105 protein-coding genes, 4 tRNA genes, 2 pseudogenes and 5 riboswitches (2 of these 116 running past the window's edge) are annotated in these 113,305 nt (G+C 63.3%); of the genes and pseudogenes, 31 read left to right on the top strand and 80 right to left on the bottom strand.

Features of this window, described 5'->3' with window-relative positions:
* Positions 1–2,217, bottom strand: the 5' portion of a protein-coding gene (gene alaS / locus ACIGJE_RS14305) for an alanine--tRNA ligase (protein ID WP_415087154.1). The gene continues 453 nt to the left of window position 1, outside the view; 2,217 of the gene's 2,670 nt are visible here — the first part of the coding sequence; the start codon lies at positions 2,215–2,217; its stop codon lies off the left edge, out of view.
* 213 nt (positions 2,218–2,430) lie between these two features.
* Positions 2,431–3,504, bottom strand: coding sequence for a recombinase RecA (gene recA, locus ACIGJE_RS14300; protein WP_311938687.1), 1,074 nt, complete (start codon positions 3,502–3,504; stop codon positions 2,431–2,433).
* 315 nt (positions 3,505–3,819) lie between these two features.
* Between recA and ACIGJE_RS14295 the strand changes: the two genes are divergently transcribed.
* The gene (locus tag ACIGJE_RS14295) at positions 3,820–4,737 is read left to right on the top strand and encodes an NAD(P)-dependent oxidoreductase (RefSeq protein ID WP_483677770.1); all 918 of its coding nucleotides are present in this window, start codon (positions 3,820–3,822) and stop codon (positions 4,735–4,737) included.
* Positions 4,738–4,807: 70 nt separating this feature from the next.
* Here the strand turns inward: ACIGJE_RS14295 and ACIGJE_RS14290 are convergent, their stop codons facing one another.
* From ACIGJE_RS14290 to ACIGJE_RS14280, 3 genes are all read right to left on the bottom strand, one after another.
* The gene (locus tag ACIGJE_RS14290; protein WP_415087150.1) at positions 4,808–5,983 is read right to left on the bottom strand and encodes a porin; all 1,176 of its coding nucleotides are present in this window, start codon (positions 5,981–5,983) and stop codon (positions 4,808–4,810) included.
* Positions 5,984–6,348: 365 nt separating this feature from the next.
* Positions 6,349–7,989: a fumarate hydratase gene (locus ACIGJE_RS14285; RefSeq protein WP_483677768.1), complete on the bottom strand. Its 1,641-nt coding sequence runs from the start codon at positions 7,987–7,989 to the stop codon at positions 6,349–6,351.
* Positions 7,990–8,235: 246 nt separating this feature from the next.
* Positions 8,236–10,158: a TonB-dependent receptor plug domain-containing protein gene (locus ACIGJE_RS14280; RefSeq protein WP_483677767.1), complete on the bottom strand. Its 1,923-nt coding sequence runs from the start codon at positions 10,156–10,158 to the stop codon at positions 8,236–8,238.
* A gap of 113 nt (positions 10,159–10,271) precedes the next feature.
* A riboswitch (cobalamin riboswitch) is annotated at positions 10,272–10,466 on the bottom strand.
* Positions 10,467–10,557: 91 nt separating this feature from the next.
* A riboswitch (cobalamin riboswitch) is annotated at positions 10,558–10,755 on the top strand.
* Positions 10,756–11,019: 264 nt separating this feature from the next.
* Here ACIGJE_RS14280 and metE point away from each other — a divergent pair.
* The 8 genes from metE to metA all read left to right on the top strand — a co-directional run bounded on the left by metE (position 11,020) and on the right by metA (position 26,981).
* The gene (gene metE / locus ACIGJE_RS14275) at positions 11,020–13,389 is read left to right on the top strand and encodes a 5-methyltetrahydropteroyltriglutamate--homocysteine S-methyltransferase (RefSeq protein ID WP_483677765.1); all 2,370 of its coding nucleotides are present in this window, start codon (positions 11,020–11,022) and stop codon (positions 13,387–13,389) included.
* 102 nt (positions 13,390–13,491) lie between these two features.
* A riboswitch (cobalamin riboswitch) is annotated at positions 13,492–13,710 on the top strand.
* A 108-nt stretch (positions 13,711–13,818) separates the two neighbouring features.
* Positions 13,819–16,731, top strand: a complete 2,913-nt coding sequence (locus tag ACIGJE_RS14270; RefSeq protein ID WP_483677764.1) for a ribonucleoside-diphosphate reductase subunit alpha — start codon at positions 13,819–13,821, stop codon at positions 16,729–16,731.
* A gap of 218 nt (positions 16,732–16,949) precedes the next feature.
* Entirely contained in the window at positions 16,950–18,065 is a 1,116-nt protein-coding gene (locus ACIGJE_RS14265; protein ID WP_483680253.1) for a ribonucleotide-diphosphate reductase subunit beta, read from the top strand.
* A 450-nt stretch (positions 18,066–18,515) separates the two neighbouring features.
* Positions 18,516–18,720: riboswitch (cobalamin riboswitch) on the top strand.
* A gap of 117 nt (positions 18,721–18,837) precedes the next feature.
* The gene (locus ACIGJE_RS14260; RefSeq protein WP_415086428.1) at positions 18,838–20,082 is read left to right on the top strand and encodes an aromatic ring-hydroxylating oxygenase subunit alpha; all 1,245 of its coding nucleotides are present in this window, start codon (positions 18,838–18,840) and stop codon (positions 20,080–20,082) included.
* Between the two features lie 160 nt (positions 20,083–20,242).
* Entirely contained in the window at positions 20,243–21,331 is a 1,089-nt protein-coding gene (locus ACIGJE_RS14255) for an FAD-binding oxidoreductase (RefSeq protein WP_415086426.1), read from the top strand.
* Between the two features lies 1 nt (position 21,332).
* Complete coding sequence (locus tag ACIGJE_RS14250; RefSeq protein ID WP_415086424.1) at positions 21,333–21,638, top strand: hypothetical protein; 306 nt, start codon at positions 21,333–21,335, stop codon at positions 21,636–21,638.
* 396 nt (positions 21,639–22,034) lie between these two features.
* Complete coding sequence (gene metH / locus ACIGJE_RS14245) at positions 22,035–25,805, top strand: methionine synthase (RefSeq protein WP_415086422.1); 3,771 nt, start codon at positions 22,035–22,037, stop codon at positions 25,803–25,805.
* Positions 25,806–25,926: 121 nt separating this feature from the next.
* Positions 25,927–26,004, top strand: a riboswitch (SAM riboswitch).
* A gap of 53 nt (positions 26,005–26,057) precedes the next feature.
* Positions 26,058–26,981, top strand: coding sequence for a homoserine O-acetyltransferase MetA (gene metA, locus ACIGJE_RS14240; RefSeq protein ID WP_440726053.1), 924 nt, complete (start codon positions 26,058–26,060; stop codon positions 26,979–26,981).
* A 329-nt stretch (positions 26,982–27,310) separates the two neighbouring features.
* Here metA and ACIGJE_RS14235 read toward each other — a convergent pair whose 3' ends face one another.
* Entirely contained in the window at positions 27,311–27,592 is a 282-nt protein-coding gene (locus tag ACIGJE_RS14235) for a YiaA/YiaB family inner membrane protein (RefSeq protein ID WP_415086418.1), read from the bottom strand.
* A gap of 54 nt (positions 27,593–27,646) precedes the next feature.
* Complete coding sequence (locus tag ACIGJE_RS14230) at positions 27,647–28,336, bottom strand: PspA/IM30 family protein (RefSeq protein ID WP_415086417.1); 690 nt, start codon at positions 28,334–28,336, stop codon at positions 27,647–27,649.
* A gap of 105 nt (positions 28,337–28,441) precedes the next feature.
* Here ACIGJE_RS14230 and ACIGJE_RS14225 point away from each other — a divergent pair, with 105 nt between their 5' ends.
* Positions 28,442–29,065 carry a TetR/AcrR family transcriptional regulator gene (locus tag ACIGJE_RS14225; RefSeq protein WP_311938664.1) on the top strand — a complete coding sequence of 208 codons (624 nt, stop codon included), beginning with the start codon at positions 28,442–28,444 and terminating at the stop codon, positions 29,063–29,065.
* A gap of 68 nt (positions 29,066–29,133) precedes the next feature.
* Here ACIGJE_RS14225 and ACIGJE_RS14220 read toward each other — a convergent pair whose 3' ends face one another.
* Both ACIGJE_RS14220 and cckA read right to left on the bottom strand, forming a co-directional pair.
* Entirely contained in the window at positions 29,134–30,051 is a 918-nt protein-coding gene (locus ACIGJE_RS14220; protein ID WP_483677760.1) for an alpha/beta hydrolase, read from the bottom strand.
* A 148-nt stretch (positions 30,052–30,199) separates the two neighbouring features.
* A complete protein-coding gene (gene cckA / locus ACIGJE_RS14215; RefSeq protein WP_415086412.1) occupies positions 30,200–32,758 on the bottom strand; it encodes a cell cycle histidine kinase CckA in 2,559 nt (852 codons plus the stop codon).
* 387 nt (positions 32,759–33,145) lie between these two features.
* Between cckA and ACIGJE_RS14210 the strand changes: the two genes are divergently transcribed.
* The 6 genes and pseudogenes from ACIGJE_RS14210 (at position 33,146) to folP (ending at position 40,302) form a co-directional block, all read left to right on the top strand.
* Positions 33,146–34,513 (top strand): hypothetical protein, encoded by a 1,368-nt coding sequence (locus tag ACIGJE_RS14210; RefSeq protein ID WP_483677758.1) that lies wholly within the window; start codon positions 33,146–33,148, stop codon positions 34,511–34,513.
* A 262-nt stretch (positions 34,514–34,775) separates the two neighbouring features.
* Positions 34,776–35,974, top strand: a pseudogene (locus tag ACIGJE_RS14205) (benzoate/H(+) symporter BenE family transporter).
* 206 nt (positions 35,975–36,180) lie between these two features.
* Positions 36,181–37,539, top strand: coding sequence for an aminodeoxychorismate synthase component I (pabB, locus tag ACIGJE_RS14200; RefSeq protein WP_483677756.1), 1,359 nt, complete (start codon positions 36,181–36,183; stop codon positions 37,537–37,539).
* Positions 37,536–38,102, top strand: coding sequence for an anthranilate synthase component II (locus ACIGJE_RS14195; protein ID WP_415086404.1), 567 nt, complete (start codon positions 37,536–37,538; stop codon positions 38,100–38,102). The genes pabB and ACIGJE_RS14195 overlap by 4 nt, the downstream gene beginning before the upstream one ends.
* Entirely contained in the window at positions 38,099–38,995 is an 897-nt protein-coding gene (locus tag ACIGJE_RS14190) for an aminotransferase class IV (RefSeq protein WP_483677754.1), read from the top strand. The genes ACIGJE_RS14195 and ACIGJE_RS14190 overlap by 4 nt, the downstream gene beginning before the upstream one ends.
* Positions 38,996–39,006: 11 nt before the next feature.
* Complete coding sequence (gene folP / locus ACIGJE_RS14185) at positions 39,007–40,302, top strand: dihydropteroate synthase (RefSeq protein ID WP_483677750.1); 1,296 nt, start codon at positions 39,007–39,009, stop codon at positions 40,300–40,302.
* Positions 40,303–40,411: 109 nt separating this feature from the next.
* Here the strand turns inward: folP and ACIGJE_RS14180 are convergent, their stop codons facing one another.
* Positions 40,412–41,161, bottom strand: coding sequence for a rhomboid family intramembrane serine protease (locus ACIGJE_RS14180; protein ID WP_367626839.1), 750 nt, complete (start codon positions 41,159–41,161; stop codon positions 40,412–40,414).
* 389 nt (positions 41,162–41,550) lie between these two features.
* On the opposite strand from ACIGJE_RS14180, the gene ACIGJE_RS14175 reads away from it, so the two are divergent.
* Positions 41,551–42,126, top strand: coding sequence for a PAS domain-containing protein (locus ACIGJE_RS14175; protein WP_415086398.1), 576 nt, complete (start codon positions 41,551–41,553; stop codon positions 42,124–42,126).
* A gap of 71 nt (positions 42,127–42,197) precedes the next feature.
* Here ACIGJE_RS14175 and ACIGJE_RS14170 read toward each other — a convergent pair whose 3' ends face one another.
* From ACIGJE_RS14170 to ACIGJE_RS14160, 3 genes are all read right to left on the bottom strand, one after another.
* Positions 42,198–42,557, bottom strand: a complete 360-nt coding sequence (locus ACIGJE_RS14170) for a hypothetical protein (protein ID WP_311938645.1) — start codon at positions 42,555–42,557, stop codon at positions 42,198–42,200.
* Positions 42,558–42,761: 204 nt separating this feature from the next.
* On the bottom strand, positions 42,762–43,181 hold the full coding sequence (locus tag ACIGJE_RS14165) for a DUF1489 family protein (RefSeq protein WP_367626841.1): 420 nt from the start codon (positions 43,179–43,181) through the stop codon (positions 42,762–42,764).
* A complete protein-coding gene (locus tag ACIGJE_RS14160; protein ID WP_367626842.1) occupies positions 43,181–43,825 on the bottom strand; it encodes a glutathione S-transferase in 645 nt (214 codons plus the stop codon). The genes ACIGJE_RS14165 and ACIGJE_RS14160 overlap by 1 nt, the downstream gene beginning before the upstream one ends.
* 810 nt (positions 43,826–44,635) lie before the next feature.
* Between ACIGJE_RS14160 and ACIGJE_RS14155 the strand changes: the two genes are divergently transcribed.
* Positions 44,636–44,899 (top strand): DUF3253 domain-containing protein, encoded by a 264-nt coding sequence (locus tag ACIGJE_RS14155; protein WP_367626843.1) that lies wholly within the window; start codon positions 44,636–44,638, stop codon positions 44,897–44,899.
* Positions 44,900–44,936: 37 nt separating this feature from the next.
* Here ACIGJE_RS14155 and ACIGJE_RS14150 read toward each other — a convergent pair whose 3' ends face one another.
* On the bottom strand, positions 44,937–45,692 hold the full coding sequence (locus ACIGJE_RS14150; protein WP_483677747.1) for a glycoside hydrolase family 25 protein: 756 nt from the start codon (positions 45,690–45,692) through the stop codon (positions 44,937–44,939).
* 167 nt (positions 45,693–45,859) lie between these two features.
* Here ACIGJE_RS14150 and ACIGJE_RS14145 point away from each other — a divergent pair, with 167 nt between their 5' ends.
* Entirely contained in the window at positions 45,860–46,714 is an 855-nt protein-coding gene (locus tag ACIGJE_RS14145; protein WP_311938635.1) for a polysaccharide deacetylase family protein, read from the top strand.
* A 60-nt stretch (positions 46,715–46,774) separates the two neighbouring features.
* Here the strand turns inward: ACIGJE_RS14145 and ACIGJE_RS14140 are convergent.
* A tRNA-Leu gene (locus tag ACIGJE_RS14140) sits at positions 46,775–46,859 on the bottom strand.
* Between the two features lie 182 nt (positions 46,860–47,041).
* On the opposite strand from ACIGJE_RS14140, the gene lipB reads away from it, so the two are divergent.
* Positions 47,042–47,794, top strand: a complete 753-nt coding sequence (gene lipB / locus ACIGJE_RS14135; RefSeq protein WP_483677744.1) for a lipoyl(octanoyl) transferase LipB — start codon at positions 47,042–47,044, stop codon at positions 47,792–47,794.
* Between the two features lie 143 nt (positions 47,795–47,937).
* Here the strand turns inward: lipB and ACIGJE_RS14130 are convergent, their stop codons facing one another.
* From ACIGJE_RS14130 to ACIGJE_RS14120, 3 genes are all read right to left on the bottom strand, one after another.
* Positions 47,938–48,369, bottom strand: coding sequence for a DUF805 domain-containing protein (locus ACIGJE_RS14130; RefSeq protein ID WP_311938631.1), 432 nt, complete (start codon positions 48,367–48,369; stop codon positions 47,938–47,940).
* 99 nt (positions 48,370–48,468) lie between these two features.
* Positions 48,469–49,143, bottom strand: a complete 675-nt coding sequence (locus ACIGJE_RS14125; RefSeq protein ID WP_394309639.1) for a Crp/Fnr family transcriptional regulator — start codon at positions 49,141–49,143, stop codon at positions 48,469–48,471.
* A gap of 33 nt (positions 49,144–49,176) precedes the next feature.
* On the bottom strand, positions 49,177–51,192 hold the full coding sequence (locus ACIGJE_RS14120) for an acetyl-CoA carboxylase biotin carboxylase subunit (RefSeq protein WP_367626846.1): 2,016 nt from the start codon (positions 51,190–51,192) through the stop codon (positions 49,177–49,179).
* Positions 51,193–51,414: 222 nt separating this feature from the next.
* On the opposite strand from ACIGJE_RS14120, the gene ACIGJE_RS14115 reads away from it, so the two are divergent.
* A complete protein-coding gene (locus ACIGJE_RS14115) occupies positions 51,415–53,316 on the top strand; it encodes a caspase family protein (protein ID WP_483677741.1) in 1,902 nt (633 codons plus the stop codon).
* 134 nt (positions 53,317–53,450) lie between these two features.
* Here ACIGJE_RS14115 and ACIGJE_RS14110 read toward each other — a convergent pair whose 3' ends face one another.
* From ACIGJE_RS14110 to ACIGJE_RS14090, 5 genes and pseudogenes are all read right to left on the bottom strand, one after another.
* A complete protein-coding gene (locus ACIGJE_RS14110) occupies positions 53,451–54,287 on the bottom strand; it encodes a hypothetical protein (protein ID WP_311938623.1) in 837 nt (278 codons plus the stop codon).
* 416 nt (positions 54,288–54,703) lie between these two features.
* Positions 54,704–56,236 (bottom strand): acyl-CoA carboxylase subunit beta, encoded by a 1,533-nt coding sequence (locus ACIGJE_RS14105; RefSeq protein ID WP_311934480.1) that lies wholly within the window; start codon positions 56,234–56,236, stop codon positions 54,704–54,706.
* A 70-nt stretch (positions 56,237–56,306) separates the two neighbouring features.
* Positions 56,307–57,527 (bottom strand): MFS transporter, encoded by a 1,221-nt coding sequence (locus tag ACIGJE_RS14100; protein WP_483677739.1) that lies wholly within the window; start codon positions 57,525–57,527, stop codon positions 56,307–56,309.
* Entirely contained in the window at positions 57,524–58,102 is a 579-nt protein-coding gene (locus ACIGJE_RS14095; protein WP_483680251.1) for an N-acetyltransferase family protein, read from the bottom strand. The genes ACIGJE_RS14100 and ACIGJE_RS14095 overlap by 4 nt, the downstream gene beginning before the upstream one ends.
* A gap of 78 nt (positions 58,103–58,180) precedes the next feature.
* Positions 58,181–58,330 (bottom strand): annotated as a pseudogene (locus ACIGJE_RS14090) (YjiS-like domain-containing protein); the annotation flags it as partial.
* A 118-nt stretch (positions 58,331–58,448) separates the two neighbouring features.
* Here ACIGJE_RS14090 and ACIGJE_RS14085 point away from each other — a divergent pair.
* From ACIGJE_RS14085 to ACIGJE_RS14065, 5 genes are all read left to right on the top strand, one after another.
* Positions 58,449–59,375, top strand: coding sequence for a LysR family transcriptional regulator (locus ACIGJE_RS14085; protein WP_483677738.1), 927 nt, complete (start codon positions 58,449–58,451; stop codon positions 59,373–59,375).
* Positions 59,376–59,667: 292 nt separating this feature from the next.
* Positions 59,668–60,813 (top strand): TRAP transporter substrate-binding protein, encoded by a 1,146-nt coding sequence (locus ACIGJE_RS14080; RefSeq protein ID WP_483677736.1) that lies wholly within the window; start codon positions 59,668–59,670, stop codon positions 60,811–60,813.
* A gap of 227 nt (positions 60,814–61,040) precedes the next feature.
* The gene (locus tag ACIGJE_RS14075; protein ID WP_483677734.1) at positions 61,041–61,751 is read left to right on the top strand and encodes a TRAP transporter small permease subunit; all 711 of its coding nucleotides are present in this window, start codon (positions 61,041–61,043) and stop codon (positions 61,749–61,751) included.
* Positions 61,751–63,592: a TRAP transporter large permease gene (locus tag ACIGJE_RS14070; RefSeq protein WP_483677732.1), complete on the top strand. Its 1,842-nt coding sequence runs from the start codon at positions 61,751–61,753 to the stop codon at positions 63,590–63,592. Before ACIGJE_RS14075 ends, ACIGJE_RS14070 begins: the two co-directional genes overlap by 1 nt.
* Positions 63,593–63,681: 89 nt before the next feature.
* Entirely contained in the window at positions 63,682–64,959 is a 1,278-nt protein-coding gene (locus tag ACIGJE_RS14065; RefSeq protein ID WP_483677730.1) for an aspartate aminotransferase type Ic, read from the top strand.
* A gap of 92 nt (positions 64,960–65,051) precedes the next feature.
* Here the strand turns inward: ACIGJE_RS14065 and ACIGJE_RS14060 are convergent, their stop codons facing one another.
* From ACIGJE_RS14060 to ACIGJE_RS14050, 3 genes are read right to left on the bottom strand one after another with little or no spacing between them, the layout of a single operon-like run.
* A complete protein-coding gene (locus ACIGJE_RS14060; protein ID WP_311934471.1) occupies positions 65,052–65,837 on the bottom strand; it encodes an ATP12 family chaperone protein in 786 nt (261 codons plus the stop codon).
* Positions 65,834–66,511, bottom strand: a complete 678-nt coding sequence (locus ACIGJE_RS14055; RefSeq protein WP_483677728.1) for an HAD-IA family hydrolase — start codon at positions 66,509–66,511, stop codon at positions 65,834–65,836. Before ACIGJE_RS14055 ends, ACIGJE_RS14060 begins: the two co-directional genes overlap by 4 nt.
* 3 nt (positions 66,512–66,514) lie before the next feature.
* The gene (locus ACIGJE_RS14050) at positions 66,515–67,510 is read right to left on the bottom strand and encodes an RluA family pseudouridine synthase (protein WP_311934469.1); all 996 of its coding nucleotides are present in this window, start codon (positions 67,508–67,510) and stop codon (positions 66,515–66,517) included.
* Positions 67,511–67,733: 223 nt separating this feature from the next.
* On the opposite strand from ACIGJE_RS14050, the gene ACIGJE_RS14045 reads away from it, so the two are divergent.
* Positions 67,734–68,084 (top strand): hypothetical protein, encoded by a 351-nt coding sequence (locus ACIGJE_RS14045; RefSeq protein WP_367625748.1) that lies wholly within the window; start codon positions 67,734–67,736, stop codon positions 68,082–68,084.
* A 162-nt stretch (positions 68,085–68,246) separates the two neighbouring features.
* Here the strand turns inward: ACIGJE_RS14045 and ACIGJE_RS14040 are convergent, their stop codons facing one another.
* Positions 68,247–68,579 carry an ArsR/SmtB family transcription factor gene (locus ACIGJE_RS14040; RefSeq protein ID WP_415086374.1) on the bottom strand — a complete coding sequence of 111 codons (333 nt, stop codon included), beginning with the start codon at positions 68,577–68,579 and terminating at the stop codon, positions 68,247–68,249.
* Positions 68,554–68,811 (bottom strand): YjiS-like domain-containing protein, encoded by a 258-nt coding sequence (locus ACIGJE_RS14035; protein ID WP_311934466.1) that lies wholly within the window; start codon positions 68,809–68,811, stop codon positions 68,554–68,556. Before ACIGJE_RS14035 ends, ACIGJE_RS14040 begins: the two co-directional genes overlap by 26 nt.
* Before the next feature lie 70 nt (positions 68,812–68,881).
* On the opposite strand from ACIGJE_RS14035, the gene ACIGJE_RS14030 reads away from it, so the two are divergent.
* Both ACIGJE_RS14030 and ACIGJE_RS14025 read left to right on the top strand, forming a co-directional pair.
* A complete protein-coding gene (locus ACIGJE_RS14030) occupies positions 68,882–69,310 on the top strand; it encodes a GFA family protein (protein WP_367625746.1) in 429 nt (142 codons plus the stop codon).
* Positions 69,311–69,370: 60 nt separating this feature from the next.
* Complete coding sequence (locus ACIGJE_RS14025; protein WP_311934464.1) at positions 69,371–69,793, top strand: GFA family protein; 423 nt, start codon at positions 69,371–69,373, stop codon at positions 69,791–69,793.
* On the opposite strand, the gene pdxR is transcribed toward ACIGJE_RS14025, so the two are convergent.
* Positions 69,788–71,188, bottom strand: a complete 1,401-nt coding sequence (pdxR, locus tag ACIGJE_RS14020) for a MocR-like pyridoxine biosynthesis transcription factor PdxR (protein ID WP_483677724.1) — start codon at positions 71,186–71,188, stop codon at positions 69,788–69,790. The genes ACIGJE_RS14025 and pdxR overlap by 6 nt on opposite strands.
* Positions 71,189–71,300: 112 nt before the next feature.
* On the opposite strand from pdxR, the gene ACIGJE_RS14015 reads away from it, so the two are divergent.
* Positions 71,301–72,050: a pyridoxamine 5'-phosphate oxidase family protein gene (locus tag ACIGJE_RS14015; protein WP_367625744.1), complete on the top strand. Its 750-nt coding sequence runs from the start codon at positions 71,301–71,303 to the stop codon at positions 72,048–72,050.
* A 97-nt stretch (positions 72,051–72,147) separates the two neighbouring features.
* On the opposite strand, the gene ACIGJE_RS14010 is transcribed toward ACIGJE_RS14015, so the two are convergent.
* The 47 genes from ACIGJE_RS14010 to ACIGJE_RS13780 form a co-directional block, all read right to left on the bottom strand.
* On the bottom strand, positions 72,148–73,458 hold the full coding sequence (locus ACIGJE_RS14010; protein ID WP_483680249.1) for a replication-associated recombination protein A: 1,311 nt from the start codon (positions 73,456–73,458) through the stop codon (positions 72,148–72,150).
* A complete protein-coding gene (locus ACIGJE_RS14005; protein ID WP_311934458.1) occupies positions 73,458–74,852 on the bottom strand; it encodes a Do family serine endopeptidase in 1,395 nt (464 codons plus the stop codon). The genes ACIGJE_RS14010 and ACIGJE_RS14005 overlap by 1 nt, the downstream gene beginning before the upstream one ends.
* 182 nt (positions 74,853–75,034) lie before the next feature.
* Positions 75,035–75,451: a 50S ribosomal protein L17 gene (rplQ, locus tag ACIGJE_RS14000; protein ID WP_068292128.1), complete on the bottom strand. Its 417-nt coding sequence runs from the start codon at positions 75,449–75,451 to the stop codon at positions 75,035–75,037.
* A 39-nt stretch (positions 75,452–75,490) separates the two neighbouring features.
* Entirely contained in the window at positions 75,491–76,522 is a 1,032-nt protein-coding gene (locus ACIGJE_RS13995; RefSeq protein ID WP_209430830.1) for a DNA-directed RNA polymerase subunit alpha, read from the bottom strand.
* Between the two features lie 67 nt (positions 76,523–76,589).
* Complete coding sequence (rpsK, locus tag ACIGJE_RS13990) at positions 76,590–76,982, bottom strand: 30S ribosomal protein S11 (RefSeq protein ID WP_105862638.1); 393 nt, start codon at positions 76,980–76,982, stop codon at positions 76,590–76,592.
* A 59-nt stretch (positions 76,983–77,041) separates the two neighbouring features.
* Complete coding sequence (gene rpsM, locus ACIGJE_RS13985) at positions 77,042–77,410, bottom strand: 30S ribosomal protein S13 (protein ID WP_068292123.1); 369 nt, start codon at positions 77,408–77,410, stop codon at positions 77,042–77,044.
* Positions 77,411–77,627: 217 nt separating this feature from the next.
* Positions 77,628–78,218 (bottom strand): adenylate kinase, encoded by a 591-nt coding sequence (locus tag ACIGJE_RS13980; RefSeq protein ID WP_311934457.1) that lies wholly within the window; start codon positions 78,216–78,218, stop codon positions 77,628–77,630.
* Positions 78,218–79,558: a preprotein translocase subunit SecY gene (gene secY / locus ACIGJE_RS13975; RefSeq protein WP_068292114.1), complete on the bottom strand. Its 1,341-nt coding sequence runs from the start codon at positions 79,556–79,558 to the stop codon at positions 78,218–78,220. Before secY ends, ACIGJE_RS13980 begins: the two co-directional genes overlap by 1 nt.
* Before the next feature lie 76 nt (positions 79,559–79,634).
* Positions 79,635–80,114 (bottom strand): 50S ribosomal protein L15, encoded by a 480-nt coding sequence (gene rplO, locus ACIGJE_RS13970; protein ID WP_068292112.1) that lies wholly within the window; start codon positions 80,112–80,114, stop codon positions 79,635–79,637.
* A gap of 12 nt (positions 80,115–80,126) precedes the next feature.
* Positions 80,127–80,318, bottom strand: coding sequence for a 50S ribosomal protein L30 (rpmD, locus tag ACIGJE_RS13965; protein ID WP_311934456.1), 192 nt, complete (start codon positions 80,316–80,318; stop codon positions 80,127–80,129).
* A 16-nt stretch (positions 80,319–80,334) separates the two neighbouring features.
* Entirely contained in the window at positions 80,335–80,892 is a 558-nt protein-coding gene (rpsE, locus tag ACIGJE_RS13960) for a 30S ribosomal protein S5 (protein WP_068292104.1), read from the bottom strand.
* Between the two features lie 12 nt (positions 80,893–80,904).
* The gene (rplR, locus tag ACIGJE_RS13955; protein ID WP_149254721.1) at positions 80,905–81,267 is read right to left on the bottom strand and encodes a 50S ribosomal protein L18; all 363 of its coding nucleotides are present in this window, start codon (positions 81,265–81,267) and stop codon (positions 80,905–80,907) included.
* 12 nt (positions 81,268–81,279) lie between these two features.
* On the bottom strand, positions 81,280–81,813 hold the full coding sequence (gene rplF / locus ACIGJE_RS13950) for a 50S ribosomal protein L6 (protein ID WP_311934455.1): 534 nt from the start codon (positions 81,811–81,813) through the stop codon (positions 81,280–81,282).
* 17 nt (positions 81,814–81,830) lie between these two features.
* The gene (gene rpsH / locus ACIGJE_RS13945; RefSeq protein ID WP_311934454.1) at positions 81,831–82,229 is read right to left on the bottom strand and encodes a 30S ribosomal protein S8; all 399 of its coding nucleotides are present in this window, start codon (positions 82,227–82,229) and stop codon (positions 81,831–81,833) included.
* 12 nt (positions 82,230–82,241) lie between these two features.
* On the bottom strand, positions 82,242–82,547 hold the full coding sequence (rpsN, locus tag ACIGJE_RS13940; RefSeq protein WP_311934453.1) for a 30S ribosomal protein S14: 306 nt from the start codon (positions 82,545–82,547) through the stop codon (positions 82,242–82,244).
* A gap of 42 nt (positions 82,548–82,589) precedes the next feature.
* Positions 82,590–83,177 carry a 50S ribosomal protein L5 gene (gene rplE, locus ACIGJE_RS13935; protein WP_311934452.1) on the bottom strand — a complete coding sequence of 196 codons (588 nt, stop codon included), beginning with the start codon at positions 83,175–83,177 and terminating at the stop codon, positions 82,590–82,592.
* Entirely contained in the window at positions 83,170–83,487 is a 318-nt protein-coding gene (gene rplX, locus ACIGJE_RS13930; protein WP_149254718.1) for a 50S ribosomal protein L24, read from the bottom strand. The genes rplE and rplX overlap by 8 nt, the downstream gene beginning before the upstream one ends.
* A 1-nt stretch (position 83,488) precedes the next feature.
* A complete protein-coding gene (rplN, locus tag ACIGJE_RS13925; protein WP_311934483.1) occupies positions 83,489–83,857 on the bottom strand; it encodes a 50S ribosomal protein L14 in 369 nt (122 codons plus the stop codon).
* Positions 83,858–84,194: 337 nt separating this feature from the next.
* Positions 84,195–84,446, bottom strand: a complete 252-nt coding sequence (rpsQ, locus tag ACIGJE_RS13920; RefSeq protein ID WP_105862627.1) for a 30S ribosomal protein S17 — start codon at positions 84,444–84,446, stop codon at positions 84,195–84,197.
* 11 nt (positions 84,447–84,457) lie between these two features.
* Positions 84,458–84,661 (bottom strand): 50S ribosomal protein L29, encoded by a 204-nt coding sequence (rpmC, locus tag ACIGJE_RS13915; RefSeq protein ID WP_068292078.1) that lies wholly within the window; start codon positions 84,659–84,661, stop codon positions 84,458–84,460.
* Between the two features lie 10 nt (positions 84,662–84,671).
* Positions 84,672–85,085 carry a 50S ribosomal protein L16 gene (gene rplP / locus ACIGJE_RS13910; RefSeq protein WP_311934451.1) on the bottom strand — a complete coding sequence of 138 codons (414 nt, stop codon included), beginning with the start codon at positions 85,083–85,085 and terminating at the stop codon, positions 84,672–84,674.
* A gap of 30 nt (positions 85,086–85,115) precedes the next feature.
* On the bottom strand, positions 85,116–85,826 hold the full coding sequence (gene rpsC / locus ACIGJE_RS13905) for a 30S ribosomal protein S3 (protein WP_311934450.1): 711 nt from the start codon (positions 85,824–85,826) through the stop codon (positions 85,116–85,118).
* A gap of 10 nt (positions 85,827–85,836) precedes the next feature.
* Positions 85,837–86,217, bottom strand: a complete 381-nt coding sequence (rplV, locus tag ACIGJE_RS13900; protein ID WP_068292065.1) for a 50S ribosomal protein L22 — start codon at positions 86,215–86,217, stop codon at positions 85,837–85,839.
* Between the two features lie 3 nt (positions 86,218–86,220).
* Positions 86,221–86,499, bottom strand: coding sequence for a 30S ribosomal protein S19 (gene rpsS / locus ACIGJE_RS13895; protein WP_068292063.1), 279 nt, complete (start codon positions 86,497–86,499; stop codon positions 86,221–86,223).
* 11 nt (positions 86,500–86,510) lie between these two features.
* The gene (gene rplB, locus ACIGJE_RS13890; protein WP_311934449.1) at positions 86,511–87,344 is read right to left on the bottom strand and encodes a 50S ribosomal protein L2; all 834 of its coding nucleotides are present in this window, start codon (positions 87,342–87,344) and stop codon (positions 86,511–86,513) included.
* Between the two features lie 28 nt (positions 87,345–87,372).
* The gene (locus ACIGJE_RS13885) at positions 87,373–87,669 is read right to left on the bottom strand and encodes a 50S ribosomal protein L23 (RefSeq protein WP_068292055.1); all 297 of its coding nucleotides are present in this window, start codon (positions 87,667–87,669) and stop codon (positions 87,373–87,375) included.
* Complete coding sequence (rplD, locus tag ACIGJE_RS13880; RefSeq protein ID WP_068292053.1) at positions 87,666–88,286, bottom strand: 50S ribosomal protein L4; 621 nt, start codon at positions 88,284–88,286, stop codon at positions 87,666–87,668. Before rplD ends, ACIGJE_RS13885 begins: the two co-directional genes overlap by 4 nt.
* Positions 88,287–88,296: 10 nt before the next feature.
* Positions 88,297–89,001 carry a 50S ribosomal protein L3 gene (gene rplC, locus ACIGJE_RS13875; protein WP_068292051.1) on the bottom strand — a complete coding sequence of 235 codons (705 nt, stop codon included), beginning with the start codon at positions 88,999–89,001 and terminating at the stop codon, positions 88,297–88,299.
* Between the two features lie 31 nt (positions 89,002–89,032).
* Positions 89,033–89,341: a 30S ribosomal protein S10 gene (gene rpsJ / locus ACIGJE_RS13870; RefSeq protein ID WP_068292049.1), complete on the bottom strand. Its 309-nt coding sequence runs from the start codon at positions 89,339–89,341 to the stop codon at positions 89,033–89,035.
* Positions 89,342–89,409: 68 nt separating this feature from the next.
* On the bottom strand, positions 89,410–90,600 hold the full coding sequence (gene tuf / locus ACIGJE_RS13865; protein WP_311934448.1) for an elongation factor Tu: 1,191 nt from the start codon (positions 90,598–90,600) through the stop codon (positions 89,410–89,412).
* Between the two features lie 54 nt (positions 90,601–90,654).
* Positions 90,655–92,730: an elongation factor G gene (fusA, locus tag ACIGJE_RS13860; protein ID WP_311934447.1), complete on the bottom strand. Its 2,076-nt coding sequence runs from the start codon at positions 92,728–92,730 to the stop codon at positions 90,655–90,657.
* Positions 92,731–92,758: 28 nt separating this feature from the next.
* Positions 92,759–93,229 (bottom strand): 30S ribosomal protein S7, encoded by a 471-nt coding sequence (rpsG, locus tag ACIGJE_RS13855; protein ID WP_068299564.1) that lies wholly within the window; start codon positions 93,227–93,229, stop codon positions 92,759–92,761.
* 14 nt (positions 93,230–93,243) lie between these two features.
* Positions 93,244–93,615 carry a 30S ribosomal protein S12 gene (rpsL, locus tag ACIGJE_RS13850; RefSeq protein WP_068299562.1) on the bottom strand — a complete coding sequence of 124 codons (372 nt, stop codon included), beginning with the start codon at positions 93,613–93,615 and terminating at the stop codon, positions 93,244–93,246.
* A gap of 482 nt (positions 93,616–94,097) precedes the next feature.
* The gene (gene rpoC / locus ACIGJE_RS13845) at positions 94,098–98,300 is read right to left on the bottom strand and encodes a DNA-directed RNA polymerase subunit beta' (RefSeq protein ID WP_311934446.1); all 4,203 of its coding nucleotides are present in this window, start codon (positions 98,298–98,300) and stop codon (positions 94,098–94,100) included.
* A 151-nt stretch (positions 98,301–98,451) separates the two neighbouring features.
* Positions 98,452–102,573 carry a DNA-directed RNA polymerase subunit beta gene (gene rpoB, locus ACIGJE_RS13840; RefSeq protein WP_311934445.1) on the bottom strand — a complete coding sequence of 1,374 codons (4,122 nt, stop codon included), beginning with the start codon at positions 102,571–102,573 and terminating at the stop codon, positions 98,452–98,454.
* A gap of 312 nt (positions 102,574–102,885) precedes the next feature.
* Entirely contained in the window at positions 102,886–103,263 is a 378-nt protein-coding gene (rplL, locus tag ACIGJE_RS13835) for a 50S ribosomal protein L7/L12 (RefSeq protein ID WP_068297478.1), read from the bottom strand.
* A gap of 54 nt (positions 103,264–103,317) precedes the next feature.
* Entirely contained in the window at positions 103,318–103,836 is a 519-nt protein-coding gene (gene rplJ / locus ACIGJE_RS13830; protein ID WP_068297481.1) for a 50S ribosomal protein L10, read from the bottom strand.
* Between the two features lie 606 nt (positions 103,837–104,442).
* Positions 104,443–104,961 carry a hypothetical protein gene (locus ACIGJE_RS13825; protein ID WP_367625741.1) on the bottom strand — a complete coding sequence of 173 codons (519 nt, stop codon included), beginning with the start codon at positions 104,959–104,961 and terminating at the stop codon, positions 104,443–104,445.
* Positions 104,962–105,062: 101 nt separating this feature from the next.
* Entirely contained in the window at positions 105,063–105,761 is a 699-nt protein-coding gene (gene rplA, locus ACIGJE_RS13820; RefSeq protein ID WP_311934443.1) for a 50S ribosomal protein L1, read from the bottom strand.
* A gap of 4 nt (positions 105,762–105,765) precedes the next feature.
* Positions 105,766–106,197 (bottom strand): 50S ribosomal protein L11, encoded by a 432-nt coding sequence (gene rplK, locus ACIGJE_RS13815; protein WP_105865683.1) that lies wholly within the window; start codon positions 106,195–106,197, stop codon positions 105,766–105,768.
* 135 nt (positions 106,198–106,332) lie between these two features.
* The gene (nusG, locus tag ACIGJE_RS13810) at positions 106,333–106,866 is read right to left on the bottom strand and encodes a transcription termination/antitermination protein NusG (RefSeq protein WP_068297490.1); all 534 of its coding nucleotides are present in this window, start codon (positions 106,864–106,866) and stop codon (positions 106,333–106,335) included.
* A gap of 11 nt (positions 106,867–106,877) precedes the next feature.
* Entirely contained in the window at positions 106,878–107,075 is a 198-nt protein-coding gene (gene secE, locus ACIGJE_RS13805; protein WP_068297493.1) for a preprotein translocase subunit SecE, read from the bottom strand.
* Positions 107,076–107,359: 284 nt separating this feature from the next.
* Positions 107,360–107,435: transfer RNA gene (locus ACIGJE_RS13800), tRNA-Trp, on the bottom strand.
* A gap of 168 nt (positions 107,436–107,603) precedes the next feature.
* Complete coding sequence (locus tag ACIGJE_RS13795; RefSeq protein ID WP_068297496.1) at positions 107,604–107,924, bottom strand: YbjQ family protein; 321 nt, start codon at positions 107,922–107,924, stop codon at positions 107,604–107,606.
* A gap of 92 nt (positions 107,925–108,016) precedes the next feature.
* Positions 108,017–109,207, bottom strand: coding sequence for an elongation factor Tu (tuf, locus tag ACIGJE_RS13790; protein WP_311934442.1), 1,191 nt, complete (start codon positions 109,205–109,207; stop codon positions 108,017–108,019).
* Between the two features lie 139 nt (positions 109,208–109,346).
* Positions 109,347–109,420: transfer RNA gene (locus ACIGJE_RS13785), tRNA-Gly, on the bottom strand.
* A 28-nt stretch (positions 109,421–109,448) separates the two neighbouring features.
* Positions 109,449–109,533: transfer RNA gene (locus ACIGJE_RS13780), tRNA-Tyr, on the bottom strand.
* Positions 109,534–109,747: 214 nt separating this feature from the next.
* On the opposite strand from ACIGJE_RS13780, the gene ACIGJE_RS13775 reads away from it, so the two are divergent.
* Positions 109,748–110,521: a TrmH family RNA methyltransferase gene (locus ACIGJE_RS13775; RefSeq protein WP_311934441.1), complete on the top strand. Its 774-nt coding sequence runs from the start codon at positions 109,748–109,750 to the stop codon at positions 110,519–110,521.
* A 139-nt stretch (positions 110,522–110,660) separates the two neighbouring features.
* Here ACIGJE_RS13775 and ACIGJE_RS13770 read toward each other — a convergent pair whose 3' ends face one another.
* From ACIGJE_RS13770 to rnc, 4 genes are all read right to left on the bottom strand, one after another.
* Entirely contained in the window at positions 110,661–111,197 is a 537-nt protein-coding gene (locus tag ACIGJE_RS13770; protein WP_483677711.1) for a hypothetical protein, read from the bottom strand.
* Positions 111,198–111,262: 65 nt separating this feature from the next.
* Entirely contained in the window at positions 111,263–111,994 is a 732-nt protein-coding gene (gene recO, locus ACIGJE_RS13765) for a DNA repair protein RecO (RefSeq protein ID WP_483677709.1), read from the bottom strand.
* Positions 111,995–112,084: 90 nt separating this feature from the next.
* Positions 112,085–112,999 carry a GTPase Era gene (gene era / locus ACIGJE_RS13760; RefSeq protein ID WP_311934438.1) on the bottom strand — a complete coding sequence of 305 codons (915 nt, stop codon included), beginning with the start codon at positions 112,997–112,999 and terminating at the stop codon, positions 112,085–112,087.
* 137 nt (positions 113,000–113,136) lie between these two features.
* A protein-coding gene (gene rnc / locus ACIGJE_RS13755; protein WP_311934437.1) for a ribonuclease III crosses the window boundary here: on the bottom strand, positions 113,137–113,305 show its 3' portion. 545 nt of this gene lie beyond the right edge of the window; the window shows 169 of its 714 coding nt (coding positions 546–714); the start codon falls outside the window, past its right edge; the stop codon is at positions 113,137–113,139.

Here is a 113,305-nt window from a genome sequence, read left to right as displayed (position 1 = left end):
CACGGGCGTACGCAGCACGTCGGCCAGGCCCTGAAGCAGGCGGCTCTCATTGACCAAATGCTGGCGAGCCCCCTCCGCCGTCATCGCCTCGATGCGGCGCACGCCGGCCGCGACAGCGCCGTTGGAGACGATGCGGATCAGGCCGATGTCACCGGTGCGCCGCACATGGGTACCGCCGCACAGTTCCACCGACCAAGCCTTGTTTGAAGAATCGGCCTTGTTCGAGCCGGGCTGGCGCTGGCCCATCGAGACGACACGAACCTCGTCGCCGTATTTCTCGCCGAACAGCGCGCGGGCACCGGAGGCGATCGCATCGTCCACGCTCATCAGATGCGTGGTGACCTCGCTGTTGTCGAGCACGATGGCATTGGCAAGGTCCTCGATCTCCTTGATCTCCTCGTCCGAGATCGGCTTGGGATGCGAGAAGTCGAAGCGCAGACGGTCGGGCGCCACCAGCGAGCCCTTCTGCGCGACGTGATCTCCCAGCGTCAGGCGCAGCGCCTCATGCAGCAGATGCGTGGCCGAGTGATTGGCCCGGATCGCGGAACGCCTGACATGGTCGACGACGAGTTCGAGCGGCTCCTGAACCTTGAGCGTGCCCTCCTCGACGGTGACGGCATGCACGAACAGATCGCCGAGCTTCTTCTGGGTGTCGGTCACCGCCACCTTCAAGCCCGTCGCCTGCACCGTGCCCGTATCGCCCTGCTGGCCGCCGGACTCGCCATAGAATGGCGTCTGGTTGAGGATCAGGAAGCCCTTGTCACCCTGCGCCAGTTGATCGACCGGCTTGCCGTCCTTGACCAGGGCCAAGGCTACGCCTTCGGCGCTCTCCGTCTCATAGCCGAGGAATTCGGTGGCGCCGACCTGCTCGCGCAGGCCGAACCAGACGGTCTCGGTGGCCGCATCACCCGATCCGGCCCAGGCGGCGCGCGCCTTGGCCTTCTGCTGCTGCATGGCGGCCTGATAGCCCTCGAGATCGACCGAAATGTTGCGGGCGCGCAGCGCATCCTGCGTGAGGTCGAGCGGGAAGCCATAGGTATCGTAGAGGGTGAAGGCGACATCGCCCGAGAAGACCTGGCCGTCGCCGAGCTTCAAGGTCTCGGCGTCGAGCAAGGCAAGGCCCCGCTCCAGCGTGCGCCGGAAACTGGTTTCCTCCAGGCGCAGGGTCTCGCTGATCAGGGCTTCGGCCCGCACGAGCTCGGGATAGGCGGCGCCCATCTCGCGCACCAGTGCCGGCACCAGCTTCCACATGACGGGTTCCTTGGCGCCGAGCAGGGAGATGTGGCGCATGGCGCGCCTCATGATGCGACGCAGCACATAGCCCCTGCCCTCGTTCGATGGCAGCACGCCGTCGGCGACCAGGAAGGAGGAAGCACGCAGATGGTCGGCAATGACGCGGTGGCTGGCCAGAGCCGGGCCCTCGGCCGGCACGCCGATCGCCTCGACCGACGCACGGATTAGGGCCTGGAAGAGATCGATGTCGTAATTGTTGTGCTTGTTCTGCAGCACGGTGGCGATGCGCTCGAGACCCATGCCGGTATCGATCGAGGGATGCGGCAGGTTGACACGCTCGCCGCCCACCAGTTCCTCGAACTGCATGAAGACGAGGTTCCAGATCTCGATGAAGCGGTCGCCATCCTCGTCCGGCGAGCCGGGCGGGCCACCCCAGATGTGGTCGCCGTGATCGTAGAAGATTTCCGAGCACGGACCGCAGGGGCCGGTATCGCCCATGCGCCAGAAATTGTCTGAGGTCGGGATGCGGATGATGCGGTCATCCGGCAGTCCGGCGATCTTCTTCCACAGCCGATGGGCCTCGTCATCCTCGGAGAACACCGTCACCAGGAGCTTGGACGCCGGCAGGCCGAAATCCTTGGTGATCAGGTTCCAGGCGAGCTCGATCGCGCGATCCTTGAAATAGTCGCCGAAGGAGAAGTTTCCGAGCATCTCGAAGAAGGTGTGATGCCGGGCCGTATAGCCGACATTGTCGAGATCATTGTGCTTGCCGCCGGCGCGTACGCATTTCTGCGAAGTCGCGGCGCGCGAATAGGGACGCTTCTCGATGCCGGTGAAGACGTTTTTGAACTGCACCATGCCGGCATTGGTGAACATCAGGGTCGGATCGTTGCGCGGCACCAGCGGCGAGGACGCCACGGCCTCGTGGCCGTTCCGCACGAAATAGTCGAGGAAGGTGGATCGGATCTCGTTGACGCCGCTCATGCCCAATTTGCCTATTTGGCCCAAGTGCCTGTTTGGCTGGTCCCTTCCTTACGGCCTGGCCAGCAATCATGGTGGTGGGGCGTTGTAGCGAGGCTGTTTCGGCCTGTCGAGGCGCTCATTCACGAAAAACCCGCCTGCCGGGCCTGACAGGCGGGTTTTTCAGGACCAAGCGGCAAGGATCGCTCCCCGAACCTGCGGGGGACGGCAGCCGCCTCAATCGTCCTCGGCGTCCGCCGGATCGATATTGTCGAGGATGCGTTCGGCGATCAGGCCGGCATTCTGGCGAATCTGGCCCTCGATCTTGTCGGCGACATCCGGATTGTCCTTGAGGAACTGCTTGGCGTTCTCCCGGCCCTGGCCGAGGCGCTGGCTCTCATAGCTGAACCAGGCACCGGACTTCTCGACCACGCCGGCCTTGACGCCGAGATCGATCAGTTCGCCCACCTTCGAGACGCCCTCGCCATACATGATGTCGAATTCGATCTGCTTGAAGGGCGGCGCCACCTTGTTCTTGACCACCTTCACGCGGGTCTGGTTGCCGACCACCTCTTCCCTGTCCTTGATCGCACCGATACGGCGGATGTCGAGGCGGACCGAGGCGTAGAATTTCAGGGCGTTGCCGCCCGTGGTGGTTTCCGGGCTGCCATACATCACGCCGATCTTCATGCGGATCTGGTTGATGAAGATGACCATCGAGTTGGAACGCCCGATCGAGGCCGTCAGCTTGCGCAGCGCCTGGCTCATCAGGCGGGCTTGCAGGCCTGGCTGCACATCACCCATCTCGCCTTCGATTTCGGCCTTGGGCGTCAGCGCCGCGACGGAGTCGATCACGATGACGTCGATCGCACCCGAGCGCACCAGCGTGTCGCAGATCTCGAGCGCCTGCTCGCCGGTATCGGGCTGCGAGATCAGCAATTCATCGAGATTGACGCCGAGCTTGCGGGCATAGACCGGATCAAGCGCATGTTCGGCGTCGATGAACGCGCAGACACCGCCCCTTTTCTGGGCCTCGGCGACGCTATGCAGCGCCAGCGTGGTCTTGCCCGAGGATTCCGGCCCGTAGATCTCGATGACCCGGCCCTTGGGCAGGCCGCCGACACCGAGCGCGATGTCGAGACCAAGAGAACCGGTGGAGATCGCCTCCACCTCCATCGTCTTGGTACCCTTGCCGAGCCGCATGATCGAGCCCTTGCCGAAGGAGCGTTCGATCTGTGATAGGGCGGCGTCGAGCGCCTTCGTCTTGTCCATGGAGCTTCCTTCGACCAAGCGCAGCTGCGTCTGACTCATATGCCCGTTTCCCTATCAAGCACGAACGGATTCGTCATCCGGACCAATCAATTTCCAACACCGGGCTGCAATCTTGTCGCAATTCGAAGCCCCGTGGCGCTATGTACCCATTTTGTTCTCGTTAACGCAAGTTCTATTTTTGTTCTCAAATTTCTTATTTGACAAAGGCTGATCACCGGGCGGCTTGCGATAAATCATCATACCATTGCACCGATCAGGCTTGCGCCCCAAGCCCCTCCCCGTCCAAACTCCTCGCCGGCAGGATGCGCCGGCAACCCGATCGGCAAATGCGGGACAGGAAACGGGACGATTGCAATGACGAATGCGCAGGAAAGCGTCGGCTTCATCGGAGTCGGCTATATGGGCCATGGCATGGCCAAGAACATCGTGGAGAAGGGCTATGCGTTGACGGTGATGGGGCATCGCAACAGAGCGCCGGTGGAGGATCTCGTGGCGCGCGGCGCAAAGGAAGCCAAGAACCCGCGCGAGATCGGCGCCGCTTCCAGCATCGTCTTTCTGTGCGTCACCGGCTCGCGGCAGGTCGAAGCACTGATACGGGGTCCCGACGGGCTCAAGGCCGGCCTGAAGCCGGGCTCCGTCGTCGTCGACTGCTCGACTTCCGATCCGAACTCGACCCTGGCGCTCGCTGCCGAACTCGCCGAAGCCGGCATCGACTATGCCGATGCCCCGCTCGGCCGCACGCCAAAGGAGGCCTGGGAAGGCACGCTCGACACCATGATCGGCGCCAGCGACGCCCTGTTCGAGCGCCTCAAGCCGGTGATTTCAACCTGGGCCGGACGCATCGTGCATATCGGCGGCACGGGCGATGGTCATCGCATGAAGCTGCTCAACAACTTCGTGTCGCTGGGCTATGCCGCCCTCTATGCGGAGGCCCTCGCCTTGTCGCAGAAGGTCGGTATCACGCCCAAGCGCTTCGACAGCGTCATTCGCGGCGGGCGCATGGATTGCGGCTTCTACCAGACCTTCTCGCGCTGGGTCCTGGAGGGCGACGAGAATGCGCACAAATTCACCATCGCCAATGCCTTCAAGGACCTGACCTATCTGGAGGCGATGGCGGACGCCGCCGGGCTGGTCAATCCGATCGGCAATGCGGTGAAGAACTCGTTCGGGGTAGCGATGGCCGCCGGCGGCGCCGAGCGCTATGTGCCGATGCTCACCGACTATATCGGCCGCCTGAACGGCACCGATCTCGTCCCGGCCAACCAGAACTGACCGGACATCACAGGCAGAACGCCGCGCCCTTGCGGGCGCGGCGTTCTTGTTTCCACCTGTATAGGCCGGATCAGAAGGTGCGGCGCAGACGCACGCCGGCACCGACGGCGTCGACCGTCTTGCTGTTCAGCCCTTCCGGATCCTTGTTCTGGTACCAGACTTCGGCGCCCGCAATGAAGCCCTTGACGACGGTGTAGTTCACCTGGCCGCCAACGACATAGTAGTTGAAATTGTCGGTGATATTGGACGCGATGCGCGGTGCGTCGAAGTGCAGATAGCCGCCGAACAGGATGGCTTGCAGGTTCTTGGTCACGTTGAGACCGGCCTCGCCCTGCACGGCAAAGCCCTTGGCGCTATCGAGATCATGGATCGCGCCGTTGGTTATGTAGGCGTCCGTGCCTCCAAAACCCAGGGTGGACGAGCCGTTCGGCTGGGAACCACCGACGCCGAGATATTTCACCGCTCCGTCCGCGTAACTCGCTTCGGCTGCGATGTAGGCGCCCTCGAGAACCGGTAGGTTGACGTTGCCGCCAACACCGATCGAATAGCCATATTTCGTACTGTAGCCGGCCGTTGCGCTGCGATTCTGATGAAGGGCGCCCATCACCTGGAAACGGCCCCACCCGTTCTTGTTGTCGTCATAGCCGATGACGCCGACGATATCGGGCATCTGGGCACCGCCCACGCCACCCGCAACCGTGACGCCGTTGACCACGACATTGTTGCCGTAGACCGAGGCATTGGCACGATGATCGCGGCCGTCTTCGATCGACAGGGTGGCGTAGGCCTTGTCGAACTGCGCCGTATAGCTGATCAGGTTGCGTCGGCCCTGCTCGCCGAAATAGGGCGCGAAGAACTCGGCCTGATAATTGGGGTCGTAGAAGGCATAGGGCGACCAGGCATAACCGGCCGTCAAGCCGCCGAACTGCAGATAGGCCTGGCGTACCTGGAAGGTGTCATGCGTAGCCGCACCCGCGTTCGACTCGGCCTGGAGTTCGAAGAAGGAGCGCAGCATGCCCCAATCGGTCTGGGTGCGCGCATCGAAGCGGATGCGGGCATTGGTCCGGAACTGCGTCTGGCTGATGTTGCGCTTGCCCGTGGCATTGCTGGGGGCTTGCGCAAACCAATAGTCGGCGCGGATCTGGCCGCTGATCTTCAGGCAGGTATCGGTACCCGGAATATAGAAGAAGCCCGGACCAAACGCCGTACATACCTTCACATATTCGACTGCCTCGCCCTTGCTCATCGGCAAGTCCGCGGCAGAAGCCGTAACAATGCTAAGAAATCCGGCGCCGGTACCGAGTAAAATTGCACGAATAGACATGGAAATACCTCGATCTCATAAGTCGACCCTTTCAAAAGGGCCTCTCTCTTCGGCAAGCCGGCAAAGCAATATTGGGCATACCGAAGAGGCGCGGTGGTTGTGCACCGCGATATCGAAGCTTTCCTCCCAGGCTAGACATTACACAATGTTAAGGTGAGTCACCGTTCTGACACAAAAGGGCTTTGTCCATGACAGTTGCGAATTCGCAACAGCACGCAAGACGTGCATGAAAAAGGCCCCTCCCTTTTCAGGAAGAGGCCTCGCCGAAAAAGTGGGGATGAGCGAACTCAACCGAGGTTGAGTTCCTTGAAGAAGTCGTTGCCCTTATCGTCGATGACGATGAAGGCCGGGAAGTCCTCGACCTCGATGCGCCAGACCGCCTCCATGCCGAGTTCGGGATATTCGAGCACCTCGACCTTCTTGATACAGTCCTGGGCGAGGCGCGCGGCCGGGCCGCCGATCGAGCCGAGATAGAAGCCGCCATGCTTGGCGCAGGCCTCGCGGACCTGGGCGGAGCGGTTGCCCTTGGCCAGCATCACCATCGAGCCGCCAGCCGCCTGGAACTGGTCGACATAGCTATCCATCCGGCCCGCCGTGGTGGGGCCGAAGGAGCCGGAGGCATAGCCGGCCGGCGTCTTGGCCGGGCCGGCGTAATAGACCGGGTGGTTCTTGAGGTAGTCGGGCAGCCCTCCCCCCGCTTCCAGCCGTTCGCGCAGCTTGGAATGGGCGAGGTCTCGGGCCACGATGATGGGCCCCGTCAGCGACACACGCGTCTTCACCGGATGGCGCGACAGGGTCTCCAGGATATTGGACATCGGCTGGTTGAGATCGATCTTCACCACCGCTCCGCCGAGCTTGCTCTCGTCGATCTCGGGCAGGAAGCGCGCCGGATTGTGCTCGAGTTCCTCCAGGAAGACGCCGTCGCGGGTGATCTTGCCCATGGCCTGGCGGTCGGCCGAGCAGGAAACACCGAGCCCGATCGGCAGGCTGGCGCCGTGGCGCGGCAGGCGGATGACGCGGACGTCGTGGCAGAAATACTTGCCGCCGAACTGGGCGCCGACGCCGAGCGACTGGGTGAGCTTATGCACTTCCTTCTCGAGCTCGAGGTCGCGGAAGGCATGGCCGAGTTCGGAGCCCTCGGTGGGCAGGCTGTCGAGATAGCGCGCCGAGGCCAGCTTCACCGCCTTCAGCGTGAGTTCGGCGGAGGTGCCGCCGATCACCACGGCCAGATGATAGGGCGGGCAGGCCGCGGTGCCGAGCGTGAGGATCTTTTCCTTCAGGAAGGCGATCAGGCGGTCCTTGGACAGGATCGAGGGCGTGGCCTGGTAGAGGAAGGTCTTGTTGGCCGAGCCGCCGCCCTTGGCGACGAAGAGGAACTTGTAGGCCTCCTCCCCTTCCGCGGAAATGTCGATCTGCGCCGGAAGATTGGTCTTGGTGTTCTTCTCCTCGAACATCGACAGCGGCGCCAGCTGCGAATAGCGCAGGTTCTTCTTCTCATAGGCGTCGCGGATGCCTTGGGCGATGGCGCCCTCGTCCTCACCGTCAGTCCAGACCTTGCGGCCCTTCTTGGCCATCACGATCGCCGTGCCGGTATCCTGGCACATGGGCAGCACGCCGCCGGCGGCGATATTGGCATTCTTGAGGAGGTCATAGGCGACGAAGCGGTCATTGTCGGTCGCCTCGGGGTCTTCGAGGATGTTGCGCAATTGCTGGAGATGACCGGGGCGCAGCAGGTGATTGATGTCCATGAAGGCCTGCTCGGCCAAGAGCCTGAGCGCCTCGCCATCGACCTGCAGGATCTCGCTGCCGCTGAGCTTCTCGACCCGCACGCCCTCGCTGGTCAGCTTGCGATAGGGTGTCTCGTCCGCTCCCAGGGGAAACAGCGGCACATGGGGATAGCGCGAATTGGAAGCGGAATCGGCAGGCATGGAGAGGATCTCCGGATCAGAACAGGCCAAGGCGGTGCCGGGGCGCCGCCGGTTTGGCCCTGATGTAGTCGCTTTTCGCGCCGCTGCCTACGATCAATTGGAATCGTTCCATGCTGAAAGTGCCTCCGGGCGCACGGGCATCACAGCGACATGTTTGCATGTCGCAACGCCCGTTCTTGGAAACGCGACATTGGTGGGAGGGCAAGAACGGGCAGGATGCCCGTGCACCCGGAATTCGCCAGCGTATCAAAAGGCGCTCAGGCGGACGCCAGCATAGACGCCCAGCCCCGGCTGCTCGAAACCGACCGGGGTTTCGTAACGATGGTCGAACAGATTGTCGACGCGGGCGAACACGCTCGCGCGCTCGTTGAGCTTGTAGTCGGCCGCCAGATTCACCGTCGCATAGCCGGACGCCTTCAGACGCGGGACCGAGAAGCTGCGATTGCCGTCGATCCAGGAACCGACATAGAGCAAGGTGGCCGATAGATTGAGCGCCTCCATCGGCGACCAGGCGACCTGAAGGCTTGCCTTGTGCTTGGGCCGCCGCAACAGGCTGAGTTCGGTGACGTCGTTGCGGGCAATGGTGAAGGTGTAGTCCCCCCTCAACGATACCTGCTCGTTTACGCGGACCGAGACGAAGGATTCGTTGCCATAGGTCGTGGCGCGGCCAACATTCACATTGGTGGTGAAGGTCTCGTTGTAGTCGATCAGGTTGCGGATGCGGTTGTAATAGAAGGTAGAACCGATGCGCAGGCGATCTCCCCACAGAGGCTGCTCGAAGCCGAGGTCGTAGCCGCTGCTTTCTTCGGGCTTCAAATTGCGGTTGGCATAGAAGAAGGGTGGATAATCGCGATAGAGCTGGCTGAGGGTCGGCGCCTTGAAGCCGGTGCCGTAGCTCGCACGCAGCACCGTATCGGTCGCCGCGATGGTATAGGCTGGCGCGATGCGCCAGGTGAGACGGCCGCCAAAATCATCGTTGCGGTCGTAGCGCAGGTTCGAGGTGAGATAGAAATTCTCGAACCAGTTGGACTGAATCTGGGCAAAGACCGCCGAATTGCCGCTGGAGGCGGTAAGATCCTCGGTCTGGAGGCGATAATTTTCTCGTTCCAGCCCGAAAGTGACCTTGTGCGCGTCGGTAAGGGCGATCTCCTGGCGCAGGTCGAACTTCAGGCGCTCGCCGATGCTGGTGGAGGGCGGCGTCATGTTCTCCGGCGAGGGCACGCTGCGGCGGCGATCCCTGAGATAGTCGACACCCAGGACGGTGCGATAGCGCTCGTCGAGCGAGTGCCAGACCACCTCGCCGCGCGTGAGCAGCAGGCCTTCGGTCTGCGAGCTGTGCAGGGCATTCGGTCCGGTGAAGGAATCGCCGGTGAACAGGAGTTTCGAATCCGAATAGCGCGCGATCAGGCTGGCGCTGAGACTGTCGCTGAAATCTGCCCCGAGTCTGGCCGAGTAGACGGTGTTGCCATAGAGATTGCCGATGGCCCGCTGGCCCGGCGGCAGCAGGGCGACCGGCGTCACCGGCGTGTCCGCGGCGCGGAAATGGTCGATGCCGAAGGCATAGTTGAAGATCGAGTGCGAGCCGCTCAGGCCGATGCGCTGGTTGAAGGTGCCGAAGGAACCGCCTTCCAGCAGGGCCGTCAGTTTCGGCGTCCCCGATCCCTTCCTGGAGGTGATGGCGATCACACCGCCGATCGCATCGGCACCATAAAGGCCGCTTTGCGGGCCGCGCAGCACCTCGATCCGCTCGACATCGCCGGCCAGCAATTTGCCGAAATCGAAGGCGCCGTTGGGATTGCCGGGATCGCCGACATCGATGCCGTCGACCAGCACCTTGACGTGATTGGCGTTGGTGCCGCGCATGAAGACCGCGGTCTGGCTGCCCGGGCCGCCCGCCTGCACCACATTGAGGCCGGGCACGGTGGCCAGCACGTCGCTCACCGTGCGGCGCTGCGCCTTCTCGATCTCCTCGGCCGTGACGACCGTGACGGTGCTGCCGAGCTGGTTGGCGGGCGTGGGCGCTCCCGTCACGACGACGGGATCGAGTTCGATCGGTTCTTCGGCGCCTGCCGGCTGCGCCTGGGCGGGAAGGATCGACAAAACGGCAAGGGAGGCAAAAAGCCCAAGCCCGATGGCGGGCAGCTCGGCTACAGGGAAACGGTTGATCACGTCAGACCTCGTCGCGACGTCCAGTGGCCGTCACCGCGAGGAGGCCCGTACCACAGCGTCTACGGACGCGAACGGTTCGGCTTCCATCGGAACACCCCGCCCGATGTCTTCACGCGTGACCACGGCTGACGGCAGGTCTCCTGGCTGGCGGATCGCCGTTTCCTGCCGCCTTCCCGGATCGCGATCCAGTGGCCGTACTGGCAGGAACTCACCGCTCACAGTTGCGGGGGCAGCCGCGCTTCGGGCGTATCCGCCCTCGTCGCGTTCCCATTTGATCCTCGAAAGGAACCGTCCCCTGACGCCGTAGTGGGGTTGGACACCATGGTCAAGCGGCAACGACAAGACATCCTCACATAAACATGTCTTTATATCTTCTCTTGACTTCCGAGACGCCTTGTCGTTTGCTGTCGTGGTCGAGGTTCTTCCATTCTCGCGATGGAAGCTAAGAGGGAAGCCGGTGCGATGCCGGCGCTGCCCCCGCAACTGTAGACGGCGAGAGCCTGCCTCATCATGCCACTGCCTGCTTCACGCGGGTGGGAAGGCTGGCAGGTTCGGTGAGCCGTGAGCCAGGAGACCTGCCCCGACGAACGTAAACGTCCTCGGGCGGGGTGTCCCGGTGGTTGCATGACAGAGCCGGTGTCCCTGGCCGCGTCAGGCGCTCCCGTACGGCCTTTGCCCCCAGTTCTCATGGGGTCTGCCGATGTTCAAGCTTCAAACTGCCATCATGCGTTACGATGCCGTCGATCCGGCTGTCCGACGACGAATGTGTTGCGGCGTGCCCTGACCGCACGCCGCCTCTCCGCCTCGACCAATTCCTTCATCGCGAACCGGGACCGCAAAGGTCACCGGCCGGAGACACGCATGTCCATTCCCATTTCGACGCTCGGCACGCCACGCATCGGCCCACGCCGCGAACTCAAGACGGCCCTGGAGGCCTTCTGGGCCGGAAAGCAGGACGAAACCGCCCTGCTCTCGACGGCAGCCCAGCTGCGCGCCAGCAACTGGGCCCGGCAGAGCCTCCTCGGCGTCACCCATATCCCCTCCAACGACTTTTCGCTCTACGACCAGGTTCTCGACATGAGTGCGACGGCCGGCGTCATTCCCCGCCACTATGGCTGGCAAGGCGGCCCCGTTCCGCTTTCGACCTATTTCGCCATGGCGCGCGGCAGCCAGGGCCGTAACGATCGCGGCCATGACGATCGCGACCATGCGGGCTGCAGCCACGGCGGCCATGGCGGCGGTGTCCCCGCCCTCGAGATGACCAAATGGTTCGACACCAACTATCACTACATGGTCCCCGAATTCCGTCGCGGCCAGGCCTTCGAACTGGCCTCGGCCAAGCCCATCGACGAATTCAGGGAGGCCGCAGCGCTCGGCTTCCATACCCATCCCGTGCTGATCGGGCCGGTGACCTATCTGCTGCTCGGCAAGAGCAAGGATACGGATCTCGATCCTCTCGCCCTTTTGCCAGGGCTCCTGCCCGTCTATGCCGAGATCCTGCGCAGGCTTGCCGCTGAGGGCGCGGACTGGGTGCAGTTCGACGAGCCCTGCCTGGTACTCGATCTCGACGAAAGGACGCGAAAGGCGCTGCGCCACGCCTATGACGTTCTCACCGGCGCCGTCTCCGATCTGAAGATCATGGTCGCGACCTATTTCGGCGGCCTCGGCGACAATCTCGAACTGGCACTCGGCCTGCCCAGCGCAGGCCTGCATCTCGATCTCGTCAGGGCGCCCGCGCAGTTGCGACAGGCGGTCGAACGGGCACCGGCGGACAAGGTGCTGTCGCTGGGCGTGATCGACGGGCGCAATGTCTGGCGGAGCGACCTGACCGCCCTGCTGGATCGCATCGAGCCGGAGGTCGCGGCCCTCGGCACCCACCGCGTCGTCCTCGCCCCGAGCTGTTCCCTGCTCCACGTTCCCTACGATATCGAGGCCGAGAGCGCGTTCGATCCCGAACTCCGCAGCTGGCTGGCCTTCGCCGTCCAGAAGATCGGCGAGCTGAAAACCTTGTCGACAGCCCTGGTCGACGGGCGGCGGGCCGTCGCTGATGAGCTCGCCCAATCGGACGCAGCAGCTGCGGCCCGCCGCGTATCCGCCCGTATACACGATACTGGCGTCGCCGCCCGAATGGCCGAGCTCACACCGGCCATGGGCGAGCGGCAACATCCCTATCCGCTGCGTCGCCGGGCCCAGGAGTGGCTCGGTCTGCCGCCCTTCCCCACCACGACCATCGGCTCCTTCCCGCAGACCGGCGCCGTGCGCAAAGCGCGCGCCGACCATGCCAAGGGCCTGATCGGCGATGCCGATTATTACGACTTCCTGCGCGAGGAGACCAGGCAGGCAATCGCCTGGCAGGAGAAGATCGGCCTCGACGTGCTGGTGCATGGCGAATTCGAACGCAACGACATGGTGCAGTATTTCGGCGAGCAACTGGCCGGCTACGCCTTCACCAAGCATGGCTGGGTCCAGAGCTATGGCTCGCGCTGCGTGCGCCCGCCAATCATCTATGGCGATGTCTCACGTCCTCAGGCCATGACGGTGGAATGGGCACGCTTTGCGCAATCCCTGACCAAGCGCCCGGTCAAGGGCATGCTGACCGGACCGGTCACCATGCTGCAATGGTCCTTCGTGCGGGACGACCTCGAGCGCGAGCAGGTCTGCCGGCAGATCGCCCTCGCCTTGCGCGACGAGGTCGGTGATCTGGAACGGGCCGGTATCCGCATCATCCAGATCGACGAGCCGGCCATTCGCGAAGGCCTGCCGCTCCGGCACGCCGAAAAGGAGGCCTATCTCGCCTGGGCCGTCGCCTGTTTCCGTCTCGCCGCCTCGGGGGTCGACGATGCCACGCAGATCCATACCCATATGTGCTATTCGGAATTCAACGACATCATCCATGCCATTGGCGGCCTGGACGCGGACGTGATCTCGATCGAGACTGCCCGGTCCAGAATGGAGCTGCTCGATGCGTTCCGAGCCTATCGCTACCCCAACGAGATCGGGCCCGGCGTCTACGACATCCACTCGCCCCGCTGCCCCACCGTGGCTGAAATGCGCGACCTTCTCGCCAGGGCGCAGGAGCGGATCGCCGGCGACCAGCTCTGGGTCAACCCCGATTGCGGCCTGAAAACCCGTGGCTGGGACGAAGTCCGCCCCGCCCTCGTCAACATGGTTGTTGCCGCCCGTCAACTTCGTGAGGCGACCACTCCGGCGCGGGCGGCGACATCCGCCTGAAAAAGTATGCCGGGGCATGAATTTTGTGCCCCGGCATCCTCTGTCCCCATTGAACAAAAGGGCGATACACACCATCTATTGACACATAGACAGCAAAGCATACTAGATACGGTATTCACAGGTCGCCGGATTCGCCTCCGGCGCTAAGAGGGAATCCGGTAGGCCTTAGGGCAAAGCCGGGGCTGCCCCCGCAACTGTAAGCGGAGAGCGGCTGTCGATTGGCCACTGGCCGAGAGGTGGGTTTACCCCGCCCTCCCCGGGAAGGCAGGCAGTCCGCAACGACCCGCGAGCCAGGAGACCTGCCTGTGGATGCGTATCGTTTCCTCGGGCGGGGTGCCCCGACGGATCGCCTTGCTCGCGGCGCATCATCCTGCGTCGGCGCGGAATGCGCTCCTCGGCCCAAGCCTCCAACATATTGGGGTTTGCCGAATGTCTCTTGATCTCGAAACTGCCACGACCACAAAGACGCCTTTTCCGGTTGCCGGCGCCGACAGGGCGAAGCCGGCCTCGGAGCCCGGCTACCAGGTCATTCGCCGCAATGGCAGCGTCACGCCTTTCGATGCCTCGAAGATCACGGTGGCCGTGACCAAGGCCTTTCTCGCCGTCGAGGGCCATTCGGCCGCCGCCTCGCGCCGGGTACATGACATCGTCGCCGACCTCACCGCCCAGATCGTCGCCGGCCTGACCCGCCGTGCCGACACGGGCCGTACCTTCCATATCGAGGAAATCCAGGACCGGGTGGAGCTCGCCTTGATGCGCGGCGAGCACCACAAGGTGGCGCGCGCCTATGTGCTCTATCGCGAACAGCACGCCCAGGAACGAGCCCTGGAGCGCGCCGCCAAGGCGGAGGCACAGGCCGGCACTACCCCTGCTTTGCGCATGAAGACGGCGGAGGGCACGCTGCTGCCGCTCGACCACGCGCGCCTCGCCGCCCTGGTGCGCGAAGCCTGCGCGGGCCTTGCCGACACCGATGCCGAGACGGTGCTGAACGAGACGCAGCGCAACCTCTATGACGGCATCAGCCAGGACGAACTGGCGCTGGCGCCGATTCTCGCCGCCCGCACCCTGATCGAGACCGAACCCGATTATGCCAAGGTCAGCGCCCGGCTGCTCAACGACAAGCTGCGCCGCGAAGCCCTCACCTTCGTCGCGGGCCGTCCCGAACAGGCGACGCAGGCCGAGATGGCGAGCCGCTACGCCGAATATTTCCACGACTATATCCGCGTCGGCATCGCCAACGAACTGCTCGATCCGGAACTCGGTCGCTTCGACCTCGCTCGCCTTGCAGCCTCCCTCAAGCCCGAGCGCGACTTGCAGTTCGATTATCTCGGCCTGCAGACGCTCTATGACCGCTATTTCCTGCATGTGCGCGGCACGCGTTTCGAGCTGCCACAGGCCTTCTTCATGCGCGTGGCCATGGGCCTGGCCCTACGCGAAATCGACCGGGAAGCCCGCGCCATCGAGTTTTACGATCTTCTGTCCTCCTTCGACTTCATGGCCTCGACGCCCACCCTGTTCAATTCCGGAACGCTGCGCGCCCAGCTCTCCTCCTGCTTCCTGACCACCGTGTCCGACGACCTCGAAGGCATCTTCAAGGCGGTGAAGGACAACGCGCTGCTCGCCAAATATTCCGGTGGCCTCGGCAATGACTGGAGCAATGTGCGTGGGCTCGGCGCCCATATCAAAGGCACCAATGGCGAAAGCCAGGGCGTGGTGCCCTTCCTCAAGGTCGCCAACGATACCGCCATCGCCGTCAACCAGGGCGGCAAGCGCAAGGGCGCGGTCTGCGCCTATCTGGAGACCTGGCATGTCGACATCGAGGAATTCCTCGATCTGCGCAAGAACACGGGTGACGACCGCCGCCGCACCCACGACATGAACACCGCCAACTGGGTGCCGGATCTGTTCATGGAACGTGTGGAGCAGGATGGCCCCTGGACCCTGTTCTCACCGGACGAAACGCCGGATCTGCACGATCTCTACGGCCCCGCCTTCAAGGCCGCCTATGAGGCGCATGAGGCACGCGCCGCGCGCGGCGAGCTGAAGGTCTCCAGGCAGGTCCGTGCCCAGGATCTATGGCGCAAGATGCTGACCATGCTGTTCGAGACCGGGCATCCCTGGATCACCTTCAAGGATCCCTGCAATATCCGCTCGCCCCAGCGTCACGTCGGCGTGGTGCACTCCTCGAACCTGTGCACCGAGATCACGCTGAACACCTCCCATGACGAGGTGGCCGTGTGCAATCTCGGCTCGGTGAACCTTGCTGCCCATGTCGATGCCAGCGGCCTGATGTTCGACAAGCTCAGGGCGACGGTGACGACGGCGATGCGCATGCTCGACAACGTCATCGACATCAATTTCTACACCATTCCCGAGGCACGGCGCTCCAACCTCAGGCACCGGCCCGTCGGCTTGGGCATCATGGGCTTCCAGGATGCGCTGCAGACCTTGCGCCTGCCCTACGCCTCCGACGACGCCGTGCGCTTCGCCGACGAGAGCATGGAAGCCGTATCCTTCCACGCCATCTCGGCCTCGACAGACCTGGCGGCCGAGCGTGGTCGCTATCCCAGCTTCGAGGGATCGCTGTGGTCGCAAGGCATTCTGCCGATCGACTCGGTCGGCCTGCTCGCCGAGGCGCGCGAGGGCGCCAGCTTCGACGTGAGCTCGACCCTGGCCTGGGACATGTTGCGCCAGCGCGTGAAGACGGTCGGCATGCGCAATTCCAACACCATGGCGATCGCGCCGACGGCGACGATCTCCAACATCTGCGGCGTCTCGCAATCGATCGAGCCGGCCTATCAGAACCTCTTCGTCAAATCGAACATGTCGGGGGATTTCACGGTGGTGACCTCGGCCCTGGTCCGCGATCTCAAGACGCGCGGCCTGTGGGACGAGGTCATGATTTCCGATCTCAAATATTTCGATGGCTCGCTCGGACAGATCGATCGCATCCCCGAGGATCTGAAGGCTCTCTATGCCACCGCTTTCGAGATCGACACGGCCTGGCTGATCGAAGCCGCGGCGCGCCGGCAGAAATGGATCGACCAGGCCCAGTCGCTCAACCTCTACATCGCCAACCCCTCCGGCAAGAAGCTCGACACGCTCTACCGCCTGGCCTGGAAGCGTGGTCTGAAGACGACCTATTACCTGCGCTCGCGCTCGGCCACCCATGTCGAGAAATCGACGCTGAAGGGCACCGACGGCAAGCTCAATGCCGTCTCCGCCACGGTGCCGCAGGCGGCCGCGCCGATCCTGATCGAGGCTCAGCCGGACCTGGCTGCATCGGAAGCCTGGGGCAAGGCCTGCTCCATCCACGATCCCGATTGCGAGGCGTGCCAGTGAGCCGAGAACAGGGTGGAATGCGCTCCAAGAGTTCGTCCGCCAATAAGTGCCTCGAATTGGCTCGACCTTTGTCATTGCCGGGCTTGACCCGGCAATCCAGTTCCCTCCTCCGGACGACGAAGTGCGGTTCCTGGATGCCCGGGTCAAGCCCGGGCATGACAAAGGTGCCGCTTCAGTTACTTCCGGACAATGTCTCCGATGAGAAGAAAACGATGACGATGCTCGACTGGTCCGAACCCGTTTCGCCCGCAAGCCAGCTTCCCCTGCCGCAGAGCATGGCGGATGCAACCGGCCTTGGCGCCATCGACCGCAAGGGCGGCCGCGTCACGGTCGACGAGAAGCGCATGATCAATGCCCGCGCCGACGTGAACCAGCTCCTGCCGCTCAAATACAAATGGGCCTGGGAGAAATATCTCGCCGGCTGCAACAATCACTGGATGCCGACCGAGGTCTCGATGCAGGCCGACATCGCGCTGTGGAAGTCGCGTGACGGCCTGACCGAGGACGAGCGGCGCATGCTCAAGCGCAATCTCGGTTTCTTCGCCGCCTCCGAGAGCCTGGTCGCCAACAATATCGTGCTGGCGATCTACCGCCACCTCACCAATCCCGAATGCCGGCAATATCTGCTGCGCCAGGCTTTCGAGGAGGCCGTGCACACCCATACCTTCCAATACATCGTCGAGAGCCTCGGGCTCGACGAGGGCGAACTCTTCAACATGTATCGCGAGGTTCCCTCGATCACCGACAAGGCCGCCTGGGCCCTCAAGCACACCCAGCATCTCGACGATCCCGATTTCAAGACCGGCACGCCGGATGCCGACCAGGCCTTCCTGCGCGACCTCGTCGCCTTCTATGTGATCTTCGAGGGCATGTGGTTCTATACCGGCTTTGCCCAGATCCTCTCGCTCGGCCGGCGCAACAAGATGGTGGGGATCGCCGAGCAGTATCAGTACATCCTGCGCGACGAGAGCATCCATCTCAATTTCGGCATCGACGTGATCAACCAGATCAGACATGAGAACCCGCATCTGTGGACGCTGACCTTCCAGGCCGATCTGCAGCGGATGATCCGCGAGGCCGCCGAGCTGGAAGCCGCCTATGGCCGGGATACCATGCCGCGCGGCTTTCTCGGCCTCAACGCGGTGTCGTGCGAACAATATATGCGTTTCATCGCCAACAGGCGCTGCGCCCAGCTCGGCCTCATGCCGGTATTTCCTGATGTCGAGAACCCCTTCCCCTGGATGAGCGAGGCGATGGACCTGAAGAAGGAGAAGAACTTCTTCGAGACGCGCGTCATCGAATATCAGAACGGCGGTGCGCTGAGCTGGGATTGATGGCGGGCATTCAAGGAGCAGGCCATTGGGCAGGAATTGCATTCCCTTGTCGTCGGGCGCGCGCTGCCCCTCACCTTACCTCTCCCCGTAAGAACGGGGCGAGGGGGCGCACGCGTAGCGAATAGTCTTCAAAACTCTCATCTCGCTCTGCCGGTGGGCGAGATGACGGGTTTTCGGCATTAAACTCGACGCCGGAGTCTCCTCGCCCCGTTCTTACGGGGAGAGGTAAGGTGAGGGGCAGCGCTACCGAGAATAATTTCATTCGCGCTTAAGCACCGCGCAAATACCTCGAAAAGAGCGTGATTGGTTGCTTTGTCGTTCCCCGCCGCGCGGGGGATGATGGACATTCGGTGTCCCCTTCCCGACCTGCCTCTCCAAGCCCTCGACAACAATGTCCTGAACACACCATCATCCGTCGCATCGTCTCTAGTCGGCGCGCCGACTCGATGTATTCTAATCCTCATTCGAGGTGCCGGTCCGCTCCCAAGGCGGCCCGGAGAATTGGGAAGCCGGTCCAAATCCGGCGCTGCCCCCGCAACGGTAGAGGAGAAGATCGCGGCAGGTGCCACTGGGTCGGGAAGACCTGGGAAGGCGTCGCGATCGGGCCGGAAGGCCGCTCCTGAGCCCGGAAACCAGCCCCGATGAAAACCGACGGACGCGGTGGGCGTTCCGGAAGGAGGTTCGGCTGTGCCTTTTCACCGGCGCAGACCGCCGGGCCGCTTTCCCCTCCCGCCGTCAAGTCAACGCATTGGTTGTCACGCGGGATTTTGACATGACTGCGCATCAGGACATGCTGAGCCGTCTCCGGACCCATCAGCCGGGCACGACGCTCGAGGGCAAATTCTACACCGACCCGGAATTCTTCCGGCTGGATATGGAGAACATCTGGTATCGCGAATGGCTGTTCGCGGGCCATGACTGCGAGCTCGGCAAGCCGGGCAGCTATTTCACCCTCCAGGTCGGCGATTATCCGGTGATCGTGCTGCGCTCCGGCGACGGTGCCATTCGCGCCTTTCACAATTCCTGCCGGCACCGGGGATCACGGCTCTGCGCCGCGACAAGCGGCAGCGTCGCCAAGCTGGTCTGCCCCTATCATCAGTGGACCTACGAACTCGACGGCCGCCTGTTGTTCGCCCGCGACATGGGACCCGGCTTCGATGCCGCGCAATATGGGCTGAAGCCCGTGCATTGCGAGAGCGTGGCCGGCTATGTCTGGATCTGCCTTGCCAAGGAGGCACCCGATTTCGAGACCTTCCGCGCCGGCGCCATGCCCTATCTGGCACCGCATGGCCTGAAGAACACCAAGGTGGCCTTCGAGAGCACCATCGTCGAGAAGGGCAATTGGAAGCTGGTCTGGGAGAACAACCGCGAGTGCTACCACTGCGCGGGCAATCATCCCGAGCTCTGCCGCACCTTCCCCGAGGCCCCGACGGTGACAGGCGTGCAGGGCGCCGACAAGGATCCGCTCATCGGCCAGCATTGGCGGCGTTGCGAGGAAGCCGGCCTGCCCAGCACCTTCAGCATTTCCGATGACGGCCAGTTCCGCATGGCGCGCATGCCGCTGCTGCGCAATGCCGCCAGCTATACGATGTCCGGCAAGCCGGCCGTGCAGCGCCCCCTCAGCCCGACGATCGAGGAAGGCAATATCGGCGCCCTCCTGCTCTTTCACTATCCCACCACCTGGAACCACGTGCTGGGCGACCATGCCGTCAGCTTCCGCGTGCTCCCGATCGGGCCGAAGGAAACCCAAGTCACCACCAAATGGCTGGTGCACAAGGATGCGGTCGAGGGGGTCGACTACGACCTCGATGAACTCACCCATGTCTGGCAGATGACCAACGACCAGGATCGCCAGATCGTCGAGGAGAACCAGCTCGGCGTCTCCTCGCCCGTCTACACGCCCGGCCCCTACGCCCCCGAACACGAGGGCGGCGTGATGCAGTTCGTCGAATGGTATCGCAACGCCATGGAAGCGGCGCTGGGTAATGACGGCGTCCGCCTGCGCAGCGTGGCCTGAGGCCCTTTCACCCTCCCCTGGAGGGGGAGGGTCGGACGAAGTCCGGGGTGGGGTGAGAAACACAGCAGCCGACGAAAACACCCCACCCCGACGCTTCGCGTCGCCCCTCCCGCTCCAGGGGAGGGTGTTAGCAAAACCGATATATACAGGGGTAGACACCATGCCGACGCCCTCCGCAGCCCTGGCGAAATTCAGGCATATCGACGAAACGCCGCCCTGGAACGATCAGAGCCAGGCACTCGAATGCGTTTCGATCATCCATGAGGGCCGCGATGTCGCGACCTTCACCTTCCGCGCCGCCGAACAGGGCTGGTTCCGCTACGAGCCCGGCCAGTTCATCACGCTGGAGATCCCCGCCGAGGCCGGGCCGGTGCTGCGCACCTATACGCTGTCGTCGAGCCCTTCCCGCCCGCTTTCGATCAGCGTCACCGCCAAGGCGCAGGCCTCCAGCATCGGCACGCGCTGGATGCTTGATAACCTCAAACCCGGCACGCGCTTGAAGGCCTACGGCCCGCTCGGACAGTTCAGCTTCTCTCGTCATCCGGCCGAAAAATACCTCTTCATCTCGGCCGGCTCGGGCATCACGCCGATGATGTCGATGACCCGTTTTGCCGAAGACCACGGCGGCGCCACCGATATCGCTTTCGTCAACTGCGCACGCCGGCCGGGCGAGATCATCTTCCGCCAGGAACTGGAACGCATGGCCGGACGCATGCAGCGCCTCCGCCTCGCCTGGATCGTGGAAGAGACCGAGGCCCATGAAGCCTGGACCGGCTTCCAGGGTCGGCTCAACGCCCCGGCCCTACGCCTGATCGCACCGGATTTCCGCGAGCGCGAAGTATTCTGCTGCGGCCCCGCACCCTTCATGGCAGCGGTCAAGGACATGCTCGAAGCCAATGGCTACGACATGCGCCGCTATCATGAAGAGAGCTTTCAGCCAGCCGAAACGCCAATGGAGGAAGTCGGTGCGGACGAGGCCCTTGCCGGCGAAGCCAGCGTGGCCTTCACCAAATCCGGCATCGAGGTGCCGGCCTCCAGCCGCGACACCATTCTCCAACTCGCCCGTGGCGCCGGCCTCAACATTCCGACCGGCTGCACCATGGGGCTCTGCGGCACCTGCAAGGTGCAATGCCTGTCGGGAGAGACCGCGATGACCCATCAGGGCGGCATTCGCGAGGAGGAAATCGCCGCCGGCCTGGTGCTGGCTTGCTGCACCAGGCCGCTCGGCCGCGTCGAGATCGAGGCCTGAGATGACGATCGCCGCGCAGAACACCGTCGATGTCGACGCCGCCATCGTGCACTCCATCCTGCGGGCCACACGGGCTGATGGCCCCGTCATGCCCGAGGAGCGGGCCCGTACCCTCCTGCTGGCCTGGATCCTCAGCCGTGAAGACGGCGCGGACCTGGCCAGGGAAGCCGCCGATTTGAAAGTCCTGCTGCACGAGGCCTCGACATCGGACAATCCGCTGCTGCCGCATCTGAGCAGCCTGCTCGACGAGGTGCGCGATCATGCCGGCCGGCGACGGGGTCGGCGGCGTTTGCGGGTGGATGCCTGAAGAAGCGGACGAGACGTCCACGGTCCCAGCCGAGGCGTTTCCCGCATGATGCCGGACATTATAGCGCTTGCTTTATGCTAGATAGAAGAGGTGCTGTCATTCCCGGCGCCGCCGCAGGCGGTGGGAAGGGAATCCAGGGCCGAGGCATGTCGCTCACAGCCCCTGGATCCCCTTCCCTCGCTTCGCTCGCCGGGGATGACAGGCCCGTCTTTCTAACCGGGTACGACACCAGCATTGTCTGCACCAGAGCCGTGGACTCCTGTCTGACCTTCCTATCCATCCCGCAATCCCAGACAGAAAACCGACGCTTCCAGGACAGTTCACCTTGACCTCGCCTTTCTCGGCGCTATCATATAAGGATATCTTGATATCGTAATTCCGTTATAGGAGCTCGTTATGAGCGCTCCGGTCGAAGCCCTGTTCGCCGCGCCTGCCCAGACCGATCGGGGCGCGGAGATCCTTGCCGCCCTTACCGCCGCCGCGCGGGAGCGCATCCTGATCCTCGATGGCGCCATGGGCACGCAGATCCAGGGGCTCGGCTTCGAGGAGGACCATTTCCGGGGCGAGCGCTTCGTCGGCTGTGACTGCCACCTCAAGGGCAACAACGACCTCCTCACCCTCACCCAGCCTGCGGCGATCGAAGCGATCCACTACGCCTATGCCATGGCCGGGGCCGACATATTGGAGACGAACACCTTCTCCTCCACCTCGATCGCCCAGGCCGATTACGGCATGCAGGAGGCGGTCTACGACCTCAACCGCGACGGTGCGCGCCTTGCCCGCCGTGCCGCGATCAAGGCGCAGCAGCAGGACGGGCGCCGGCGCTTCGTCGCCGGAGCGCTCGGCCCGACCAACCGCACCGCCTCGATCTCGCCCGACGTCAACAATCCCGGCTATCGCGCCATCAGCTTCGACGATCTCCGCATCGCCTATGCCGAGCAGATCCGCGGCCTCATCGACGGCGGTGCCGACATCATCCTGATCGAAACCATTTTCGACACGCTCAACGCCAAGGCGGCGATCTTCGCCTGCGAGGAAGTGTTCGGCGAAAAGGATGTGCGCCTGCCCGTGATGATCTCGGGTACCATCACGGATCTCTCGGGCCGTACCCTCAGCGGGCAGACGCCGACGGCGTTCTGGCATTCGGTGCGGCATGCCCGCCCCTTCACGATCGGCCTCAACTGCGCGCTCGGTGCCAATGCGATGCGGGCGCATCTCGACGAGATCTCCACCGTCGCCGAAACTTTCGTCTGCGCCTATCCCAATGCCGGCCTGCCCAACGAGTTCGGCCAGTATGACGAGAGCCCGGAAGCGATGGCGGCGCAGATCGAGGGGTTTGCCCGCGACGGCCTGGTCAACATCGTCGGCGGCTGCTGCGGCTCGACGCCGGAGCATATCCGCGCCATTGCCGAGGCCGTGGGTCGCCACAAGCCGCGCGCCATTCCCGAAGCTGAGCCCAGGATGAAGCTGTCGGGCCTGGAACCCTTCACGCTCGACACCACCATCCCCTTCGTGAATGTCGGCGAGCGCACCAACGTCACCGGCTCCGCCAAGTTCCGCAAGCTCATCACCGCCGGCGACTACGCCACCGCCCTCGATATCGCCCGCGACCAGGTGGCCAATGGCGCCCAGGTCATCGACATCAACATGGACGAAGGCCTGATCGATTCCGAAAAGGCCATGGTCGAATTCCTCAACCTGATCGCGGCCGAACCGGACATCGCCCGCGTGCCGGTGATGATCGATTCCTCGAAATTCTCGATCATCGAGGCCGGCCTGAAATGCGTCCAGGGCAAGCCACTGGTCAATTCGATCTCCATGAAGGAAGGCGAGGAAGCCTTCCTTCATCACGCCCGCCTGGTGCGTGCCTATGGCGCGGCCGTGGTGGTGATGGCCTTCGACGAACAGGGACAGGCCGATACGCTGGAACGCAAGGTCCAGATCTGCACCAGGGCCTACAAGCTGCTGACGCAGGAAGCCGGTTTCCCGCCCGAGGACATCGTCTTCGATCCCAACATCTTCGCCGTCGCCACCGGCATCGAGGAGCATAACGGCTATGGTGTCGCCTTCATCGAGGCGACGCGGCAGATCAGGGAAACCCTGCCCCACGCCCATATTTCGGGCGGCGTCTCCAATCTCTCCTTCTCCTTCCGCGGCAACGAACCCGTGCGCGAAGCCATGCACGCCGTGTTCCTCTACCATGCCATCCAGGCCGGCATGGATATGGGCATCGTCAATGCCGGCCAGCTTGCCGTCTATGAATCCATCGATGCGGAGTTGCGCGAGGCCTGCGAGGACGTGGTGCTCAATCGCCTGGACGACGCGACGGAGCGCCTGCTGGCGCTAGCCGAACGCTTCCGTGGCGCAGGCCCGAAGGAGGCCAAGGTCCAGGATCTCGCCTGGCGGAGCTGGTCGGTGGAAAAGCGCCTCGAACATGCCCTCGTCAACGGCATCACCGACTATATCAACGAGGACACCGAGGAAGCCCGGCTGGCGGCAGAGCGCCCGCTGCACGTCATCGAAGGCCCGCTGATGGCCGGCATGAACGTGGTGGGCGACCTGTTCGGCTCGGGCAAGATGTTCCTGCCCCAGGTGGTCAAGTCGGCCCGCGTGATGAAGCAGGCCGTGGCAGTGCTGCTGCCCTATATGGAAGCGGAGAAGGCGGCCAATGGCGGGCAGGTCCGCCAGAGCGCCGGCAAGGTGCTGATGGCCACCGTGAAGGGCGACGTGCACGACATCGGCAAGAACATCGTCGGCGTCGTGCTCGCCTGCAACAATTACGAGATCATCGATCTCGGCGTGATGGTCCCTTCTGCCAAGATCCTCGAAGTCGCGCGCCAGGAGAAGGTCGACATCATCGGCCTCTCCGGCCTGATCACGCCCTCGCTCGATGAAATGGTGCATGTCGCCGCGGAGATGGAGCGCGAGGGCTTCGACATTCCCTTGCTGATCGGGGGAGCCACCACCAGCCGCGTCCACACCGCCGTGAAGGTGCATCCGCGCTATGACCGTGGCCAGGCCGTCTATGTGACGGATGCGAGCCGAGCCGTCGGTGTGGTCTCCAGCCTGCTCTCGCCGACGATCAAGCCAGGCTATGTCGAGACCGTCCAGGCCGAATATGCCAAGGTCGCGGCCGCCCATGCCCGCAGCGAGGCCGACAAACTGCGCCTGCCGCTCGCCAAGGCCAGGGCCAACGCCCACAAGGTGGACTGGACCGGCTTCGTCGCCCCCAGGCCGGGCTTCCTCGGCACGCGCGTGTTCGAGAATTACGACCTCGCCGAGCTGGCGCGCTATATCGACTGGACACCCTTCTTCCAGACCTGGGAGCTCAAGGGGCGCTATCCCGCCATCCTCTCCGACGAGAAGCAGGGTGCGGCCGCTCGCCAGCTCTTCGACGATGCCCAGGCCATGCTCGCCCGCATCATCGAAGAGAAGTGGTTCCACCCCAAGGCCGTGATCGGCTTCTGGCCGGCCAATGCCGTCGGCGACGATATACATCTGTATACGGACGAGGGCCGCGGCCGGAAACTCGCCAGCCTGCACACCTTGCGCCAGCAGCTCACCAAGCGCGACGGCCGGGCCAACGTCGCCCTCTCCGATTTCGTCGCGCCTGCAACCAGCGGCCAGGGCGACTATCTCGGCGGCTTCGTGGTTACCGCCGGCATGGAAGAGGAAGCGATCGCCCATCGCTTCGAACGTGCCAATGACGACTATGGCTCGATCCTGGTCAAGGCCCTGGCCGATCGCTTCGCCGAGGCCTTCGCCGAACGCATGCATGAGCGCGTGCGCAAGGAGTTCTGGGGCTATGCGGCCGACGAGAACCTGGCCCCCGACGAACTGATCGGCGAGCCGTATCGCGGTATCCGCCCTGCCCCCGGCTATCCCGCCCAGCCCGACCATACCGAGAAGGGCACGCTGTTCCGCCTGCTCGACGCCGAGGCTCGCATCGGCGTGCAGCTGACCGAAAGCTATGCGATGTGGCCGGGCGCCTCGGTGTCCGGGCTCTATTTCGCCCATCCCGATGCCTATTATTTCGGGGTATCGAAGATCGAGCAGGACCAGGTCGAGGACTATGCGGCCCGCAAGGGCATGAGCGTGGAAGAGGTCGAGCGCTGGCTTTCGCCGGTGCTCAACTATGTGCCCGGCGTCAAGGAGGCGGCGGAATAGACCTGGGAGCGCGGGCATCCTCGCCCGCCCTTGGAAGCGCTTCGCCCTCAGGACGGCAAGAGCGGGCGAGGACGCCCGCGCTCCCAGGAACACCATTGATTTCCAATCACCGCAGGATTAACTCTTCTCCCGTGGTGATTTGGCCGGCCGGCTTGCAGCCACGTTAAACAACTCGCTAAAGGGCCGCTGGATGCATTCCATCCGTGGGCCTGCGGCATTGTTCCGGCAGGCCCAACGTCGATCGAGTGCAACATGCCTATCAAGATTCCGGATACCTTGCCCGCCTTCTCCACCCTGGTCAGCGAAGGGGTGCGGGTGATGACGGAAACCGCCGCCATCCGGCAGGACATCCGCCCGCTGCAGATAGGCCTGCTCAATTTGATGCCCAACAAGATCCGCACCGAATTGCAGATGGCGCGCCTGGTCGGGGCCACGCCGCTGCAGGTCGAACTTTCGCTGGTGCGGGTCGGCGGCCATCGCGCCAAGAACACCTCGGAAGAGCATCTGCTCGCCTTCTACGAAACCTGGGAAGAAGTACGCGAGCGCAAGTTCGACGGCTTCATCATCACCGGCGCACCGGTGGAGACCCTCCCCTTCGAGGAGGTGACCTATTGGAAGGAGCTCGAGCAGATCCTCGACTGGACCACGACCAACGTGCATTCCACGCTGAACGTGTGCTGGGGGGCGATGGCGGCCATCTGGCATTTCCATCGCATTCCCAAATATGAGCTCACGGAGAAGGCCTTCGGCGTCTACCAGCACCACAACCGCAAGCCTTCCTCGATCTATCTCAACGGCTTTTCGGACGACTTCCACATCCCCGTCTCGCGCTGGACGGAGGTGCGCGGCGAGGACGTGCGCAAGAACGCCGAGCTGGAGATCCTGATGGATTCGGACGAAACCGGCGTTTGTCTCATTCACGAGCAACAAGGCAACCGGCTCTATCTGTTCAACCATGTCGAATATGAATCGACCTCGCTGGCCGATGAATATTTTCGCGATGTCGACGCAGGCGTGCCGATCAAGCTGCCGAAGAACTACTTCCCCTATGACGACCCGTCCTTCCCGCCGCGCAATTTCTGGCGCAGCCACGCCCATCTCCTGTTCGGCAACTGGATCAACGAGATCTACCAGACGACGTCCTACGATCTGAGCGAGGTCGGCAAGGGACGCTGAGGCCTTCCGGGCACAGAGGGCACCCTGCCCATAGACGCCAACTTGAGGGTCGGGCGAGATGACCGAGCTGGAGATTATGCTCCACGTCCGAGCCCCCTCGCCCCGTTCTTACGGGGAGAGGATAGAGGTGAGGGGCTCCGCAATGCCCGGTTTTTCAAGGTTTGCGCTGCCCCTCATCTTTACCTTCTCCCCGTGAGAACGGGGCGAAGGAGCGTTTGGCGTCGCAGCTCTCGCCTTAGGTTCGCCCCTATGAGTATTTTGCCCGTTCCCTCCTCCTTCTCGCATCGCATTCAAAGAGCGCCCGAGACGCCCGCGCCCCCGGAATTCCCTCAATCCTTGGCGCGATCCATGCGCATCAGCAACTGCTCGGTCTTGGCGTCCTCGATGCGGTTGTGCAGCCGGCCGGCCTCCTGCTGGTCGCGCAGGGTCTTGGTCAGCGTCACGCAGGTCTGGATCAGCATCACCGTGCCCATGGCCAAGTAGGCCTTGATCCAGATGTCGACCGGGATGAACAGGATGCCGAGGCCGACCATGCCGGCAGCGCCCGCGAAGGCGGCATAGGTGAAGGTCATCCAGGCATTGGAGTGCTTGATCAGGTTCGGCTGTTCCATGGCATTGTCTCGATTTTCCAAGAATTGAAAGGCAGGAGTTGAAAGGATGCTGGCTCAGGCCGCCTGCGCCGCTCGCGCTTGCAGCCGCGCCAGCACGTCCTCGGCCGTCGTCCGCGTCGTGGGACCGAACCCTGCCGCTTCGAGCTTCTCGGCCGTTGCCGCCGAGCGCGCCTCGGCGTCGAGGGCCTCGAGTTCAACCTCCACATCGTCCTGATGGGCCTGCCGGTGCCTGAGGCGGGCCAGCGTCTTTTCGGCATCGGCGAGAGCCGTACCGGGCGCGGCGGCGGCGAAGCCGGACTTGAGCTTATTCACCGTCTCAGCGGCTGCAGTGATGCGCCTGCCTCGTTCGATTTCGAGAAAGCGGCGCTCGGCTGCCGCAAGCTTCGTGCGCAGCCGTCCCGCCTCTTCGGCGAATGTCGCCCGGGCGGCGGCAATCGTCGCGGCATCGTTCTCAAGATTGGCGATCTCACCAGCGGCCTCGCCCGCCAGGTCGTCACGGCCGCCGCGCAGGGCCTCGATCGCGCGATCGTCGAGATCGGCAATGCGCCGGCGCACCTCGCCGAGCCGCCGCGCCTCGGCCTTGTCCTGGGTGATGGCCACCGCCAAGGCGCGCCTTCCCTGTTCGAGGCCGGCCCGAGCATCCCGAATCTGCTGGTCCAGTATCCGCACGGCATTGCGGTCGACGAGATTGTCCTCCGCTTCTGCGGCCGCACCGCGGAACAAGGTCACGATGGTCTTGAACATCACGCTCTCCGTGTTATGAACAATGTTCACAACTCGGACGTTAACCTAACCGTGAACGGCGTTCAAGATAAATTTTGAACAATGTTCAGAGAGGAGTTGCCAGGCATGGCCAAGGCAAGTGCAAGGCGGGAAGAATTACGCGAGAAGCTGATCGAAGCGGCGGAGAAAACCATTGTCACGCAGGGCCATACGGCCTTGAAGGCGCGGGCCCTCGCCGAAGAGGTAGGCTGCGCCCTCGGCGCCATCTATACGGTCTTTCCCGATCTCGCCGCCCTCGTCCTGGCGGTGAATGCCCGCAGCTTCGCTCTGCTCAGCGCCATGCTCGGCCGAGAAGCAGAAGCTGCCGCCGCCGAAGGAGGCAGCCCTCGCGCCATCGCCAATCGCACCTTGATCGCGCTCGCCAACGGTTATCTCGACTTTGCCGCCGAGCATGGCGGGCGCTGGCATGCCCTGTTCGACTTCCGCTTGCCGGACGGCCAGGACCTGCCGGAAGACCATTTGCGCCAGCAGGATGCGCTGTTCCAGCATCTGGAAACCCCGCTCGCCGTGCTCCAGCCCGGCCTCGCTAGAGACGAACGGGCCCTGCTCGCCCGCTCCCTCTTCTCGGCCGCCCATGGCATGGTACTGCTCGGTCTGGAGGGCAAGCTGGTGCAGTTGCCCCTGCCCTATCTGCGCGAGCAGATCGCGCTGGTGGTCAGCGCCATGGGCCGGGGTCTCGAAGGCGGTTGAGACGCGATCGATAAGAATGGCTGCCATCCACTCAACAAAATCGTTCGTATATGCGCTGCCGGCAATCCCTAACGAGACTGCACCGCCCTGCCGCCGAGAGCCGAAGTAACGGCCCAGGAAAAGCCCGGCGGAATGGTGGTACGGTGGTTTCGGCCGGGCACCACCAGCGAGCGAATGGTAAGGCCTGGAAAACCGCTCGATTTGAGCTGTTTTTCGAACGTCCCGACGTCGCCGACCATGTCCTGGGTGTCGCCGCGCCGGCCCGGGTCGTAGCGGCGAATTTCGTCACCACCGACATAGATCAGGACGTTGGCCTTCAGATCGCGGTTCGCCTTGGCATATTTGGCTGCCATCGCCAGGATGGCATGATCGGCAAACCAGAAGGAAGGGCTGCCGAGAATGTAGGACTGGAAGAGGCCGGGCTCGGTCAGCAGGACGCGGGCGCCGAGGAGCCCGCCATAGGAATGTCCCCAATAGAGGCGGCGCTGCACATCGGCGCGATAGGTCTTCTCGATGAAGGCAATGACGGTCTGCTTGAGATAAAGTTGATAGGCCTCGGCCCCGCCATAGCCGGGTTTGTCGGCCACCGGCGTGTAGTCGCGCGCCCGACTGGCGGCAAAGCCTTCGCCCTTGGCGTAGGAAAGACCGACCAGAATCGGCTCCTCACTCAGCTTGCCTTCGCGATGGAGCGCTCTCACCAGTCTAAGCGCTTCCTGTCGCCGCGGCTCCTTCGTCAGGCAGGTCGAGCCGTCGGAAAGATGCCCGCCATCGGCATAATAGAGCACCGGATAGCGCCTGGCGGGCTTGGCCTCATAATCCTCGGGCAGGGTGACTTCGATGTCGTAGGATCGCCCTGTCGCCGGATCGGGCAAGGAGCGGATCCGGGTGCCCCCCAGGTCGCAGTTCACCGGAGCCTTGTCCCTGGCCTCCACCGGCACCGTCATCGCGCCGAGCAGCGCCACGCCGGCGACGGTCCAAATTTTCATCTGAAAAAACAATGAAATAACACCGAAAACGACAGCTGGGCCAATGCTTCACGCTGGCACGGCGAGCCCGACAGTGCAAGCCAGGAAGCGGGGCACTGCCGACACCACATGCACCGCCAGCCATGGAGCCGTCACTGCGACCGCGGCTCTACGGCTTCATGTTGGACTTCACGGCCTCGACCAATTGCTTCATCGAGAAGGGCTTGGGCAGGAAGGCGAACTCCTCGCCCTCCGGCATGTTCTTGGCGAAGGCTTCCTCGGCATAGCCGGAGACGAAGATGATCCGCGTCTTCGACTGGCGCTTGCGCATCTCCTTGAGCAGGGTCGGCCCGTCCATTTCCGGCATCACCACGTCGGAGACGACGAGATCGATCTCGCTCTCGCCCTCGTCGATGATCTGCAGGGCCTCGATGCCGGAGCCGGCCTCGATCACCTCGAAGCCGCGCGCCGCCAAGGTGCGGGCGGAGAGCGCGCGCAGAGCTTCCTCGTCCTCGACCAGCAGGATGCGGCCGCGCCCGGTGAGATCGGTCATCTCCTTGGCCTTGGCCGGCGCCGAACCCGCCTGGTCCGGAGCACTCTCGGCCTCGACGATTGCGGCCTTCGCCGGCTCGACCAGCCGCGGCAAGAAGATCTGGAAGATCGTGCCCTTGCCCTCCACCGAATGGACGAGAATGGAGCCGCCCGTCTGCTTGACGATGCCATATACGGTCGAAAGCCCGAGGCCGGTGCCCTTGCCGACATCCTTGGTGGTGAAGAAGGGCTCGAAGATCTTGTCGAGCACAGCGGGTGGAATGCCGCTGCCATTGTCCTCGACCTCGACGGTGACATAGTCGGCCGGCGGCAGCTCGCTGCGGTCGAGGGCGCTCGCTTCCGAGATCGGCACGTTGCGCGTGCGGATGATCACCTTGCCGCCATCGGCCATGGCATCGCGCGCATTGACGGTGAGGTTCATCACCACCTGTTCGAACTGGTTGACGTCCACCTTCACCGGCCACAGATCGCGGCCATGCACGACCTCCAGCGCGACCTTCTCGCCGAGCAGGCGCCGCAGCAGCATCGACAGGTCCGACATGGCGTCGTTGAGGTTCAGCACCTGCGGGCGTAGGGTCTGACGGCGCGAGAAGGCAAGCAACTGGCGCACCAGATTGGCGGCGCGGTTGGCGTTGCTCTTGATCGCCATGATGTCCTGGAAGGCGGGATCACCGGGCTTGTGGCTGCCGAGCAGGGAATCGGCGGCCAGCATGATCACGCCGAGCACGTTGTTGAAATCGTGCGCCACGCCGCCGGCAAGCTGGCCGACAGCGTTCATCTTCTGGCTCTGGGTGAACTGCTCCTGCAGCGTGCGCTGTTCGGTGGTGTCGATCATGTAGACGATCGCCGCTTCCTTCTCGTTCTCGCCGCGGTCGACGGGCGCGAACCAGAAGCGGGCGGAGCGGCTGCCCTGGCCGACCAGGGAAGCCTCGGCCGGTTCGATGTCGCCCCGGCCGGCCATGGCGAGGCGGGTCAGTTTGCTCAGCCCCTCGCGGTCTCGTTCGATGACGGCCTCAAGCAGGGAATGGCCCGGCGCATCGCCGTTGAGAGACTCCTTGAACAGCCGCATGAACGCTGCATTGGTACGCACGATCCGGGCATTTTCGTCAATGGTGGCAATGGCCAAAGGCGAATTGTTGAAGAAGCGGGCAAACCGCACTTCCGCCGCCCGCAGACCTTCGGAGACGTCGCCGCCCGGGCCGCGATAGATCACCAGAGTGCGCGACGGGCCGGGTTGGCCGTCGGCGGCGAAGGCGATCTTGTGGAACAGGCGCACGGGCATGATGGTGCCGTTGCGGCGCCGCAAGTCGATGTCGAAGATCTCGGTGCGCACGCTGCCCGGTTCGCTGGCCTGCGTCACCACCAAGGCGCCGGCATTGCCGGGGGCGATGTCGGCCAGCGTCAAACCACCCGTGCCGAACTGGGCAAGGTCATAGTCGAGCCAGCCGGCGAGCGTGGCGTTGAGATAGACGATCTCGCCCGAGGGATCGGCGGAGAAGAAACCGGCCGGCGCGTGGTCGAGATAGTCGATGGCGTGCTGCAGTTCCTGGAAGACGTTTTCCTGGCGCTCGCGCTCGCGCGTGATGTCGGCAACCGTCCAGACCGTCTCGCCCGCGCCGGACGGACGCGCGATCGGACGCACGCGCACACGGTACCAGGAGGCCGTTCCGGAAGGTGGAGCCGAGGCGATGCGAAATTCCTCGGCGAGGCGCTGCCCGGCCCGAGCGGCTTGCGCCAAGCGATAGGTCGCCTCGGAAACGTCGGGGTCTCCGGTGAAAGCCCGCTCCACCGTACGGATATCCTGCTCGCCCATCGCACCTGTCAGGGCCAGATAGGCCTCGTTGGCATAGATGATGCGGCCGTCCTTGTTGGTGACGAGGATGCCTTCCGGCGAATCGTCGGCAATCAGTTTGGTGAGATCGTTGCGCGCGATCGAAGACTGGCCGAAATGCGCGATTCCCATGGCCCAGGCGAACATGGCGATCATGCCGACGATGGCAAAGACGGCCAGGATGCCGAAACTGGCAACCTTGCCCCAATCATAGGGCAGCAGCGACACCCCTACGGCGATGAGGATGATCACCGCGGCAAGCGCCAGCACCCAGAAGATGCCGCTGGGCCGTTCGCTGCGATCGACCGCGGCGCCGCGTGCCGCCGCCTCCTCGCCTTCAGCCATGTTCAACCCCACCGCGCATCGTCAAAGGGCGATTCGCTCCAGCGAACCGCATAATGGTCAGTTTGGCTTAGCAGTTCACATTTCAAAATGTGTTAACCTCGTTGACCAAAAATATCCTGGCCCTTTGCGGCGATTTAGCACCATCCAAAGGTGTGCCGGGCCATGGTGCATCCCAGACGAAACAGCCGAGAGGGAAGAAAAATCCGCCTCTTTTGCGGCATTTCTCCGGTTTTTTAGCCAAATCCAAGGGACAAGCCTCAGTTTAGCGACTTTGCTGTTGATTCTTGCACGTTAACCGTCTTCTAAGAAACCAGCCCGGAAAGAGTACTGGTCGCATCAGGCTGCCATCCCCTATCGGCACCGGACCAGATCTAAGGAATTATATCGATGGATTCGTTGAACTCTTGGCTGCCCGCGCAGTTGTTCACCTTGGCTGGCCTGCTGTTGGTGGTGGGCGTCGTCTTGATGTTCATCTGGCGCGCCATCAACCGTCCTCAGGTCGGCGGCGCCAAAGGCGGACGGCAGTCGCGGCTCGGCGTGGTTGATTCCTATGGCGTCGGCACCCGCCAGCTCGTGCTGGTGCGGCGCGACAATGTCGAACACCTGATCATGATCGGCGGCCCGAACGACGTCGTCGTCGAATCCAGCATCCTGCGCGCCCGCCCGGCCGGCCAGGCTGCACGCCCGGCTTCGCCCAGTGCAACACCGCCTCCCGTCCAGGAGCGTACGGCCGCCGTCGCCGTCCCGCCGCGGCAGGTCGAGGAAGATTTCGTCCGTCCGGCTCCCGTCGAGCCCCCGCCTGTCGCCAAGATCGATACGCCAGTTCCAACACCGGCCACAACACCGGTGAGCAGGACCTCTCCTGCCGCCGCGACCACGGCCCCGATGCCTTCGACAACCTCCGCTACGCGTCCGAGCGTGGTGCCCCCGCGTGAACCGGGCTTCTTCCAGCGTGCCACGTCGCGTTTGCCGAATTTCGGCCGGCCGGCGGCCACGGCGACGCCAGTTCCCGTCGCACCGGCGGTGCCTGCGGCTGAGGAGCCCCGCGCCACCATCGATACCGCGCATTTCGAAGAGCTTCTGGCCGGCGATCAGCCTGCAGCCACGCCGGCGCCAAAACCGACCGTCTCTGCCGCCCCTGCTGCACAGACGACGGCCGCTCCCAAGCCCAAGGCTGATCTCGATTTCGAAGTTGCGGAAGGGCTCGATCTCGAGCCCGCGCCCGAAACGCGCGAACCGCCGGCACCAACCACCACCACGCGCCTGACGCTACCCGAGATTCGCCTGCCGGATCTGCGCTTGCCGGAATGGCGCCGCCCCGAGTCGACACCCGCTCCGACGCCGGCCCCGCGCCAGGCGCCGGACCTTCGGGTCGAGCCTCGCTTTTCCGCCGATCCGCGCCCGGCCGGCGAGACTTCACCGACTCCCGGCGGTCGCATCGAGCCCTCGCTGGGCACGCCGGCGCCACGTCCCCAGGCCGAACCGACGCGTACGGAACCCTTCCGGGTTGGTGAAAGGCTGACGACGCCGACACGCCCGGCCACCACGCCGCCGGCGCCTGTGGGGAGCACGACAGCCGCGCCGGCCGCCACGGCAGCGCCGACGCCGGCACCGACAGCAGCCCCCGCTCCGACGCCCCCCCCGGCGCAGACGACCACGCCGGCCCCCGTCGAGGTCGAAGACCCCTTCGCCAGCCTCGAGGAGGAAATGGCGAGCCTGCTGGGACGAAGCAGGGACGACAGCAAGAAGTCCTGAATGGGCAAACGATCAACGGGCGGATCTTCCGCCCGTTTTCTTTTGGTGTCGTAGGTGCAGCCCGACACGCCGGCAGATCCGGGAAACACGATAGGAGCTGGGATATCTGCGTTTCCGGCCAGGACCAACACGATATCCAGGCCGGCTGGGCTCGACGCCGCTGTTGATCCGAGATGTGGCTTGCGCATTTCTTGGCAACGGCTGAATAAGGCCATCTCGCGCCCTGCCGCTCCGCCTCTCAGAGAATTCCGGTTTCCCTGCCATGCGTTCCTTCCTTGCAGATCTCAGCGGCCAGTCGGTCGGCATGGGCGTCCTCACCGCTGTGGTCGGCTATACCAGTTCGGTGGCGGTCGTCATCAACGGCATGAGCGCCGTGGGCGCCTCGCCGGGGCAGATCGCTTCGGGCCTTGCCGCTTTGTGCGTGACCATGGGCCTGTGCGGCGCCGGCCTCAGCCTCGCGACCCGCATGCCGGTCTCAACGGCCTGGTCGACGCCCGGCATGGCCCTCCTGGCGGGCCTTGCAGCGCCGACCGGGGGCTATCCCGCCGCCGTGGGCGCCTTTCTGTTCACCGGCGTGCTGATCATGGTGGCTGGCTTGTGGTCCCCCCTCGGCAAGCTGATTACCCGTATTCCCCGTCCCATCGCGGGAGCGATGCTGGCCGGCATCCTGTTCAAGCTTTGCCTTGCCCCGGTCATCGCGATCGGCCAAGTTCCGAAATTCGCCATCCCCGTGGTGCTGACCTGGCTGGTGGTCGGGCGCTTCTACCGCCTGTGGGCCGCGCCCGCAGCGCTCGCTGTCGCCTTGGGCGCTATGGCCTTCGACGGCCAGGCAAGTTCACTGCCGCTGGCTCTCCCGTCGCTTGAGTTCGTGACTCCAAGCTTCGATTGGCAAACACTGATTTCGATCGGGCTGCCGCTCTTCATCGTCACCATGGCCTCGCAGAACATTCCAGGCCTGACCGTGCTGGCCGCCTATGGCTATCAGGTATCCACACGGCCCGCCTTCCTCGTAACCGGAGGCATGTCGGCCCTCTCCTCGCTGCTGGGCGCTCCCACCATCAACCTCGCCGCCATCACCGCCGCCCTCTGTGCCGTCCGGACGCCCATATCCGACCCGAGCGGCGCTACATTGCTGCGGTAGTCGCCGGATTGTTCTATGCAGCGATCTTCTCGTTGCTGTCGGCGATCGCCGCCGGCCTGGTCACCGCCTCCTCCCCGATCCTGATCGAAGCAGCGGCGGGACTGGCGCTGGTGAGCGCTTTCGGAGCCTCCCTGCTCGGTGCCGTCCAGGAAGAAAGCCAGCGTCTGCCGGCGCTTGCAACCTTCCTGGTCACAGCCTCAGGCTTCAGTCTCTACGGCATCGGTGCCGCCTTCTGGGGCCTTTGTGCGGGGCTTGTCGTGCATATGCTCTATTCCGGCGCAAACAGAGGCACGACAAAGGCAAAAAAAAGCGCTACATAGATATGCGATGTTCCACGTATCTCCACAGGGCTGAGAGGTGCGGGACGCTTGGGCCCATCCTGGATGCAAGCCCCTGCGTGATGAGTTCCGGCCGGCTGACAGGGAAGCCGCCCGACGCTCCAATCGCCGAACATTGAAGCGGTCTGTCCGCATCACACGAGCTGGCCGGTATGTTTCTGCCGGACCAGGATTGTGCTTGAGCTGCCATGATCATTGTTGAGATACCCTGGTTCGATCCCCTAGAAGCCGCGGCCGCCATGGCCGGCCAGCCGCGACTGGCCCTGCTCGACAGCGCCATGCCTCATGAAACGCTGGGGCGATGGTCCTATCTGGCCGCCTCCCCTTTCGGCCGGTTCCAGGTCGTCGACGGTGTTGCGCGCTGGAACGATGCCGCCATCGACGGCAGCCCCATGGAGGCCTTGCGTCATCTGCTGCGGCAATACGCCCGGCCACCCCTGCTGGGAGCGCCCCCCTTCAGCGGCGGCGCCATCGGCAGTTTCACTTATGAAGCGGGCCATCTGTTCGAGCGTTTCGGACCATCGGTTCCACCAGCCGCGCCAGGCGTTCCCCAGATCGATCTGCCGTTCTACGACCACCTCCTTGCCTTCGATACCATCGAGAAGCGAGCCTTCGCCATCGCGCCGAACCAGGCGGGCATCGAGCGGCTCGTCGAGGGGCTCGAGGCCCAGCCCCACCGGGCATCGGCGCCACGTGCACTGACCTGGCGCGACAGCCGCAGCCGGAGCGAATACGAAGCCGAGGTCGCACGCGTGGTCGGCTATATCCGCGACGGCGACATCTTCCAGGCCAATCTCTCCCATCGCTTCAGCGCCACGCCCCAGGACGGCGCCGATCCGCTGGCAACCTATCTCGCCCTGCGGCGGTCCAATCCGGCACCTTTCGCCGCCCTGCTGGTCGACGGCACCGGCTTCATCGCCTCTACCTCGCCCGAGCGTTTTCTGCGCCTGGACGCCGGCAGGGTCGAGGCCCGGCCGATCAAGGGCACCAAGCGCCGCTGCACCCATCCTGCCATGGATATCGCCATCGCCCAGTCGCTCGCCCGCAGCGAAAAGGACCGGGCCGAGAACATCATGATCGTCGACCTCCTGCGCAACGACCTGTCGCGCGTCTGCGATGCGGGCAGTGTCGAGGTTCCCCTGTTGTGCGGCATCGAAACCTATGCCTCGGTGCACCATCTGACCTCGGCGGTGACGGGCCGCCTCAAGCAGGGGCTCGATGTCACCGACCTGATCGCCGCCACCTTCCCCGGTGGCTCGATCACCGGGGCACCGAAGATCCGCGCCATGGAAATCATCGGAGAACTCGAACGTGAGCCGCGCGGCGCCTATTGCGGCGCCATCGGCTGGATCGGCTTCGACGGCGCGGCCGACCTGAACATCGCCATCCGTACGCTCAGCTATGACGGCAAGGACCTCTCGGTCCGGGCCGGGGGCGGCATCACGCTGCTCTCCGATCCCTTTGCCGAATATGACGAGACCCTGGCCAAGGCCGAGCGGCTCATTGCGGCCTTCGAGGATCCCGCCCGCGCGGAGGAAGCGGCATGATCCTGATCGTCGACAATTACGATTCCTTCGTCTTCAACGTCTCCCGTTATTTCGAGGAGGCCGGTGCGAGGACCCATGTCGTCCGCAATGACGCCGTGAGCGCCGATGACGTCATCCGCCTCGGCGTCAAGGCCCTGGTGTTTTCGCCTGGTCCGAAGGCGCCGCGCGATGCCGGCGCTTCGCTCGACCTGATCAGGCTCTTTTCCGGCAAACTGCCCATCCTCGGCATCTGCCTCGGCCACCAGTGCATCGGCGAAGTCTTCGGTGGGCGCACAGCCCATGCTCGTACGCCCATGCATGGCCGCGCCTCGCGCATCGAACATCGGGGCGGCGGCCTGTTCGCCGGGCTGCCGCAGCCCTTCGAGGCGGCACGCTACCATTCGCTGATCGTCGAGATCGACGAGGATGGCCCGCTGGAGGTCACGGCGCGCAGCGACGAGGGCGAGATCATGGCACTTACCCATCGCCAGCATCCCACTTTCGGCGTGCAGTTCCATCCGGAGTCGATCCTGACGCCACAGGGACACCAGATCATCCGCGCGTTCCTGGATCGCGTGCAGTGAGCTTCTTTCTTCATCGTCTCCTGGCGGACGGCAATGCCGGCGCCCCGCTGGTCAATGCCCTCGATCGCGGCTTCCAGCTCGGGGATGGCGTATTCGACACCATGAGCTGCTTCAAGGGACGCCCTTTTGCAGAAGAGCGCCACCGCGCCCGACTCATCCGGCATGCTGCGGCCATCGGCATCGATGTCGACCCCAACCGGCTGAAAGAAGCGCTTGACGGCCTGCTGACAGAGTTGGGCGAACGCCATGCCATCGTGCGCACGACGGTGACGCGCGGACAGGCTGCCAGGGGCCTATGGCCGCCGCCGGGCAATCAAGCGCCAAGCAATTCCCCTACCATACTGGTGACGGCCCAACCCTGGAGCCCCGGCCTTGTCGGCCAGCCTGCGCGTCTCGTCGAAGCCGGCCTGCCGCGCAACCAGCTCTCACCGCTCGCCCGCCTGAAATCCCTCAACTACCTGGAAAATATCCTGGCCGCGCGCCGGGCCGCCGAGGCCGGCGCCGACGATGCCCTGATCCGCAATCTCGACGGCAATGCCGTTTCATCCACAATCGCCAATCTCTTCGCCCTCATCGATGGCCGGTTCGTCACTCCTCCCTGCGCCGATGGCTGCCTTGACGGCATCATGCGCGAACTGGTGCTGGAGGAAGCGAAGACCCTCGGCCTGGAGGTCAGCGAGGCCAGCCTCACACCGGCCTTGCTCGAGCGCAGCGAAGCTCTGTTCCTCACCAATTCCGTTCGTTTGATCCGTCCGGTCACGGCGCTGGGCAATCGGAGCCTGGTCCCGCCTCCCGAGGCAGCCTTGTCCATCAACCGTCTCTTCAATGCCCTCCTGGCGCGCATCGACCACGACACCGGCGCGCGCCTGGACATAGCCCTTCCCATCCAGTGAGCAGTGTTTCCATGATCTACGTCGCCCTCGGTGCCAATCTTCCATCCTCCGAAGGAGCTCCCCGGGAAACCCTGCGCCGGGCGGTATCCGCCCTGGCGGCCCGTGGATTGACGATTTCCGCGCGTTCGCGCCTGTTCCTGACCGAGCCAGTGCCGCGCTCGGACCAGCCCTGGTATGCCAACCAGGTCATCGCCATCGAGAGCACCCTCACGCCCCATCAGATTCTTTCCTTCCTGCTCGACGTCGAATTGCAGTTCGGGCGCGAACGCAGCGAACGCAATGCCGCCCGCACGCTGGATCTCGACCTGATCGGCTATGGCAGCGACATCATCGACACGCCGGACCTCGTGGTGCCGCATCCGCGCATGCATGAGCGGGCCTTCGTCCTCGCACCGCTTGCCGACATCGCCCCGAGCTGGCGTCATCCCGTCAATGGCGAAACCGTCAGCCTGATGCTGGCGCGCAGTGATCGAGCCCATGTGCGAGCGCTCAGGACGGTGCCGCTGCTGATGGGCATCGTCAACGTCACGCCCGATTCCTTCTCCGACGGCGGACGCTATGACAATGCCGAGACGGCCATCGCCCATGCCCGCCAGTTGATGGAGGAAGGCGCCGACATTCTCGACATCGGTGGCGAGTCGACGCGTCCGGGGGCCTCCCCCGTCGACATCGAAACCGAATGGCAGCGCGTCGGCCCCGTGATCGAGGCCCTCGCCGAGGAGGCCAAACGACGCTACCGCCTAATCTCCATCGATACTCGCCACGCCGAGATCATGGCCCGCGCACTCGCCGCGGGCGCCACCATGATCAACGACGTCACGGCCCTGGACGATCCAGCCAGCCGCCGGGCCGTCGCCGATCATGATGCCCCCGTGGTGCTCATGCATATGCAGGGCGATCCGCAGAGCATGCAGATCAATCCTGTTTATGCAGACGTGGTGAAGGATGTCTGCGCCGAGCTGAGCTTCAAATGCGAGCGCGCCATCAAGGATGGCATCGCCGCCTCACGCCTGTGGCTCGACCCCGGCATCGGCTTCGGCAAGACGATGGAACACAATTTGGCCCTGCTCGACGCCACCCCGCAATTGCGTGCCCTCGGCTTTCCCGTGCTGATCGGGGCTTCCCGCAAGATCTTCATCCGCGGCGTCGACCGCCATGGGCCGGCCTCGGAGCGCGTAGCCGGATCGGTTTCCGCCGCTCTCTCCGCCGCGCAGCGCGGCGCCGATGCGGTGCGCGTCCACGATGTCGCGCAGACGCGGCAAGCCCTGGCCGTCTGGAGCGCGGTCGAAGGGCAGGCGATGAGCTGATTTAAAGTGTTTTCCAGAAAAGTTGATAGACATTCCGATTAAGAAAACGCGTCGAAACAAGGGGTTAGAGCAAAACAACGATCGGAGAAAAGTCGTTTTGCTCTAAGTTTCAGACGACCCGGCGCAATCGTGGCTGGCGGTCGAAGAAGCGAAACAGGAGCAGGCCAGCCAGGAAGCCGCCTATGTTACCCGGCCAGCCGGGCATCACCTGCGACGTGGTGAGGATCAGCGGGCTGACGGCATTCCAGGCCGTGATGAAGGCGAAGACGGCGAGCCAGATGCGTACGTTCTGGTCTGCCAGAGCGTCCCTTAAGGTCCAGGCCGGCTTGCGAAAGGCCGCACCGCCGGCGACCCGAAACGCCGCCATCGCCGATCCGCCCTTGAAGAGAAAATGGATCGAAGCCGCGAACAGGCCCGACAGGCCGCCACCTGCACCCACCATGGCGGCAGCACTGCCCCAATAGAACAGCAGGCAGGCGAACGAGCCTGCAACGGTACATAGGGCGGTGAAGGCCAGAAAGCGCCAGGTACCGAAACGCCAGGCTACCGCAGCACCCAGGATCAGCAAGGCCGCACCATTGATCATCAGCGTGCCTGGATCGGACTGAAGAAAGAAACAGGTCAGGAAGCCGGCAATATCGGCAAGATGTCCGCCGGGCCAGGCAATGCTCTCCCCGATCGAGGGATCGTAGCGCAGGGGCGTGAAGGCGAAGACCCCGACCAGCCAAGCGCTCCAACTTCCGGGTATCACCGCCCGGGCAATGTGAACGAGGACGATGAGGCCCGTGAGCAGCAGCACGACCGCCGGCACGTTGAAGGCCGCTGGCGGATCGATATTGCCGCGCGATTTCAATGACAAAGACATATCTCCTGAAGCAGGAAGCAAACTGTGGTCATCCGCCCGGTCATTCTTAACATCGATTCGGCTTCATTAACCTTTTGTTAACATTAATAATTCGTTTCCAGGCGGTAACCATCCTCCCCCCTGCCGTCCGCTCCCATGCCGGTGCTATCGTCACCTCCTCGCCCGCCTATGACGGGCAGGAGCGGCGTTCGAACGAAGGTCGTTCGCATCGCTGAAGCACGGGCACGGGCCGACCTCAATCGGAACATGCCACCGGCGCCTTGTGATCCGGCAGATACGCCGTGAACCACGGGACGCTCTAGCCAATCCGTCGGGTTGGCTTGGAAACAGAGAGTTAGAGCAAAAGGCGTTCAGCCGAACGCTGCTCTGGGGGCGGCTGACCAATGAAGAATACGGCGACACGCGATCTCTACGGCTACTGGGACCAGTTGCGTGGTCAACGGCCGGCTCCCGAACGTGTCGACATCGATCCGGGCGCCATCCGCCGCGTGCTGGGCGATACCTTCATCGTGGAGATCGACAAGAACCGCAGCTTTCCGTTCCGCCTGGCCGGAACCCGGATGTGCGCCCTGCTCGGCCAGGAACTGCGCGGTGCCTCCCTGCTCGATCGCTGGACCGATCGAACTGGCCTGGCGGAACTGGTAATGGCAGTATCGTCGGACCTGACGGCACGGGTGATTACGCTGAGCGGCAGCACGCTGCAAGGCCATCATCTCGATCTGGAATTGCTGCTCCTGCCACTCCACCATCGCGGCAAGGCCAATTCGCGTATCCTCGGCAGCCTGACGCCAGGCGAGGCCCCCTATTGGATCGGCCTGCATCCCATTTCGCGTTTCGATATCGTCTCGGTGGAAGAGATCCCGGCAACCGCGCGCGTTCAGCGACGTACGGCCCTGCCTACAGGTACCCGGCGTTATGGCCATCTCACCCTGGTCGAAGGCGGCAAGGCCAGCGCCTGACCGGGCGTACGTTTTCCTATTCAGAGGCATTTTCTCAATCGAAAAGCCTATCGGCTTTTCTGGAAAATGCCTTAATGCAGCCGATAAGCCTGATCGCGCAGCGAGCCCGCCCGGCTGCAACGAAGCAAGTCGCCACCCACGCCATCATCGGACAAGCGATCACGAATGGTGGTGAAACGATCCAGTTCGTGGTGATAATCATCGGCGAGAACCTGCCAGTCCTCGACCTCTTCGAGCCTCGAGGCGGCGAAGCGGTCCGCAGCAGCCGCCATATCGGCATAGGCCAGCGCCACCGGCGAGGTCCGGAACAACGTGGTTTCGTTCAGGGAAACTTCGCCGGTATCGAGATCGCGAGCCTGGACGAGAAAGCCGTCAGACTGCGCGATGACTTCGTAGCACCAGCCCTGCCCTTCTGTACTTGCGATCAACATGGCGTCCTCCATCCACTCAACTTACGGCCATGATGCCAGAGCGGTGAAACTTCGAAGTGCCATCCTGCACACGTCATGGTTAACGCTTGATAACCAACAATGTTCAGGTACCCGGCGATTGCGTGCCATAATGACGCATGGAGTGTGACTATAGCGTGAACGCGCCTTGCAGCATTCTCGCAGCCGTCCTGGACGGCCCGAGAGCTACACGAGGCCGATGGTGCGCAACTCGCGCTGGAGCTCGATGGGCAGGTCGGCATCAGCCGAGCCGGCCATGGCGAGATCGGGCGGCGCATCGGCCGCGCTGAGATAGCGCCAGCCCTGGAACGGACCGCGCGGGCGGGGATCGACGGCGACGACCGCCGGATCGAGCACGATGTCGCAACGCGAGATGCCGTCCTCGTCACGGCGCGCGCGCAAATCCGTGATGCGCTGGCGGCACGAGACAATGCCCTTGATCACCCAATAGAGCGAGCCGCCGTCGAGAATCGCCTCGCGGTTCTTCGGCATCATGCGCGTGGTGTGGATCTGTTCACCCGCCAGGCGCAGGCGCAGGGCGATCCATTCCTCGAGGTCGGCGATCGATTCGGCGCCGACACATAGCTTGATCAGGTTGAGGCTCATCACACTGAATCAATATCGACGATCGTTTCGGTTTCCTCGAGGGCTGCCGCTTCCCACTCCCGCCACATCGGCGTCGCCATCACCGCGTCCATGTAGCGGCGTACAGCGGCTGGCACCTTGATGTCGTAGGCGTGCAAGCGGTTCACCACCGGTGCCCACATCGCATCGGCATTGTTGAAATGCGCACCGAACAGGAAATCGCCACCACCGCCGAAACGCGTGCGGCAATCGATGATGAGATCGACCACCCTTTCCACACTCGCCAGGGTCTCGTCGTCGAGAGCGATGGCCTTGGGCCGGCGCTTGATGTTCATCGGACAATTGCGGCGCAGAGGCAGGAAACCGGCATGGATCTCGGCGCTGATGGCACGGGCGTGAGCCCGGCTCTCGCGATCCTCAGGCCAGAGCTGTGGCGCGATCTCGGCCAGATATTCGAGGATGGCGATGGATTCGTGCACCATGATGTCGCCATGGATCAGGATCGGCACCTTGCCGGCCGCCGAGGTCGCCTTGATCATCGCCGAGGTTTCGGGATGGCGCAGCCAGATGATTTGCTCCTCGAAGTGCATGCCGGCCGACTTTGCCGCCAGCCACGGACGCATGGACCAGGACGAATAATTCTTGTTGCCGATGATCAGTTTCAAGGGTGGGCACTCCAACACGGGCCGCACCATGCCGCCTCCTGCGCGGGCGCGCAAACGGAGATTTGCCTCCGTCAACATGCCGTGGGGGCCTGCAGTTTGACGACCCGGGTGCCAAACATCCGGTTGCAAGCCGGCGGCAGCGCCTTCATTGTCCCATCCACGAACTGCAATGTATCTGAGAGTCGTGCCCATGAAGAAGATGGTCTTGCTTGCCGGCCTGCTCACCCTTCCCCTGGCCAGTTGCGCCGTACCGGGAGGCGGTGGTTCCGATCGGCCCTATTACAGCGATCCCGGCTACTATGGCGGCAACTATTACGGCGATCACCGTCGCGACCGCCGCGATCGCTATCCTGGCAGAGCGCGCCCCGGCCGGCCCAATCCAGGAGAGCCAGGTGCGGGTACAGGCCCCGGGCCCGGCCCGGCTCCGGGCGGCGATTTCAGCTGGCGGAATGCCCCTCCCGGTTCAAGGCCACCGGTCACCTCCAACGTCGGTGGCACTCCCGGCTTGTCTCGTCCTGGCTGGTCAGCTCCGGCCCCTCGAATCGGGAGCCCCTCGCCAACGCCCAGCGCGCCTCGGGTCGAAAGCCCATCGCCGGCCCCCAGCGCGCCAGCAGGCGCCGGCCCGGTCCATGATTGCCCGCCGGGTACAACCGGCTGCTGAACAAGGTCGCCCTAAGCAAGAAACGACCTCCAAGTGAAACGGGGTCTGCGTTTCAAATGCAGAGAGCGGTTTTCGTTTCAAGGAATGGAAACCGCTCTACATTTTCATGGCGGGCACTAGGCGCTCTCCCCATCCAGATCGCGAGTTCAATGGTAGACAAGGACCTCCTGGAACAGACGGCACTGCGTCTGATCGCAGCCCTGCCGGCCGGCAAGACGATGGCGCCCGCCGACATCGCGCAAGAAATCGCGGGCAAGGCCGCCGATCAGTGGGGACCGTTGATGCAGCCGCTTCGCCGCATCGTCGTGCGCCTGGCCAAGGAAGGCCGGCTGGTGATCTATCGCAAGGGTGCGCCAGCCGATCCCGACGATTTCAAGGGCGTCTACCGGCTCGGACCGGTGCGGATCGACTGAGGCGAGGCGTCACCGGCTCTTTCAACGGTATTGAAGCTCAATTGGCGGCGATACTGCCGGTGGCGACGTTCTGGGCCAGGAAGTCCTGCCATTGCTGCTCGGAACCGGCAAAGGCGTTGCGGTCGACCTGCCCCTGGACGCCGGGCACCGAACCGGTGGCGGTATATTGCCAGAAGGCCCAGGAACGCTTGCCGTAGCGCCCGGAAGGATGGCCCTTCACCGAGCGCACCCAGAAGGGATAGCTCTCCAGTTCGCCGGTCAGGATTTCGCGGTGGAAGTCCACAGTGGTGTAGATGATCGGCTTCTTGCCATAGAAGCGCTCCATCTCGCGCAGGAACACCGCCATGTCGGCATGGATCTTCTGGGCAGGCGGACGCAGCTTGCAGGTCGGCGAGAGGTGGTTCCACTCCATGTCGAGAACCGGCGGCAGGGCATCGCTTGCCGGCGGCACATGGGTCTTGAACCAGGCGACCTGGTCCCCCACCGGCCGGCAGAAATAATAGAAATGATAGGCACCGGTGGGTATGCCCGCGGCGCGGGCTCCTTCCCAATTGGCCTTGAACTTGTCGTCGACGCGATCGCCGCCTTCCGTCGCCTTCAGATAGGCGAAGCGTACGCCTCCGCGAGCGGCAGCATTCCAGTCGATGACACCCTGATATTTCGAGACATCAATGCCGTGCACCGGAAACCTGTTCGCCTCGGGATAGGCTTGCTGAACGGTCGAGCAGGCACTGAGAACCAGCACACCTGCTGCGATGAGCCCATGGCGCATGAAGCACGACAGCGATCGCATTGTGAAACCCATTATGAATGGCCGTTACATCCGGCACTTCAACGACTGGAACACAGGGTAGAGAGAGAAGCTTAACCGCTCCTCACTGTCGACAAAAATCTTTGAAGACTCGGCCCGAAAACACGCCTATCAGGCGAATCATCCCCCATTACCGGTCAAATCCTATCATGAAAGTCCTGGCCCTAGCTGCCGCCCTCGCCTGCGCCCTGACTGCACCCAGCCTCGCCGGCTGCCCGCCCGAGGCCCTGGGCGTGTCCCGTACGCTGCCCGTCGGCACCGTCGGCGGCGGCGCAGTGGGTTTCAAGACCTATCCCCAGACCCTGCGGCTGGCCCCTGGAGAGGTGGTACTGACCTTCGACGACGGGCCGATGCCAGGGCGCACGGAAAAGATCCTGGATGCTCTTTCAAGCCAATGCGTGAAGGCCACCTTCTTCATGATCGGCCGCAACGCCGCTGCTGCTCCCGCCCTGGCCGCCAGGGTCGCAAAGGAGGGACATACGGTCGCCTATCATTCGATGACTCACCCAGTGCTGCGGCGCCTGCCATTCGAGCGCGCTCGCGCCGATATCGAGAACGGCTATCGTGCCGTCGACAAGGCGGTATGGGGCGCAGCCAGCGAGCGCCCGCACCAGCCCTTCTTCCGCTTTCCGGGCTTCGCCGACTCACCTGCCCTCGACCAATGGCTCGCCTCGCTGGACATGGTGGTGTTCGGGGCCGATCTGTGGGCCAGCGATTGGGAACCTGAGACGCCTCAGGAGGAGCTCAAGCTGGTTCTGGGGCGGCTCGAGAAGAACAAGGGCGGCATTGTGCTTCTGCACGACATCCAACCCCGCACCGTGGCCATGCTGCCGCAATTTCTGCAGGAGTTGAAGAAACGCGGATTCCGGATCGTGCATATGGTGCCCGGCCCCGGCGCGCTCGAAACGACACCAGCTCCCGCTGGCTGGTTCTCCCAGACCGAGCGCATCCTCGCGGGCCAGGGCAGACCGGTCGGCAAGGTCCGGCGCCCATTGTCGCAATAGCTATCGACAAACCAAAAAGGCGATCCGTTTCCGGATCGCCTTTGGAGCCAAGCTCGAATTTGGTGCGGTCAAGAGGACTCGAACCTCCACTGGTCTCCCAACTACCACCTCAAGGTAGCGCGTCTACCAATTCCGCCATGACCGCGGTTGCTGCACAGGGCCGGCTCGAAGAACGCGCTGCCATGTGAAGCGGCGCATCGTCTAACAGATCGATCACAGGGCAGCAAGGGCAATTCACGCTTTTCCTTCACTTAGCATGCAAGCCCTTGTCGAAGCCCCGAAATCCGCCGATATGAAGGGCTTGTTTCCCCGATTGGAACCGATCCAGTGACCAGCCGCAATGCCCTCGACCACAGTTTCCTGCCCGGACGCGATTCTCCGCCGGTGGAGTGGCAGGTGATTGCGGGCCTCAGTCCCTATGAGCAAACCATTGCGGCCATGGAGGCCAGGGCAACAGCGATCGCGGACGGGACGGCCGATGAATGCGTCTGGCTGCTCGAACACCCGCCCCTCTACACCGCCGGCACCTCGGCCCGGCTCGAGGACCTGGTCGCCCCCGATCGCTTCCCAGTGCACCAGACCGGGCGCGGCGGGCAATATACCTATCACGGTCCCGGTCAGCGCGTGGCCTATGTCATGCTCGATCTCAAGCGCCGCCGGCAGGACGTGAGGCGGTTGGTGACGGCACTGGAGGCCTGGCTGATCGAAACGCTCTGGTCCTTTCACGTGCGAGGCGAGCGCCGCGAGGACCGGGTCGGCGTCTGGGTGAGGCGCCCGGAGCGCGGCGAAGGCGCCGAAGACAAGATCGCGGCTATCGGCATCCGCCTCAAGCGCTGGGTCTCCTTCCACGGCATCGCCATCAATGTGGAGCCCGATCTCGAGCATTTCTCCGGCATCGTTCCCTGCGGCGTCCGCGACCATGGCGTGACCAGCCTGGTCGACCTCGGCCTGCCGGTGACGCTGGAGGATGTCGATCTTGCCTTGCGCCAGACCTTCGAGCCGATCTTCGGGCAGACGCACCTGCCGCGTGCAGAAACCGATTCGGGAAATGCCGCCAAGGCACTGGGATCATGCGCCTAAAATATTTTGCGGTTTGGTGAATCACTAAGAATCGCAAAGACGCCTTAGCCAATCCTTAGGATTGGCTTGGGAACAAGGAGTTGGAAGCAAATAAGCGTTCACACTTGTGCGGGCTTTGCTCCAGGCCGGAGCTGACCTCGCGGCTACCAGCTCGTTCTCGTGCTGGAGGCGAGCCCGCTTCCGGGAATGATCGCCAATGCGATCAGCCAGCCGACCATGGGACCGCTGAACAAGCTGAATGTCGCCAGGGCCTGCTGCCAGGACGCCAAGGCCCCCCGGTCGAGAACGAAGATCGCAATGGCGACCGCCAGCAGATAGAGACCCAGAAAGGCTGGAATCACCAGGCCGGACCAGCCGAAATCATGGAGGCGCTTGCGTGAGAGACAGATGGCGGACCAGGCGATGGCAGCCACAAACGTAAAGGAGCCCAGGCCATAAGGACCGCTCCAGCCCTGCAGGGCATGATGCCCCCCGACGGCGAGCGCAGCCAGCAGCACCACACCGGTGGTGAAGGCAACGCGATCGATCGCGCCGGACGGTGAAAGCAGCAAACGCAGGATGACGACTGACAGCATTGTCCTGACAACGCAATGAACCCAAGCTGGATATGCTTGTAACATCCGCGGGTTAACGTCGCGTTTCGAAGTTTTGATTCGGCCGGATCGCAAAGAGCTTCAGAGCCGGCCGGTTGCCACCCGCATCTTGTCGGCCAGGCCGCCGCCTATCCGCCGGTAGAGGGCATGTGCGATCTGCTCATCCCGTTTGCACAGTGCCTTGAGCTTGTCCTGGTCGAAAGCCAGCACCCGCACGGCATTTTCCGTGACCACCGTGGCGGTCGCCGGCACGCCGGTGGCAAAGGACACGTCCCCGACGAAGGCCCCGGCGCCGACATGGGCAACGAGCTGGTCGCGTACGCGCACTTCCGTCTGCCCTTCACAGATGAAAGTGAGCTCATGCACCGGATCGGCCTCGGTGGTCACGATCGAGCCAGGCTCCAGAGTGCGCCATTCCGCTGTCCGCAGAAGCTGGGCGATCTGCGCCTTGTCGAGGTCTCCGACGATGGGCTTGATGAAGGCCTGTTCGTCGGCCGAGAGCTTCAGGCTGAGACGGTCGCGCAGGAGAATGCCGAGCTGTACCAGATTGATCAGGATGAAGGCGCTGTCCCAGGCGATCGAGGGCCAGACGGCCGAGCCGCTGAACAGGAAATAGACAACCTCCAGGGCGATGCCGACTACCGCAGCAAGCCTCAGCCAGAAGATGTTGGTCAGGAGGTAGGAGATGGCGATGATGGCATAGGCGATATGGCCGGGGAGCGCGCCCCAGCTGAAGAACTGGTCCCAGACGCTCAAACCCACTCCCCTTGCAATTCGACGACCTGGCTCTCAGGCGAAATCCATGATCACCGCATCGACGGCCAGCGTATCGCCCGGCTTGACGCGGATCTTCTTGACGGTCGCGTCACGCTCGGCACGCAGGACGTTCTCCATCTTCATCGCCTCGACGACGCAGAGCGCCTCCCCGGCCTTGACCTCCTGCCCCTCCGTGACCTCGATGGCCCGGACCAGCCCGGGCATCGGACACAGCAAGGCAGTCGTGAGTGCCGCGCTGCTCTTGACCGGCATCAGGCGGGCGAGCTCGGCTTCGCGCTGGGTGTAGATGCGAATGTCGGCGGCGGCACCGCGATGGGCCAGCACCACGCCGTTGGCAATGGCGTGCACCAGCATGGACACCGGCTCGCCATGGATGCGGCCCGACCATACCGGCTGTCCGGGCTTCCAATCGGAGGTCAGCGTCACCAGGCGTTCCGGCGCTCCCTCCGGCGAGAGGAAGGTCACCTGCATCTCTCCGCGCGCTTCGTCGACCTCAACGGTGAAGGAGGTATCGCCGAGAACAGCCACGCGACGGCGCTCGAACACCACCGGCTTGCCGACCATCTGCCCGCTGATGCCGCGCTTGCGCTGGTTCTGGATATGGTCGATCGCGGTCGCGACCGCCGCCAACCGGTCGGCGACTGCACCCTGGGGCGGGCTGACCGAAAAACCGCCCGGAAATTCCTCGGCGATGAAGGCGGTCGACAACCGCCCCTCCTGCCAGCGCTCATGCTGCATGAGAGCCGCAAGGAAAGGAATATTGTGGCGGATACCTTCGATGGCAAAGCTGTCGAGCGCGTCCGACATGGCGGCGATAGCACCGGCGCGCGTCGGAGCATGGGTGCAAAGCTTGGCGATCATCGGGTCGTAGTGGAGCGAGATCTCGCCCCCCTCGAACACGCCGGTGTCGTTACGCACCGTAACGCCCTTCTCGCGCCGCTCGGCCGGCGGGCGATACTGGGTCAGCCGGCCGATCGAGGGCAGGAAATTGCGCAGGGGATCCTCGGCATAGACGCGCGATTCCACCGCCCAGCCCGACAGCTTGATATCGGACTGCTTCAAGGCCAGTTTTTCACCGGCGGCAACCCGAAACATCTGCTCGACGAGATCGATGCCGGTCACCAGTTCGGTCACGGGATGCTCGACCTGAAGGCGGGTGTTCATCTCCAGGAAGTAGAAGCTCTTGTCCTGCCCGGCCACGAATTCCACGGTGCCGGCGGAATCATAATTGACCGCCTTGGCGAGCGCGACGGCCTGGGCCCCCATCAAGGACCGCGTCTCGGCGTCCAGCAATGGCGAGGGTGCTTCCTCGATCACCTTCTGGTTGCGGCGCTGGATCGAGCATTCGCGCTCGCCAAGATGGATGACGTTGCCATGCTTGTCGCCGAGCACCTGGATCTCGATATGACGCGGCTCGACGATGAATTTTTCGATGAAGACGCGGTCGTCGCCGAAGCTCGCCTTGGCCTCCGAACGCGCCAGGCGGAAACCTTCTTCGACTTCGGCCGACGAGTAGGCGATGCGCATGCCCTTGCCGCCACCACCGGCAGAGGCCTTGATCATCACCGGATACCCGATCTCCTCGGCGATGCGGATGGCGGCCCGGCCATCCTCGATGATGCCGAGATGCCCCGGCACGGTGGAAACGCCCGCTGCTGCAGCCGCCTTCTTGGATTCGATCTTGTCCCCCATCGCAGCGATGGCATGCGGATTGGGACCGACGAAGATGATGCCGGCTTCCTTGAGTGCCGTGGCGAAGGCCTCCCGCTCCGACAGGAAGCCATAGCCGGGATGCACCGCGTCGGCGCCGGTCTTGCGGCAGGCCTCGATGATCTTCTCGATCTGGAGATAGGATTGGGCGGCGGGTGGCGGGCCGATATGGACGGCTTCATCTGCCATCTCGACATGCAGGGCGTCGCGATCGGCATCGGAATAGACGGCAACCGTTGCGATGCCCATCCGCCGTGCCGTCTTGATGATGCGGCAGGCGATTTCCCCGCGATTGGCGATCAGAACTTTGGAAAACATGCCAGCAATCATCCAGAATGCCTTTTTGGGGCCCGCTGCCCTTCTCTAGGGCGTCTCATAGATTGCGGCCGCACGCAATAAGCCCGCGGGGAGATTCAGGCGGCGTGCACCGCTGATCGCGGGGCCTCTGGGGATTCCCGCCACAACGCTGTTCCCTCCTCGCTTTACGCCCCCTGCCCCTTTGCTAAGATCCGGACTGGCTTCAGGGGTGGTGGGGACCACATGCGCATGAGGATCGTCCATATCAGGGCCGTGCTGTCGGTCGCGATATTCGTCGGCCTGTGGGGCTCAGCCGGCGTGGCCCATGCCGACAAGCGCGTTGCCCTGCTGATCGGCAATGCCCGCTATCAGAATGCCGTGATGCTGACCAATCCGCCCAATGACGTCAGCGGCATGAAGGCAGCATTGAGCCAGGCCGGCTTCACCATCATCCAGCCTGAAAACGATCTGACCCGCCAGGGCATGGTGCAGGCATTGCGAGCCTTCGAAACGCAGGCCACCACGGCGGACGTGGCGGTGATCTATTATTCAGGCCACGGCATGGAACTCAACGGCGTCAATTATCTCCTGCCGGTGGACGCCCGCCTCGCGACCGACCGGGACGTCGAGGACGAAGCCGTGACCCTCGACAGGGTTCTGCGCTCGATCGAAGGAGCCTCTCGCCTCAAGCTGGTGATCCTGGATGCCTGCCGCAACAATCCCTTTCTGCCACGCATCAGCCGCAGCAACGCCAATCGAGCAGTCTCGCGCGGTCTGGCTCGCGTCGAGCCAGCCGGCACGAACACCCTGATTGCCTATTCAGCCGCCGCCGGCACCGTGGCCGCCGACGGCGACGGTCTGAACAGTCCCTTCACTGCCTCGCTGATCAAGCGCATCGTCGAACCCGGCATCGATGTCCGCATCATGCTCGGTAATGTGCGCGACGATGTCATGTCCGATACCGGGAACCAGCAGCAGCCTTTCGTCAACGGATCGCTCGGCGGTGGCGTCCTGTCCCTGATGGAAGCACCGGCCTCGGCCGGTGCTTCTCCCGCGACGGATCCGCTCTTCGGCGAGGCTGCACAGGTCTGGCCGGCGCTACGGGGCAGCACGGATGTCGGTGAACTCGAGACTTTCCGCAAGCGCTACGCCAACACCTTCTTCGGCGAACTGGCCGACAAACGCATCAAGGAGCTGTCGGTGCCGGCGACGACAAAGACGGCGCCTCCTGTCGTCCCGCAGACGGCGTCGGATCCCGCCGCCGGCCAGAAGCAGGCAGCTGCCGTCACCCCGGTGAGACCGGCGGCCCCGCCGCCTGAAACCGAATGCGACAGGCTGGCCGCCGGCCCGCTGGATCCGGACCGGGTCGGTGCCGGCGTGCTGTTCGGGCAGATCGATGCCGCCCGGGCCGTCGCGGCCTGCAACGACGCCCTGCATCAATATCCCGGCACCAGGCGGCTGCTCTTCCAGTATGGGCGCGCCCTCGATGCCGCCAAGCGCCACGCCGAGGCCTTCGCCACCTATCAGCAGGCCTTCGCCGCCGGCAGCCTTGCCGCGGCACACAATCTCGCCTTCCTCTATCGCGAGGGCAGCGGCGTACCGCGCGATTATGCCGAAGCCTTGCGCTGGTTCCGCAAGGCCGCCGATGGCGGCTATGCCAATTCCTATGTGAGTATCGGCTATCTCTACGAACTCGGGCTCGGTGTATCCCGGGACTATACCGAGGCCATGCGCTGGTATCGCCAGGGCGCCGACCGCGGCGACGTGGAAAGCCATGCCAACATCGCCCTGCTCTACGAAGGCGGCAAGGGCGTGAAGCGGGACTATGCCGAGGCCCTGCGCTGGTACCAGAAGGCTGCCGATCTCGGCGACACCAACAGCCTGGCCAGCCTCGCCTCCTACTACAACAACGGCCGAGGCACGGCGAAGAATCCGATGGAAGCCGCCGACTATGCCTTCAAGGCCCTGGAGCGCGGTTCCGAGTTCGAGCTCAACGAGCTGCTGACCAACGCCAAGGCCTGGTCGCCACGCTTCCATTCCGAGATGCTGCTCAAGCTCAAGGCCCGGGGCTATTATGACGGCCCGATCACTTCAAGCTTCAACGAGCAGGCGCGCGCCGCCCTGCGCAAATTGGCGGGCAGATAAGACGAGGCGATAGGATTTGGGATGAACGGGCTGATGCCGAGATTCATCCCTGACAGCCAACACCTTGCCGAAAAAGCAGAATGCCGGCCCGAGGGCCGGCATTCGATGAGATGCATTCGAGTGGATAGAGCCAATCAGATCATCTGGCTGATCGACTGCTCCCAATTGTTGGTCGCTGCCATCTGGCGCGGATCGACCAGGGCCAGCAGGGCCCGCTCGGCCCGGCTCACCCGACCATCGTGCTGGATGCGCCGGTTCAGCCAGGCACTATCGCGATCGGCCAGAACCACGGGCGTAGCCAGCGAACGGCCGCCCGTGTTGCTCGGCTGGTTGGTCGCCAGCAGATGGGCCTGAATGGTCTCGGCAAACAGCCCGTCCCAGGCCGGGTCCTCGCTGTTGCAGCCTTCGGCCATGTCGAACAGCATCTCGGCTTCCTGGCGCGAGACGATACGACGCTTGGCGCCCTTCTCGACCTGGAAGAGGCGGGCCATGTTGGCGATGTCCTGCGTATCGATCACGCGGGAGAAATGGATGCGGCCCTTGGCGGCCGGTCCCTCACCGGTCATCGCGGCATGCTGGATCTGGTGCAATGCGAAGCTGGCGAGATCATCCGGTACGCTGTCGGCCTGTTCGACCAGGTGGATCAGCAGGCCGAGCTCGGCGGCATTGGCCACCAGTCCCTCGCCGCCATCGAGCATCGAAAGCACCCAGGCTCCCTGCTCCTTGGAAATACTGCCCTTTGGCTCGTTGCGATCCAGGACGAAAGCCGTCAGCATTTCCTCGAAGAGGGCGTTGAAACCCTTGTTGCGCCCGGCCAGTACGCCCTGAAGCGCAAAGAGTGCGTCGGCATCGGCGGCCTGGAGCTGCACGCCGTCCTGCCAACGCTGACGCATTTGCTGGACTTCGGAATCCTCGATCGAACCGCGCTCCAGGGCGGGTTGAATCAGAGTTGCGATAGGTGACGTCACCATAGTGTCGTGCCTTGCCTTGGTTTGCGCCAAACTCGCGGCGCCTCATGATGCCAATTTGAGCCTGGACCACTCAAAGTGGCGTTAATGAGTCTCACCCTAAGGGCCGCACATGGCCAAAGAATGTGCGGTTCGCCACAATCCTGTGGCAATGTCGGGCCGAAATCCGATCATTCACAGCTTCTGGCTTGGCGGCCACCAAGGGGTCGACGATAGAGCCGATGTAAAGAGGCCGATCCGTTACACCCGATATCTATCTGATATCAAACCCTTTTCAGGGTTCAGCCATGCCGCTGCCGCAGGCCTGCCCTGCGAGGCGCGCTTCGCAGGGCAGGCCTGCAGGAAACGCTGCGCGCGGGATTCACCATGTTTTGTCATTTTCCCCTACGGCAGGCAGAATAACCGATAGGGCCGCCTCACTATAGCGGGATGTTGTCGTGCTTCTTGCGGGGAGCCTCGACATGCTTGTTACGCAGCATGGCAAGGGCCCGTGCCACGCGCTTGCGTGTCTGGGACGGCTGGACCACTTCGTCGATATAGCCGCGCTCGGCGGCGACGAAGGGCGAAAGAAATCGGTCTTCGTAGCCCTTGACGTGCTTGGCGATCTTTTCCGGGTCATCCATGTCCTGGCGGAAGATGATCTCCACGGCGCCCTTGGCCCCCATTACCGCGATCTGGGCCGTCGGCCAGGCATAGTTGACGTCGGCCCCGACATGTTTGGAGGCCATGACGTCATAGGCACCGCCATAGGCCTTGCGGGTGATCACCGTCACCAGCGGTACCGTAGCCTGCGAATAGGCGAACAGCAGCTTGGCGCCATGCTTGATCAGGCCGCCATATTCCTGCGCTGTGCCGGGCAGGAAGCCGGGAACATCGACAAGGGTGACGATCGGGATCTCGAAGGCGTTGCAGAAGCGCACGAAGCGCGCGCCCTTGCGGCTGGCATCGGAATCGAGCACGCCGGCCAGCACCATCGGCTGGTTGGCGACGATGCCGATGGTGCGCCCCGCAATGCGCGCAAAGCCCGTGATGATGTTGCGTGCGAACGTCGACTGGATCTCGAAGAAGTCCCCCTCGTCCGCCAGCTTGGTGACGAGTTCCTTCATGTCATAGGGCTTGTTGGGATTGTCCGGCACCAGCGTGTCGAGCGAAGGCTCGAGCCGTTCGATATCGTCGAAGGACGGGATCTCCGGCGGTCCCTCGCAATTGTTGGCCGGCAGGAAATCGATGAGCCGGCGCATCTGCAGCAGAGCCTCGACATCGTTCTCATAGGCGCCATCCGCTACGGAGGAGCGTACGGCATGCACGGATGCGCCGCCGAGTTCCTCGGCCGTCACCGTCTCGTTGGTGACCGTCTTGGTGACGTCGGGGCCAGTGACGAACATGTAGCTGGTGTCCTTCACCATGAAGATGAAGTCGGTCATGGCCGGCGAATAGACGTCCCCGCCCGCGCAAGGCCCCATGATCAGCGAAATCTGCGGGATCACGCCGGAGGCCAGCACGTTGCGCCGGAAGACCTCGCCATAGCCTCCCAGCGCTGCCACGCCTTCCTGGATGCGGGCACCGCCGGCATCGAACAGGCCGATGATCGGCGCCCGATTCTTCAGCGCCATGTCCTGGATCTTGTTGATCTTGTTGGCGTGGGTCTCCGACAGCGAGCCGCCGAACACCGTGAAATCCTTGGCGAAGACGAAGACTTTGCGGCCATTCACCGTGCCCCAGCCGGTGACGACGCCATCGCCGGCGATGTGGGTGCGATCCATACCGAAATCGACGGCGCGGTGCTCGACGAAGGCATCGAATTCCTCGAAGGAGCCAGCATCGAGCAACAGTTCCAGGCGTTCGCGTGCGGTGAGTTTGCCCTTGGCGTGCTGCGCGGCAATGCGCTTTTCGCCGCCGCCCAGCAGGGCCTGGGTGCGGCGCGTGTCGAGTTCGGCCAGGATATGCTTCATGAAGGGCGCTTCCCGCGGCTCTTGTTGGAACCTGCCGCGCCTTGTTCCATACAGCGATATCGCCCGGATTTCACCGTGCTCGGCCATTCCCCGGGGAAATTCCACAGGAACCGGCGCTCGCCGGCGCAAAACGCAACTTGAGCAGGAGAGCCGCAGCCAGAGTGACGGCGGCCAGCGCCAGCGAGAAAGCAAGCGCTCCCTCGGGACCCCACCAGTCGATCGCACGGGCATAGATGACCGGCGCCCCGGCCGAGACGACGAAGCTGGGGGCGAGAAGGCGGCCGGTGACAGCCCCATAGGCGCGATGGTCGAACAGGACGAGCGGGACCGTGCCGCGTGTGATCGTTGCGAGGCCGTTGCCGGCGCCATAGCCGAGTGCGAACAGCATGGCCGCCGTGAGTGAATAGCCACCGGCAAATCCGGCGGCGAAGGAAAGCGGCAGCAGGGAGCATGCAAGCAGATTGAGCGCGAGCGGATGCAGGCGCGTGCCAAACAGGATCTCGGCCAGCCTGGCGCAGGACTGGCCGATGCCCCGCAGGGTGGCGACCCAGACCGCCGAGGCCTGAGCGAGGCCGAGCCCCGCCAGGATGGCGATCATGTGGGAGGACATGCCGGCATTCAGAAAATTCATGATCGTGGTGATCAGCGCGTAGAGCACACCGGCGAGCAGGAGCTCCGAACCAGGCCGGTCAGCCCTCTGCCGGGACGTGTCGACATCGGGCACCGGCCCAACAGGGCGCCGGACGGCAGGCAGTGTCAAGGCAAGCGGCACCGTCGCCAGCATCAGGCCGGCATAGACGAGCACGGCTCCTCGCCAGCCTAGGCTGTCGGCCAGCGCCGTCCCCAATGGCCAGAAGGCAGTAGAAGACAACCCGCCCGGCAGCGTGATCTGCGCCATCGCCCGGCGCGCCTCGGCTCCACCGGCCCGCGCCAGAGCGGCAAAGGCAGCATCATAGAGCGTCAAGCGCATGGCAACGCCCAGGACGAGCCAGGCGGCGAAGTAGGCCGGCAGAGAATGGCTGAAGGCGAGCCCGACACAGGCCAAGGATGCGAGCATCGATCCGGTCGCCATCATGCCGCGACCGCCATGCCGATCGATCAGCCGTCCGCACAGCGGCGAAACCAGCCCCATCACCAACAAAGCGAGGGCGAAGCCGCCATAGACGATGTCGCGCGACCAGCCAAGGTCGGCTGCCATCCGCTCACCAAAGCCGCCGACCAGATAATAGGTCGCGCCCCAGGCCACGAACTGGAACAGGCCGAGGCAGAGCACGGTGTGGCGGGGAATCACCGCCTGACCTCGCCGTCGAAGGGTAACCCGCCGTTCCCGATTCCGAGCGGACGCTGCATCAGCACGGTATCGACCCAGCGCCCGAACTTGAAGCCGACCGACGTCAAGACTCCCACCTCCGAAAACCCCAAGCGCCGGTGCAAGGCAATCGATCCGGCATTGCCGCTATTGCCGATCACGGCCAGCATCTGGCGCCAGGGGCCAGCCTCACAGCGGGCGATCAGTTCCTCGAGCAGGAGGCGGCCAATGCCCCGCCCGCCCATGTCCGGGGCGACATAGACGGAATCCTCGACAGTGTAGCGATAAGCCGGCCGCGGCCTGTAGGCCGTGGCGTAGCTATAGCCGACCACGCGCCCCTCCATCTCGGCCACGAGATAAGGCAGTCCCTGGGCCAGGACGCCATGGCGGCGCGCAACCAACTCCTCCAGGCTCGGCGGCACCTCCTCGAAGCTTGCCAGCCCCTGCAAGACGTGGCGGGCATAGATTGGCTGCACCGCTGTCATGTCCTTCCCACGGGCGTCCCGCACGAGAACGGCCGCTGCATTGGCGGTTGGATCCATTCGATTCGCTGTCATTGCCGTCGCCTGATTGCATTTCTTCATAGCAGGATCGCCCGTCCCCGCCACCGGCAGCCCAACCAGCGCTTCCAGTCTGGTAAGGCCGATATCCGCAAGCAGTCGATCGTCGAGTTCGCGCAGAGCGGCCCGCTGATGCAGGCGTGACCGGGGAGACAAAGCGAGATAGCGCCCGCCTTCCCGGACGGCTGCTACGCACGCTGCCTGAAGCGACAGGCGTCTTGCCATCCTATCTTCTCTCCGGCTCGTGAAACCTGCCGTATTGTCTTCCTCCGTCTCGAATAAAGGAAGCTTTGGAAAATCATGCTAAGCATAAGGAAATCTTTGGCATGAGAACGACTTCGATATGGACCGACTCAACCTCGATCACCTCAAAACCTTCGCCGATGTCGTCGAACTCGGCAGTTTCTCGGCGGCAGCCGATCGGCTGAACCTGACGCAACCCGCCGTCAGCCTGCAGATCCGCCAGTTGGAGCGGCGCCTCGGTACGATGCTGATCGAACGCGTCGGCCGCAAGGCGAGGCCGACAGCAGCCGGCACGGAATTGCTGCTGCATGCCACCCGCATCGATGCCGCCGTGCAGGCCGCGCTCGAAGCGGTGGCTCGCCAGAGCGAAGGGGTGATGGGGACGGTGCGCATCGGCACCGGCGCGACAGCCTGCATCTTCCTGCTGCCGGCCCTGCTCCAGCGCCTGCGGCGACGTCATCCCCGACTGGAGATCGTCATCACCACCGGCAATACCGGCGAGATCGCCCGCGCAGTCGAGGACAACAGGCTCGACCTTGCCTTGGTTACCATGCCCGTCTCGAGCCGCTCGCTCGAGCTCGAGCCGGTCCTGGAGGACCCTTTCATGGTCATCGCGCCGCCGCAGACCCAACTGCCTGTGCCAGCTTCTCCTGTCACCCTCGCCGAATTGCCGCTACTGCTGTTCGAACCCGGCGGCAATACGCGGCGCCTCACCGATGAATGGTTCGCGCAAGCCGGCCTGTCACCGCGTCCCGTGATGTCGCTCGGCAGCGTCGAAGCGATCAAGGAACTGGTAAGGGCGGGCCTCGGCTGCTCGATCCTGCCCGGCATCGCCGTTCGCGGCGACGCGGCCTCCGGCGCCTTGACCGTACAGCCGCTCTCCCCGCCCCTGTCGCGCGTGCTCGCCATCATCGTCCGGCGCGACAAACCCCTGCATCGCGGGCTCAAGGAAATCCTGGGAGCCCTGCGCGAACTATCCGGCTCACCACCTGCTTCCGCAACGTCCGACGCCATATGTGAAGATTAACAATTTGTAATCAGCCACATCGAAGCGCCTTTGCTGGTAGCGGTGATGTCCAACCTCCCGGAATTGGCGGTCTACGGAGCACAGTTGCATTCGTCCACATGAAATCATCGCCCTGTCGAGACGTGAGCTCCAGTTGGCGACGACAAATCGTCGTGCAATAGTCTGAGCAAGCCTTTGGCGCCGGCTTCCCATTCGTCGGCGCGTATTCGGAATGGAGAGCCGTTCAAAACGACAACAATGAACGCATCCGACTATCCGGATCTTTCGAAGGCCTGCATCCAGGGAGGATCGTATGACCAAGATTCGGACGACCGGCGAAGGACAATCGTCCCGCCGTAAATTCCTCGGCGAGGCCGCTGCCGTCGCGGCTGTCGCCATTGCGACCCCATCCATCGCGCGGGCGCAGACCCCTACCAGCATGCGCTGGCAGAGCACGTGGCCGGCCAAGGATATCTTTCACGAATTCGCCCAGGACTACGCCAAGAAGGTCAATGACATGACTGGCGGCGAACTCAAGATCGAGGTCTTGCCCGCCGGTGCCGTGGTTCCGGCTTTCGGCCTGCTGGACGCCGTGTCGAAGGGAACGCTCGACGGCGGCCATGGCGTGATGGTCTATCACTACGGCAAGCAGACCGCCTTGGCCCTGTGGGGCTCAGGTCCTGCTTTCGGCATGGACGCCAACATGCTGATGGCATGGCATAAATATGGTGGTGGCAAGGAGCTGCTCGAAAAACTCTATGCCTCGATCGGCGCCAATGTCGTCTCCCTGCCCTATGGCGCCATGCCGACGCAGCCGCTCGGCTGGTTCAAGAAGCCTGTCGGCAAGCCGGAGGATCTCAGCGGCCTGAAATTCCGCACCGTCGGCATCTCCATCGACGTGTTCTCCGGCATGGGCGCGGCCGTGAATGCCTTGCCCGGCGGCGAGATCGTCTCGGCGATGGACCGCGGCCTGCTCGACGCCGCCGAATTCAACAATGCCTCCTCCGATCGTGCCCTGGGCTTCGCCGACGTCTCGAAGGTGTGCATGCTGCAGAGCTATCACCAGAATGCCGAGCAGTTCGAAATCCTTTTCAACAAGACCAAATATGACGCCCTGCCCGACAAGCTGAAGGCCATTATCGCCAATGCCACGGAGGCCGCCTCCCAGGACATGCAGTGGAAAGCGATCGACCGCTATTCCCAGGATTATGCCGAGTTGCAGTCCAAGAACGGCGTCAAGTTCTACAAGACGCCGGAAGCGCTTCTGAAGAAGCAGCTCGAAGTCTATGACGAGGTGGTGAAGAAGAAGGCGGCCGACAATCCCCTGTTCAAGGAGATCCTGGATTCCCAGATCGCCTTCGCCAAGCGCGCCGCGCGCTGGGAGCAGGACACGGTGGTCAATCGGCGCATGGCCTTCGATCACTATTTCGGGGCCAATGGCGCCGCAAAGAAGATCTGACGCTTCTGCGGGCACATGCCTGGCGCGGCTCTCAGGGATCGAGGCGCCTGCCTTAGTCATGCCCGGGCTTGACCCGGGCATCCAGGCTTTTCGTAATGGCGGTCGAAAGGTCGCGCAATTGCTTTCGCCATTACGCCAAGCACCTGTACCGTCGACCGGTCCCCGTTCATCGACGCGGCAGCCAAGCCGCATCGGCTCCTCCGCTTCCCCTCCGGCCGGACAGTCGCATGCATACTCAGCGTTTACTTCACGGGATCGACGCAATCAGCACCTGGGTCGGCAAGGCAGCGGCCTGGCTGATCATCGCCCTGATGCTGCTGGTGTGCGCCGAGGTCTTCAAGCGGTACATCCTGAACCAGCCGACCGCCTGGATTTATGACGCCAGCAATATGCTTTACGGCTCGTTGTTCATGCTGGCCGGCGCTTATGCCCTGGCGCAGAACGCCCATGTCCGCGGCGACTTCCTCTACAGCTCCATGCGCCCGCGCACCCAGGCGAGCTTCGACCTCGTGCTCTATCTCGTCTTCTTCCTGCCCGGCATCGCGGCCCTGGTCTACGCCGGCTATGACTATGCCGCCGCGTCCTGGCGCATCGGCGAGCATTCGAGCGTCACCGCCGACGGGCCGCCGATCTATCACTTCAAGACGGTGATCCCGATCGCCGGTGCTCTGGTCATGCTGCAGGGCCTGGCCGAGATCACGCGCTGCGTTCTGTGCCTCAGGAACGGGCAATGGCCGGAGCGGCTCAAGGACGTCAACGAGATCGACGTCGTCGGCGAACAGCTCGAGAACAGCCAATATGTCGATGCCAAGGAGCGCGAGGCTGCCATCGCCGCCATGCAGCGCATCGATGAGGCGGCGCGCCAGCGCGGCATGGGCGGAGAGAAACCGGGCGGAGAGAAACCGGGCGGAGAGAAACCGGGCGGGGAGCAACCCTGATGAGCGATCCCGCACTGGGCCTTCTCATGCTCGGCCTCATCGTGGTGGTGATCATGATGGGCTTTCCGACAGCCTTCACCCTGATGGGCCTCGGCATCTTCTTCGGCTTCTACGCCTATTACGACCCCGCCCAGCACTGGATGGACAACCGTGTCTTCGACCTGATGGTCCAGCGCAGCTATGGCGCCATGACCAATGACGTCCTGATCTCCATCCCGCTCTTCGTGCTGATGGGCTATGTGATGGAGCGCGGCGCGCTGGTCGACAAGATGTTCTATTCCATCCAGCTCTCCTTCCGGCGCCTGCCGGCGGCGCTGGCGGTGACGACGCTGATCGTCTGCACCTTCTGGGGCATTGCCAGCGGCCTGGTCGGAGCGGTGGTGGTGCTGATGGGGGTGATCGCCCTCAATCCGATGCTGCGCGCTGGCTACGACGTCAGGCTCGCTTCCGGCGTGATCACCGCCGGCGGCACGCTCGGCATCCTCATCCCGCCCTCGGTGATGATCATCGTCTATGCTGCGGTCGCCGGCCAGTCGGTGGTCAAGCTCTATGCCGCCGCGATGTTTCCGGGCTTCTTCCTCGCCTTCCTCTATCTGATCTACATCGTCGGCTGGGCGCTCCTCAATCCGCGCATCGCCCCGACCTTGCCGGCTGACCAGACCAAGGTGCCGGTCCCGGCCTGGATGCCGCGTTTCCAGGCCCTCTACACGCGGAACATGCCGGCGGGCCTGCTGCGAGCCCTGTTCTCGCCCCGGCGCGCCTTGGCCCTGGACACCGAAACCGGCCGGCTGACCTATTGGCAGATCCTCAAGAATTTCGCGGCCACGCTGGTACCCCTCGCTTTGGTCGCCGGCACGCTTGCCCTGGTGTGGTGGTATGTGGTCATCCACGGCCAGGCCGGCACCGAAGCCAGTGCCGCAGCCGGCCTCGAGCAATTGGGCTCGGCGCCCGAACAGCTCGGCGGGCCCGAACCGCTGGGAGGCCCAGAGCCGTTGGGAGGCCCAGAGCCGTTGGGAGGCCCAGAGCCGCTCGGCACACCGGACTCCAGTGGCCAGGCCGCCCCGGTCCAGGGCGGACCCGCGACCGCCTTCTTCGTGACCTTCGGCATCATCGCCGCCATGGCTGCGGTGATCCTGGCACGCTATTACCGTGCCATGGGGCCGGAACGGCTCGAGGTCATCAAGTTGCTCACCTCATCGGTGATGCCCCTCGCCATCCTGACCGTGCTGGTGCTGGCGGTGATTCTGTTCGGCATCACCACCGCTACCGAATCGGCGGCCGTGGGGGCGGCCGGTGCCTTCCTGCTCGCTTTCAGCGCCCGCACGCTCAACTGGAAACGCACCAAGGAGGCCGTGTTCCTCACCGCCAAGACCACGGCGATGGTGTGCTGGCTCTTCATCGGCTCGGCCGTCTTCTCTGCCGTCTTCGCCATTCTCGGCGGCCAGGCCCTGATCGAGCAATGGGTGCTGTCGCTCAACCTGACGCCCCTGCAGTTCATGATCCTGTCGCAGGCCATCATCTTCCTGCTCGGCTGGCCCCTGGAGTGGACCGAGATCATCATCATCTTCGTGCCGATCTTCCTGCCGTTGCTGAAGCATTTCGAGATCGATCCGATCCTGTGGGGCGTCATCGTCTTCGTGAACCTGCAGGCCGCCTTCCTGTCGCCCCCTGTCGCGATGTCGGCCTTCTATCTCAAGGGCGTGGCGCCGTCGCATGTGACGATCAACCAGATCTTCGCCGGCATGATGCCTTACATGCTGATCGTCATCGTCTGCATGGTGCTGATGTATCTGTGGCCCGGCCTGACGCTCTGGCTGCCGCAATATCTCTATGGCCGGTGATTTGGTGCCGACCATCGATGCAAAGGCTCGACTCGGGTGCCATTGCGCTGTAGTGCGACGTTCATCATCGTCCTCAACAGGAAATTGCCATGTCGAGCCTGGCCGAACTGCGCCCCGATGCCCTCGCTGCCCTCCATGGCGAACTGACGCGCGAATATGAGGCCTTGAAAGACCGCAAGCTCTCCCTCGACATGACGCGCGGCAAGCCGGCGCCCGAGCAGCTCGACCTCGCCGAAGGCATGCTCGCTTTGCCCGGCAATCGCGACCACCTCAGCGAGGCCGGCGAAGATACCCGCAACTATGGCGGCCTACAGGGCCTGGCCGAGGTGCGCAACCTGTTTGCCCCGGTGCTCGGCGCACCCGCCGCCCAGGTCATCGTCGGCAATAATTCCAGCCTGGCGCTGATGCATGACGTCCATGTCTATGCGCTGCTGCGCGGCGTCCCGGGGGGAACGAAGCCCTGGAGCAAGGAAGAGGAGATCGCCATCCTCTGCCCGGTGCCGGGCTATGATCGGCATTTCGCCCTGAGCGAATCCTTCGGCATCAAGCTCATCCCGGTGCCGCTCACCGGCGAAGGCCCCGACATGGACGAAGTCGAGCGCCTGGCTGCCGACCCGAAGGTCAAGGCGATCTGGTGCGTGCCGCAATATTCCAATCCGAGCGGCGAAACCTATTCGGATGCCGTGGTCGAACGCCTGGCGCGCATGAAGACGGGTGCCGCCGACTTCCGCATCCTGTGGGACAATGCCTATGCCCTGCACCATCTCGGCGAAACCAGGCCGCATCTTGCCAACATCCTGGAGGCCTGTGCAGCGGCGGGCCATCCCGACAGGCCGATCGTGTTCGCCTCGACCTCGAAGGTCACCATAGCCGGTGCGGGCCTCGCCTTCATCGCCGCCTCGCCCGCCAATGTGCGCTGGTATCTCGACAATGCGAGCAAGCGTACGATCGGGCCCGACAAGCTCAACCAATTGCGCCATGTCCGCTTCCTGCGCGACCTCGACGGCATTTATGCCCATATGGAAAAGCACCGCGCCTTGATAGGCCCGAAATTCGCGGCGGTGGAGGAGGCTTTCGAGCGTCGGCTCGCCAGCCACGGCTTCGCGCGCTGGACCAGGCCTGCCGGCGGCTATTTCATCATCCTGGACGTGATGGAGGGCACAGGCTCGCGTGTGGTGGCCCTCGCCAAGGCGGCCGGCCTGGCGCTTACCCCGGCAGGTTCCACGCACCCCTATGGCAAGGACCCCGAGGACCGGACCTTGCGTATCGCACCGACCTATCCGAGCCTCGCCGAGGTGAAGCTGGCCGCCGACGCCGTGGCGCTCTGCACCCTGTTGGCAGCGTGTGAAAAGCGTATGGCGGGCTAGGACTTCCTGGGACCGCCGGCATCCTGCCGGCCTCTTGGAACCGCTGCGCTTGCAGGAAAGGAAGAGCCGGCAGGATGCCGGCGGTCCCAGGATTACCGTCCCAATGCCAGCAGGCGCGAGGCGGCTTCCATTTCGCGCCAGCGCCAGGCTCGACGCTGTTGCGCCTCTTCGTCCTGGCCCCAGAGCTGGGCCTGATAGTCTTCGTCGACATGGGCCGCGGCCCAGGCGGCCTCGGGCTCCAGATAGCCTTCGGCCACTGCCAGCGCCAGAATGACAGAACCGGTCAGCGTGGTTATGGCATGGAGACTGGCCAACCCGAATTCATCATAACAGGCAACAGCCTTGGCAATGGCTGCCAACGCTTCCGGAGGCTGCTGCTTGTGCTGGATGCCATGCGTGACGATGAGCCTCGCGCCCAGACGGTCGGCCGCCCAGGCCAGCACGGGATCCCAGGCCTCGTTCTGGCGACGAACCAATTCCTCTGGTTGATCCACCCGATAACATAGGAGATCCGAGCCGCCATATTTGGAGATCTCGTCGATCACGGCCTGCCGCGAGGTGCGCACCCCGTCGATGGCGGAATTGGCGATGCGGGTGATCGGCATGGAGAAGGGGTCGATATGGCTCCCCTGCCCGTTCCACTCCGCTGCGGCCGCGGCGGCCATTTCAGGCTTGGAAAAGGCCAGCAGGGACTTGGCAGGCGTGCGGGCGACGCGCCCATCGAGCGCCACGGCATGCTGCCCGTCCTGCTCGACCACGTTCGCCTCGCTGTAGAAGCGCTTGGGCAGTTCGGGCTTCATGCCCTTCTGGGCGGCATGCATGGGATCAGGCGTGGCGCCATCGCGGAACCAGTCGCCGTAAAAATCACGATCGCTCATTGCGGCTCGGCCACCTTGAAAGCTTCGACCAACGGCAGCAATTGGCCGAAGTCGTCGATGATATGGTCCGCTCCCGCCTCGGTGAGGTCGGAAACCGGGTGATTGCCCCAGGAAACGCCGATGGTGCGCGCGCCGGCGCTGCGGCCCATCAGGATGTCGAAGCTGGTATCGCCGATCATGATGGCATCCTCGGGACGCAGACCTACCTCGCCAGCCCCCTGCACGATCATGCCGGGATGGGGCTTGGAGGGCGCGGTATCGGCAGTCTGGATGGTGGCAAACAGCCCTTCCCAGCCAAAGCTCTCGAGAATGCGGTCGACGCCGCGCCGTGACTTGCCGGTGGCCAGGCCCAGGATCACGTCGTCGCGCCGGCGCAGCTCGGCCACCGCCTCCGCCGCGCCCGGAAACAGCGGCGGCGCGAAGGCAGGATCGTTGACGCGGGCGAGGAAGGCTTCGCGATAGAAGCCGGCAGCCTTTTCGATGTCGTCGGCACTGGTGTCGTCGCCGAACAGGCGCTGGATTGCCGGCACCAGCGAGAGCCCGACGATGCTGAGCATCTCCGCACGCGGCAGCGGCGGGCGCCCCATGCCCTTGAAGGTCTCGACCAGGCAGGCATGGATCAGATGCTGGCTGTCGAGCAGCGTGCCGTCGACGTCGAACAGGACAAGTTTCACGTCTCAATCCTCCGGAGCATCGACGATGGGATCATAGGCCGAGGTATCGAAGCCCAGAATCTCGAAGCTCTGCTTCATATGCGGCGGCAAGGGTGCGGTGACGTCGAGCGTGCCGCCACGCGGATGCGGCAGGGTGATGCGGCGCGCATGGAGGTGCAGCTTCTTCGGCAATTCCTCGGGGATGTTCTCCATGGCTTCCCCATATTTCGGGTCGCCGATGATGGGATGGCCGATATGGGCGGTGTGGGCGCGCAGCTGATGGGTGCGGCCGGTCACCGGCTTGAGCGAGAGCCAGGACACCGAATTGGCGGCCCGGTCGACCAGCGAATAATAGGTGATCGAATGCACGGCCTCCTCGTCGCCATGCTTCATCACGCGCACCTTCTCCCCGTCCATGCCGAGCTGCTTGGACAGGAACAAGGAGATGCGGCCCTGCTTGGGTGCGGGCACGCCCTTTACCAGCGCCCAATAGATCTTGCGGGCCGAGCGGGTGCGGAAGATGGCGCCGAGATCGGAGGCCGCCTTGCGCGTCTTGGCCAGTACCAGCACGCCGGAGGTGTCGCGATCGAGACGGTGAACGAGACGGGGCTTCTCGCCATCCGGCCCGGCCAGGGCGGCCAGCATGCCGTCGACATGACGCTCGGTGCCGGAGCCGCCCTGCACGGACAGGCCATGCGGCTTGTTGATCACCAGCACGTCCCTGTCCTCGTGCAGGATCAGGGAGCGGATGAAATCGGCGTCCTTCTGGCTCTGCGCCGAGCGCTTGACGCCGGTGATCGCCGGATCGGAACGCGGCAGCGGCGGTACCCGGATGGACTGATCCTTGGCGAGGCGGTCATTGGTCTTCGCGCGCGCGCCATCGACCCGGATCTGGCCGGAGCGCAGCAATTTCTGCAAATGACCGAAAGCGAGGTCCGGGAAATGCGTCTTGAACCAGCGGTCGAGACGCATGCCGTCCTCATCGGCGGTGACGATACGGGTTTCGACCAGAAAGGACATCAAGGTTCCGACACGCGATTAAGGGATCGCGTCCCTATAAAGCAGCGCAGCGCCGCTGTCTGCCGGAAATCGCCCAAAGGTGCGTTGCTTGCCAGCCGAACGTGCGGCCGGGCCGACTTGCATGGGCAGCGGACCGGAACGGCGCCGCGCATGTCGTTGCTAAATATGGCGCGCATTGGCACAATCCCTTTTCAAAAGATGATTTGATGAAAGAATGTACCGAATGCGCATTGTGACATGTCTTCCGCTGTTGGCGCTTGCTGCATTCGCGCTCGGCAGCACGACTAACCAAGGAAATGCTGGTCAGACATCAAAACACAGGGCCCAATGCGCAGGGTTTGGCTTTCAAGAAGGTACGGATGCTTTCGCCAATTGCATGATGCAACTGTCGCTGCGGCAACAGCGCGACCAGCCCCCGGATCACGATACCGTCGTTCAGCGCTACAGAGACCTAAGTATGCGCCGACAGGGCGATGAGCGTTATCCCGTCTGCAGCGCCGCCAACATGGACGCCGAACTCGACACGTCGATCAACAAGTGGGTTGGCCCCAATTGCCAGTTGGCACCGGATTAGGACATCGTCCCATTGCGTCCGGCACCCGCGGGAGAAAGGTTCCGACCTGCCGTAACCGAACTCGATCCGGCTATCCAGAAGCCCCCTGTGCAACCGGCCAAGCGCTGGATTGCCGTGTCAAGCCAGCAAAGCTGAACGATACCCGGGTGAGCCGCAGTGCAGCTAGGCTCCGGCTTCCAGGCCCTCGATGCCCGGCAATCCTTCACAGCAATCGGCCACGAAGAAATTCACGAAGGCGCTGGCCTTACTGGCGGCGATGCGGCAGCGCTGTACCCGGCCCTGCCGCTCTTGCGTCATCAGGCCCACGGCCAATAATTGCGCGATATGATGGGCCAGGGTCGATTTGGGAATACCGAGTTCCCTCTGGATGTCGCCGACGGCAAGGCCATCATCCCCAGCCTTGATCAGCAGCTGGAAAATCTGAAGCCTGTGCGGGTGGCCGAGCTCAGCCAAGCACCGCGCCGCATCGTCAAACGCCATATCCGCCAGCGCCATTGTGTTTTCGTGCGCCTCCAAAATGCTTCAGGACCGTCCAGGAATCGGCGAGAGAACGCCGCCGTCTTTGCCAGAAAGGATCGGCCCGGTCGAAAATTTTTTCAATATCGCTTCTCTCGATACCAATATCCCGCAATACCCGGTCACTCAGCCCATCGAAGTACTCGATATTGGCACGGCGCTGGCGCTCCGCAAGCAAATCTCCGAGAATGTCCTTGATCCAGCCAAACATGGTCGCCTCCTGAATAGAACCATAGTTCCAGAAATGTAGTCCTATTTTTTGAATTTTCAAGGAGGCTGCAATGAAGCAAAGCGACGACAGGGCGATACGCGCCAGCGGCGGCTGCCTGTGCGGGTCGATACGGTATGTCGTGCGCGGCGCGCTGGCGGACGTGAAGGCCTGCCATTGTCTGATATGCCGGCGTCTACACGGCCATTGCTGCGCCTATACGGCCTGCGATGCCGCCGATCTCGAGATCCTGCCTTCCACGCGGCTGCGCTGGCATCGCGCGTCGCCAATGGCCCGGCGCGGCTTCTGCTCCAAATGTGGAGCGCAGCTTTTTTCGTTCGGCAGCGGACGCAGTCATGTTTCCATCATGGCTTCGAGCATTGACGAACCCACAAGGCTCAGGCTGGTCAAGCATGTCTGCGTGAACCAGAAGGGCGATTATTACGAACTTGCCGATGGCTTGCCCCAGGAGGGCGGGCGAGATCCGCAAAGCAGGTGTTGAGAATAGCGCGCCCCTGCCGCCTCAGGTCTGACGACGAGCGACACCAAAGGAAAGTTGACGATGCCGACGAGCCAGGAACGTCCCATACGAGCGACAGGCGGCTGCCTGTGCGGATCGGTGCGCTATACCATCCGTGGCGCCGTGCGTGACGTCTGGGCTTGCCACTGCATCCTGTGCCGGCGGCTGCACAGCCATTTCGGGGCCTATGCGGCCTGTGACCCTGCCGATCTCGAAATCGCGCCGACCAACAAGCTGCGCTGGTATCGATCATCGCCGACGGCGCGTCGCGGTTTCTGCTCCAAATGCGGCGCCCAGATCTTCTGGGACGGCAAGGGCAGCGACCACATCTCCATTGCGGCGGGAACGCTCAACGAACCGACCGGCCTCAAACTGATCAAGCATATCTGCGTGAATCAGAAGGGCGACTATTACGAGATTGCTGATGGCTTGCCGCAGGCGGGGCAAGAGCCCGATCGTCTATGAACGGATCGGCGCACCGGCCTTGAGGGCGTCGCCCAGCACATCGCCAATGCGCCTCGCGGCACTCGTCAGGACGTCCGGCTCGAATCCCGAGAAGCCGAGCACGAGGCCCTGACGAGCCGGCGCATCCACATACATCGGCGACAAGGCCCGCGCCCCGACGCCTTCGGCAAGCAGGCTGCGGACCAGATCGCGATCACCGGCCGAAGCAGCCAAAGCCGCCACCAGATGAAGTCCATGCTCCGGCACGGCAAAGTCGAGCATACCGTCGCAGTGACGGCGGAGTGCCGTAACGAACTCGTCCCGCGCGGCCCGCACGCGCCGCCGGGCCCGGCGCAGATGGGCTGCGAAATGGCCATCGTTGAGGAAATCGGCCGCGGCCCCCTGCACGAGGCTAGGTGGCTGCCTGTCGGACAGGGTCCTCAGGCGCAGCACCCTGTCGAGCAAGGCCTCCGGCAGCACCGCATAGCCGATACGGATACCCGGAAACAGGACCTTGGAGAACGTGCCGAGATAGACGACCCGACCGGCGCCATCCATACCCTGCAAGGCGGTGAGCGGCGGGCCCGAGAAGCGGAATTCGCTGTCATAGTCGTCTTCGATGATCCAGGCATCGTTGCGATCAGCCCAGTCGATCAGAGCCAGGCGGCGGCGCATGGTCATGGTGACGCCGAGCGGAAACTGATGCGAGGGCGTGACGTAGACGAGCCGCCCGCCGCCCCCGAGATTCTCGCCTCCGGCGGCGTCGATCCCCTCCCCGTCGATGGGCACGCCGATCAGCTTGGCGCCCGCGGCTTCCAGCGTGGCCCTGGCCAGCGGATAGCACGGATCCTCGATCCAGGCGACGTCACCCGGCTTGAGAACGGTGCGCACGACGAGATCGAGCCCATGCATGGTGCCGGTGGTGACGACGATCTGCTCGGCATCGCAACGCACGCCCCGCGCCGCCCGCAGATAGGCCGCAATGGCTTCCCGCAACTTGTTCCCGCCGCGCGGATCGCCATAGCGAAAATGTTCCGGTCCCGGCTGGGCGAGATTTCGGGAGAGCAAGCCGCGAAAGACACGCATGGTCTTGCCGTCGATGCTGGCCACGCCCAGTTCGCAAGGCAGGGCCGGCGAGGCCGAAACCTGCCCAGGCTGGCTGGCAGCTCGCTCCGAGACTTTCGGTACCTGTGCCGCCACGAAGGTACCCGCTCCGATGCGTGCCTCGACGAAGCCGTCGGCAACGAGCATCTCGAAGGCGGCAACGGCAGCGGCTCGCGACAGGCCGAGGCGCTTGGCGAGGTCACGCGTCGTCGGCAGCTTGGCGCCCGGTCGTGCCAGTCCGGTCTCGATTAGTCTACGCATGGCAATATAGAGCTCGCGCCTGCGCGGACCCCACCCCGGCAAGACGGGCATCAGGGTCGACCAATCCGGCAAATTGGTTCGAATTTTTTTAGCCAAATTGGATCTTTCCTGAACCAATACGATGACGCACCCTGCGCATCTTCATCGTTGAAAGCAAGGCACCATGAAAGAACAGGAAGCAACAAAGGAGCGTTTCGCCGTCACCGGGCGCAACCGATTGAAGCGGCGGCACGATCGTGGCCGCTATGACCATGAGGCCGTCTATGCCGTGCTCGATGCCGGTCTCCTGTGCCATGTCGCCTATGTCATCGATGGGCAGCCCTATTGCACACCCACCATTCACTGGCGCGCGGGCGATTGGCTCTATTGGCACGGCTCCTCGGCCAGCCGCATGCTGCGCAATCTCAAGGGCGGTACGCCGGTCTGCCTGACGGTCTCGCATCTCGACGGCTTGGTGCTGGCGCGCAGCGGCTTCAATCATTCGGCCAATTACCGCTCGGCGATCTGCTTCGGCACCGCCCGCATGATCGACGACCCAGATGAGAAGGCGAAGGCGCTGCTCGGTGTGGTCGATCGCTTTTTTCCCGGCCGAGCCGCGGAGCTGCGCCAGACCCATGCGCAGGAATCGAAGGCAACCACGGTGATCGGCATGCGCATCGAGGAGGCCTCGGCCAAGGTGCGCGCCGCCGGCGTCGGTGACGACGAAGAGGATTACGGCCATCCGGTCTGGGCCGGCGTCTTCCCTGTCCAGACGGTTATCGGCGCCAGCGAGGCCTGCCCGCGCCTGCTGCCGGGCATGGCAAAGGGCGCCGGCCTGGCAGGTTATCTGGCCGGCCGACGACTCGACGAAGCCTTGCTTGAAGCGCAACACCTCTATGAAGGTGAAGAGGAAGTAGCAGAATTGGCAGACTGAGCGACCGATCCGGGATCGCAGGTGTCTCGCCTGCCCTTGGAAACGTCGCGTGTTGAGGAGAGGAAGGTGCCGGCGGGGCGCCTGCGGCCCAGGAAGGCTAGCCTTCCCCCCGCTCCCGCCGGATCTTGTCCCAATACTCCAGCCGCTTGCGGATCTCGCGCTCGAAGCCGCGCTCGACCGGCTCGTAGAACTGGCGCCGCCCCAAAGCATCCGGGAAATAGTTCTGGCCCGAAAAGGCTTCGAGCTCGTCATGGTCGTAGCGATAGCCCTGGCCGTAGCTCTCGGCCTGCATCAGCTTGGTCGGCGCGTTGAGGATGATCTTGGGCGGCATCAGCGAGCCCCCTTCCTTGGCAAGGCGCATCGCCGCCTTGTAGGCACTATAGGCCGCATTCGACTTCGGGGCCGTCGCCACATAGATCACGGCTTGGGCGATGGCGAGTTCGCCCTCCGGGCTGCCGAGGAAATCATAGGCATCCTTGGCGGCATTGGCGACCACCAGCGCCTGCGGATCGGCGAGGCCGATATCCTCCACCGCCATGCGCACCACCCGCCGCGCAATGAACAGCGGATCCTCGCCGGCATCGAACATGCGCGCGAGATAATAGAGCGCCGCGTCGGGATCGGAACCGCGCACCGATTTGTGCAGGGCCGAGATCAGATTGTAGTGGCCATCGGCCGACTTGTCATAGATCGGGGCCCGGCGCTGCAGCACCTGCTGTAGCTTGGCCGCTGTGAAGACCTCGCCGGGCTTGGCCGCGCGCCAGGCTTCCTCGGCCAGGGTCAAGCTGGCCCTGCCGTCGCCGTCGGCCATGCGCACCAGCACCGCCCTCGCCTCCTCGTCGAGAGGCAGCTTCCTGCCCTCGACTTCCTCGGCATGGGTGAGGAGACTCAAGATCGCCGCCTCATCCAGGGCATTGAACACCATCACCCGGGCCCGCGACAGCAAGGCCGCGTTGAGCTCGAAGGATGGGTTTTCGGTGGTGGCGCCCACCAGCGTCACGGTGCCGTCCTCCATCACCGGCAGGAAGCCATCCTGCTGGGCCCGGTTGAAGCGATGGATCTCGTCGACGAAAAGCAGCGTGCCGCGCCCCATCATCCGCCGCGAGCGCGCCGCCTCGAACACCTTCTTCAGGTCGGCGACGCCGGTGAAGATCGCCGAGATCTGTTCGAAGGCGAGATCGGTCTCGCCAGCCAGCAGGCGTGCCACCGTGGTCTTGCCGGTGCCGGGCGGGCCCCAGAAGATCAGGCTGCCGACCGAGCCCGACGCCAGCAGACGCGTAAGCGCGCCCTCGGCACCGACGAGATGATCCTGCCCCGCCACCTCGGAGAGGTGCTTGGGGCGCATCCTGTCGGCCAGCGGCCGTGGCGCGCCCTTCTCCAGTCCCGCTGCCGCAAACAGGTCCGACATCATCCCCCCAGGATCGTCGAGATTTGCTGGCCATCCCTGACGATGGTGATGCGCCACAACCGTCGCGGTTCCTGCACCAAGGCGTCCAACGCCTTGGCATCATCGACCTTCTGGCCGTTGATGACCTGGATCACGTCCTTCTTCTGAAAGCCGAAATTGGCCGCGGCGCTGTCGTCCTCGACATTGGTGACCACCACGCCGTTGGTGTCGAGCGGCATGCCCAGGGTCTCAGCCATGGCCGGCGAGAGATTGGCGACCGTGGCGCCGCTGAGCGGCGAGCGGCCCTGCAGCACGGTCTCGTCCCGTGGCGTGGTCTCGGGCGCAGCCGCAAGCTTGACCGAAACCTTCAGCCGCTCGCCCTTGCGCAACACATCGAGCTGCGCCTCGCCCCCCAGGGGCTTGGTCGCGAAGCGATAGCCAAACTCGTCGGGATCGGAAACGGCAGCGCCGTCGACGGCCAGCACGACATCGCCGGTCTGCAGACCCCCCTCGGCAGCCGGCCCGTTCTTGGCGACCTCGGTCACCAGGGCGCCGCTCGGCCGCTCCATCGATAGCGACTCGGCGATCTCGGACGAAACGCTCTGCATGCTGGCGCCGATCCAGGGGCGCAAGACCCGGTCGGAACCGGCCTGCGCAGAGGCCACCACCACCTTGACCATGGCGGCGGGGATTGCAAAGCCGATGCCGATATTGCCGCCCGAACGCGAGACGATCGCCGTGTTGATGCCCACCAGCTTGCCGTTGAGATCGACCAGCGCGCCACCGGAATTACCCGGATTGATGGCGGCATCGGTCTGGATGAAGGACTGGAAGTCCGACTGGCCGACCTGGCTGCGCGCCAGCGCCGACACGATGCCTGAAGTCACGGTCTGGCCGACGCCGAAGGGGTCGCCGACGGCGAGCACCAGATCTCCCACCTGCACCTTGTCGGAATCGGCGAAATCGAGGGTGGCGAGGTCACCCTTCACCCCCTTGAGGCGGAGCACGGCGAGGTCGGCGCGCTGGTCCTTGAGGATGATGTCCGCATCGAATTCCCGTTTGTCGGACAGGGCGACACGGACCTGCGTGGCATTGGCGATCACGTGATAATTGGTGACGATCATGCCGTCCTTGGCGACGATCACGCCCGAGCCGAGCGAGCGCTCCACCCGCTCGCGCGGCGCCGCTCCGCCGCCGAAGAACTGGCGGAAGAAGGGATCGTTGAACATCGGATTGGCCTGCGCCTTCTCCACATGCTGGGCATAGACGTTGACCACCGCCGCCGTGACGCTCTTCACGACCGGGGCGAAGGACAGCTTCACCTGTGCCGCGCTTTCGGGAACGACGCTATCCTGGGCTTGCGCCGGCACGAGGCCCGCCAGAAGCACGAAAGCGGCATAGGACAGTCGACGCATGGATGAACTCCGAGTGGTACGGCTTGATCGGTTTCGCAGACCCTTCTGGACCAGATCATGCGCAAAGCCAATGGTACAAATGTGGTCGTCTGGAGCGCGGACTTCCAGTCTGCCTTGCAAAAACGAAAAAGGGGCGGCGCTTGCGCACCGCCCCTTCAAATTCTGGATCCGCGATCGAACGATCAGGCCGCTTCGGCCTGGTCCTCGGCGACCGGACCGGAGTCCTGGCCCTTGGCCGACACGTCGCGATCGACGAACTCAATCACGCCGATCGGCGCGGAATCGCCATGGCGGAAGCCGGCCTTCAGCACGCGGGTGTAGCCACCCTGGCGGTCCTTGTAGCGGGTCGCCAGCACGTCGAAGAGCTTCCGGACGATGGTCTCGTCCTGAAGCGTCGCAATGGCCTGGCGGCGGGCATGCAGGTCGCCACGCTTGCCGAGGGTAACCAGCTTCTCGACGATCGGACGCAGGTCCTTGGCCTTGGGAAGCGTGGTGACGATCTGCTCATGCTTGATGAGCGAAGCCGCCATGTTCTCGAACATCGCCTTGCGATGTTCGGCGGTACGGTTGAATTTGCGGTGAGCCTTGCCGTGACGCATTGCCCTGTTCCTTCAAGTTTGGCAGCGCGATGCGCCAGATCAATAATGTTCTTCGAAGCGCTTGGCGAGCTCTTCGATGTTTTCCGGCGGCCAGCCGGGCACTTCCATGCCCAGATGAAGACCCATCTGAGCCAGCACTTCCTTGATCTCGTTCAAGGACTTGCGGCCGAAGTTCGGCGTACGGAGCATTTCCGCTTCCGTCTTCTGGATCAGATCGCCGATATAGACGATGTTGTCGTTCTTCAGGCAGTTTGCCGAACGGACCGACAGTTCCAGCTCGTCCACCTTCTTGAGCAGCGCCGGGTTGAAGGCGAGCTCCGGAATGGCCGGGGCCTCGGATTCCTTCTTCGGCTCCTCGAAGTTGACGAAGACTTCGAGCTGGTCCTGGATGATGCGGGCCGCGAAGGCCAACGCGTCTTCCGGGGTGATCGAGCCATTGGTCTCGACCGTCAGCGTCAGCTTGTCATAGTCGAGGATCTGGCCTTCACGGGTGTTTTCCACCTTGAAAGCCACCTTCTTCACCGGCGAATAAAGGCTGTCGACCGGAATGAGACCGATCGGGGCATCCTCGGGCCGGTTGCGGTCAGCCGCCACATAGCCCTTGCCGGTGTTGACCGTGAACTCCATGCGGATCTCGGCACCCTCGTCCAGCGTGCACAGCACGTGCTCGGGATTGAGGATTTGGATGTCGCCGGTGGTCTGGATGTCGCCAGCGAAGACCTGTCCCGGACCCTGCTTCTTCAGCACGATCCGCTTGGGTCCCTCGGCCGCCATCTTGACGGCAATTTCCTTGATGTTGAGGACGATATCGGTCACGTCCTCACGCACGCCGGGGATCGACGAGAACTCGTGCAACACGCCATCGATATGCACCGACGTCACGGCCGCGCCCTGCAGGGACGACAGCAAAACGCGGCGCAGCGCATTGCCCAAAGTCACGCCAAAGCCACGCTCCAGCGGCTCGGCAACGGCGGTTGCCTGGCTCTTCGGATCTTCTCCCGGAGTCACTTCGAGCTTTTGGGGCTTGATAAGTTCCTGCCAGTTCTTCTGAATCACGACGACACCCTTCAATCGGTCTCGGTGCGGCCAACAAGCCCGGCACGCTCGAATAGCGGCCGGGCCATCTCAAATCGCGGAATTAGACGCGACGACGCTTACGCGGGCGGCAACCATTATGCGGAATTGGCGTCACGTCGCGGATCGACGTGATCGTGAAGCCCGACGCCTGCAAGGCGCGCAGAGCCGATTCACGACCCGAACCCGGACCAGAAACTTCAACTTCCAGCGTACGCATGCCATGCTCGCTGGCCTTGCGGCCGGCGTCTTCAGCGGCCATCTGCGCGGCATAGGGGGTCGACTTACGCGAACCCTTGAAACCCATCGTGCCCGACGAGGACCAGGCAATGGTGTTGCCCTGGGCGTCGGTGATGGTGATCATGGTGTTGTTGAAGCTCGAATTGACGTGAGCAACGCCAGAAACGATATTCTTGCGCTCGCGACGGCGAACGCGACCAGTGGCTTCTTTTGCCATAGTATGGATCCTTCAAGCGCGCCCGTGGTACCAGGCGCTCGGGATTGAATGAAAACGAATTACTTCTTCTTGCCGGCGATCGGCTTTGCCTTGCCCTTGCGGGTACGGGCATTGGTATGCGTGCGCTGGCCACGAACGGGCAAGCTGCGACGATGACGCAGACCGCGATAGCAGCCCAGATCCATCAGACGCTTGATGTTCATCGCGACGTCGCGACGAAGATCACCTTCCACGATGTAATCGCGGTCGATAGTTTCGCGGATCTGCAGGACTTCCTGGTCCGACAGCTGGTGGACACGGCGCTCAGGCGCAATGCCGACCTTGGCAACGATCTCCTTGGCTTTGGCGGGGCCAATGCCGTGGATATATTGCAGCGCGATTTCGACACGCTTGGCAGTGGGAATGTTGACACCAGCGATGCGGGCCACGTTCCGGTCTCCAAATCTTTGATCCGGCGTAGGGCCGAATATCAGTTCAATCATCGCCGGCGAACCGGCAGCGCAAAAACGAGCCGTTCGCTCTGACCGAGCGATCGACCCGCGCGTCTTTGACGTGAGAGCCGTCTTCTAGAGATTCTCTGCGAAGACGTCAACTCGTAAAGACAAACTTCATGCATATCGCCTCACGGCGTATGCGGGTGGCGAATCAGACCGAGACCGCCGCCAGTGTGGTGTCGATCTCGCGAGTGACCTCGTCGATCGACTTCATCGCGTCGATGGGGCGAAGATCGCCGCTCTTGCGATAATAGTCAGACAGCGGTGCCGTCTGGGCGCGGTAGGCTTCAAGACGGGTCTTGAAGGCTTCCGCATTGTCGTCCGGCCGCACCTTCTCGCCGCGGGCAACCGTATCGGCGGCGCGCTTCTCGATGCGCGACAGCAGCACGGATTCGTCGACGACGAACTCGATCACGGCGTCAAGGCGCAGGCCTTTCTCCGCCAGCATCCGGTCGAGGGCCGAGGCCTGTGCCACGGTGCGCGGGAAACCGTCGAGGATGAAGCCATTGGCCGCATCCTTTTCCTCGATGCGATCGGCGACGATACCGACGACGATGTCGTCCGAAACCAGCCCACCGGAATCCATGACGGCCTTGGCCTTCAACCCGACCGGCGTGCCGGCCTGCACGGCCGCACGCAGCATGTCACCCGTCGAGAGCTGCGGAATGCCGTGCTTCTCCGCCAGCCTGACAGCCTGGGTCCCCTTGCCCGCCCCCGGCGGTCCCAGCAGAATGAGCTTCATCAGCGACGGCTCCCCCTCAGCTTGGTCTTGCGTACCAGCCCTTCATACTGATGGGCAAGCAGATGGCCATGAACCTGGGCCAGCGTGTCCATCGAGACGCTCACCGTGATGAGCAGCGACGTACCGCCCAGCACGAAGGGAATCGAGGGAACCATATAATTCTGAATTTCCGGGACCATGCAAACCAGGGCGATATAAATCGCACCGACCACGGTGATGCGCGTGAGCACATAGTCGATGAACTTGGCGGTGTTCTCGCCCGGACGGATGCCCGGAATGAAGCCGCCATGCTTCTTGAGATTGTCGGCCGTCTCGGTCGGATTGAACACGATGGCCGTATAGAAGAAGCAGAAGAACACGATCAACAGGGCGTAGAGCACCATGAACAGCGGCTTGCCGTGGTTCAGGTAGATCGAGACATTCGCCAGCCAGGAATTGGGGTTGCCCTGCGCCACGAAGGCAGCAGCCGTGGTCGGCAGCAACAGCAGCGACGAAGCGAAGATCGGCGGAATCACGCCCGAGGTGTTCAGCTTCAGCGGCAGATGCGAGGACTGGCCCTCATAGAGCCGGTTGCCGACCTGGCGCTTGGGATACTGAATCAGCAGACGACGCTGCGCGCGCTCGAAGAAGACGATGGCCAGTACGACGGCAACGGCGACAGCGACCGAAACCAGCAGCGTCACCGGCGACATGCCGCCGGTCCGCGCCAGGTCGAGCATCTGACCCAGATGCGCCGGGAACTCGGCGACGATACCTGCCTGGATGATCAGAGAGGTACCGTTGCCAATGCCGCGCGAGGTGATCTGCTCGCCCAGCCACAGCAGGAACATGGTGCCGCCGACCAGCGTGATCGTGGTCGAAATCTTGAAGAACAGTCCGGGCGCGAGCACGATGCCCCCCTGCCCGCCCTCGAGCCCGATGGCAATGCCCCAGGCCTGCGCAGTCGCCAGCACCACCGTGAGGTAGCGCGTATACTGGTTCATGATCTTGCGGCCCTGCTCACCCTCTTTCTTGAGAGCCTCAAGCTGGGGCACCACCGTCGTCAAAAGCTGGATGATGATCGAAGCGGAGATATAGGGCATGATGGCGAGCGCAAAGATCGCCATGCGCGAAACGGCGCCGCCCGAGAACATGTTGAAGAGGCCGAGAATACCGCCGGCCTGGCCGTCGAAGGCAGACTTATAGGCTTCGGGATTGATTCCGGGCAGCGGGATATAGGTTCCCAGCCGATAGATGACCAACGCACCAAGCGTAAACCAGATACGCTTCTTGAGTTCGTCAGCCTTGGAGAACGAACTCCAATTGATGCTCGCAGCAAGCTGCTCCGCCGCCGATGCCATGTGGTGCTCCGCCGTGTCGAAAGCGCGCCAAAAAAGGTGCGGCCCGCCAGACGAGGCGAGCCGCTCTCATATAGGATCAGGCTTCCGCCTTTGCCACAGCCTTCAGCACCTTGACGGAACCGCCGGCCTTTTCGACCGCGGCCACGGCGCTCTTGGTCGCACCGGCGACCTCGAAGGCGAGCTTGGCCTTGATCTCGCCGCGGCCGAGCAGGCGAACGCCATCCAGGACGCGACGGATCACGCCAGCCTGCACCAGGGCTTCGGCGGTGACCGGAGCCTTGGCGTCGAGCTTGCCGGCGTCGACGGCGACCTGGATACGGTCGAGGTTCACCTCGGCGAAGTCCAGGGCGAAGATGTTGTTGAAGCCACGCTTGGGCAGGCGGCGATGCAGCGGCATCTGACCACCTTCGAAGCCCTTGATGGCGACGCCGGTGCGCGAGGTCTGACCCTTGACGCCACGGCCGCCGGTCTTGCCCTTGCCAGAGCCGATACCGCGTCCGACGCGGATACGAGCCTTGGTAGCGCCTTCATTGTCGCGAAGATCGTTGAGTTTCATCGTCGCGTCTCCTTACTCGGCCTCGACCACGCGGACGAGGTGGCCGAGCTTGGCGATCATGCCACGCACGGCCGGCGTATCTTCCAGCGTGCTCCTGCGGCGGATCTTGTTGAGGCCCAGGCCGACGAGGGTCGCGCGCTGGTCCGAGGTACGGCGGATCGGGCTACCGATCTGCTCGACCGTAACGGTCTTGGTCTTAGCCATTGCTCATCCCCTCCGATCAGTCCGTCGACTCGGCGTCGATGCCCTGACGGCGGCTCTGGATCTGCGACACCTTGAGGCTGCGGCGCGCCGCGACCGAACGCGGGCTGTCCTCATGCTTCAGGGCGTCGAAAGTGGCGCGCACCAGGTTGTAGGGGTTGGACGACCCCAGCGACTTGGCGACGACGTCATGCATGCCGAGCGATTCGAACACGGCGCGCATCGGGCCACCGGCGATGATGCCGGTACCGGCCGGAGCGGCGCGCAGGATGACCTTGCCGGCGCCATGACGACCATTGACGTCATGATGCAGGGTGCGGCCCTCGCGCAGCGACACGCGCACCAGACCACGCTTGGCCTGGTCGGTCGCCTTGCGGATGGCTTCCGGCACTTCGCGAGCCTTGCCATGGCCGTAGCCGACACGGCCCTTCTGGTCACCGACGACGACGAGCGCCGCAAAACCGAAGCGCTTGCCGCCCTTCACCACCTTGGCAACGCGGTTGATGTGGACAAGGCGGTCCACGAACTCGCTGTCGCGCTCTTCGCGCTGACGATCACGTTCACGTTCACGAGCCATAGAATCCGTTCCTTAGAAGTTGAGGCCGCTTTCGCGGGCCGCATCAGCGAGCGCCTTGACGCGCCCGTGGAAGATGTAGCCGCCGCGATCGAAAAAGACGTCCTTGACGCCCTTGGCAACCGCACGCTCGCCAAGGAGCTTGCCGATTACCTTCGCGGCCTCGATGTCGGCGCCCGTCTTCAAGCTGCCGCGCAGGTCCTTTTCGAGGGTCGATGCGGAAACCAGCGTATTGCCGTTCGCATCGTCGATGACCTGAGCGTAGATGTGCTTGGAAGAGCGGAAAACCGAGAGGCGCGGCCGTCCGTTCGCCACCGAGCGCAGCTGCCGGCGGACACGCGCCTTGCGGCGCTCAAGAGCTTGCCTTGCATTTGCCATGGATTGGCTCCGTTACTTCTTCTTGCCTTCCTTGCGGAAGATGAATTCGCCAGCATACTTGACGCCCTTGCCCTTATAGGGTTCGGGACCACGATATTCGCGGATCTCAGCCGCGACCTGGCCGACCTTCTGCTTGTCGATACCCGACACGACGATTTCCGTCGGCTTGGGCGTCACCACGGTGATGCCTTCCGGGATCGGATAATCGACGTCGTGCGAATAGCCGAGCGACAGCTTGACGACCTTGCCGGCAACGGCGGCCTTGTAGCCGACGCCGTTGATTTCGAGACGCTTCTCGAAGCCCTGCGTCACGCCGACCAGGATGTTGGACACCATGGTGCGCGACATGCCCCACTGGGAGCGAGCGGCCTTGGAATCGTCCTTCGGGTCGACCTTGAACGCACCGTCCTTGAACTCGACCGAGATGAGGTCGGGGATGGTGAAGAAAAGTTCGCCCTTGGGGCCCTTGGCCTTGACGGTCTGACCGTCCAGGCTGGCGGTGACGCCAGCAGGAACAGCAACCGGCTTCTTACCGATACGAGACATTCTAACTCTCCCCCGGCTCAGAACACGGTGCAGATCACTTCGCCACCGACGTTGGATTCACGAGCCTGATGATCGGCCATGACACCACGCGGGGTCGAAACGATGGACACGCCCAGTCCGTTGGCGACGCGCGGAATGTCCTTGACGGACACATAGACGCGGCGGCCGGGCTTAGAGACGCGGGCGATCTCGCGGATCACCGGTGCGCCATCATAATATTTCAACTGAATCTCGAACTCGCTGCGGCCGTTGCCGAAATCGGTAACGGTGTAGGTGCGGATATAGCCTTCCGCCTGCAGCACATCGAGAACGCGAGCACGCTGGCCGGAACCAGGCGTGGTCACGCTGGTCTTGCGGCGCATCTGCGCGTTACGGATACGGGTCAGCATATCGCCGACAGGATCATTGATCGCCATGACGATATCTCCTCACCAGCTCGACTTCACGAGGCCGGGAACCAGCCCCCTGGAACCGAGTTCGCGCAAAGCAATACGCGACATCTTCAGCTTGCGGTAAACGGCGCGCGGACGGCCGGTCACTTCGCAACGGTTGCGCACGCGCTCCTTGGCGGAGTTGCGCGGCAGTTCCGAGAGCTTCAGACGAGCGGTGAAGCGCTCTTCCATCGACAACGACTCATCGTTCGCGATGGCCTTCAAGCGGGAGCGCCGGCCAGCATACTGCTTGGCGAGCTTCTCGCGACGCTTGTTCTTCTCAATCGAACTTTTCTTAGCCATGTAGGTCTCCAACGTTCCGCGTTTGAGGGCGGATCAACCGCCTCACTGCCGGAAGGGGAAGTTCATCAACTTCAGAAGCGCACGCGCTTCTTCATCGGTCTTGGCCGTGGTGCAGACGACGATGTCCATACCCCAAACCTGATCGACCTTGTCGTAGTTGATCTCGGGGAACACGATGTGCTCCTTGAAGCCCATGGCATAGTTGCCACGGCCATCGAAGCTCTTCGGGTTGAGGCCACGGAAGTCACGCACGCGCGGCAGCGCGATCGTCACCAGGCGATCGAAGAACTCATACATGCGGGTCTTGCGAAGGGTGACCTTCGCGCCGATCGGCATGTTCTCACGCACCTTGAACTGCGAGATCGCCTTGCGAGCCCGCGTGATCACCGGCTTCTGACCCGCGATCAAAGCGAGATCGGCAGCCGCAACGGTGACCTTCTTGGTGTCGGCGGTGGCTTCGCCCACGCCCATGTTCAGCACGATCTTGGTGATCGTGGGGACTTCCATCGGGTTCTTGTAGCCGAACTGCTTGATCAGCTCGGGACGAACCACGTCATTGTAATAGGCCTTCAGACGCGGCGAATAGGCATCGCCATTCGCGGTCTCGGCGGTGGCTGGGGACTTAGCCATCGATCTGCTCTCCCGAACGCTTGGCGACGCGAACCTTCTTGCCGCCATCGAGAACCTTGAAACCGACGCGGGTCGGCTTGCCATCCTTGGGATCGGCAATGGCGACGTTCGACAGGTGGATCGGCGCTTCCTTCGAGATCACGCCGCCTTCCTGGCTCGCCGTCTGGCGCTGATGGCGACGCACGACGTTCACGCCGCGGATGATCGCGCGGTTCTCTTCCGGGAAAACCTGGATCACTTCACCGACACGGCCCTTGGACCGGCCGGTCATGACGACGACCTTGTCGCCCTTCTTGATCTTGGCGGCCATGTTACAACACCTCCGGAGCCAGAGAGATGATCTTCATGTGGTTCTTGGCGCGCAGCTCGCGCGGAACCGGCCCGAAGATGCGGGTGCCGATCGGCTCTTTCTGATTGTTGATCAGCACGGCCGCGTTGCGGTCGAAGCGGATCACCGAACCGTCGGCACGACGGATGTCCTTGGCCGTACGCACGACCACGGCCTTCATCACATCGCCCTTCTTGACGCGCCCGCGCGGAATGGCTTCCTTGATCGAAACGACAATGACGTCGCCGACGGAAGCATATTTCCGCTTCGAGCCGCCCAAAACCTTGATGCACATCACGCGTCGGGCACCAGAATTGTCCGCGACGTCGAGATTCGATTGCATCTGAATCATGACGTACCCTCTTATTCTTCGCAGGCTGGTATCCGCACGCAGCGGACCCGGCCCAACCTCGGGTTTGGCAGCAGGGTCGAAACCCAACCGCCGTGAAGCTCGCTGCCTGCTCGGCTTTGAGCCCACTTCGCCAGCCTCGCGGCCGGCAAATCATTAACAAGCACGAAAGCGCGGCCAAGGCGGTGGAGAGCTCCACCCCTTTCGCCAACGCTCCAGGAAAGCCGGTCTTCTAGCGATTCCTTCGGCCAATCACAAGCACAAAGCCGGCTTCCGCCGGCTTTTATTTTTACCGTGTCGGCTCGAAGGCGCTGGAACGCCTCCCTGCCCTGCCAGACGATCAGGCCTTGGCTGCTTCCGCCGCCTGGTCGACGACGACCCAGCGCTTCAGCTTCGACATCGGGCGGCCTTCTTCGATCCACACGACATCACCGACCTTGTGGCCGTTGCTCTCGTCATGAGCATGGTAGTTCTTGGTGCGACGCACCGTCTTCTTCAGCAGCGGATGGGTGAAGCGACGCTCCACCTTCACCACAATCGTCTTGTCGTTCTTGTCAGAGACGACGACGCCTTGCAGGACGCGCTTGGGCATGAATTATCTCCTCAAGCCTTGGCTTTGGTCGCGGCCTTCTGGCTCTGAACCGTCTTGATCTTGGCGATGGTGCGGCGAACCTTGCGCACCTCGGCCGTGTTTTCGAGCTGACCCGTGGCCTTCTGGAAGCGCATGTTGAACTGCGACTTCTTTTGCTTGGCGAGTTCATCGGCAAGCTGGTCGTCGGACAGCACCTTGATGTCTTGAATCTTCATGGTGTTTTCCTCACTCAGCGATGCGCTGCACGATACGGGTCCTGATCGGCAGCTTGGCGGCACCGAGCGTCAGGGCGGAACGAGCGATATCCTCGCTCACACCGTCGAGTTCGAACATGATGCGGCCCGGCTTGACACGCGCGACCCAATGGTCGGGCGCGCCCTTGCCCTTACCCATGCGCACTTCAGCCGGCTTTGCCGAAACCGGCACGTCCGGGAACATGCGGATCCACACCCGGCCCTGGCGCTTCATTTCGCGGGTGATGGCACGACGAGCGGCCTCGATCTGTCGCGCGGTGATACGTTCGGGCTCCAGAGCCTTGAGGCCGAACTGGCCGAAGTTCAGGAGCGCGCCCGAGGAGGCCACACCGTGAATGCGGCCCTTGAACTGCTTACGGAATTTGGTGCGCTTGGGTTGCAACATGGTTCTATTCTCTCAACTCCCGCGAGCCGCTCACGCAGCTTCGTTACGGGGGCGCGAAGACGAACGGCCGGTGTCGGCCTCCGCCAGGCGCTTGTCCTGGGCCATCGGATCGTGCTCGAGGATTTCACCCTTGAAGATCCAGACCTTGATGCCGCACGTACCGAAGGTGGTGAAAGCCGTAGCCGTACCGTAATCGACATCGGCGCGCAGCGTATGCAGCGGCACGCGACCTTCGCGATACCACTCCAGACGAGCGATTTCGGCGCCACCCAGACGGCCCGAGCAATTGATACGAATGCCTTCCGCACCCAGACGCATAGCCGACTGCACGGCCCGCTTCATGGCGCGGCGGAACGCCACGCGGCGCTCGAGCTGCTGGGCGATGGAGTCGGCAACCAGGGTCGCATCCACTTCCGGCTTGCGCACTTCAACGATGTTGATGTGCACTTCCGAAGAGGTGAGCTTCGACACGGCCTTCTTCAGCTTGTCGATGTCGGCGCCCTTCTTGCCGATCACGATACCCGGACGAGCCGAGTAGATCGTGACGCGGCACTTCTTGTGCGGACGCTCGATGACGATGCGCGACACGGCTGCCTGCTTCAGGAGCTTCATCAGCGCCTGGCGGATCGCAATGTCCTCGTGCAGCAACTTGCCATATTCGCCCTTGTTGGCGAACCAGCGGGAATCCCAGGTCCGGTTGATGCCCAGACGCAGGCCGATCGGATTAACTTTCTGTCCCATCGCTTGCTCCTTACGCCTTGGCTTCGACCTGGCGGACGACGACCGTCAGGTTGGAGAAGGGCTTCTCGATGCGCCCTGCCCGGCCGCGGGCGCGGGCATGGAAACGCTTGATGACAAAAGCCTTGCCGACATAGGCTTCGGAGACGATCAGATCGTCCACGTCGAGGCCATGATTGTTCTCGGCATTGGCAATGGCGCTCTGCAGCGTCTTCTTCACGTCGGTGGCGATGCGCTTGCGCGAGAAGGTCAGGTCGGCCAGAGCCGAGTCCACCTTCTTGCCGCGGATCAGGGACGCGACGAGATTGAGCTTCTGCGGCGAAACGCGCAGCATGCGCGCAACCGCCTTCGCTTCATTGTCAGGCAGGGCCCGTTCGGACTTCGGCTTGCCCATGACTTACTTCCTCTTCGACTTCTTGTCCGCCGCGTGACCATAGAAGGTCCGGGTCGGAGCAAACTCGCCGAGCTTCATGCCAACCATGTCTTCGGTCACCTGCACCGGGACATGCTTCTGGCCGTTGTAGACGCCAAAAGTCACGCCGATGAAGTGCGGCAGGATGGTGGAGCGACGGCTCCAGGTCTTGATGACCTCGCTGCGGCCGGAGCCGCGCGCGGCATCCGCCTTTTTCAGGAGGTACCCGTCGACAAACGGGCCTTTCCAGACTGAGCGGGACACGGGTGGTCTCCTTACTTCTTCTTAGCGTGACGGGACGAGACGATGAACTTGTTCGTCGCCTTGTTCGAACGCGTCTTCTTGCCCTTGGTCGGCTTGCCCCAGGGCGTGACAGGGTGACGGCCACCCGAGGTACGGCCTTCGCCGCCACCATGGGGATGGTCGATCGGGTTCATGGCGACACCGCGGACGGACGGCTTCACGCCGAGCCAGCGCGAACGACCCGCCTTACCCAGCGAGATGTTCATGTGGTCCGGGTTCGACACCGCGCCAACCGTGGCGAAGCAGCTCGACAGAACCAGACGCTGCTCGCCCGAATTGAGGCGCAGGATGACATAGGCGCCATCACGGCCGGCGATCTGGGCATAGCTGCCCGCAGAACGCGCAACCGAACCGCCACGGCCGAGCTTGAGCTCGACATTGTGGACGATGGTACCCACCGGCATCGCCGACATCGGCATGGCATTGCCCGGCTTCACGTCGGCCGAAGCAGCGGCGATCACCTTGTCGCCGACAGCCAGACGCTGCGGAGCCAGGATGTAGGCCTTGTCGCCATCAGTGTAGTCAATCAGCGCAATGAACGCGGTGCGGTTGGGATCGTACTCGATCCGCTCGACCGTGCCCTCGACATCGAGCTTGCGACGCTTGAAGTCGATGATGCGGTAGGCGCGCTTGTGCCCGCCCGACTTGCGGAACGAGGTGATGCGGCCCGTATTGTTGCGGCCACCCGACTTGGTCAGGCCCTCGGTCAAGGTCTTGACCGGAGCGCCCTTGTAGAGGGCGGAACGGTCGACCAGCACGAGCTGGCGCAGGCCCGGCGTAACCGGCTTGTATTTCCTGAGAGCCATTGGTCTCTCTCCCTTTCCGGCCCGCGCCTCAGAGGCCCGTCGTCACGTCGATCGTGTGGCCTTCGGCCAGAGTCACGATCGCGCGCTTGACATCGCTCTGAGTGCCCAGAATGCCCTTGAAACGCTTGGTCTTGCCTTTGCGGACGAGCGTGTTGACACCCGTCACCTTGACATTGAACAGCTTTTCAACGGCGGCTTTGATCTGCGGCTTGGTCGCATCCGGGGAAACCCGGAACACCACCTGGTTATGTTCCGACTGAGCGGTCGCCTTCTCGGTGATCACCGGCGACACAATCACGTCGTAATGCCTGACATCGGTGCTCATTTGAAGCGCGCCTCCAGCGCATCGACGGCCGCCTTGGTCAGCACGAGGCTGTCACGGCGGAGAATGTCGTAGACGTTGATGCCCTGGACCGGCAGCACATCCACGTTGGGAATGTTGCGGGCAGCCAGTGCGAAGTTCTGGTCGAGCTCGGCGCCGTCGATGATCAGCACATTGGCCAGACCACGCTTGCCGAAGGTTTCCTTCAGCGCCTTGGTCTTGATCACTTCGGCGACGGCCTTGTCGACGATGATGAGCTGCTGCGTCTTCGCCTTGGACGAAAGCGCATGCTTGAGGCCAAGGGCGCGGACCTTCTTGGGCAGGTCGTGGGCATGGGAGCGCACGACCGGACCGAAGGCGCGGCCACCGCCACGGAACTGCGGAGCCGAGGCTGCACCGTGACGAGCACCACCGGTGCCCTTCTGCTTGTACAGCTTCTTCTTGGTCCGGTTGATTTCGGACCGGCCCAGCGTCTTGTGCGTACCGGCCTGGCGCTTGGCCAGCTGCCAGCGCACGACGCGCTGCAGGATGTCGGCGCGCGGTTCGAGACCGAAGATCTCGTCAGACAGCGTGACCGAACCGGCTTCGGAGCCTTCGAGAGTGGTAATTGCGAGTTTCATCGGCTCCTCCTCACTCGCCGGCCGCTGCAGCAGCAGCTTCGGGCAAGCGGAATGCGCCGGGCTTCGGCGCTGCTTCCGGCAGCTGCTTCTTCACGGCGTCGCGCACCAGGATCCAGCCGCCCTTGGCGCCGGGAACGGCACCCTCGACCAGGATCAGGCCACGCTCGACGTCGGTGCGTACGACCTTGAGGTTCAAGGTGGTGATGCGCTCGTCACCCATGTGACCCGCCATCTTCTTGCCGGCGAAAGTCTTGCCCGGATCCTGGCGCTGACCGGTCGAACCATGGGCACGATGCGTGATCGAGTTACCGTGGCTGGCGCGGTGGCCGGCGAAGTTCCAGCGCTTCATCGAACCGGCAAAACCTTTGCCGATCGACGTGCCCGTGACATCGACGAACTGGCCGGGGACGAAGTGGTCCGCCGTGATCGTCGCGCCGACGGGAATCAGGTCGGCTTCCGGCACGCGGAATTCGACGACCTTACGCTTGGGCTCCACGTTGGCAACAGCGAAGTGGCCGCGCTGCGCCTTGGTCGTGTTCTTGACCTTGGCGAGGCCGGCACCGAGCTGAAGCGCGGTATAGCCGTTCTTATCGTTGGTCCTGTGAGCGACGACCTGGCAATCGTCGAGACGGAGAACCGTGACCGGGACATGCTCGCCAGCGTCGTTATAGACGCGGCTCATGCCGATCTTCTGTGCAATGACACCAGAACGCATGGCGTTCGTTCCTAAGCCTAGAGGAGCCTGATCAGAGCTTGATCTCGACGTCCACGCCTGCGGCGAGGTCGAGCTTCATGAGCGCGTCCACGGTCTGCGGGGTGGGGTCTACGATGTCGAGCAGGCGCTTATGGGTGCGCATCTCGAACTGCTCACGCGATTTCTTGTCCACGTGTGGCGAGCGGTTCACCGTGTACTTTTCGATCCGCGTTGGCAGCGGGATCGGTCCGCGGACGGCGGCGCCAGTGCGCTTGGCCGTCGATACGATCTCGCGGGTCGACGTATCGAGGATACGATGGTCGAACGCCTTGAGACGGATGCGGATGTTCTGGCCGTTCATTGCCCTGACTCCGAAAATTAAATGGCGCGCCGAGTGGCGGCGCGCCGTAAGACGCGCTTTGAAAGCTCTTATTCGATGATGGCGGCGACGACGCCGGCGCCGACGGTACGACCGCCTTCACGGATAGCGAAGCGCAGCTTCTCTTCCATGGCGATCGGCACGATCAGATTGACTTCCATGGCGATGTTGTCGCCCGGCATCACCATCTCCGTGCCTTCCGGCAGCGTCACCACGCCCGTCACGTCCGTCGTGCGGAAGTAGAACTGCGGACGGTAGTTGCCGAAGAACGGCGTATGACGGCCACCCTCTTCCTTGGTCAGGATGTAGGCTTCGGCCTTGAACTTGGTGTGCGGCTTCACGGAGCCGGGCTTGCACAGCACCTGGCCGCGCTCCACGTCCTCACGCTTGGTGCCGCGCAGCAGCGCGCCGATGTTGTCGCCGGCCTGGCCCTGGTCCAGCAGCTTGCGGAACATCTCGACGCCGGTGACGGTCGTCTTCTGGGTGGCGCGGATGCCGACGATCTCGACTTCCTCGCCGACCTTGACGATGCCGCGCTCGACACGGCCGGTCACCACGGTGCCGCGGCCCGAGATCGAGAACACGTCTTCGACCGGCATCAGGAAGGGCTGGTCGATCGGACGCTCGGGCTGCGGGATGTACTCGTCAACCGTCTGCATCAGGGCCAGGATGGCGTCATGGCCGATGGCCTTGTCGCCATTGTCCAGCGCAACCTTGGCCGAACCCTTGGTGATCGGAATGTCGTCGCCGGGGAACTCGTACTTCGACAGAAGCTCGCGAACTTCCATCTCGACCAGCTCGAGCAGTTCCGGATCGTCGACAAGGTCGACCTTGTTCAGGAACACCACCAGCGCGGGAACGCCGACCTGGCGGGCCAGGAGGATGTGCTCGCGGGTCTGCGGCATCGGGCCGTCGGCGGCCGACACGACCAGGATCGCGCCATCCATCTGCGCCGCACCCGTGATCATGTTCTTCACGTAGTCGGCGTGGCCGGGGCAGTCGACATGAGCATAGTGGCGGTTCTTGGTCTCGTACTCGACGTGCGCCGTCGAGATCGTGATACCGCGGGCCTTCTCTTCCGGAGCCTTGTCGATCTGGTCATACGCCGTGAACGTCGCACCGCCCGTTTCGGCAAGAACCTTCGTGATCGCCGCAGTCAGCGACGTCTTGCCATGGTCAACGTGACCAATCGTGCCGATGTTGCAGTGCGGCTTATTGCGTTCAAATTTCTCTTTGGCCATCGGGGCCTCCTTCACCTGTCGCCGAAACGGCGGATGAAACTCAAATCAAGGGGATCAGGCGTACTTCGCCTGGATTTCAGCAGCGACGTTGGACGGCGCCTGTTCGTAATGATCGAACTGCATCGTGTAGCTGGCGCGGCCCTGGGTGAAGGAACGCAGCTGGTTGACGTAGCCGAACATGTTCATGAGCGGAACCATGGCGTTCACGACATTCGCGTTGCCGCGCATATCCTGACCCTGGATCTGTCCACGCCGGGAGTTGAGATCGCCGATGACCGAGCCGGTGTATTCTTCCGGAGTCACGACCTCGACCTTCATGATCGGCTCGAGCAGAACCGAACCGCCCTTCTGCAGGGCTTCACGGAAGGCCGCACGCGAAGCGATTTCGAAGGCCAGGGCCGACGAGTCGACTTCGTGGAAGGCACCGTCGATCAGCGTCACCTTGACGTCGACGACCGGGAAGCCGGCAACGATGCCCGCACCCAGAACCGAATTGAGGCCCTTTTCGACGCCCGGGATGTATTCCTTGGGCACCGAGCCGCCAATGATCTTCGACTCGAACTCGAAGCCCTTGCCGGGCTCGTTCGGCTCGACGACGAACTTGACGCGAGCGAACTGGCCGGTACCGCCGGTCTGCTTCTTGTGGGTGTAGTCGATCTCGGCCCGCTTGGTGATCTTCTCGCGGAAGGCCACCTGCGGCGCGCCGACATTGACCTCGACCTTGTGGGTACGACGCAGGATGTCGACCTTGATGTCGAGATGCAGTTCGCCCATGCCCTTGATGATGGTCTGGCCGGATTCCTGATCGGTCGACACGCGGAAGGACGGATCCTCCGAAGCGAGCTTGATCAGCGCCAGCGCCATCTTTTCCTGGTCGGCCTTGGTCTTGGGCTCGATCGCCATCTCGATGACCGGCTCAGGGAATTCCATGCGCTCCAGGATGACCGGATGCGCGGGATCGCACAGCGTGTCGCCGGTGCGGGTATCCTTGAGGCCGACCAGGGCGACGATGTCGCCGGCATAGGCTTCAGCGATTTCTTCGCGGTTGTTGGCGTGCATGAGCACCATGCGGCCAACGCGCTCGCTCTTCTCACGGCTCGAATTGAGCAGCGAAACGCCCTTCTCGAGCTTGCCCGAATAGATGCGGCAGAAGGTCAGGACGCCATACTGGTCGTCCATGATCTTGAAGCCAAGGAGCGAAAGCGGCTCGGCGTCCGAGGACTTGCGCTCGACTTCTTCTTCGGTCTTGGGGTCGATGCCCTTGATGGCGGGCACGTCCACCGGCGACGGCAGATAGTCGACCACGGCATCAAGAAGCGTCTGAACGCCCTTGTTCTTGAAGGCAGAACCAGCAAGCACGGGATAGAAGGCGCCGGTGAGGACGGCCTTGCGGATCAGGCGCTTCAGGGTTGCTTCGTCCGGCTCCTGGCCGTCGAAGAAGGCGGCGAGAGCGTCGTCATCGAGTTCCACAGCAGCTTCGATGAGCATGTTGCGGTACTCGTTGGCCTTCTCGACCATGTCTTCCGGGATCGGCAGGTTGGCGTCGAATTCGGCGCCCAGCGATTCACCCGACCAGATCACGGCCTTCATGCGAACGAGATCGATGATGCCCTTGAAGTTCGACTCCGAGCCGATCGGCAACTGAATGGCGATCGGCTTGGCGCCGAGGCGCTTCACGATGTCGTCGAGGCACTTGTAGAAGTCAGCGCCCGTCTTATCCATCTTGTTGGCGAAGACGATACGCGGAACCTTGTACTTGTCACCCTGGCGCCAGACAGTCTCGGTCTGAGGCTCGACGCCCTGGTTGGAGTCGAGCACGCAGACGGCACCGTCAAGCACGCGCAGCGAGCGTTCGACTTCGATGGTGAAGTCGACGTGGCCGGGGGTGTCGATGATGTTCAGGCGCTTGCCAGCCCACAGAGCGGTCGTCGCGGCGGACGTGATCGTGATACCGCGCTCCTGCTCCTGGGTCATGAAGTCCATCGTGGCGGCGCCGTCATGGACTTCGCCGATCTTGTGGGACTTGCCGGTGTAGTAAAGGATCCGCTCGGTCGTCGTGGTCTTACCGGCGTCGATGTGCGCCATAATACCAAAATTGCGGTAGTCCTCGATCGCGTGCGTACGGGCCATCGTGTGATCCTCGATCCTGCTTCCAGCCTTACCAGCGGTAATGCGAGAAGGCGCGGTTGGCCTCGGCCATCCGGTGCGTGTCTTCGCGTTTCTTCACGGCGTTGCCGCGGTTGTTGGAGGCGTCGAGCAGCTCGCCCGACAGCTTCTCTTCCATGGTCTTCTCGTTGCGGTTGCGGGCCGCGCTGAGGATCCAACGGATGGCGAGAGCCTGGCGGCGCTCCGGACGAACTTCGACCGGGACCTGATAGGTCGCACCACCGACGCGGCGGGAGCGAACTTCGATCGCCGGAGCGACATTCGACAAGGCCGTCTGGAACACCGTGATCGGGCTCTGCTTGGCCTTGGCTTCGATGGTGTCGAAAGCGTCATAGACGATCTTTTCGGCAACCGACTTCTTGCCATCATACATGATGGCATTCATGAACTTGGTCACGACGAGATCACCGAACTTCGGATCCGGAATGATCTCACGCTTTTCTGCACGATGGCGACGGGACATGGTGAAATCTTCCCTTACTTCGGACGCTTCGCGCCGTACTTCGAACGGCGCTGCTTACGGTTCTTGACACCCTGGGTATCGAGGACACCGCGGAGAATGTGATAGCGGACGCCGGGCAAGTCCTTCACGCGGCCGCCGCGGATCATGACCACGGAATGCTCCTGAAGGTTATGGCCTTCGCCGGGGATGTAGCCGATGACCTCGAAGCCATTGGTGAGACGCACCTTGGCAACCTTACGCAAAGCCGAGTTCGGCTTCTTCGGGGTCGTCGTATACACGCGAGTGCACACACCGCGCTTCTGCGGGCATGCTTCCAGGTGGCGCGCCTTCTCGCGATACACTTTCGGTTCGCGCGGCTTGCGGATCAGCTGGCTAATGGTTGGCATCGTTCGCCCTTCAACATCGATTAGTACGCCCTTACGGACGCACTGCTTTGCCCTGCGTGAACACCCACGCAAAACGAAACCGCGCCAGCTTCCCTTTTAGGGGATGCAAGCGCGACACCCACAGAGGATCGCAACGCAGGGCGCAACGATCATGACCGGAACTGTGTCTGGTAGTCCGGAGGCAGCGTTTAAGAACTCAGTTCCGCGTCTTGTCGACTGCAGGAACAATACGTCTTACGGCCCGCCCTGAAAGTGAGGTGGTCTTTAACTGCCGACTCGCCTCCCGTCAAGCACGAAGCGTGTCAAAATCGGCAATAAATGCGGTTTCCGAGCCGATCGGAGCTTCTGCATAGCCCCTTTGCCGTTTTGCATGGCTTGGAGCCCGAGAGGCTCCCCTTCCCCACCACGAGCGCGGCTCGATCAAAGACGAAAGGGCGGCCCTCGCGAGCCGCCCTTCCATTCAACCATTCGGTTGAATTTTCTTACTCTGCCGCGGGCAGAGCCACCACTTCGGCTTCGCCGGCCGGAGCTGCGGGAACGCCGGCCTCGGCCTGCTTCTGCTGCAGGATGAGGTCGTCGCGGCGCTTGGCGATCTCGCGGACCCGCGCGATCTGGGCACCGGTGCCGGCCGGGATGAGACGGCCGACGATGACGTTCTCCTTGAGGCCCTCCAGCGTGTCCGACTTGCCGTTGACGGCAGCTTCGGTGAGCACGCGAGTGGTCTCCTGGAACGAGGCCGCCGAGATGAACGAACGCGTCTGCAGCGAGGCCTTGGTGATGCCGAGCAGCACCGGATGGCCGATCGCAGGCTTGCGGCCTTCTTCGACGGCCTTGATGTTGGCCTCTTCGAACTCGATGCGATCGACCTGCTCGCTGGGCAGGAACTCGGTCTCACCGGCATCGGTGATCTCGATCTTCTGCAGCATCTGCCGGACGATCACTTCGATGTGCTTGTCGTTAATCTGCACGCCCTGCAGGCGGTAGACTTCCTGGATTTCGTTAACCAGGTAGGCCGCCAGTTCCTCGACGCCCTTGACCGCCAGAATATCGTGCGGAGCCGGGTTGCCGTCGACGATGAAGTCACCCTTCTCGACGACGTCGCCGTCCTGGAGATGGATGTGCTTGCCCTTCGGGATCAGATATTCGACCGGCTCCTGATCAGCCTCATGCGGCTGGATCACGAGACGACGCTTGTTCTTGTAGTCACGGCCGAACTGGATCGTACCGGTGATCTCGGCGATGATCGCCGCATCCTTCGGACGACGGGCCTCGAACAGCTCGGCCACGCGCGGCAGACCGCCCGTGATGTCGCGGGTCTTGGCGCTTTCCAGCGGCACGCGGGCGATGACATCGCCGGCATTCACCTTCGAGCCGGGATCGACCGAGATGACGGATTCGGCCGCCAGGAAGTAGCGGGCGTCACCGCCACGCGACAGCTTGGCGATCTTGCCGTCGGCACCCTTGATCACCAGGGCCGGACGCAGGTCCGCCGAGCGGCTGGACGTCCGCCAGTCGGAGACCACGCGCTTGGTGATGCCGGTCGATTCGTCGGCACTCTCATTGACCGAGATGCCGTCGACCAGATCCTCGTAGCCGATCACGCCGTCGAGTTCGGTGATCACCGGGCGGGTATAGGGATCCCACTCGGCGATGCGCTGGCCGCGCTTGATCTTGTCGCCATCGTCCACCTTGATGCGTGCACCATAGGGGACGCGGTTGACCGAGCGCTCCGTGCCGTCATGGTCGAGGACCACGACTGCCAGGTTGCGGGCCATGGCGATCAGTTCGCCTTCCGAATTGCGCACGACGTTGCGGTTACGGATCTTGACCGTGCCCTCGAAGGTCGACTCGATGTTCGACTGCTCGTTGATCTGCGCCGCGCCGCCGATGTGGAAGGTACGCATGGTGAGCTGCGTGCCCGGTTCACCGATCGACTGCGCCGCAATGACGCCGACGGCCTCGCCCATGTTGACCCGCGTGCCGCGTGCCAGGTCGCGACCATAGCAGGTAGCGCAGACGCCGTTCTTGGTCTCGCAAGTGAGCACCGAACGGATCTTGATCTCCTGCAGGCCCGAAGCAGCGATCAGGTCGACAGCCTTTTCGTCGATCATCTCGCCCATCGGCACGATGACGGTGCCGGTCGAGGGGTCGGTGATGTTCTCGGCCGCGGTACGGCCGAGGACGCGCACACCGAGCGAAGCCACGACCTGGCCGGCATCGACGATCGCACGCACACCGATGCCGCCTTCCGAGCCGCAATCGATCTCGGTGATGATCGAGTCCTGGGCGACGTCGACGAGACGACGGGTCAGATAACCCGAGTTCGCCGTCTTCAAGGCGGTGTCGGCCAGACCCTTACGGGCGCCGTGGGTCGAGTTGAAGTACTCGAGCACGGTCAGGCCTTCCTTGAAGTTCGAGATGATCGGCGTCTCGATGATCTCGCCCGACGGCTTGGCCATCAGGCCGCGCATCGCACCAAGCTGACGCATCTGAGCGGGCGAACCACGAGCCGAGGAGTGCGCCATCATGTAGATGGAGTTGATCGGCTTGTCGCGGCCGCTGTCGTCCTTCTTCACGGCCGAAATGCGGTCCATCATCTCCTTGGCGAGACGATCGGCGCACTTGGCCCAGGCGTCGACGACCTTGTTGTACTTTTCGCCCTGGGTGATCAGACCGTCATTGTACTGCTGCTCGTAGTCCTTCGCCAAAGCGTCGGTCTCGGCCACGATCTTCCACTTGTTCTCCGGCACGACGATGTCGTCCTTGCCGAAGGAGATACCCGCCTTGAAGGCGTTGGAGAAGCCGAGCGTCATGATGCGGTCGCAGAAGATGACCGCTTCCTTCTGACCCACGTTACGGTAGACGACGTCGATGAGGGCGGAGATCGCCTTCTTCGTCATCAGGTTGTTGGCGGCGTCGAAGGGAATCTTCGGATTCTTCGGCAGCAGCTCTGCAAGCTTCACGCGACCGGGCGTGGTGTCGTAGATCTTGGCGACCTCGTTGCCTTCGGCATCGATGCCCTTCCAGCGCCACTTGATCTTGGAGTGGAGCGTGACGACCTTGTTGTCGAGCGCATGGTCGAGCTCGCCGATATTGCCGAACACCATGCCCTGCCCGGGCTCGCCATCCGACATCAGCGTCACGTAATAGAGACCCAGCACGACGTCCTGCGACGGCACGATGATCGGCTGACCGTTGGCCGGATGCAGGATGTTGTTGGTCGACATCATCAGGACGCGCGCTTCCAGCTGCGCTTCGAGCGACAGCGGGACGTGCACGGCCATCTGGTCACCGTCGAAGTCCGCGTTGAAGGCGGTGCAGACCAGCGGATGCAGCTGGATGGCCTTGCCTTCGATCAGCACCGGCTCGAAGGCCTGGATGCCGAGGCGATGCAGCGTCGGAGCGCGGTTGAGCAGCACCGGATGCTCGCGGATGACCTCGTCGAGGATATCCCAGACTTCCGGCTTTTCCTTCTCGACCAGCTTCTTGGCCTGCTTCACGGTCGCGGAAAGCCCCTTGGCGTCGAGACGCGAATAGATGAAGGGCTTGAACAACTCCAGCGCCATCTTCTTGGGCAGGCCGCACTGATGCAGCTTCAGCTCGGGACCGACGACGATCACCGAACGGCCGGAATAGTCGACGCGCTTGCCGAGCAGGTTCTGGCGGAAGCGGCCCTGCTTGCCCTTGAGCATGTCGGACAGCGACTTCAGCGGACGCTTGTTGGCACCCGTGATGACGCGGCCGCGGCGGCCGTTGTCGAAGAGCGCGTCCACAGCTTCCTGCAGCATGCGCTTTTCGTTGCGGATGATGATGTCAGGCGCACGCAGTTCGATCAGCCGCTTCAAACGGTTGTTGCGGTTGATGACGCGGCGATAGAGATCGTTGAGGTCCGAGGTCGCGAAGCGGCCGCCATCCAGCGGCACGAGCGGCCGCAGATCCGGCGGGATCACCGGAACGGCGGTCAGGATCATCCATTCGGGCTTGTTGCCGGACTGGATGAAGGCTTCGATGATCTTCAGGCGCTTGGCGAGCTTCTTCGGCTTGAGCTCCGAAGTGGACTCGGCGATCTCGACGCGCAAATCCGCCGCGATCTTCTCCAGATCCATGGCGCGCAGCATCTCACGGATGGCCTCGGCGCCGATCATGGCGGTGAACGAGTCCTCGCCATACTCGTCCTGGGCGCGTGCATACTCGTCCTCGGAGAGGAGCTGACGCTCCTTCAGCGGGGTGAGGCCGGGCTCGATCACGACGTAATATTCGAAGTACAGGATACGCTCGAGATCCTTGAGCGTCATATCCATCAACAGGCCGATGCGGCTCGGCAGCGACTTCAGGAACCAGATGTGGGCGACCGGCGCGGCGAGCTCGATATGGCCCATGCGCTCGCGGCGCACGCGCGACAGCGTAACTTCGACGCCGCATTTCTCGCAGATGACGCCCTTGTACTTCATGCGCTTGTACTTGCCGCACAAGCACTCGTAATCCTTGATCGGTCCGAAGATGCGCGCGCAGAACAAGCCGTCACGCTCGGGCTTGAACGTACGGTAATTGATGGTTTCCGGCTTCTTGATCTCGCCGTAGGACCAGGAAAGGATCTTTTCCGGCGAAGCGATCGAGATCTTGATCTGATCGAAGGTCTGCGGCTGCGCCACCGGATTGAAGAGATTCATGACCTCTTGGTTCATGGCCGTCTCCAGGTTTGCGCTAAGGCGAGGCCAACGCCCCTGCCCGCGCGGATAAAAATGGGGGGCGGGTCTTGCAGCATTCGCTGACAGCAGACCCACCTCATTCGCGGCACGGTCACGGCGGGCCCGAAGGCCCGCCTCCCGGGCAATGTCACTCGGCAGCCTCGGCCGGCGGCAGCATCTGATCGGCGTTGCGCAGGCCGGTGAGCTCGACGTTGAGGCCCAGCGAACGCATTTCCTTGACCAGAACGTTGAACGATTCCGGGATGCCCGCCTCGAAGGTATCGTCGCCGCGTACGATGGCCTCGTAGACCTTGGTACGGCCGGCCACGTCGTCCGACTTGACGGTGAGCATCTCCTGCAGCGTGTAGGCGGCGCCATAGGCTTCGAGGGCCCACACCTCCATTTCGCCGAAGCGCTGGCCGCCGAACTGCGCCTTGCCACCCAGCGGCTGCTGCGTGACCAGCGAGTACGGACCGATCGAACGGGCGTGGATCTTGTCGTCGACCAGATGGTGCAGCTTCAGCATGTAGATGTAGCCGACTGTCACCTTGCGGTCGAAGGGGTTGCCCGTGCGCCCGTCATAGAGCTGGACCTGACCCGAAGCGTCATGGCCCGCCATCTTGAGGAAGTCGACGATGTCGCTTTCCTTGGCTCCGTCAAAGACCGGGGTCGCGATCGGCACGCCGCGGCGAAGCGTCGAGGACATGTCGACGAGCTCACGCTCGTCCATGGACTCGATTTCCTCGTTGTTGCCGTAGATGCGGTCGAGCGTATTCTTGAGCTGGCTGGCCCCCTTGCCCTTCTTGTAGGCATCGATGGCCTGGCCGACGAGCTTGCCGAGGCCGGCAGCTGCCCAACCCATATGGGTTTCGAGAATCTGACCGACGTTCATGCGGCTCGGCACGCCGAGCGGGTTGAGCACGATGTCGACCGGCGTGCCATCCTCGAGGAAGGGCATGTCTTCGATCGGCATGATGCGCGAAACCACGCCCTTGTTGCCGTGACGGCCGGCCATCTTGTCGCCCGGCTGGATCTTGCGCTTCACGGCGACGAAGACCTTGACCATCTTCATCACGCCGGGCGGCAGTTCGTCACCACGCTGCAGCTTCTCGACCTTGTCCAGGAAGCGCTGTTCGAGGCGCTTCTTGGATTCGTCGTACTGCTTGCGCATGGCCTCGACTTCGCTCATCAGCGCGTCGTCGGCCACGGCGAAGTTCCACCACTGCGAGCGCGGATACTCCTGCATCACGTCGGCAGTGAGCACCGTCTCCTTCTTGAAGCCCTTCGGCCCGCCGATCGCCGCCTTGCCTTCCAGCATCTCGACGAGACGCTGGTAGACGTTGCGGTCGAGGATCGCCTGCTCGTCGTCGCGGTCCTTGGCCAGACGCTCGATCTCCTCGCGCTCGATCGCCTGGGCGCGCTCGTCCTTATCGACGCCGTGGCGGTTGAACACGCGCACTTCGACGATGGTGCCGGTAACGCCCGGGGGCACGCGCAGCGAGGTGTCGCGCACGTCGGAGGCCTTTTCGCCGAAGATGGCGCGCAGGAGCTTTTCTTCCGGCGTCATCGGGCTCTCGCCCTTCGGCGTGATCTTGCCGACCAGGATGTCGCCAGCCTGCACCTCGGCACCGATATAGACGATACCGGCTTCGTCCAGGTTCTTCAGCGCTTCTTCCGAGACGTTCGGAATGTCGCGCGTGATCTCTTCCGGACCCAGCTTGGTGTCGCGGGCCATCACTTCGAACTCGTCGATGTGGATCGAGGTGAACACGTCCTCCTTGGCGATGTTCTCGCTGAGCAGGATCGAGTCTTCGAAGTTGTAGCCGTTCCAGGGCATGAAGGCGACGAGGACGTTGCGGCCGAGCGCCAGCTCGCCGAGCTCGGTCGACGGACCGTCGGCGATGATGTCACCCTTCCTGACCACGTCGCCCACGCGCACCAGCGGCTTCTGCGTGATGCAGGTCGACTGGTTGGAGCGCTGGAACTTCATCAGGCGGTAGATGTCGACGCCCGACTGGGTCGGATCGAGATCCGCGGTGGCGCGGATGACGATACGCGTCGCATCGATCTGGTCGACGATGCCGGTGCGGCGGGCGGCAATCGCGGCGCCCGAGTCACGGGCCACCACGCTCTCCATGCCGGTGCCGACGAACGGCGCATCGGCGCGCACCAGCGGCACGGCCTGGCGCTGCATGTTCGCACCCATCAGCGCGCGGTTGGCGTCGTCATTCTCGATGAAGGGAATGAGCGCCGCAGCGACGGAGACGAGCTGCTTGGGCGAGACGTCCATGTAGTCGACGCGGTCGGGCGTGACCATGACGTTTTCGCCGGCATGGCGGCAGACCACGAAGTCTTCCGTCAGACGGCCTTCCTGATCGACCGGAATGTTGGCCTGGGCGACGTAGTACTTGCCCTCTTCCATCGCCGACAGATAGACGACCTCAGGCGTGACCTTGCTGTCGCGGACGCGACGATAGGGCGCCTCGATGAAGCCGTACTTGTTGACGCGCGCAAAGGTCGCCAGCGAGTTGATCAGACCGATGTTCGGGCCTTCCGGCGTCTCGATCGGGCAGATACGGCCATAATGCGTCGGGTGCACGTCGCGGACTTCGAAGCCGGCACGCTCGCGGGTCAGACCGCCCGGGCCAAGTGCCGACAGGCGGCGCTTGTGGGTGATTTCCGACAGCGGGTTGGTCTGGTCCATGAACTGCGAGAGCTGCGAGGAACCGAAGAACTCGCGCACGGCGGCAGCCGCCGGCTTGGCGTTGATCAGATCCTGCGGCATCACAGTGTCGACGTCGACCGAGGACATACGCTCCTTGATGGCGCGCTCCATGCGCAGCAGGCCGACGCGATACTGATTTTCCATCAACTCGCCGACCGAGCGCACGCGGCGGTTGCCGAGATGGTCGATGTCGTCGATCTCGCCCTTGCCGTCGCGCAGGTCCACCAGCGTCCTGACCACGGCCAGGATGTCATCCTTGCGCAGCACGCGCACGGTGTCCTCGGCGTCGAGGTCGAGGCGCATGTTCATCTTGACACGGCCGACCGAGGAGAGGTCGTAGCGCTCGGCATCGAAGAACAGCGACTGGAACATCGCCTCGGCGGAGTCGATGGTCGGCGGCTCGCCCGGACGCATCACGCGGTAGATGTCGAACAGCGCCTCTTCGCGCGAGTTGTTCTTGTCGACCGCCAGCGTGTTGCGGATATAGCCGCCCACTGTGACGTGATCGATGTCGAGCACCGGAATCTCGTCGAAGCCCTCGTCGCCGAGCAGCTTGAGGTTCTTCTCGCTGAGCTCATCGCCGGCTTCCAGATAGATTTCGCCGGTGTTCAGATTGACGATGTCCTCGGCGACATAACGGCCGATCAGGTCCTCGTCCGTGACGCGCAGGGCCTTGAGGCCCTTCTCGGCCAGGGCGCGGGCGGAACGCGCCGTCAGCTTCTTGCCGGATTCGACCACGATCTCGCCGGTATCGGCATCGATGAGGTCGGTGGTCGGCTTGACGCCCTTCAGGCGGTTCCAGTCATAGGGGACGCGCCAGCCATCCTTGTCGCGGACATAGGTGATGGAGTTGTAGAAGGTGCGCAGGATGTCCTCGCCGTCCATGCCGAGGGCAAAGAGCAGCGAAGAAACCGGGATCTTGCGGCGACGGTCGATGCGCGCATGCACGATGTCCTTGGCGTCGAACTCGATGTCGAGCCAGGAACCGCGATAGGGAATGATGCGGGCAGCGAACAGGAGCTTGCCCGAGGAATGGGTCTTGCCCTTGTCGTGGTCGAAGAACACGCCCGGCGAACGGTGCATCTGGGAGACGATGACGCGCTCGGTGCCATTGACGATGAAGGTGCCGTTCGAGGTCATGAGCGGCATGTCGCCCATGTAGACGTCCTGCTCCTTGATGTCCTTGACGGAGCGAGCGCCGGTTTCCTCGTCGACATCGAACACGATCAGGCGCAGCGTCACCTTGAGGGGCGCGGCGAAGGTCATGCCGCGCTGGCGGCACTCGTCGACATCATATTTCGGCGCCTCGAATTCGTAACGGACGAATTCGAGCATCGCCTTGTTGGAAAAGTCCGAGATCGGGAAGACCGACTTGAAGACGGTCTGCAATCCCTCATCCGTCCGCCCGCCATCTGGCTCCAAGACCTGGAGAAACTGGTCATAGGAAGCCTTTTGAACCTCGATCAGGTTCGGCATCGTCGCGACTTCGCGGATCTTTCCGAAAAACCGGCGGACGCGCTTGCGGGCATTGGTCGTCTGAGCCATGTGGTCCTCGTCCTTTCAAGCAAGCCCGGCGCCACCGCACCGCTCCTGCAGGCATTGATTGCGCGAGGAAGACGTTCCTTCCTCGCCTGGCACCGTCCCGCTGTCGCAGGCCGACGCTGAAACATCCGGCCGGGACACCCGGCCTTCACCGTTCTCGTCACGGCGGACCGGAAAATCCCAGGAGGCCGAGCCTCGAAGATTCTCTGGTCCGCCGTTCCGGCGCCCAGGCCAGGTCCTAATGGAGCCTGGCCTAAAACGCCGAAAAGGCCCCGGGGGAAAACCCCGGAGCCAAAACGCCTGAAGCAAGCTCTCTTACTTGAGCTCGACCTTGGCGCCGACCTTCTCGAGGGCGGCCTTGATCTTGTCGGCTTCTTCCTTGGCAACGGCTTCCTTGACCGGCTTCGGAGCAGCTTCGACCAGGTCCTTGGCTTCCTTGAGGCCGAGGCCGGTGATCGCGCGGACTTCCTTGATGACCTCGATCTTCTTGTCGCCGGCAGCGGCCAGAACGACGGTGAACTCGGTCTGGGCTTCAGCAGCCGGAGCAGCGGCAGCAGCGCCGGGAGCAGCAGCGACGGCAACAGCCGCAGCAGCCGAAACGCCCCACTTCTCTTCCAGGGCCTTGGCGAGGTCGGCAGCCTCGAGCACGGTCAGGCTCGACAGGTCTTCAACAAGCTTTTCAATCTTGGACATTGTCCATAATCCTTGGTTTTGGTTCGTACCGGTTTAATCGGGTTGCGAACGGCCTTACGCCGCTTCGTCTTGCTTGGCATAGGCTCCGAACACGCGAGCCAGCTTGGCAGCCGGTGCGTTGACGACCTGAGCGATCTTGGTAGCCGGGGCCTGGATGAGGCCGATCAGCTTGGCGCGCAGTTCGTCCAGAGACGGCAAGGTCGCAAGCGCCTTGACACCGTTCTGGTCCAGAGAGGTCTTGCCCATCGCGCCGCCCAGGATCACGAACTTGTCGTGGGCCTTGGCGAAGTCGACGGCGACCTTGGGTGCAGCCACCGGATCGCTCGAATAAGCGATCAGGGTCGGGCCCTTCATGAGGGGCGCGATAGAGGCCACATCCGTGCCATCAAGAGCGATCTTGGCGAGGCGGTTCTTCGCGACCTTCACAGTCGCTCCAGCCTGCTTCATCTGCTTGCGCAGGTTCTGCATCTGGGCGACGGTCAGGCCGGAATAGTGAGCTACGACGACAACCCCAGTGGTCGTGAAGACCTCCTGGAGAAAGCCGATGAACTCCTGCTTTTCCGCTCTTTCCACGTTGCTCTCTCCGGTTGCAGCTTTCCGAAATGGAAGGAAAGCCGACCGTTGCACTTGCCGCCTTCCGGGCACCGGCGAACCGAGACCTTTACGAAGGCGACGCTCGATTGCCTGTCCCTCATCATCACATGTGCGTCAAAATGACACAGGCCGTAAGGACGAGTGAGCCGGATCGAACCAATTCACGAGGCAGCCGCGAGGCGGACACCGAAAACCGGTCTTCCCCGTCTATGCAGGCCAAAAGGAGCGCTTTTAAAGGCCTCTCCCGGCAATTAAGCAGGTTTCCCTGCGCCTGCAGTCTCGGACAGGACATGGCCGTCAAGGTTCGAAAACCCAGCCGGCCAGTCAGCCGTCCAAATTGCTTCGGACAGCAAAAATCCCGGGCTGTTTACACATCCCAGGGTCATGAACCTTTGATCAGTTCAGTGAGAAGGGCGATATAGTCCCTCCCGGGCGAATTGCCAAGGGGGAATTTGCATCAGGGATGTGCTTTTTCCAAAAACGCATCGTCGCATTTTGACCTTCGACGATACGGCGCCCTGCCCTTGCCGGCAATCAATTAGCCGCGCCAGCCGAAAGTCTCCCAAGGCCTCGTTTCGCGGTCGGTCAATGAAACTGCCCGTACCATGGCGCGGTATCGGTCGGGATGTAGGGCCAATCCTCCCGTCGCGGTAGCGAATTCCTGGCGGCAATGGCGTCGTCCGGCATCAGGAATAACCCACCTAGATCATTGCCGCCATTGATCGCGTAGAAGCGCACCTTCGAATTAATTTCAGCGAGTTGGTCGTTCACGATCTTGAAGAAGAGGTAAGTCGCCTGCCCCCATGACTGGTAGTCATTCGACGTGACTTCCGGCGAATAGACGACATATTTTCGGCCGCTGATATGCACGGCATAGGTCGGAGCATCCGGATCGATCTCCTCCGCCATGGCCGCAGGCTCGATGCCATGATGCCTGAGGTCGGCCGCAAGCGCCTCGTACGCAGTTTTCATGCCCTGCTCGGCTAGATCTTCTGCATCGAGTTGGTGAAGCTTGCTGTAGTCGAGTTCCTTGGCGCTCGCTCCTGCAACCCATGCCGGCACAGTGGCGCCTCCGAGAAGCGCAAGAAATTTGCGTCGAGACATGCTGCTCCCGGTGATGTGAAGATACGCCGCGACCGGATCTATCAAAAAAACCCCGCCGAAGCAGCTTCGGCGGGGTTCTCGATTTCAACCTGTCAGGTCGATCAGGCGCTGAGCACGCTGGCCGGGTCGATCTTCACGCCCGGGCCCATGGTCGAGGACAGGGCAACGCGCTGGACATAGGTGCCCTTGGCGCCGGTCGGCTTGGCCTTGACCACGGCATCGGCGAAAGCCTTGATGTTCTCGGCGAGCTTCTCGGCCGAGAACGAAGCCTTGCCGACGGCGCCGTGCACGATGCCGGCCTTCTCGACGCGGAACTCGACGGCGCCGCCCTTCGAAGCCTGCACGGCACCGGTGACGTCCATGGTCACCGTACCGACCTTCGGGTTCGGCATCATGCCGCGCGGGCCGAGCACCTTACCCAGACGGCCGACCAGCGGCATCATGTCGGGGGTAGCGATGCAACGATCGAAGTCGATCTTGCCGCCATTGACGATCTCGACGAGATCCTCGGCGCCGACCACATCGGCGCCAGCAGCGCGGGCTTCGTCAGCCTTGGCGCCGCGGGCGAACACGGCCACGCGCAGGGTGCGGCCCGAACCATTGGGCAGGTTGCACACGCCGCGGACCATCTGGTCGGCATGGCGGGGGTCGACACCCAGGTTCATGGCGATCTCGACGGTCTCGTCGAACTTGGCCTTGGCGCGGTCCTTGATCAGGGCCACTGCCTCGTCCAGACCGTAAAGCTTGATGCGGTCAATGCCTTCCTTGGCCGCGCGGATACGCTTTCCTTGATGTGCCATCATATCACCCGACGATCTCGAGGCCCATCGACTGGGCGGAACCCTTCACCATGGCCATGGCGGCCTCAACCGTATCGCAGTTGAGATCGGGCAGCTTCTTCTCGGCGATCTCACGGATCTGGGCGATCGTGATCTTGCCAGCCTTGGCGCCCTTGCCGGGAGTCTGCGAACCCGACTTGATGCCGGCGGCTTCCTTGACCCAGTAGGACACCGGGGGAAGCTTCAGTTCGAAGGTGAACGAACGGTCCTGATAGGCCGTGATGATGACCGGGATCGGCATGCCCTTGGTCATCTGCGCGGTCTTCGCATTGAAGGCCTTGCAGAATTCCATGATGTTCAGGCCGCGCTGACCGAGCGCCGGGCCGATGGGCGGCGACGGGTTCGCGGCGCCGGCCGGAACCTGAAGCTTGACGTAGCCCGTAATTTTCTTCGCCATTTGTTGCTCCTATGCGGGTTGCCCCGCGGTTATCGGCCATCGTCTCCGATGGCTGGCCATCAACGCGATGGCCGGAGTTTCGCGGTTCGGTTCGGCAAGGCGGCGATGGCCTTGCTTCTCCTCCCGCGTACGGGATCAGACCTTTTCGACCTGCCCGTATTCGAGTTCGACCGGAGTGGCCCGGCCGAAAATGGAAACCGCCACCTTGAGGCGGGCGCGGCTCTCGTCGACTTCCTCGACGATGCCATTGAACGAAGCGAAGGGACCGTCGGCCACCTTGACCTGCTCGCCAACCTCGAAGCTGACGGAGGGCTTGGGACGCTCGACGCCGTCGGCGACCTGGCCCTTGATGCGTTCCGCCTCACGGTCGGGAATCGGCACGGGCTTAGCCTTGTCGGCGCCCAGGAAACCGGTGACCTTCGGCGTGTTCTTGATGAGGTGATGCACCTCGTCCGTCAGGTCGCACTTCACCAGCACATAGCCGGGGAAGAACTTGCGTTCGGTGTCGACCTTCCGGCCGCGGCGAACCTCGACGACCTTCTCGGTCGGCACCAGGATCTCTTCGAACAGATCGGAGAGCCCACGCTGGGCGACCTGCTCGCGAATCGACTGCGCGACCTTGTTCTCGAAGTTGGAATAGGCGTGAACGATATACCAGCGCTTGGCCATTATGGATTTCCCTAGCGGCCCAGATTCACGATGAAGGAGACGACACGGATCAAAACGGCATCCGTGATCGAAAAGAAGATGGCCATGGCGATGGTGAAGATAACGACCATGAGGGCCGTAATCATGGTCTCCCGGCGGGTGGGCCAGGTGACCTTGTTCGTTTCATTGCGAACCTGTCGCAAGAACTCCATCGGAGTCGTCTTTGCCATCGTTCTACCGCCTTGACCGAAACAGAATTGTTCCGGCACTCATTTCGAAATCCTGCCTCGCAAATGCAAGACCGGGCCTGAGCGGAGCATGGACGATGCGGAGATGATCCGACCAGCCAGGCTCTGCGACGACTGTGAACCTCGCAGGCTTTGCCACCCCGCCCCGCGGGCTTGCAAATCCTGTCCGGCCGTTTTTGCCAACACAAAACCGAGGGTGCGGCCAAGCCCCATCCCCCGGCTTTCATGACAGAGCGAAAAAAGCTGAACGCCTCATCCGCGTAAATTGGCAGGGGCAGCAGGGATCGAACCCGCGACCTACGGTTTTGGAGACCGTCGCTCTACCAGCTGAGCTATACCCCTACGCGTTGCTCGCGCGGCGCCTACATAGCCGCGCAAATGATTTGGCGCAATCCCGCAGATGGAGATGATCGTGTAAATTTTCATCGCCGACCCGACGAAAGTCCGACGGGCCTGCGCCCGGCGCCCTCTTTCATACGGCTTTTGCTGCGCTGGCCGCCCAGGGCCTGTTCAAACCGGCTCGACCGCAACCGCGGTGCCATAGGCCAACACCTCGGTGATTCCATCCATGATCTCGTTGGCGTCATAGCGCATGGCGATGATGGCATTGGCGCCCATCTCTTCGGCATGGCGCACCAGGAGTTCGTAAGCCTCCTGCCGGGCAGTCTCGGCCAGGTTGGTGTAGACGGACAGCTTGCCGCCGAACACCGATTGGATGGCGCCGCCAATATTGCCGATCACGCTGCGCGAACGCACGGTGATGCCACGCACCACGCCGAAATGCTTCACGACACGGTAGCCTGGGAGATCATTGGTGGTGACGACGATCATGACCTGTTCCTCGAATGCGGTGGAGTCAGCAATACAAACAAAAACGGCGCAGCCAAGGCTGCGCCGTTCCGAACTCGAGCTTTCGCCCAGGCTTATTCGATGATGGCGGCGACGACGCCGGCGCCGACGGTACGACCGCCTTCACGGATAGCGAAGCGCAGCTTCTCTTCCATGGCGATCGGCACGATCAGATTGACTTCCATGGCGATGTTGTCGCCCGGCATCACCATCTCCGTGCCTTCCGGCAGCGTCACCACGCCCGTCACGTCCGTCGTGCGGAAGTAGAACTGCGGACGGTAGTTGCCGAAGAACGGCGTATGACGGCCACCCTCTTCCTTGGTCAGGATGTAGGCTTCGGCCTTGAACTTGGTGTGCGGCTTCACGGAGCCGGGCTTGCACAGCACCTGGCCGCGCTCCACGTCCTCACGCTTGGTGCCGCGCAGCAGCGCGCCGATGTTGTCGCCGGCCTGGCCCTGGTCCAGCAGCTTGCGGAACATCTCGACGCCGGTGACGGTCGTCTTCTGGGTGGCGCGGATGCCGACGATCTCGACTTCCTCGCCGACCTTGACGATGCCGCGCTCGACACGGCCGGTCACCACGGTGCCACGGCCCGAGATCGAGAACACGTCTTCGACCGGCATCAGGAAGGGCTGGTCGATCGGGCGCTCGGGCTGCGGGATGTAGTCGTCAACCGTCTGCATCAGGGCCAGGATGGCGTCATGGCCGATCTCCGGAGACTTGTTCTCCAGCGCCATCAGCGCCGAACCCTTGGTGATCGGAATGTCGTCGCCGGGGAACTCGTACTTCGACAGAAGCTCGCGAACTTCGAGCTCGACCAGCTCCAGAAGCTCCGGATCATCGACCATGTCGACCTTGTTCAGGAACACCACCAGCGCGGGAACGCCGACCTGGCGGGCCAGGAGGATGTGCTCGCGGGTCTGCGGCATCGGGCCGTCGGCAGCCGACACGACCAGGATCGCGCCATCCATCTGCGCCGCGCCCGTGATCATGTTCTTCACATAGTCGGCGTGGCCGGGGCAGTCGACATGGGCATAGTGGCGGTTCTTGGTCTCGTACTCGACGTGCGCCGTCGAGATCGTGATGCCGCGAGCCTTCTCTTCCGGAGCCTTGTCGATCTGGTCATACGCCGTGAACGTCGCACCGCCCGTTTCGGCAAGAACCTTCGTGATCGCCGCAGTCAGCGACGTCTTGCCATGGTCAACGTGACCAATCGTGCCGATGTTGCAGTGCGGCTTCGTGCGTTCAAATTTCTCTTTGGCCATAGCCCCGTTTCCAGCATTGGAGGATTGGGTATTTCGCCGGTGCGAAATATCGGGCGGCTCGATAGGGGTTTTTGCGGCGACGTGCAAGAAGAGAATGGAGCACGAGGCTTGTGGGGCCCGAAATCCGACCGAAGGGGAGTGGAGCGGGTGAAGGGAATCGAACCCTCGTATTCAGCTTGGAAGGCTGCTGCTCTACCATTGAGCTACACCCGCAAACCAAGCACAGAGCTCCTCGGACGTTTGGTGGAGGGGGTTGGATTCGAACCAACGTAGGCTGAGCCAACGGATTTACAGTCCGTCCCCTTTAACCACTCGGGCACCCCTCCAAAACGTCCTTCCGCAACGCTGTGACGCCGCTGCGAAATCGAAGCGGCCAAGTGGCGCGACCGCGTCGTTCAGAGGGCGCCGTTATGGTGAGGGGATCGGTGCCTGTCAACCCAAAAGGCGACAATTGTCGACGAGTTTTTACACTTAATCGCGGACAGGGCTTTTTTTGGTACGCCAGCCATGCCATGGGCAATCCCCGGAACGGAGATAAACATGAAGGACAGGGACCGCAGGGGCCATCGCGGCCACCATCGAGGCTATGCCGGCGAGGCAACGCTCGATACGGTGGTGATCTATGGCTGGCACCCGGTGCGCGAGGCGTTGCAGAACCCCAAGCGCAAGCTCAAGCGGCTGCTCGCCACCGAAAACGCCCTGAAAAGGCTGGCCGACGAGAAGGTCGAAACGCGAATCAAACCGGAAACCGTCCGCCCGGGCGATATCGACCGTCTGCTCACAGCCGATTCGATTCACCAGGGACTCTATCTGGAAGCGGCCCCCCTGCCCGCTCCCGCTTTCGGGGAACTCGGCGCGCAGGACATCGTCCTGGTGCTCGACCAGATCACCGACCCCCACAATGTCGGCGCCATCATCCGCTCGGCTGCCGCCTTCAAGGTGGCAGCCATCATCACCACGGAGCGCCATTCGCCTGCAGCCACCGGCGTGCTTGCCAAGTCGGCGTCAGGGGGCCTGGAACATGTGCCGGTCGTTTCCGTGCGCAATCTCGGCGATACGCTGGATGAAATGGGGGCGAGCGGCGTGACACGAATCGGCCTCGACTCGGAGGGACCGGCGACGTTGGAAGGCACGGCATTCGGTGGGCCGCTGGCGCTCGTGCTCGGCGCCGAGGGCAAGGGACTGCGCCAGCGCACGCGCTCTCTCTGCGATGCGCTGGCCCGGCTCGACATGCCCGGCGCGATCAAGAGCCTGAATGTCTCAAACGCTGCGGCCCTCGCGCTCTATGTCGCGCGGACGAGGATACCGGCCTAGCATTGCGCTTGCTGGAAGAGCGCAATGAATTCGGAGTGCCAGCCCCCGGCTGACATCCTGAAAACCGAGCGCTTTCCGGCACCCGTGATGTCAACCGGAGGCTGACGTTCCAGATCTCGCCCAAATGGCAGCCACCGCCCTATTTCGGGGGCTCGAAATCCATGCTTTCGAGATTGGGCCGCGGCACCGGCAATGCTCTTGCCTCCTGAATCGGCTCTGGGCGCGGTTTCGGGGCAGCCGCTAGCGGCAGGGCCTTGGGCGGATCGACCTTCTTGGGTGCCGACAAGGCCGCGCTGCGCGGCTTCGGCAGCGCCGGACGCGGCAGGTTCTGCGGTGTTCCGACGACACTGCGCGGCGGGCGAAGCGGACGCACCGCCGGACCGCGCTCTTCCGGCAGCACGTCATAAGACCCGTCGATATCGGGCTCATAGGCCGGCCCCCTCACCCACGGCCGCGGATAGGCAGGGCGCGGATAAAAGCTGCGGGTCTCGTAGCCGCCATCGTCCCCGCGATAAACGGGCCTGGGGTGATAAGGGCGCATGGGCGCCTCGAACTCGCCGTCCCAGCCTCCATCGCCATAAAAGGGAGCGTCACGCCAGCCCGCCTGGGCCTGCGTTAGCGGGAGGGCGGCAAGAGCGAGTGCAATCGCCAACAGGGAAACGGGACGGATCGTCACGGCGTCATCCTCGAAAACTTCATTCCATCGCTGGTAGCCAATGACTTTGGCGGAATAAGGATTGGTTAACCCTTTTCTTCCGCCACCACCAGACTCTCCAGCAGGACGCGGCGCCCCTCGGGCATGGCAAGACCGCGCGGCGCAAAGACATCGCGCTCGAGGAAATACTGGGTCAGCCGCAAGGCATCCGCGATATCGCCCGCTTCGGGCATGCCCTCCTCCCCGCGCAGGAAGGCGGGCAAGCGCAGCAGCCTGTCATGCCAGGGAGCTCCGGCTTCCCGGCAGACTGCCCTGCCGCTCTTGGGCGAGACATAGATGAGGTCGTCCTGCCGGCCGGTGACGGCGCAGGCAGCCAGGTCGAGGCCGAAGCCGAGATCCGACAGGATCTCGAGTTCGAAGCGAGCAATTAATGCCGGTGCCAGATCAGGTTCTCCAAGCACCTCGACGAGGTGGCCGAGCGCCTCGTGGAGGCCGGGATGCGGATCGCGTTCGGGCAGCAGGCGGACCAGAGCCGCCACATGGGTCATGGCGAACAGGGCTTGCCGGGAGGAGAGGAAGCGGGCGGCGTGCAATGTCAGCCCCTCGATGGCGAAATGGCCGAGATGCCCCTCGATCCGGGCACGCCAGGTCAGTTGCACCTCATTGCCTGGCTGCAGCACCGGCTGCAATGTCCGCGAGCGCCCTCCGCGCACCATGCCGAGATGACGGCCATGATCCCTGGTCATTGTCTCCAGGATCACGCTGGATTCGCCATGGCGGCGCACACCCAATATGTAACCGCTGTCGATCCATTCCATCGGAACTGCCTCGCCCAGGCAAAGTAACGCGGGGGCCTGGAGTGTCAGCGATGTCAGCCAGGAGGCCGACACTCCCAGAAGGAACCCGCCTCAGGGCTTCTCCACCGGAAATTCGAGGCCCATTTCGCGATAGCGCTCGGGGTCATCGGACCAGTTCTCGCGCACCTTCACGAACAGGAACAGATGCACCGGCGCCTCTGCCATGGCCATGATTTCCTTGCGGGCCGCCATGGAGATCGCCTTGATGGTCTCTCCCCCCTTGCCGATGACGATCTTCTTGTGCCCCTCGCGCGTGACGTAGATCGTCTGCTCGATGCGGGCCGAACCATCCTTCATCGAGGTCCAGGCCGTGGTCTCCACCGTCGATTCGTAGGGCAGCTCGTCATGCAGGCGCAGGAACAGCTTCTCGCGCGTGATCTCGGCCGCCAGCGAGCGCAGGGGCGCATCCGATATCTGGTCCTCGGGATAGAGCCAGGGTCCGGCCGGCATGATGGAGCCGAGATGGTTGGTGAGGTCCTCCACGCCGCTGCCGGTCAGCGCCGACACCATGAAGGTCTCGTCGAAGGGCAGTCGTGCGTTGACGGCCTGGGCAAGCTCCAGCAGCTTCTCGCGCTTCACCGCATCGATCTTGTTGAGGATGAGGATGCGCTTCTGCTTGGTGGCAGAGAGCTTTTCCAGGATCGCCTCATTGCCTTCGTCGAGCCCGCGCTGGGCATCGACGAGCAGGCAGACGGCATCGGCATCGGCCGCGCCGCTCCAGGCGGTGGTGACCATGGCCCGATCGAGCCGGCGCTTGGGCTGGAAAATGCCGGGCGTGTCGACGAAGATGATCTGCGCATCCCCCGCCATGGCGATGCCGCGTACGATGGCACGCGTCGTCTGGACCTTGTGGGTGACGATCGACAGCTTGGCGCCGACGATGGCGTTCATCAGCGTGGACTTGCCGGCATTGGGGGCGCCGATCAGGGCGACGAAGCCGCATCTGGTGTTTGAAGTCTGGTTCATTTCAGCTTTCTAGCAGACATTGGCGTGCCGAAATACGGCTCGATTGGCCGATGATGCACAGCGGCCGGGTTTATTCTTCGTTTTCCGGAGAGCTCGGCGAGCCCGAAGGCGCATGAGTGGGCGTTCCGCCGGCCCGATCAGCCGCGACGCCCCTCCAGGGAAATACCCTCCCGCGCCATGAAGGCGGCTGCGGCGGCCTGCTCGGCCAGGCGCTTCGACTTGCCTTCGCCTTCGGCCGAGGTCAGCGTCTCGATGTCGACGGCAATCACGAAGCGCGGATTGTGGTCGGGCCCAGTGCGCGAGACC

It is taken from the genome of Labrys sp. E2SS-1L (assembly GCF_057073705.1).
The sequence above is the reverse complement of the archived record's forward strand: the minus strand, read 5'-3'. Positions and strand labels throughout refer to the sequence as shown.

Bases quoted from the DNA above. Each gene is read 5' to 3' on its own strand.
- pabB (WP_483677756.1), top strand. From the start codon at position 36,181: ATGATCATTGTTGAGATACCCTGGTTCGATCCCCTAGAAGCCGCGGCC.
- rpsH (WP_311934454.1), bottom strand. From the start codon at position 82,229: ATGGCGATCAATGATCCTGTCGGCGATATGCTGACCCGTATCCGTAAC.
- metH (WP_415086422.1), top strand. From the start codon at position 22,035: ATGAGCGCTCCGGTCGAAGCCCTGTTCGCCGCGCCTGCCCAGACCGAT.
- rplX (WP_149254718.1), bottom strand. From the start codon at position 83,487: ATGGCCGCCAAGATCAAGAAGGGCGACAAGGTCGTCGTCATGACCGGC.
- ACIGJE_RS13825 (WP_367625741.1), bottom strand. From the start codon at position 104,961: ATGTCTCGACGCAAATTTCTTGCGCTTCTCGGAGGCGCCACTGTGCCG.
- ACIGJE_RS14210 (WP_483677758.1), top strand. From the start codon at position 33,146: ATGGATTCGTTGAACTCTTGGCTGCCCGCGCAGTTGTTCACCTTGGCT.
- rplD (WP_068292053.1), bottom strand. From the start codon at position 88,286: ATGAAACTCGCAATTACCACTCTCGAAGGCTCCGAAGCCGGTTCGGTC.
- rplE (WP_311934452.1), bottom strand. From the start codon at position 83,177: ATGGCTAAGTCCCCAGCCACCGCCGAGACCGCGAATGGCGATGCCTAT.
- secY (WP_068292114.1), bottom strand. From the start codon at position 79,558: ATGGCATCGGCGGCGGAGCAGCTTGCTGCGAGCATCAATTGGAGTTCG.
- rpsN (WP_311934453.1), bottom strand. From the start codon at position 82,547: ATGGCTAAGAAAAGTTCGATTGAGAAGAACAAGCGTCGCGAGAAGCTC.
- ACIGJE_RS14045 (WP_367625748.1), top strand. From the start codon at position 67,734: ATGCGCATTGTGACATGTCTTCCGCTGTTGGCGCTTGCTGCATTCGCG.
- era (WP_311934438.1), bottom strand. From the start codon at position 112,999: ATGAACCAGACTTCAAACACCAGATGCGGCTTCGTCGCCCTGATCGGC.
- rpoC (WP_311934446.1), bottom strand. From the start codon at position 98,300: ATGAACCAAGAGGTCATGAATCTCTTCAATCCGGTGGCGCAGCCGCAG.
- ACIGJE_RS14015 (WP_367625744.1), top strand. From the start codon at position 71,301: ATGAAAGAACAGGAAGCAACAAAGGAGCGTTTCGCCGTCACCGGGCGC.
- ACIGJE_RS14010 (WP_483680249.1), bottom strand. From the start codon at position 73,458: ATGTCGGACCTGTTTGCGGCAGCGGGACTGGAGAAGGGCGCGCCACGG.
- ACIGJE_RS14085 (WP_483677738.1), top strand. From the start codon at position 58,449: ATGGACCGACTCAACCTCGATCACCTCAAAACCTTCGCCGATGTCGTC.
- ACIGJE_RS14195 (WP_415086404.1), top strand. From the start codon at position 37,536: ATGATCCTGATCGTCGACAATTACGATTCCTTCGTCTTCAACGTCTCC.
- ACIGJE_RS14060 (WP_311934471.1), bottom strand. From the start codon at position 65,837: ATGAGCGATCGTGATTTTTACGGCGACTGGTTCCGCGATGGCGCCACG.
- fusA (WP_311934447.1), bottom strand. From the start codon at position 92,730: ATGGCCCGTACGCACGCGATCGAGGACTACCGCAATTTTGGTATTATG.
- ACIGJE_RS14175 (WP_415086398.1), top strand. From the start codon at position 41,551: ATGAAGAATACGGCGACACGCGATCTCTACGGCTACTGGGACCAGTTG.
- rplV (WP_068292065.1), bottom strand. From the start codon at position 86,217: ATGGGCAAGCCGAAGTCCGAACGGGCCCTGCCTGACAATGAAGCGAAG.
- rpsL (WP_068299562.1), bottom strand. From the start codon at position 93,615: ATGCCAACCATTAGCCAGCTGATCCGCAAGCCGCGCGAACCGAAAGTG.
- ACIGJE_RS13885 (WP_068292055.1), bottom strand. From the start codon at position 87,669: ATGAGCACCGATGTCAGGCATTACGACGTGATTGTGTCGCCGGTGATC.
- ACIGJE_RS14030 (WP_367625746.1), top strand. From the start codon at position 68,882: ATGAAGCAAAGCGACGACAGGGCGATACGCGCCAGCGGCGGCTGCCTG.
- ACIGJE_RS14155 (WP_367626843.1), top strand. From the start codon at position 44,636: ATGGTAGACAAGGACCTCCTGGAACAGACGGCACTGCGTCTGATCGCA.
- ACIGJE_RS14080 (WP_483677736.1), top strand. From the start codon at position 59,668: ATGACCAAGATTCGGACGACCGGCGAAGGACAATCGTCCCGCCGTAAA.
- ACIGJE_RS14075 (WP_483677734.1), top strand. From the start codon at position 61,041: ATGCATACTCAGCGTTTACTTCACGGGATCGACGCAATCAGCACCTGG.
- rplB (WP_311934449.1), bottom strand. From the start codon at position 87,344: ATGGCTCTCAGGAAATACAAGCCGGTTACGCCGGGCCTGCGCCAGCTC.
- rpmD (WP_311934456.1), bottom strand. From the start codon at position 80,318: ATGGCTAAGACCAAGACCGTTACGGTCGAGCAGATCGGTAGCCCGATC.
- ACIGJE_RS14260 (WP_415086428.1), top strand. From the start codon at position 18,838: ATGACTGCGCATCAGGACATGCTGAGCCGTCTCCGGACCCATCAGCCG.
- rpsK (WP_105862638.1), bottom strand. From the start codon at position 76,982: ATGGCAAAAGAAGCCACTGGTCGCGTTCGCCGTCGCGAGCGCAAGAAT.
- ACIGJE_RS14230 (WP_415086417.1), bottom strand. From the start codon at position 28,336: ATGTTCAAGACCATCGTGACCTTGTTCCGCGGTGCGGCCGCAGAAGCG.
- ACIGJE_RS14170 (WP_311938645.1), bottom strand. From the start codon at position 42,557: ATGTTGATCGCAAGTACAGAAGGGCAGGGCTGGTGCTACGAAGTCATC.
- rplK (WP_105865683.1), bottom strand. From the start codon at position 106,197: ATGGCGAAGAAAATTACGGGCTACGTCAAGCTTCAGGTTCCGGCCGGC.
- rpoB (WP_311934445.1), bottom strand. From the start codon at position 102,573: ATGGCTCAGACGACCAATGCCCGCAAGCGCGTCCGCCGGTTTTTCGGA.
- ACIGJE_RS13980 (WP_311934457.1), bottom strand. From the start codon at position 78,218: ATGAAGCTCATTCTGCTGGGACCGCCGGGGGCGGGCAAGGGGACCCAG.
- tuf (WP_311934448.1), bottom strand. From the start codon at position 90,600: ATGGCCAAAGAGAAATTTGAACGCAATAAGCCGCACTGCAACATCGGC.
- ACIGJE_RS14290 (WP_415087150.1), bottom strand. From the start codon at position 5,983: ATGAGCAAGGGCGAGGCAGTCGAATATGTGAAGGTATGTACGGCGTTT.
- rpsG (WP_068299564.1), bottom strand. From the start codon at position 93,229: ATGTCCCGTCGCCATCGTGCAGAAAAGCGTGAGATCATTCCGGATCCG.
- rplR (WP_149254721.1), bottom strand. From the start codon at position 81,267: ATGGCAAATGCAAGGCAAGCTCTTGAGCGCCGCAAGGCGCGTGTCCGC.
- ACIGJE_RS14225 (WP_311938664.1), top strand. From the start codon at position 28,442: ATGGCCAAGGCAAGTGCAAGGCGGGAAGAATTACGCGAGAAGCTGATC.
- ACIGJE_RS13795 (WP_068297496.1), bottom strand. From the start codon at position 107,924: ATGATCGTCGTCACCACCAATGATCTCCCAGGCTACCGTGTCGTGAAG.
- ACIGJE_RS14050 (WP_311934469.1), bottom strand. From the start codon at position 67,510: ATGTCCTTTCTGGTCGAAACCCGTATCGTCACCGCCGATGAGGACGGC.
- ACIGJE_RS14095 (WP_483680251.1), bottom strand. From the start codon at position 58,102: ATGACAGCGAATCGAATGGATCCAACCGCCAATGCAGCGGCCGTTCTC.
- ACIGJE_RS14235 (WP_415086418.1), bottom strand. From the start codon at position 27,592: ATGGAACAGCCGAACCTGATCAAGCACTCCAATGCCTGGATGACCTTC.
- rplO (WP_068292112.1), bottom strand. From the start codon at position 80,114: ATGAAACTCAACGATCTTCGCGACAATGAAGGCGCTACCAAGGCTCGT.
- rplN (WP_311934483.1), bottom strand. From the start codon at position 83,857: ATGATTCAGATGCAATCGAATCTCGACGTCGCGGACAATTCTGGTGCC.
- ACIGJE_RS14150 (WP_483677747.1), bottom strand. From the start codon at position 45,692: ATGCGATCGCTGTCGTGCTTCATGCGCCATGGGCTCATCGCAGCAGGT.
- ACIGJE_RS14250 (WP_415086424.1), top strand. From the start codon at position 21,333: ATGACGATCGCCGCGCAGAACACCGTCGATGTCGACGCCGCCATCGTG.
- ACIGJE_RS14145 (WP_311938635.1), top strand. From the start codon at position 45,860: ATGAAAGTCCTGGCCCTAGCTGCCGCCCTCGCCTGCGCCCTGACTGCA.
- rplA (WP_311934443.1), bottom strand. From the start codon at position 105,761: ATGGCACATCAAGGAAAGCGTATCCGCGCGGCCAAGGAAGGCATTGAC.
- ACIGJE_RS14130 (WP_311938631.1), bottom strand. From the start codon at position 48,369: ATGCTGTCAGTCGTCATCCTGCGTTTGCTGCTTTCACCGTCCGGCGCG.
- ACIGJE_RS14220 (WP_483677760.1), bottom strand. From the start codon at position 30,051: ATGAAAATTTGGACCGTCGCCGGCGTGGCGCTGCTCGGCGCGATGACG.
- rplQ (WP_068292128.1), bottom strand. From the start codon at position 75,451: ATGCGTCACGGCAAGGCTCACCGCAAATTCAACCGTACCGCCGAACAT.
- ACIGJE_RS14005 (WP_311934458.1), bottom strand. From the start codon at position 74,852: ATGCGTCGACTGTCCTATGCCGCTTTCGTGCTTCTGGCGGGCCTCGTG.
- ACIGJE_RS14040 (WP_415086374.1), bottom strand. From the start codon at position 68,579: ATGGCGCTGGCGGATATGGCGTTTGACGATGCGGCGCGGTGCTTGGCT.
- ACIGJE_RS14120 (WP_367626846.1), bottom strand. From the start codon at position 51,192: ATGTTTTCCAAAGTTCTGATCGCCAATCGCGGGGAAATCGCCTGCCGC.
- ACIGJE_RS14115 (WP_483677741.1), top strand. From the start codon at position 51,415: ATGCGCATGAGGATCGTCCATATCAGGGCCGTGCTGTCGGTCGCGATA.
- secE (WP_068297493.1), bottom strand. From the start codon at position 107,075: ATGGCAAAGACGACTCCGATGGAGTTCTTGCGACAGGTTCGCAATGAA.
- rplC (WP_068292051.1), bottom strand. From the start codon at position 89,001: ATGCGTTCTGGTGTCATTGCACAGAAGATCGGCATGAGCCGCGTCTAT.
- pdxR (WP_483677724.1), bottom strand. From the start codon at position 71,188: ATGCCCGTCTTGCCGGGGTGGGGTCCGCGCAGGCGCGAGCTCTATATT.
- metA (WP_440726053.1), top strand. From the start codon at position 26,058: ATGCCTATCAAGATTCCGGATACCTTGCCCGCCTTCTCCACCCTGGTC.
- ACIGJE_RS14065 (WP_483677730.1), top strand. From the start codon at position 63,682: ATGTCGAGCCTGGCCGAACTGCGCCCCGATGCCCTCGCTGCCCTCCAT.
- rpsJ (WP_068292049.1), bottom strand. From the start codon at position 89,341: ATGAACGGCCAGAACATCCGCATCCGTCTCAAGGCGTTCGACCATCGT.
- rpmC (WP_068292078.1), bottom strand. From the start codon at position 84,661: ATGAAGATTCAAGACATCAAGGTGCTGTCCGACGACCAGCTTGCCGAT.
- rpsQ (WP_105862627.1), bottom strand. From the start codon at position 84,446: ATGCCCAAGCGCGTCCTGCAAGGCGTCGTCGTCTCTGACAAGAACGAC.
- ACIGJE_RS13775 (WP_311934441.1), top strand. From the start codon at position 109,748: ATGAAGGACAGGGACCGCAGGGGCCATCGCGGCCACCATCGAGGCTAT.
- ACIGJE_RS14165 (WP_367626841.1), bottom strand. From the start codon at position 43,181: ATGAGCCTCAACCTGATCAAGCTATGTGTCGGCGCCGAATCGATCGCC.
- ACIGJE_RS14105 (WP_311934480.1), bottom strand. From the start codon at position 56,236: ATGAAGCATATCCTGGCCGAACTCGACACGCGCCGCACCCAGGCCCTG.
- rplF (WP_311934455.1), bottom strand. From the start codon at position 81,813: ATGTCTCGTATCGGTAAGAAGCCGGTTGCTGTTCCTGCTGGCGTCACC.
- ACIGJE_RS14285 (WP_483677768.1), bottom strand. From the start codon at position 7,989: ATGCCTGCCGATTCCGCTTCCAATTCGCGCTATCCCCATGTGCCGCTG.
- ACIGJE_RS14295 (WP_483677770.1), top strand. From the start codon at position 3,820: ATGACGAATGCGCAGGAAAGCGTCGGCTTCATCGGAGTCGGCTATATG.
- ACIGJE_RS14025 (WP_311934464.1), top strand. From the start codon at position 69,371: ATGCCGACGAGCCAGGAACGTCCCATACGAGCGACAGGCGGCTGCCTG.
- recA (WP_311938687.1), bottom strand. From the start codon at position 3,504: ATGAGTCAGACGCAGCTGCGCTTGGTCGAAGGAAGCTCCATGGACAAG.
- rpsC (WP_311934450.1), bottom strand. From the start codon at position 85,826: ATGGGACAGAAAGTTAATCCGATCGGCCTGCGTCTGGGCATCAACCGG.
- rplP (WP_311934451.1), bottom strand. From the start codon at position 85,085: ATGTTGCAACCCAAGCGCACCAAATTCCGTAAGCAGTTCAAGGGCCGC.
- ACIGJE_RS14110 (WP_311938623.1), bottom strand. From the start codon at position 54,287: ATGGTGACGTCACCTATCGCAACTCTGATTCAACCCGCCCTGGAGCGC.
- nusG (WP_068297490.1), bottom strand. From the start codon at position 106,866: ATGGCCAAGCGCTGGTATATCGTTCACGCCTATTCCAACTTCGAGAAC.
- ACIGJE_RS14035 (WP_311934466.1), bottom strand. From the start codon at position 68,811: ATGTTTGGCTGGATCAAGGACATTCTCGGAGATTTGCTTGCGGAGCGC.
- metE (WP_483677765.1), top strand. From the start codon at position 11,020: ATGTCCATTCCCATTTCGACGCTCGGCACGCCACGCATCGGCCCACGC.
- folP (WP_483677750.1), top strand. From the start codon at position 39,007: ATGATCTACGTCGCCCTCGGTGCCAATCTTCCATCCTCCGAAGGAGCT.
- ACIGJE_RS14270 (WP_483677764.1), top strand. From the start codon at position 13,819: ATGTCTCTTGATCTCGAAACTGCCACGACCACAAAGACGCCTTTTCCG.
- recO (WP_483677709.1), bottom strand. From the start codon at position 111,994: ATGGAATGGATCGACAGCGGTTACATATTGGGTGTGCGCCGCCATGGC.
- rplL (WP_068297478.1), bottom strand. From the start codon at position 103,263: ATGTCCAAGATTGAAAAGCTTGTTGAAGACCTGTCGAGCCTGACCGTG.
- cckA (WP_415086412.1), bottom strand. From the start codon at position 32,758: ATGGCTGAAGGCGAGGAGGCGGCGGCACGCGGCGCCGCGGTCGATCGC.
- rpsE (WP_068292104.1), bottom strand. From the start codon at position 80,892: ATGGCTCGTGAACGTGAACGTGATCGTCAGCGCGAAGAGCGCGACAGC.
- ACIGJE_RS14070 (WP_483677732.1), top strand. From the start codon at position 61,751: ATGAGCGATCCCGCACTGGGCCTTCTCATGCTCGGCCTCATCGTGGTG.
- tuf (WP_311934442.1), bottom strand. From the start codon at position 109,207: ATGGCCAAAGAGAAATTTGAACGCACGAAGCCGCACTGCAACATCGGC.
- ACIGJE_RS14255 (WP_415086426.1), top strand. From the start codon at position 20,243: ATGCCGACGCCCTCCGCAGCCCTGGCGAAATTCAGGCATATCGACGAA.
- ACIGJE_RS14265 (WP_483680253.1), top strand. From the start codon at position 16,950: ATGCTCGACTGGTCCGAACCCGTTTCGCCCGCAAGCCAGCTTCCCCTG.